Here is a 115,343-nt window from a genome sequence, read left to right as displayed (position 1 = left end):
TTCGATTCCTCCAGCTGACTTGAGTGGAACAGGCTCAAGGATGCCTGAGGGATCGGGTCGGCGTCAACAGAGCTGAGTCAGGGGGGCTCAACTTTGGTTCGGTGGCGCAGAGCAATCGAGGCGGGACGGTGGGTGAGTTCGGTCGGCGTCCAGCAACCGGGCGACCCTGCTCACCACCCCGTCGATCTCCAGGGCGCACCCGTGCAGCACGTCGGGTGGCATCCCCCAGGGATCGGGGATGTCGTCCTCCTCCGGGGGGACCGGAGCGGTGGTGCCCCGACGGGCCGCCGCGGCCGTCACCACCGTCTTCAGACGATCCACCGTGTTCCAACGTTCCGGAATGCCCGGACCTTCCCCGCCGGGCGCCCCGGCGTCCCCTCCTGCTCCGGCGGCGAGGCGCACGAACTCCTTCAGGGTGAAGCAGCGCCGCAACGCGACCGGCGCCAGGCGCACGGCCGCCTCCCGGTGCTCGCGGGCGAGCCCGAGCACCAGCGCCGCTCCCGTCACGAGCTGGGCGGTGAGCCGGCGCGACGCGAAGTCCGAGCCGTCACCACCCAGCTCCTCCAGCACGGCTCTGGTGGAGGGCTCCATACCCGGCCAGGGCCGCGCCTCCGTTCCGGCGCTCTCCGCCCGCACGGCCGAGCCGGGCGGCAGCCTCACGGCCAGCAGCCGCTCGGCGAGCGCCGAGCGGTGCACATTGCCGGTGCAGACGAACAGGACCCGGGTCATTTCCCTCCCGCGCCACGGGCCGCCGCGGCCGCGGCCGCGGCCGCCTCCTTCCGGACGGCGGCGGCGCGGGGAGCGGGCAGCTCGCCGTACCCGCCGTAGGCCCCGTAGGCCCCGTATCGGCCGCCCTTGGGAATCGGGGCCATGCTGAAGACGGTGCCGAGGACGCGGACGCCGACGCGCTCCAGGGATTCCGCGGCATGGCGCACCTGCTCCCGGCTGGTCTTCGCGGCGCGGACGACGAGCAGGGCGCCCTGGGTGAGCGACGCCAGCCCGACGGTGTCGGCGACGGGCAGCAGCGGCGCACTGTCGACGATCACAACTTCGTACAGGCCCGCCAGCTCACGGAGCACCTCCTCCATGCGGGCGGAGGCGAGCAGTTCCGTGGGGTTGGGCGGTACGGCACCGCTGGTGAGCACCGAGAGCCGGCCGCCGGCCTGCTGCATCACGTCCCGGATGCCGGCCTGCCCGATGAGCACCGTCGTCAGACCGGCGTCCTGGACGAGGCCGAAGGTCGAGGCCACGCACGGGCGGCGCAGGTCGGCGTCCACCAGGCAGGTGGAGATGCCGGCCTCGGCGAGCGACAGCGCGAGGTTCGCCGCGGTGTTGGTCTTGCCCTCGCCGGGCATCGAGCTCGTGACCACCATGACCCGCGGCCGGTCGTCGACCTGCGAGAACTGCAGGTTGGTGCGCAACTTGCGGAAGGCCTCGGCGCGCTTCGAGTGCCCGTCGGAACTGACGAGCGGGTGCCTGGGGGCACTCTTGTCGTACGGGATGGTGCCGAGGCCGGGCAGATCGGTGAGCTCGACCAGCGCCTCGCTCGTCTTGAGGGTCGTGTCGAGGGCCTCGCGCAGCACCACGATCCCGGCACCGAGCAACAAACCCACGAGGACTCCCGCGATCAGGTTCAGCAGGGGGCGCGGCGAGACCGGGGCGGCGGGGGCGACGGCTTCCTGGGTGATGCCCAGAGAGACGGGGGAGACCGGCGGGACGTCGACCGGGTGCTTCTTGCCGGGGCGGGTCGGCCCCGGCACGTGCTTGGGCGTTTCGAGCCTCTCGACGACCGTGCTGAACCGCTCCGCCACCGAGTTGGCGATCCGGGCCGCCCGCTCGGCTTCGGTGTCCCGGACGGTGATGTCGATGAGCACGGTGTTGAGCGGTGCCTCGGCGGTGATCCGGGACGCGAGCTGCTCCGGCGTGATGTGCAGCCCCAGCTCCTTCACCACCGGCTGCGTCACCTGACGGGTGGTCACGATCTCGGCGTACGACTGCACTCGCGCCTGCGAGAAGGTCTGCCCCTGGTTCAGCTGGGCGGTGTCCTCACCGGTGCGGGTGGCGACGAAGAGCTGCGTCCTGGCCTCGTAGACGGGGGTGCTCAGGCCCGTCATGGCGAGCGCCGCTCCGATCGCGAGAACCAGACAGACCACGACGGTCGGCCAGCGTCTGGCAAGAGCCTTCAGGAATCCGTGGAGATCCAAGCTGCACCCCTCATAGGACCGAGGGAACCACCCGAAATAGGCTGTTCTGTTCCCTGTGCGTGCAGCCGAAGATAGGGACTCACGCGCCCCAACCGGGGGAGCCACCCCACGGCGCCCCGTCGAACGACCCTGGCGACGCACATCGCCCCGTCACTCCGCCGGACCCACGGGTCGAGTGATCGGGGGGGCAGCGGCTCCCCCATCCGGTGCCTTCTGGGCGGCACCCCGCACCCGTTGTCCGTATGTCCCATTTATTCCATGTATCTAGATCTTGATACGGCTGACGCTGCGCAGCCTGACCGGTACCGAACTCGAGGAGAGTGACCGCAGATGACGACATCGCCGAGATGGCGGGTTGCGCTGGCATCGGCAGCATCGGCTGCCGCGCTAGTCGCCACACCGCTGGCAGGGGCGTCGACCGCGTACGCACAGTACGGGCCGCTGCCCCCGACCCTGACCGTGACTCCCACGACGGTGGCCGCGGGCGGCACCGTGACCATCCACGCCGAGAACTTCCCCGCCAACACGGTCCTCACCGAAGAGTTGCACTCCAATGACGGTCGCACCGCGAACAGCGGGGGCAGTGGCGGCAACGGCGGCAACAGGCGCCACGGGAGCAGTGGACGCAGCGTGCGCGGCGGACACGACGACCACGGCAACGGCGGGCACAACGGCGGCAACGGCGGCAACGGCGGGCACAACGGCGGCAATGGCGGCGACGGCGGCAACCGCGGCGACGGGGTCTTCCTGGGCACGGTCACGACGGATGCGACCGGAGCCGCCACCGACACGGTGACGATCCCGGTGTGCACCTCCCCCGGGTACCACTTCCTCGAGGTGGAGAGCGAGCGCCCCCACCTGGAGGCATGGGCCCGCATCAGGGTGCTGGCCGCCGTCAACGGGGGAGCCGACCGCTGCGGCGACGACGGCCGTGGTGACGAGGGACGCGGTGACGAGGGACGCGGTGACGACGGTGGGCGCGAGGAGGGACGCGGCCAGGGCGGGCAGAGCGAGCAGTCCATGGGCGGCGCGGAGTCCTCGGGCCGCGACGAGTTCTCAGGCCGCAACGAGTCCTCCGGTCGCCCCGGCTCCGACCAGCGCAACGGAGCCCGGCGGCAGGGCGCCCTCGCGGCCACGGGCAGTGAGAAGGCCATGGCACTGGGCGGCACCGCTGCCGTACTGGTCGTCCTGGGCGGCGGCACGATGATGGCCATGCGCCGGCGCCGCAGTTCATGACGGAGCGCACCATCCGCAGAGCGGTACCACGGCGTCCCGGCCTCCGCCGGGACGCCGTCGGCGTGCCCGGGCCCGAGCGCTCCGGCGACCGGGCACCGGGCCGGCGTCGCGCCCTCAGGGTCGCCCTCCTGTCCGCCGCGGCGCTTCCGCTGGCCGGCGCGGCATGGATCGGTGTCACCGGTCTGCTCGCCCGTTCGGAACTGACGGCCGCCCAGCGGGACCTCGACACGCTGCGGCAGTCGGTCGTGCCCGCACCGGCGGCCGGGCCCGCCTCCGCCACGGCGCCCACGGCCGCCCGGGACCGCGGGCAGGCGGTGCGGTCCGCGGCCGCCCACGCCGCACGGGCGCACGACCTCACCACCGGCCCGGCCTGGTACCCGGCCACCCTCCTGCCCTTCCTCGGGGAGCCGGTCACCACCGTACGAGGCGCCGCGTACGCGGCGGACAGGCTGGCCGGCGACGTGCTGTCCCCCCTGGCGCGGTCCCTGCCGGCAGCCACGCCGGGCAGCCGCGGCGGCGGGATGTCCCAGGCCCTCACGGCGTTGCGGACGCACGCACCGGACGTCGTCCGGGCCGCGCGGGTCGCCGCCGAGGTGCGGGCCGACGTGCACGGGCTCCCGCGGTCCACCTGGCTGCCGGCCGCGGACCGGGCCCGGGCCGAGCTGGCCGAGCAGGTCGACCGTCTCGCCCCGGTGATGAGCGACGTCTCCCTCGCGGCCCGCCTCCTGCCGCCCATGCTCGGCGCGCAGGGGGAGCGGCGGTACTTCCTCACGTTCCAGAACACCGCCGAGGCACGCGGCACGGGTGGCCTGCCGGGTGCCTTCGCCGTGCTGCGGGCCGACCGGGGCCGGCTGTCCTTCGAACGGTTCGGCAACAACACCGAGATGGCCACGGTCAAGGCGAACGTCGACCTGGGCGCCGACTTCACGGCCCGTTACGGCGGCTACAACCCGACCAGCATGTGGAACAACTCCAATCTGAGCCCCCACTTCCCCTACGCGGCCCGCATCTGGGCCGCGGCCTGGCACCGGCACACCGGCCGGCGCGTGGACGGTGTCCTCGCCATCGATCCCGCCACGCTGAGCCGCTTCCTGCGCGTCACCGGCCCGGCCCGCATGCCGGGCGGCATCCAGCTCACCGCCGACAACGTCGTCGACCTCACCGAACGAGCCAGCTACGCGATGTACGACGACACCACCCGGCGCAAGGCGTTCTTCGTGAAGGCGGCCCGAGCGGCCGCCGGGCGGCTGATGGCGGCGGCCGACGACTCCCGCCAGCTGCCGGCGCTGCTCGTGGCCGTGCACGACGCCCAAGGGGACGGACGGCTGAAGGTGTGGAGCGCCCACGCGGCGGAACAGCGGCTCCTCGAGACCCGCTCCCTCGCGGGCGCCCTCCCGGACACCCCCGGCCCCTTCGCGGGGGTGGTGGTGAACAACGCGGCGGGCTCCAAGCTGGACTACTACCTCGACCGGAGCCTGATCTGGGAGGCGAAGGGCTGCGCACACGGCGGACGCCCGGTCACCGCGACCGTCACCCTGACCAACCGGGCGCCCACAGCCGGGCTGCCCGGCTACGTGACGCTGCGGGAGGACCGTCCGCGCCACCGCACCCGGCCGGGTGACAACCGCCTCATGGTGTCGTACTACGCCGGGGTGGGCGCCGACCTCACCGGCGCCACTCTCGACGGACGCCCCGTGCCGCTCGCCTCCGACGTCGAACGCGGCCACTCCGTGTTCTGGCTGAACGTCGAGCTGCCCGCCGGCTCCAGCCGCACCCTGGTGCTGCACCTGAGGGAGCCGCACGCGGACCGCGCCCCCGTCGTCCTGCGGCAGCCCCTGGTGATGCCCCAGCGGACGGTTCTGAAGCCGGGAGGCGCCTGCCATGCCTGATCGGGGGCGCCGCGCGGGGGCCGCCGTGCTCGTCGGCGCGTTTCTGCTGGCGTCGTGCACGGCGGCCGACCGGACTCAGATCCGGACCTCCTCCGACGACGAGGCCCGAAGCCGGTCCGCAGCACACCGGCGGGCCGCGGGGATCCCGGGGGCCACAGGAAACCCGGAAGCTACAGCGAACCCAGGGGCTACAGCGAACCCAGGGGCTACTGGGGGCCGGCGGGCCACCCCGCACCCCGTCGAGCACCTGCGGGTGAAGGTGCTCCAGACCCTCCCCCACGACCCCCGGGCCTTCACCCAGGGCCTGGAGCTGGCCGGCGGCAGGCTCTACGAGAGCACCGGCATCTCCGGCAGGTCCTCGGTACGGGCAGGGCTCCCCGGCAGGCGGCCCACGGTCCGCACGGCACTGCCGAAGCGCTTCTTCGGCGAGGGGATCACCGTGCTGGGCCGCACCCTGTGGCAGCTGACCTGGCAGAACCACATCGCCATCGAGCGCGACGCCAGGACGCTCGCGGAACTCCGCCGGGTCCCGTACCGGGACGACGGCTGGGGGATGTGTCTGCAGTCGGCACGACACCGGCTGGTGACGAGCGACGGCTCGTCACGGCTGACCTTCCGCGATCCGCGCACGCTCGCGAAGACGGGCCGGGTCACCGTGACGGAAGAGGGCCGGCCGGTGACGAATCTCAACGAGCTGGAGTGCGTGGGCACCGCCGTCTACGCCAACGTCCTGTTCACCGACCGCCTCGTGCGCATCGACCCGGCCACCGGGGCGGTGACGGCGAGCATCGACGCCTCCGGGCTGCTGCGCGAGAACGAACTCGTCCAGGGGTCCGCCCTGAACGGCATCGCGGCCGTCCCCGGCACGGACCGGTTCCTGATCACCGGGAAGTTCTGGCCGAAGATGTTCCGCGTCGTGTTCGTCCCGGCGGGGCGGGCCGGCCGCTCCGCCCGCTGAAACGGACTGATGGACTCCGACAGCGACGCAGATCACCGCCTGCGCCACTACAGTGCGGCGGCATAAGTGGGTAGTCTCAAACGGACTGCATAAGTTACTGCTTAGTAATCTCGTCCTCGGAGTACACAGGAAGTACGCCGCAGGAACCCCTCGCAGGCCCGAGGAGCCCCCAAATGCAACTCGCCGCGATCATCGTGTCGCTGGTCCTTACCGTGGTCGGCGTCGCCCTGCTCGCACGCGCCGTCGGCCAGTTCGTCCGGTACTTCAGGCTGGGCCAGCCCGTGCCCGCCGGCAGCCGGACCGACAACCCCTACCAGCGCAGCGTGACGCTGGTCAGGGAGTTCCTCGGCCACACACGGATGAACCGGTGGGGCATCGTGGGCATCGCCCACTGGTTCGTCGCCATCGGCTTCCTGACCCTGCCGCCGACGATCATCAACGCGTACGGTCAGCTCTTCCAGGCCGACTGGAGCCTCCCGGTCCTCGGCGGCTTCCTGCCGTACGAGCTGTACATCGAGTTCATCGGCACCATGACCACCCTCGGCATCGTCACGCTGATGGTGATCCGCCTGCTGAGCCTGCCGTCGCGGCCCGGCCGCAAGTCCCGGTTCGCGGGCTCGAAGATGGGGCAGGCGTACTTCGTCGAGTACGTGATCTTCACCATCGGTCTGGCGATCATGGCCCTGCGCGCGCTCGAGGGCGCGCTGCACCACGTGGACCACTACGAGGCCGCGTACTTCGCCTCGTACCCGCTGATCCTTGCCCTCAAGGGCCTCAGCCTCACCACGCTGCAGAACCTCACGTACCTCTTCGCCATGATCAAGCTGGGCACCACCATGGTCTGGATGATCACGGTGAGCCTGAACACCAACATGGGTGTGGCCTGGCACCGCTTCCTCGCCTTCCCGAACATCTGGTTCAAACGCGACGCGACCGGCGGAACGGCTCTCGGCGCGCTGCAGCCGATGACGTCGGGCGGCAAGCCGATCGACTTCGAGGACCCGGGCGAGGACGACGTCTTCGGCGTCTCCCAGGTCGAGCAGTTCTCCTGGAAGGGCCTGCTGGACTTCTCCACCTGCACCGAGTGCGGCCGCTGCCAGTCGCAGTGCCCGGCCTGGAACACCGGCAAGCCGCTCTCCCCGAAGCTGCTGATCATGTCGCTGCGGGACCACGCGCACGCCAAGGCTCCGTACCTGCTGGCGGGCGGCGGCAAGACGGCGGAGGGCGAGGAGAAGGCGTCGAAGGAGCAGCTCGCCGGTGTGCCGGCTGCGGCTCTCGCGGAGGCCGAGCGCCCGCTGATCGGCACCGTCGAGGAGAACGGCGTCATCGACCCGGACGTCCTGTGGTCCTGCACCACCTGCGGCGCCTGCGTCGAGCAGTGCCCGGTGGACATCGAGCACGTCGACCACATCGTCGACATGCGCCGCTACCAGGTGATGATCGAGAGCGCCTTCCCGTCCGAGGCGGGCACGATGCTCAAGAACCTGGAGAAGAAGGGCAACCCCTGGGGCCTGGCCAAGAAGCAGCGCCTGGAGTGGACCAAGGAGGTCGACTTCGAGGTCCCGGTCGTCGGCAAGGACATCGAGGACCTCACCGAGGTCGAGTACCTGTACTGGGTCGGCTGCGCCGGCGCCCTGGAGGACCGGGCCAAGAAGACCACGAAGGCGTTCGCCGAACTCCTCCACATCGCGGGCGTCAAGTTCGCGATCATGGGCGGCGACGAGAAGTGCACCGGCGACTCCGCCCGCCGCCTGGGCAACGAGCCCCTGTTCCAGGAGCTCGGCATGGAGAACGTGGCCGCGCTGAACATGGCCTTCGGCGAGGACGACGAGGACGAGTCGACGAAGAAGCCGCGGTCGGCGAAGAAGATCGTCGCCACCTGCCCGCACTGCCTCAACACGATCGGCAACGAGTACCCGCAGCTCGGCGGCGACTACGAGGTCATCCACCACACCCAGCTGCTCCAGCACCTCGTCGACGAGGGCAAGCTGGTCCCGGTCACCCCGGTCGAGGGCATCATCACCTACCACGACCCGTGCTACCTGGGCCGTCACAACAAGATCTACACGCCCCCGCGCGAGATCATCGGCAAGGTCCCGGGCCTGCGCAACGAGGAGATGCACCGCCACGAGGAGCGCGGCTTCTGCTGCGGTGCCGGCGGCGCCCGCATGTGGATGGAGGAGCGGATCGGCAAGCGCATCAACAACGAGCGCGTCGACGAGGCCCTCTCCCTCAACCCGGACATCGTCTCCACGGCCTGCCCGTTCTGCCTGGTCATGCTGACCGACTCGGTCAACGGCAAGAAGAACGAGGGAACGGCCAAGGAGTCCGTCCAGGTCGTGGACGTGGCCCAGCTGCTCCTCGACTCCGTGAAGACCCCGGTCGACCCGGCGGGCGAGGCGGAGACGGAGAGCGAGCCGGAACCCGAGCCCGTGAAGTAGCCGGGGTTCGCACACGCGGATGAGGGCGTCGGCCTTCGGGACCACAGACAGGTCTTGAAGGCCGGCGCCCTCCTGACGTCTACGACACCCCGAGCCCGGCCTCCGAAACCGCGCTGGGCCGGGGCCCACCGGCCACCTGTCCCGCCGGTGAGGCGGGCGCCGGCACTCTCGCCAAGGCACCCGCCGATTCGGTGTGTTCGTCGAACCACTCGATGGTTCTCAGCAGCCCCTCCTCCACCGGTGTGCGCGGCTGCCAGCCCAACTCCGACTCGGCCAGCGCGATGTCGGGCCGACGGCGCTTGGGATCGTCCGCCGGCAGCGGCACGAGGACGGTCTCCGAGTGCGATCCGGTGAGCTCGCGGATCCAGTGGGCGAGTTCGAGCATGGTCACCTCATGCGGATTGCCGAGGTTCACCGGCCCCCCGATGTGCCCGTCGAGCATCCGCAGCACCCCGTCGACCAGGTCGTCGACGTAACACAGGGACCGGGTCTGTGAACCGTCCCCCGTGACCGTCATCGGGGCGCCGTCGAGCGCCTGCCGGATCAGCGTGGGGACGACCCTGCCGTCGCCGAAGCGCATCCGCGGACCGAAGGTGTTGAAGATCCTCACGATCCCGGCATCGGTGTCCCGTTCCCGCCGGTACGCCATGGTCATCGCTTCGGCGTACCGCTTCGCCTCGTCGTAACAGCTGCGCGGGCCCACCGGGTTCACATGCCCCCAGTAGGACTCGGGCTGGGGATGGACCTGCGGATCACCGTACGTCTCCGAGGTGGAGGCCAGTACGAGACGTGCCTTCTTCGCAGTGGCCAGCTCCAGCGCATGCCGTGTTCCCTCCGCGCCGACCCGGAGGGTCGCCAGCGGATGGCGCAGATAGTCGGCGGGAGATGCGGGGGACGCAAAGTGCAGCACCGCGTCGACCGGACCGTCGATCTCCAGGCCGTGGACGACGTCACGCTTCATCACCTGGAATTCCGCACGCTCCGTCAGGTGGGCGACATTCTCCGGCCTTCCGGTGAGGAAGTTGTCGACGCAGACGACTTCGTAGCCGACTGCCAGCAGCCGTTCGCACAAATGAGAACCGATGAACCCGGCTCCCCCGGTCACTACCGCACGCATGCGAGACACCTCTCTCCGTCATGGACTCTCTGTGCCGCCCGGTCGCGCGTGGCCTACCGATCCGACGGTAGACATCATGAGAAAGTCCTTACCAGGAAAGGAACTTTTGGTGGCAATCTATGCCAATTTCCCACGAACGGATGCGGCACATGGGAATCAAGAGACTCATCGATGTGACCGGCAGTCTGATCCTGCTGATCCTGACGGCTCCTCTCGCCTGCGCGATCTGCCTGTTGATCGCCACCAGCTCACCGGGCGGAATTCTCTTCCGGCAGGCGCGGGCGGGGCGCGACGGACGCCCCTTCACCATGCTCAAGTTCCGTACGATGCGCGTGGGAGCCGACTCCGAACGGGGCGACCTCGCCGCGTGCAACGAAGCGGACGGCTTTCTCTTCAAGATCCGCAACGACCCCAGGATCACTCCGGTCGGCCGGATTCTGCGCCGCCTGTCGCTGGACGAACTACCGCAGTTGGTCAACGTACTGCGGGGAGAGATGTCCCTGGTCGGTCCCCGCCCGTTGCCCGTCGACGATTCGCACTACACCGGCCCCGCACGCGCACGGCTCACCGTCCTGCCGGGACTGACCGGTCTGTGGCAGATCAACGGCCGGTCCGAACTCCCCTGGGAGGAGATGATCCGGCTCGATCTCCATTACGTGAAGCACCACTCGGTGGGCCTGGACCTCGCCATCCTCGCCCGTACCGTCCCCACCGTGCTGACGGCCCGCGGCGCGCGTTGAACGATGTCCGCCCCGCGGCGACGCCGTGCGCACCGGCGGCGATCAGCATGGCGATCGCCGGCCGGGACGGGCGGTGCACGGCCCTACGCGCGCGCCCCGCGTCGGCCCGTGTCCCGGGCCCGGGCCCGGTAGGCGAGCACCAGCCTCACGAACCGTGGATTGCCCACCGCGTACCGCATGAACATGCGACGGGGCTCCTGCGCCCACCGGTGGAACCATTCAAGTCCGGCTCGCTGCATCCACTTCGGAGCCCTGCTGTGCACTCCCGCCACCACGTCGAAGGATCCGCCGACTCCGACCACCAGGGGACAACGCAGGGCATCCAAGTTCCGTGAAAGGAAATACTCCTTTCGTGGACTTGGAATCGCAAGGAACAGAACATCCGGCTGCGTCTCGCGAACTGCGGACACCACCTCCTGCTCCTGGCCCTCCTCCCAATAACCGTCCCGAAATCCCACGATCTTGACGCCCTGGTCGGCGGCGATACGAGCGGTCTCCGCCACCACTGAACGTTCGGCGCCGAGCAGGTAGACACGGTATCCCTTGTGAACGGCGCGGTCCCAGAGCGCCAGCATGAAATCCATGCCGGTCACCCGCTCGGGAAGCCTGCGTCCGAGAAGGCGGCCGGCCCATACGACGGACTGCCCATCGGCATTGATGAGCGAGCACGAGCGAATGATCCGCGCCAGGTTCGGATCGTCGTGCGCCTTGACGACTTTCGCCGCGTTCAGCACGACATGTTGGTGCGGGCCGCCGTCCTCGATCAGCGCCTCGGCCGCGGCCACCGAGTCCTCCATCGTCAGCGGGTGAACCGGCAGCCCGCACACCGTCACCGGCCTGCAGGTGCCCACGGGTCTGCCCGACGCACCCTCGTCCAGCAGCAGGGGTGTTCGCACGCTCCGCCTCCGTCCACTCCACGAGCACGCTCATCGCGGTGGTCCGGCCCGAAGACACGCGGCTGCCGCGACCGCTCCCAGTCTGGGGGAGAAGCGCCGTGGAAAACCGACCCCGGATCGGGAAACAGTGGATTACGCCCGTTCGGCCGAGCTCTGCCACCCCCGCGCTGCATAGGAACAAAGCGCCCCCGAACTAGCATGAAATTCCGCTCATGACGCGGAATCAACTCGGCCGAACGGATTGCGGAGAGCTTGTGGCCTCCTGGAAGAGCAGCACGGCAGCGACATCAGCGCGCCCTCGTCTCCTGATGACGACGAAAGACCTCGAGAAGCACGCCGAGTTCCTTTTCCGGGGGCTGGACGACTGCCGCTGGACGGGACCCGACCCCTATGACGGCCTGACAAGTCCGGTCGCGGTTCTGGCACGTCACCCGTTCCTGCGCCAGGCCCTTCTGCAGGCCGTGAAGCGCAGTCCGGTCGATCTCCGTCCGTGGCTGGCCATTCGTCCCCTGCGAACCGCAACGGCCTGCGGGGTCGGTGCCACCGCCTGCAGTCGTCTCGCGGACGCACCCGCGTGGCACGACCGTGCCCGCAGACTCGGCCGCTGGACCGCTCAGAGGCAACTGTCCGGAACCTACACGGGACTGTGGGGTTACGAGTTCGACGTCCAGACCCGGTGGGCGTACTACCCGGCGTTCATGCCGAACGTCATCGCCACCACCTTCTGCGCCGACGGATGCCTCGACACCGGGACGCTGAGCGGCGCCGCCGCCGAGACACTCGCCGCAGCACTGCTGCGGCACCTCTTCACGGGCCGGTACTTCGCCTACACACCGACGACGGCCAAGCTGGTCCACAACGCGAACCTCATGGGGGCGGCGCTCGCCACCCGCCTCGCTCTCCTGGACGGCATGCCCCGCCCGCTCGCCTCACGCCTGGCCGACGCCGCGCGGTCAGCGGTCGACGTCGCCGTCGCGGGCCAGCGGCCGGACGGCTCCTGGCCCTATGGCACGCCGTCCAATCTGGGCTGGGTGGACGGCTTCCACACCGGCTACGTCCTGCTGCGGCTCGACGCAGCGGCGACAGGGCTGGGCCTCGACCTCGGCACGGTGATCGACTCGGGCGCCCGGTACTACCTCACTCACCTGTTCGACGGACCGGTGCCCCGGTACTACGCGGCGGGACGGCAGCCGCACGACCGAGGACGACGCGATCCCAACAACGACGCGACAGCGGTTCGCACGGCGGTCTGGGCCGAGGAACACGGGTACGTTCCGCACGGCTTCGCCGATGACGTGCTGGCCCATGTCATCGGCCAGGTCCCCGGTGTCGGCGGCGGGCCGGGACAGCGGGCCTCCGCTGCCGTGAAGCAGCCGATCCGACGGTCACCGCGATGGAGCCTCGCCCCGTTCCTGGACGCGCTGACCGCGTTGTGCGCGGCGCGAGGCACCGGTTGAGGACGGATCGGCCGGGGTGCCGGGCCCGGTCACCTGCCGGTCCCGGCACCCGGCGGATCAGCCGAGAGCCGAGACCTGGTAGCCGAGCAGGGCGTCGGCCGCGCGTCCGGGCCCGCCCGACACATGGCGCTCCCACCAGACGGCCGCGCAGAAGAGCCCGAACACGGCAAGACCACGGTCGCGCCGGCCCTGAACGTGCTCCGTGACGAACCGATCGGCCGCGCGACGGTCGAAGAGGTCGTCGAACAGCGAGGAACGCCGCACCTCGGGCCAGAGGCGACCGCCGTGCTCACGCAGCAGCGACCGCACCGGTGCCCCGAAGCCGGTCTTCGTGCGCCGGGCGACGAAGTCGGGTACGCCGGCCTCGACCGCCGCCGCCCGAAAGAGCGCCTTGCCGTTCGCGAGCCGGAGCTGACCTTCCGCGACGGCGTTCAGCGCGGTGGCCGCCACGGGTTCGCCCAGGAACGGCACCCTCAACTCCACGCCGGCCCGCATCGAGGCGCGATCGCCGTACAGCAGGTTCAGGCCGGGCAGGAAGAGACGTCGATCGCACTCCACCAACGCCGCCAGCGGGCTTCCGCCGCGGTCGAGCACTTCATCGGCCACGTCCCGGTGCTGCTCGGTGACCGCGTCCAGCCCGACGAGCGGGGAGAGCGCCGCCCACTCCGGCCCCGAATAGTAGGACTGCGTCGCCCAAGCCCAGTCGCGGGGGCCCGAGTTGAGCAGCCGGCAGAACTTGTCGGAGCGTTCCCGGTAGCGCCGGGGCCGGGGGACGACTCCGGCCGCGCCGAGAGCGGGCCGCGCCCACGCGGGCAACCGCTGCAGCATCAGGACCGCCTGATAGCGCTCGTAGCCGAGGAAGAGTTCCTCGACCCCGAGACCCGACAGGAGCACGGTGGCCCGGCCGTTCGCGGCGCGGGAGAGCTGCATGAGCGTGATCGCCGCCGGGTCGCCGAAGGGGAGTTCCATGGCGGCCACCAGCTCGGGGATCCGCCTCAGCACATCGACGTCGAGGTCGACCCAGGTCAGGGGAAGGCCGAGTCGCCGGGCGACCCGCTCGGCGTACGGCGCGTCGTCCTGGAACGGCTCGGCGGATGCCTCGACCCGCTGTCCGGGCCGGGCGGCGAAGGCGGGCCCGGCGAAGCCGGCTCCGGCCAGTTCCACACCCAGCCAGGTGCTGTCCAGGCCACCGCTGAGCAGCAGGCCGACCGTGACGTCGGCGTGCGCCTGCCGGGCCACCGACACCCGGACCGCGGTGCCGATGTCGTCGACGGGCGGTACGGCGGCGGCACGCCAGAACGGCGGCTCCTCGTCGTGGTACGGGGGCCGGCGGGCGAAGGCTCGCCCGGCCGCCACCGCGGTCGCACGTCGCCAGCCCGTCCGCGGAGGCGGCGTCCACAGGAACATGGCGCCCTGGGCCACCGCGACCGGGTCGACCTCCCCCAGCAGGCCACGGGCTTTCAGGGGTTCCAGTTCACTGGCCAGGCCGGTCAGGCGGCCCGCGGCGTCCGTCGTCCCGTAGAGCGGCTTGATGCCCAGACGGTCGCGCCCGTACCGGAGCCGCCCGTCGGGCAGGACGAGGGCGAAGGCGAACATGCCGTCGAGCCGGTCGAGCAACCGCGGGGCGTCCGGTTGCAGAAGCAGTTCGTAGAGGACTTCCGTGTCGCCGCTGGTCGTGAAACGGACGTTCCGCTCGCGCAGCATGCGGCGCAGTTCCGCGGCGTTGTAGATCTCACCGTTGTACACCAGCACCCCGCGCTCCGGGGAACCGAAGGGCTGGTTGCTCCGCTCGTCCAGGTCGACCACTGCCAGGCGGCGGAAGTGCAGTTCCACGCACCAGTCCGCGCCCTGGAGGCGCAGATGGCCGCTGGCATCGGGGCCCCGGTGCGCGATGGCCTCGCACGGATCCGCCCGGGGGCACCCGGCGTCGTCGGCGGGACGGTTGATCAGGACGACGAAGCCGCACATCAGGCCGCACCCCCCGAACCGCATTCCGCCACGGATGGATTCGCGTACCCCAATGCCCTGGCCAGTGCCGGTGTGGTGGGGACGACGTCGACGGTGCGGCCGGTCGTGACGGCCCGAGCCGCGCGGCATGCCGTGAGGGAACTGCGCAGAGCGGCAGCGAAGTCGGCGTCGGGGACCTGCTCACCCCGCACGAGCCGGACCAGTGAACGCATCTCGGCGGCGTGCCCCTTGGGACCGCCACGGTACTTCGTCGTGGTGGCGCCGCCACCGGACCAGACCGTGAGCGAACGGTAGTCGTCGATCCTGCCGGCCATGCCGTCGGCGGCGACCTCCAGAAGTTCCTTGGGGGCGCCGGGTGGGGTGAGACCTCCGTAGACGATCGACGCCGTCGACGCGTCGTCGTAGTCGAGGTGCACGGTCATGCTCTGGGCCGCGGCCGGATCGTGCTTGTCCACTCCGGCGGCCCGGACCCCGACGGGTCGGCCCGGGACGAGGAATCCCGCGGCATCGATGAAGTGACAGACCTCGCCGAGCAGTCGGCCGCCCTGCCGGGGATCGAAGTACCAGTGGTCGGCCGGGAGCCGTCCCGCGAAGACACGGTAGGTGATCTGCAGCGGCCCGCCCTGGGGCAGGGCGGCCTTCAGATCGCGCATCGCCGGCGCGAACCGCCGGTTGAACCCGGCCATCGCGGGGGCACCCGAGGCCAGCCAGGCGGCCGCGATGTCCTCCAACTCCTCCTCGTCGAGGCCCAGTGGCTTCTCGCAGTACAAGGCCGCACCGCTGCGCAGCACCTGCGCGGCGTAGGAGCCGTGGCTGTCGTGCCGGCTGAGGACCATCACGCAGTCGGCCTCGCCCGAGGCCAGCCCGAGCCCGGCGCTGTCGGCGACGGTCCGGAAGCCCCAGCGGCGGCCCTGGTGCGCGGCGGACAGGCCGCTGCCACTGGCGATCCACGAGAAGGAGACGCCGGAGTCCCGCCTGAGATGGGGGAAGAGCATCCTCGTCGCGAAGTTGCCCGCTCCGATGGCTGCCACTCTGACCGTGCCGCGCGGGGCGGCCCAGGCACGTGTGCCGGTCGGTGGCGCCGGTTGGGACGGCAGCTGTGCCGTGCCCGGATACTTCAGGAGCAGTGCGACACTCCGCTGCGTCTGCGCCGTGTTCAGCGCCTCGTACGCCTCGGCCGCGTTCTCGACGGCGAAGACCCGCGGCTTCAGGTCCGTGAAGTCCACCGCCCCGGTGGCCAGGAGGCGGAGCACTTCGGAGAGGTTGCGCCGCTCCGTCCACGGAACGTACCCCTCCGGGTAGGGGCGGCCCGCCTCTTCGTAGTCCGGGTCGTACCTGCCGGGCCCGTACGAGCGCGCGTAGCGCAGAGACAGTTCCTTGCCGTAGTAGGAGGACCGCGGCGGTGCGACCTCGACATCGCCCACGACGACCACCGTGGCGCGGTCGCGGGCGAGCCGGCCGGCGAACCGGACCGGGTCGGCGCTGGCGGTCGCAGCCGTGATGACGACCGCGTCGGCGCCCGCGCCTCCCCAGCGCCGGAACACTGTGCCGGTCAGGTCCCGCGCATCGCGCTCGTATCCCGCCATGCCCGCCGACACCGCGAGTTCGACCATCGCCGGGTCCCGGTCGATTCCGACCCCGTCGTATCCATAGGCGCGCAGGAGTCGCAGGGTGATCTGTCCGACCAGCCCCAGGCCGATGACGGCGATGCGCGAGCCCGGCACCGCCTCGGCCTGGTGGATGCCCTGGAGCGCGATGGCCCCGACCGTCGCGAACGCGGCCCACCGGTTGTCCACTCCGTCGGGCACCGGCACGACGAGATTGCGGGGTACGGCGACGATCTCGGCGTGCGAGGCGTAGCGGGCTCCTGCGGCGGCCACCCGCATGCCGGTGCGGATGTCGTCCACCCCGTCGCCCACCCCCAGGACCAGTCCGGCACAGGAGTAGCCGAGCTGCATGGGCCGGTCCAGGCGGTCCTGGACCATGCGGTAGGTGTCGGCGACTCCGGCCTGCTTGAGGGTGTCGAGGACCTTCCTCACCTGTTCGGGGTGGCGCCGGGCCTTGCCGACAAGACTCTGCGCACCGGTCGAGACGGTCGTCCGCTCCGTGCCCGCGCTGATGAGCGAGTAGTCGTTGCGAATGACCACGGTCCCGGGCGCCGCTGCCGGCGCGGGGGTTTCTCCGACCGTGATGGACCCCGTGCGGGGGGACAGGAGCACTGTTTTCATCGTCCGCCTTACGGAAGGGGTGACGCCGCGCGTGGTGCGCCCTGCGGAGCGTTCAGGTCCGCGATGAGGGGTGACGGGTGGCCCGCGGCTCCGCGGCACAGGGCCGGTTTCCCGGGAGGGACCCCTCCAGCGGGTGCGGTGCGGGCCGGTTGCTGCCGGCCGACGGCGGGTTCCGCGCCGCGCGGCTCGGCTGTCCGCGCGTTCTCCGGCACTCCCACGAGCGCGTAGGCGCCCGCCATGACGAGCCAGGAGGGAAGCCCGATGAACGTGCTCTCCAGAGCGACGTTGGTGCATGCGGTGACGGACACGCCCACCGTTGCGCCGAACCAGGCCGCGCCGACGGGGTCACGCCGTGCCCGCCAGGTTCGCCGCAGGGTCGCGCCGGTGAGCAGGACGACCGCGATGGCCGACGGCCAGCCGAGGTAGAAGACATAGCCGATGTACGAGTTGTGCGGACCGGTCTTGACACTGTTGATCGGCCTGCCCTGGAACAGGACGTCCATAGGGTGCCCCGCACCGGCGCCGAACAGCGGGTTATCCGCCGCGTCCTCGAGAGCGCCCCTCCACATCGTGAATCTCAGGTCCACGTTGTTGGCCGCTTCGCTGTCGGGGTTCTGCATACTCGATTCCACTCGGGCAACCAGATCACCGACCACGGGAGCGTCGGTGAGACGGATACCTTTCACGGAAAGGAAGAATGCGACGACCACGCCCACCATGACGAGGGTCGAGGAGATGATCGGCCACCGGAACCTCGGATGGCTTTTCTTGCCGGCGATGGCTGTCGCGACGGCTGCGGCGGCCACGGCCAGAAGCGGACCTCTCCTGGCCGCAACGGCGAGGAAGAGGGAGCCGACCAGCACCCAGACGAGGAGTCGGCTGTCTCCCCGCTGGCGGAGCGCGACACCGAAAGCACCCGCGATCGCAAGATAGAGCCCCGAAGCCGCGGCAACCATGGAAACACCGAAGAAAACGTTCAGAATCGGTCCGAGCGGCGCGAGGCACAGGACCCATCGCCACCGATTGAATTCCTTCTCCGTATGAGTGAGCCACCAGACGGCGGTCAGCCACCCGACGACCGGATAAAGGCCGAGGATGACCCCTTTGAGCGGATCAGGAAAACCTGCGGAGACCCCGCGGTACACCGCTTGGATCATCATGACGGCCAAGAGGACGGCCACCGCGCCGAACCCGCGCAGACGCGGTTCGGAGAACGCTCGTGGTCCCCACGTCCCGATGGTGGCGAGCACGGCGAGGACGACGCACACATCCATCAGGTAGACCGGATGGACCCCCACCTTCGCGTAGCCCGCGCCGAAGACGAAGAGGGGGACGAGGCAAGCGCCCCACAACAGCCAGACCATCGCGCGGATACGCAACGCCAGGACGAGGACGGCTACGGCGCAGAATACCGCCAGAAAGAGCAGCACAGTCTGGCCCGGCATGCTCACGTAGCTTCCTTTCACCGACATCGGAGATTCTTGTATCACGCCCCGGGGTGGCGCGGCCGGTGACCTCGCCGTAGGGCTCCCCGCACCATTCGGCGCCGACGCCGAGACCTTGCTGGTGGGACTATCACGAATCAGCTCCACCGCATTCAGGTGGGCGGCCGGACTGTCGCCGTGCCGCACGGTAGTGCGGTATTCCGCGGGAACGTGCGTATCTGCGGCCGGACGGACCATACGGCCGAACATGCCCATACGGCCGGGTGAACACGCCTCCGGCATGACGGGCGTTCTTGCGGAATGCCGATTCGCTGGTGGCCCAAGAGCGCTTCTTCCGCTCCGGGGAATTGAAGCCGCCGTCGGCGCCCGGCTGCGGTCCGGTGTCGCTCGGAAGGAGATTCGGGTGAAACGATTGATGGTCATCTACGGAACGAGACCGGAGGCCATCAAAATGGCCCCGGTCGTCAAGACACTCAACCGGTCCCGGATGTTCCGGTCGACGGTGGCCGTGACCGCCCAGCATCGCGGCCTGCTCGACCAGGTGCACGCGTTGTTCGGTATCCGCGCCGACCACGACCTGGACGTCCTCACCGAGCGCCAGTCCCTCGCCGACATCACCACGCGCGTGCTGGACGGGCTGTTGCCCCTGCTGCGGCGCGAGCGTCCGGACGCGGTCCTGGTCCAGGGCGACACCACGACCGCGTTCGTCGGGGGTCTCGCCGCCTTCTACAGCCGGATCCCCGTGGTGCATCTGGAGGCGGGACTGCGCACCGACAACCGGTACTCGCCCTTCCCCGAGGAGATCAACCGCCGGCTCACGACCCAACTGGCGTCACTCCACCTGGCGCCCACCCCCCACGCGCGGGACAACCTGCTCCGGGAAGGCGTCTCGCCGTCGGCCGTGGTGGTCACCGGGAACACCGTCATCGACGCCCTGCGCTGGGCGGTGGGACGGACGACCCACTACGGGGACCTGGAACTGGCCGACCTGGACGACACGGCTCGCCGGGTTCTGCTGGTGACGGCCCATCGCCGGGAATCGTGGGGAAGCGGGATGGAGGCAATCGGCGGTGCCCTCGCCGACCTGGCCCGCACGGAGCCCGATCTCATCATCGTGCTCCCGCTGCACCCCAATCCGGTCGTACGGGCGGCGATCCTGCCCCAGGTCGCCCACATCGGCAGCGTCCGCCTGACGGAACCCCTGGACTACGGGGCGTTCGCCCGGCTGATGAACCGCGCACACCTCATCCTGACGGACAGCGGCGGCATCCAGGAGGAGGGCCCGGGTCTCGGCAAGCCGGTCCTCGTCATGCGGAACACCACGGAGCGGCCCGAGGCGTTGCGGGCGGGCACGTCCCGATTGGTCGGCACGGACCGCGAGCACATCGTGAAGGAGGTGCGACGGCTCCTGCACGACCGGGAGGCGTACGCCTCGATGGCCAAGGCCGTCAACCCGTACGGCGACGGGCGCGCCGCGGACCGTACCGTACGGGCGATCGGGCACTGGCTGGGACTGTGCGAACGCCCCGCGGAGTTCGGCTCCGTGCCCCACCCCGCCGACGGTTCCCCATCAGTGCCAGAACCCGCGGGTGTCGAAGACGGCCTTGCCGCGCAGCGCCGTCCGTTTGACGGCGCGGAACGCGTCGTGGTCCACGAGCAGCACGACGATGTCCGCCTCCCGTACAGCGGTGGCGACGTCGACGAGTTCGACTGCGCCCGTGCGCGCCAGTGAGTCCGGCAGTTCGCCGATGTGGGGCTCCGCGACGAGCAGCCGGCCCGTCTGCTGCCCGGCCAGTTGCGTGACGATGTGCAGCGCCGGGCTCTCCCTGAGGTCGTCGATGTTCGCCTTGAAGGCCAGGCCGAGGCAGGCGATGACGGGGTCCTTGAACCGGCCGACGGTCCGGAGCACCTCACCGAGCACATAGTCGGGCCGGGCGTCGTTGACCTCGCGGGCGAGCCGGATCAGCTGCGCCTGCCGGGGGGCCGTCCCCACGATGAACCACGGATCCACGGCGATGCAGTGCCCGCCCACACCCGGCCCCGGACGCAGGATGTCCACCCGGGGGTGGCGGTTGGCCAGGGCGATGACATCGCCCGCGTCGACACCGAGGTGGTCGCACACCATGGAGAGCTCGTTCGCAAAGGCGATGTTGACGTCCCGGAAGGCATTCTCGCTGAGCTTGGCCATCTCCGCGGTCGTCGCGTCGGTGAGCAGGCACTCCCCCTGGGTGAACACCTCGTACAGGGCGCGCGCCCGCCCGGCGCAGCCCTCCCCGACCCCGCCGATGACCCGGTCGTTGGTCACGAGCTCGATCATCGTCCGTCCCGGCAGGACCCGTTCGGGGCAGTGCGCGACCTGCACGTCGGGCGTGTCACCCGGCTCGTGGGGGAACGTCAGGTCCGGGCGGTGCTTGCCCAGCCACCGCGACAGTTCCACCGTGGTGCCCGGGGGCGAGGTGGACTCCAGGATGACGATGTCTCCCGCCTTGAGCACGGTCGCCACGGACGCCGCCGCTTCACGCACGTGGGTCAGATCCGCCGTACGGTCCTCCTGGAGCGGGGTCGGCACGGCGATGAGGAAGGCGTCCGCGGCCTCCGGGGTGCCCGTCGCGCGCAGCCGTCCCATGGCCACGGCACCGCTGACGGCCACCGCCAGATCGGGCTCCACGAACGGCGCCCGGCCGGAGTTGATGAGTTCGACGGTGGCCGGATTGACGTCGACACCGATGACGTCGATTCCGTTGGTGGCGAGCGCGACGGCGGTGGGCAGGCCGATGTAGCCGAGGCCGACGACGCAGACACGGGAGAACACCAGGAGAATTCCTTTCCGGAGGTGTGCCACAGGTGCACCGGACTGATGGCGGTCCGACGGAAACCCCGAGGGCACCTCACAGAATGGACCGGCCGGACACGCATCAGCCGACAAGCGCGCCGCACAGACGGAAATCCCGCCGCTTTTCGGGGCCGAGTAACCGTGTCGGCATCATCAATCGTCCGTCACCGGTGTAGCACTACAAGAGGTGGACCCACACCTCGACAATCAAGACCGGAGGCAGCCGTGGAACCCCGCAGATTTCCGCGTGTTCGGCTGGTGGTGCCGACCAACGGTGACCGCCCCGGCTTTCTCGAGGACTGTCTGGCATCCATCCGGCGACAGGACGAGCCCGTGGAGGTGCTGATCGTCGGGCCCGCCGACGCCGCTCCCGCGCTGCGGCCGGTCGCCGAGCGCCACGGCCACCGGTTTCTCGTGGAGGAGCAGCGGGGACTCAGCAATGCCATCAACCAGGGCTGGCGGGGAGCCACCTCGGACTATCTGGCGTGGCTCGGTGACGACGATCTGCTCACCGAGGGAAGCCTCACCGCGGCCCGCTCGGAACTCGACCGGCATCCCGCCGCGGGCATGGTGTACGGCCGGCTGAGGGTGATCGACGCGTCCGGTGCCACGCTCTACACCGTGCGTCCCGGCTCGTTCGGCTCCTGGTTGTCCCAGTACGGCCAGAACTGGGTCGGCCAGCCCGGCTCCCTGTACCGCCGCGAGGCCGTCCAGCGGGTGGGCATGCTGGATCCCAGCCTGCGCTACTCGATGGACTTCGACCTCCATCTGCGCCTGCGCCACAGCGGCCGCACCGCCTATCTGCCGCGGGTCCTCGGGTGTTTCCGCGTCCACCCCGGCTCGCTGACGGTGAGCAACCCGCGGCCCCGCGAAGAGGGACGGCGCGTGATGCACCGCTATCTCGGCCCGAAGGCCCGGCGCCTCGAAGGCTGTTGGTGGCCGGTCGCACGAGGCGTCAGCCGAGGGTGGGGCGCGCTCACAAGGCTCTGACGCCCGCAGTGCCGAACAGCATGAAGGTCCTTCGTCCGCCTCCGCACCGGCCCGTACTCCCCAGGAGGAAGTCACTTTCCTTCGCATCGCCCCAGGGGGAAGACCTCGGTATCTGCACATCGGAAATCACTTCCGGGCTCCGGCTTGCGCCGCGCGTCGAAAGAGCACGGAATACAACCTCTGCTATGTTACCCGGGTGATCAATTCTGTGGCGATGCCGAGGAAAATGACACCGAATAAAGTTGCCCAAGCTTTGTTGTCATGGGCGACGGTGGCGCGCAACGGTTCCACTGGTCGGCGACTCATCGGGGCATCGGCCCGGCACACTCGCAAGTTCTGGGCTACACATGGCGACCCACTCATCACCTGCCGAGTCGCTGGGCAGGATCTCGTGATGCCGCTGTCGCATGATCTGCCCATCATTCTCTCGGCGTGGCCGAACTATTCGCAGAACCTTGCACGTGTGGCAGCCATGACCGTAGCAGCCCGCCAGGACGCCACCATTGTGGACATCGGCGCGAATATCGGCGACACCGCGGTCCTCATGCGGGGAGCGGTGGCCGCCCCCATTCTCTGCGTGGAAGGTGACGAACTCTTCTTGGACCTCCTGCACCACAACGTGGGGCACATGCCCGACATCGAGGTCGAGGAAGCGTATGTAGCGATCACCACTGACGACACCGACAGCACCTGTACCGTCCAGCGACGTGCAGGCACCGCCGCGCTGGTCCCTTCGACGTCGGGGTTGATGCCGGCACGCCCCAGCCGACCGTTGAGCGAGATCCTGAGCTCGCACGCGCGCTTTTCGTCGCCAGGTCTCATCAAGATCGACACAGACGGGGCGGACCCGCGCATCATCGTCGCCAACAGGGAACTGCTGTCGCAGGCCCGCCCTGTCGTCTTCTTCGAGTTCGCTCCCCTCTGGGCCGCCAGGACCGGGGACCAGAACCCCTACCGCGCCATCACAGCCTTGGCCGAAGCCGGTTACGAGGGAGCGCTTGTGTATGGCAACACGGGGGAGCTCCTGCTCGTCACGAGGGTGACCGAGCAGCCTGTTTGGCGGGACCTCGGTCGCTATACGATGACGCACGGCAAAGGCCACTACTATGATATCGCGGCCTTCCACTCCGACGATGTCGAACTCTTCGAGCAGGCCGTTGCCGCGGAGCGTAAGTTCTTTGAAGAAAGGACAGTGGAACTGCACTGATCCACGCTTCGCCACGGACGGCAGAGTTGCTCCACCGCGGCACGACGGCACCTCAGATCATGAATGCCTCAGCAACCGAAGCATTCCGTCGCTCCTGCACCAGGTACAGTTCCAGATCGCGCATCGAATACAGCAGCCGCGCATGGTCGTCTCCCGTGTAGCTGAGCTCACCGTCGACGTCACGGGCGATCCGCACACGAGACGGGACGAAGGCAGCTTCCGGTGTCAGATTCCAGAGGTCTCCAGCCACGTCGTCGCGCACGAAGAACGCGTTGACGCCATTGCTCCCGACACCTGCGAGGCGGTAACCCAGCTGTGCCCCCAGGTGGTGCAGCGCCGGGAGCGAGGCGCCGAGGAACAGGCCGGTGTGGTGCGCCCTGGATGCCATGAAATCAGAACGGTAGGGGACGGTCACCGCCTTATCGGGGCCGAACGCGCTGTTGTATTCAATCACAACGATCCACGGAGAGACGACCGAGATGGCCCGCCAGACCCAGTAGTCGACACCGTCGATGTCGATCGAAAGCACACCGATATCACCTTTGATATCGGATTGTAGAATCAAGTCGTCGATGTTCTCCGCCGTGACGAACGCCGAAACCGGCGTGATACTCCATCGCCATGCCATCTCGCTACGGCGAAGAAAATCGATGTGCGCGGTCCCGCCGTCGAGGATCACCCCACGCCAGTTGTCCTTCATGGCAAGGAACCGAGTATTCGATTCAGAGTAGTCACCGACTCCGATTTCGATGAACACATCCGGTGGGGAGAGCCGGGACACCAGATGCTGCAGAATGCCGTCCTCACCCCACTGCGAGAACACCTTGAACTCGGCGTCCCGGAGATGCTGCGGCTCCGGCAGGAGTCTCCCCAGCCGAGTCTCCATAGCCCCCACCGAGAAGCGTAGTTCATCGATCCTGGCTTGGACTCCGCGATCGACGACCTTTTGAGCAAGGCTCATGACACTCTTTTTCAGCACCCGGGGACCGTATCAAGGAAACACGGCGACATGAGCCCGATCGAACCCCGCAACCTGCCATATCCCCCATGCTTTTCGCCTGTTCGGAGCAGTTGGGATTCCGTCTCTCCGGACAAGTTAACGGCCAGCTGATCCCGCCGTTGCGGAACCGGCTCCCGCCGATCTGTACCAGGCGTAGGTACTACGGATCCCGTCCTGCAGCGAGATTTCGGGCCTCCAGCCCAACGCGGTCATCCGGGAAGTGTCCAGGACCTTGCGCGGCGTTCCGTCTGGCTGCGCCAAGTCCCACTCGACAGTGCCTCGGTAGCCGATGACGGATGCCACCATACCGGCGAGTTCCCGGATGGTGAGGTCTTCTCCCGTACCCACGTTGACGGCTGCCTCCGAGTCGTACCGCTCGAGCAGGACCAGGCAGGCCCGGGCCAGATCGTCGGCGTGGAGGAATTCCCGACGTGCGGTGCCGCTTCCCCAGTTGACGATCCTCGGCACCTTCTCGACGTACGCCTCGTGGAATCGTCTGATCAGCGACGGCAGGACATGCGAGTTCTCGGGGTGGAAATTGTCCCCCGGCCCGTAGAGATTTGTCGGCATGGCACAGATCCACGGCAGCCCGTGCTGTCTCCGTACGGCCCGGACGTGCATGATGCCGGCGATCTTGGCAATGGCGTACGCTTCGTTGGTCTCTTCCAGAACGCCGGTCAGCAGCGCGTCTTCACGGATGGGCTGCACGGCGTCACGGGGGTAGATGCAACTGGAGCCGAGGAAAAGCAGCCGGCGCACGCCGTGATGCAATGCGGCATCCAGCACGTTCACCTGAATCCTCAAGTTGTCCGAGATAAACTCGGTGGGCCGGGTGGCGTTCGCCTTGATTCCTCCGACCCGTGCGGCGGCCAGGATGACGATGTGCGGCCGATTGATCGAGAACCAGTCGAACACGGCTGCCCTGTCCCTGAAATCGAGGTCCTTGGAGGTGGGCCCGAGGAGAGCTCTGAATCCCTGCGAGGTCAGATGTCTCCAGATCGCGGAACCGACGAGTCCACGCCGTCCGGCAACGAGGATCCGTGACGATCGATCCAGCGGACAGTGGTACACAGCGGCTGGCCCTGTGGTGGTCATAGTCATGAGCGGGCGCTCCAGTCAGGCAGTTCGGTGGGCGGGTGAAGTGCATCGTGAGCGGCAGAGGGCCGGCATCGGTGCAGCGCTGGTGTTCAGCAGCGCAGGGCACGATTCCCCGTCCAAGGAAGGCGATCGCCATTCCCCAGCCTATGACGCAGCATCTGATTTCAGACACATAGGCACAATACGCGGCAATTGATCGGCTGTTCCCTACGCTGGCAGTGCCAGGGTCCCCTTCGCCGGAAGGCGCACTCAGCGGCACCGGATCCGAGGCCCACACCCGTAGGGAGTGCGTAGTGACGGTCAAGAAGGCGCTCATCACCGGCATCACCGGCCAGGACGGCTCCTATCTCACGGAACTGCTGCTGGAGAAGGGGTACCAGGTGCACGGTACGGCCCGTCAGGCACCGGACGTCATTCGGCGACGAAGCGATGGGCAGCGAGCGAAGCCTTACCTGCATCATGGTGATCTCACCGACGGCACGCGTCTGGTCGGTCTGCTGGAAAAGGTCCAGCCCGACGAGATCTACCACCTCGCCGCCTGCTCCAACGTTCGTACGTCGTTCGACGAGCCGGTGTTCACGGGCAACACCACCGGGCTGGGCACCATCCGGCTCCTGGAAGCCATCAGGACCGTCGGCCTGCCCTGCCGCTTCTACCAGGCGTCCAGCTCCGAGATGTTCGGCGCCGCACCCCCGCCCCAGCACGAGGAGACACCCTTCCACCCCCGCTCCCCCTACGGCGTCGCCAAGGTCTACGCCTACTGGGCCACCCGCAACTACCGCGAGGCCTACGGCATGTACGCCGTCAACGGCATCCTCTTCAACCACGAATCCCCACGCCGCGGCCCCACCTTCGTCACCCGCAAGATCGCCACCGCCGCCGCCCGCATCAAAGCCGGCCTCCAGGACACCCTCTACCTCGGCAACCTCGACGCCCGCCGCGACTGGGGCTACGCCGCCGAATACGTCGAAGCCATGTGGCTCATGCTCCAACAGGACCGACCCGACGACTACGTCATCGCCACCGGCACCAGCCACAGCGTCCGCGACTTCGCCGAACACTGCTTCGCCCACGTCGGCCTCGACCACCGCGACCACATCCGCTTCGACGAACGCCACCTCCGCCCCTCCGAAGTCGACCATGTCGTGGGGGACGCCTCCAAAGCCCACCGCGTGCTCGGCTGGAAGGCCGCCACCCACGCCCCCGAACTCGCCCGCCTCATGGTCGACGCCGAGCTCGATGACCTCAACGCCGTACTCTGCCGGGCCGCCGGAACGGCGGCCGACTCTCCTCTCGCGAACTGACCTTGGCGAAGGACGGTGGCGGCGTGGCCGACGGTACGCCGAGCCCGCGGGCGGCGGGGCAGGGACGCGTCAGCTGTCGGTGTGCGACCAACAGGCACGGCACGAGTACCACGAAGGTCTGAGTCACGACCGTGGCCCACAGTGGGCCGGCCAGGCCGAAGCGATGCACGAACCAGATGGACACCGCGACGTTCACCACCGTCATCAGCGTTCCCACCACCACCTGCGGCCGCAGCGCTCCGGCTCCGTTGAGGAACACCGCGACCGGAGTGCTCGCGCACATGATGACGACGTAGCCGGCCAGCCCGAGCAGCAGCCCGAGAGGCGGAACGGCCGCACCGTCACCGATCCAGAGACGCAGCAACCACGGCGTGATCGGCACGAGGACACCCGCCACCACCACGCCGGCGACGGACGCCAGCACCACCGACCGCAGATAGGCGGTGCGCACCCACGCGAGGTCACTGCGGGCCCACGCCTCCCGATAGGTAGCCCACAGGGGCGTGAGAAACGCCCCCAGGACCGTGGGCACCAGGGCGTAGACGGTGAACGGCAGCACGTATTCGGCGACCCGGTCCGCGCCCAGGTAATGCCCGATGACGAAGGCGTCCGACTTGAAGGACACGATCCCCATCGCCGTCAGCAGGAACAGTTGCACGCCCTCGCGACCGAGCCGACCGCACGCCGCCCGGTCGATGTCACGGAAGTGGGGCCTGGCCCGGCGGTTCGACCTCACCAACAGGACCGTTGTGATGCCGCCGGCGAGCAGGGACGTCGAGAGATACGCGGCCGAGAACCAACGCAGGTCCGGCGCGAAGGACGCCACCGCCAGGAGAGCCCCCGCCTGCGCCAGAACGCCCAACGACGTCGCGAGCGCCGCGACATGGCCGCGCTGAAGGGCGTAGTACACCCGTCCGGCGATCGTCAGGGGCAGGCTGACAGCGGCCGTCGCACCCACCGCGAACACCAGTTGGCCGACGACCGGAGCGGGCACCTCCTGTCCCACACCCAGCAGGTGATTCCAGTCCAAGGTGAAAGCGAGCAGGCCGGAGAGCGCAAGCAGGAGGAGCGCCGCACCGGTCAGCAGGACGAACGCCGTGGTCACCACCCGGCGTACCGAGGCGGCGTCCTTCCCTCCCCGGGCATCGGACACCTGTCCCATGACCGCGAGTCCGACGCCGAAATCAAGCAAGGCGAGCATGGTGAAGGTGCTGGTGAGATTCATCCAGAGCCCGAACTCGGCCTTTGCGAGCCCATGCACGACAAACGGCAACACCAGCAGGTTGGCGACGAGGGAAATACCGCGGGCGCCCGTCGTCGTGGCACCGATGGCAAGGATGCTCCGCCACCGATCGGGGCCCTGCGGCCCGTCCGGTGACGGGGAGTCCGAAGCGGGCGTGCCCTGCTGCTCCCGGAAGGCCTCGGGCAACCGGGCGGACGATCGGGGAACCTTCCGGATCCGCGCGGCTCCTGTACTGCTCCGACTCACCTCTCCAATATCATCGGTCCGGATCGGAAGACAGAGAAATCTTTTCACAGGCACACCCTGAAGGTTGATCTGTCAGCGGGCAAAGAGGCCATCGGCGATGGCCGTGCCGTTCAGTGTCGCCATGAGAATGCTGTGTCGTGATCGCCTGGACACCGTGTCGCGCATACAGTGGACAGACGTCGCTTGTGCTCCCGGCAGAAAGAACGTCAGATGCGGGTCCTGTTCTCCCCGGATGCCTTCGTCAACCAGCGGTTCGGTGGCGTCAGCCGGTACTTCACGGAACTCCACACCGAACTGGTCGAACTCGGAATCGACGCGAAGATCTTCCCCGGTCTGCACGACAACGCCTACGTCCCCGGCGGTCGTACGAAATTGCCGTGCAAGGTGCCGCAGCGACTACGACTGTCCCTGAGCAGCCAGGCATTCCGAGCATACGTTGTCGGCCAGCGGGGGGCACACATCCTCCATCCCACATATTATTCCGCCAAGGCATTCGGCCGACAGCCCCAGGTCTGCACATTCTACGATCTGATCCACTTCAGGTACCCTCAGCAATTCACGAACGACAGGACGGCCGAACGCCAGCGGATCTGGGCGCGTCGAGCCGACCGGATCATCGCTATTTCCCACTCGACGGCACGGGACCTGGTGAGCATGCTCGACGTTCCGGAGGACAAGATCTCGGTCGTTCACCTGGGCGTACGCGTTCCCCGCATTCCGGCTCAGCGCAACGCGGACACCTACGTGATGTACGTAGGCAAGCGCGGCGGCTACAAGAACTGGCGCATCGTCGTGGACGCCCTGCAGGATCCGCAGCTCGCGGAACTGCGACTGGTGTGCTCCGGAGGAGGGCCTGCGACCCCGGAGGAGAAGGCTCTCTTGGAAAACCGCCGCATGGCGGACCGGGTGTCCTTCGTCGCCACCGATGACACCACGCTGCGCCGGCTCTACCGGGGCGCCCTCGGCCTTGTCTATCCCTCGCTCTACGAAGGTTTCGGACTTCCGCCGCTCGAGGCGATGGCTCTGGGCGTTCCGGTGGTGGCCGCGCGAGCCGCCTCCATTCCGGAGGTCGTGGGTGATGACGCGCTGCTCTTCGACCCTCATGAAACCGACGACCTCATTCATGCGCTCCGCCGCCTGCTCGACACCGCCACCCGAGAGGAATTAGAGAGGCGCGGTCCGCTTCGAGCACGCATGTTCTCGTGGGAGCGAACCGCTCGGCAGACCGTCGAAGTCTACCGATCCCTTCTGCGCTGACCGCAGACACGGCTGCCGTGCTCCCGGGAAAACTGAGTCGGCATCAATACCCTGAACGCAGGTTCCCTGGCACAGGAAGGGAATCTCGTGACACCGAAATCCGAGGCACTACTCCAGCTAGGAGTTCAGGGTGACCATCAAAAAAGCACTCATCACCGGCATCACGGGCCAGGACGGCTCCTATCTGACGGAGTTGCTTCTGGAGAAGGGTTACGAAGTCCACGGCCTTGTCCGACGGGCATCGACATTCAACACACGGCGGATCGACCACCTTTACCAGGATCCGCACATGCCCCAGGCCCGGATGTTCCTCCACTACGGTGATCTCACCGACGGCACGCGTCTGGTCAGTCTGCTGGAAAAGGTCCAGCCCGACGAGATCTACCACCTCGCCGCCCAGTCCCATGTCCGTGTGTCGTTCGACGAGCCGGAGTTCACGGGGAACACCACCGGGCTGGGCACCATCCGGCTCCTGGAAGCCATCAGGACCGTCGGCCTGCCCTGCCGCTTCTACCAGGCGTCCAGCTCCGAGATGTTCGGCGCCGCACCCCCGCCCCAGCACGAGGAGACACCCTTCCACCCCCGCTCCCCCTACGGCGTCGCCAAGGTCTACGCCTACTGGGCCACCCGCAACTACCGCGAGGCCTACGGCATGTACGCCGTCAACGGCATCCTCTTCAACCACGAATCCCCACGCCGCGGCCCCACCTTCGTCACCCGCAAGATCGCCACCGCCGCCGCCCGCATCAAAGCCGGCCTCCAGGACACCCTCTACCTCGGCAACCTCGACGCCCGCCGCGACTGGGGCTACGCCGCCGAATACGTCGAAGCCATGTGGCTCATGCTCCAACAGGACCGACCCGACGACTACGTCATCGCCACCGGCACCAGCCACAGTGTCCGCGACTTCGCCGAACACTGCTTCGCCCACGTCGGCCTCGACCACCGCGACCACATCCGCTTCGACGAACGCTACCTCCGCCCCTCCGAAGTCGACCACCTGGTCGGAGACGCCTCCAAGGCCCACCGCGTGCTCGGCTGGAAGGCCGCCACCCACGCCCCCGAACTCGCCCGCCTCATGGTCGACGCCGAGCTCCGTCCGCTGTTGCGTTCCTCGATCCCGGAGACGCCCGAGCGGTCGGCCCTGGCCGTCGGCGGCAAGGTCACCGCATGACTGCGGCCTGCAAGATCTGTGGCGGCAGTACGCGTGTCACTCACGTCGGCACCGTGCTCGGACGCCACGAGGCCACCTACCTCATGTGCACCGACTGCGCGTTCTGGTTCGTCGACGAGCCGCACTGGCTGGACGAGGCGTACTCGGAGGCCGTCGCGGCCATCGACACCGGGGTCGTACAACGCAATCTGCACCTGTATCCCGTGCTGGCCTCCGTGCTGGCCCGTATGTTCGGCTCCACCGGTGTGTACGTCGACTACGGCGGAGGATACGGGCTGCTGGTGCGGATGCTGCGTGACGTGGGCCTGAACGCCTACTGGCAGGACGCCTACTGCCAGAACCTGTTCGCCAGGGGGTTCGAGTGGGACCGCGGCAGACAGGACGCGGCCACCGCGGTCACCGCCGTCGAGGTCATGGAACACGTCACCGATCCGCTCGCCTTCGTCGACACGTGCCTGCGGGAGACCGGGGCGGACTCGTTCATCCTCACGCAGCACCTGCACGACCTCAGGGCCGATCCCTCCTGGTGGTATCTCGCACCCGAAGCCGGCCAGCACATCTCCTTCTACGCCCCGCGGACGATGCACAGGCTCGCCGAGCGCCTGGGCATGACGTATCACGCAGCGGACACTCTGCACCTGCTGACCAAGCGGGACTTCCGCAGGGGAACCTTCGCCCGCACGGTACGACTGCATCGGTACATCCACCCGTGGCTGAGGCGCCGGCTGCAGTCCCATGTGGTCCCGGACCACCAGTTGCTCGTCCGCCGCGCCTGCTGCGCGGGCTGAAGCGGCTCTGCCGCCCTGCGGCGCGTCGAAGTCCCCTCGGACAGACCTGACGCCGGACTGCTCCCCTCCCCCGCCTCGGCCCCCGGTTCCCGGACACTCGCGAACGGATCGTGAGTGTCCGGGGAACGGGGGCTTCGTCGCGCCTACGACGAAGCCGGCGGTGACGTCCTGGCGTCCAGGTGAACCCACAGGTGCCAGCCCAGGAGCCGTTCCCCGGTCATGCCGTGAACGGGGAGGGGCGGCGCGTGCATGAACCGCTTCTCGGCGTGCCGGACCTCGAAGAGGGGGAAGTGCCGCGAGACCCGCCGCACGTCGTAGACCCTGGAGAACGGATTGCCCGGCCCATCGGTGCTGCGATGGACGAAGTCGGACATCCGCAGGTACCGCAGAAGGCCGCGGCGACGGGCGTTGGCGACATGAGCGGCGAGCAGCGAGTGCGGCCTGCGCAGCAGCCCGCACCGCACGAGGGGATAGGCCGACAGCAGTGCCGCACGCCGCACCACGGCGATCGACAGCAGATAGTTGAGGGACCAGCGCGCGTAGAGCATCACGACGAGCTCGCCGCCGGGCTTGAGGACGCGATGGATCTCCCGCTGTGCCGTCAGGACGTCGGGCACGTGGTGCAGTACGCCATGGCTGAAGACGAGGTCGAAGGAATCGTCGGGAAACGGCAGGTCCAGCACGCTCGCCCGGTGGAGCCCCTCATGGGGCAGGCCCCGCAGGGCGAGCCGCATCCCCGTGCGCCGGACTGCCGTGTCGGTGAGGTCCACTCCCGACCACCGGGCACCCCTGCGGATCAGCTGCTCCGACTCCGCGCCCTGGCCCAGCCCGATCTCCAGCACCCGTCGTCCCGCGACGTCCAGACGGTCCAGACACTCCGGGATGTGGGACTCCAGCCGGTACTTGCCGGCGTCGTACCGGGTGAAGAACGCCTCATAGTCCTCGTGCTCCTCTCCGCCCGGTGCTCCGAAGACGTTGTCACCGCAGGGATGGGCCGACCAGAAATCCTGGATGTCTGACTGCCGCAAGGGAATCTCCAGATCGTTGCGGGAATATGGCGGGTATCGGTGAGGCACGCTGATGTCAGGTCTCGGGGAACTGCCTTTCGGCCTGAGTCCGCGGAACACCGTCCGGCCGTGAGGGCCGCCACCAGGACGCTTCCTTTCTCCGCTTCTGCGCATTGATCTATCACGCTCGGACGGTCCGACCGTGCTGACTACGCCGTGGGGCATGCGGCCGATCTCTCGAAGCGCGGGCGCACGACCGCGCATGCCGGTTCTGCCAGGCGCACTCCTTCTCGGCGGCCATCAAGAGAAACACCTGGGGCGACGTGTGGTCCTGGACTACGGGTGCGGGGGGTGATGTCATGAGGGCCCCGGATTCCGCTCTCTCCAAGAGATGACAATGCTCTTCCCGATTCCGAAAAGGAAGCCACCCGCATCCGCTCCGCACCTTCTGGTGCTGAGACAAAGCGCAGGTCTGGGCGGAATGGGACGCGCCGCCGAATTCTTCACACCGATTCTTCGGGCGCAGTGCCGTTCGGCGGACGTCGTGTGCCTTTCCGCGGAACGATCCGGGCACACGCGTTTCGAAGCGCGCCGGTCCGCGCAGGCACGCGCCACCCTGGCAGCCGTATGGCGTTGCCTCCGCATTCTGTCGTCCGATTCCCCGGCCGCCGTCTACCTCCCGGTTTCCCAGTGGGGCGTTCCTCTGGCGCGTGACGTCCTCATCACCCTGCTTGCCAGGGTGTTCGGAGCCGCACGGGTGCTGCACCTTCACGGCGCGCAGTTGCCGGACCGGCTGGCCTCGAGCCGATTGCTGCGGTCGGCCCTGTCCGGAGCCCGTTGGATCGTCCTGAGCGAGGAGGTCGGCGCACGGTTGCGGGCCTCCGGCTGTCGTACGCGGTCGGTCACGGTGGTACGCAACCCGGCACCGCCGGCGCTCACCCCGCGTCGGCCCGGCCCGCCGGGCGTGCTCCGTGTGGGCTGGCTCGGCACGATGTGCCGGGCGAAGGGTTTCGACGTGGTGTGCGAGGCCGTGGAGATGCTGAAAGGCCGCGGCGTACGGGTGGATTTCCGCGTCGCCGGGATGCGCCTCGACGTGCCGGTCGCCGACATGTCGTGCGTGGACGAGGACCTCGGTGTCCTGGATCCGGCGGACGTCACGTCCTTCTGGGCCCGGGTCGACGCGTTCGTCCTCCCCGCCCGCTGGGCCGAGGGTCTCCCGTTCGTGCTGCTCGAAGGGCTCCAGGCGGGGTGTGCCGTCGGGGCGAGCCCTTCCCCGGGATGCGCCGAGCTCTTCGGCCGGGGGTGCGTGGCGCCGGTGGAGGCCACGGTGGACTCCGTGGCCGGCTTCCTCATGGCCTGCCGGGACGACCTCGAGGAGGTCCGCAGCCGCCAGCAGAAGGCGTGGGACGACCTGCGGGAACTCTACGAACCGGAGAACGTGGAGCGCTCGTTCGTACGATTCTTGGAGGACTCCCGGCTGACACGGACATCCTGACGGGGCGCACGGCCCACCTGCCCGGTCCAGGAGTCGCACAGCCCGGTCCGGTATGCGCACGGGCGGCCCGCGCGGCACATCCGCCCGCGCCCCCACCGGCGCCACGTCACACCTGCTGCGCCGGTGCTCCCACCGCAGTCGCGACCCCGTTCCGGAAGAGGCGCACATGCTTGACATGCACCGGCTGGCACCCGGCGAAATAGGCGCCCACCGCCTCGCACGTCTGCGAGCGGGCCAGGCCGAGGCGGCGCGCGAGCTCCGAGACCAGCCCTCGTGGATGCGTCAGCTCCCGCGCCACGGTGGGCACATCGGCCCAGCGTAGGAGCGCGCCCGCCTGCACCAGGTAGTGGATCAGATCACGCAGGGGCTGGTCCGCGATCGTCGCGGTTTCCCAGTCGATGACGCCGATCCTCTCCCGGGTCCGCAGGATGTTCCACGGCGCCAGATCACCATGGACGAGAGACCCGGCACCCGCCCCCGTCGTGGCCAGGACTTCCGTGAGGCCCAGCAGTTCGTCCCGCGGCAGCGGACCTGCGAGCCGCGCATGCCTCCAGGCGTGCGTCACCACGACGTAGTGCCCACCCACGAAGTCGGCGTACGCCAGTTCCGGCACACGGAAGGGAAGCCCCATCCCGGAGACCTTGGCGAGGAACTCCGCTTCGTTGCGGAGAGGACGGTCGTCGGCCCGGCCGATCTTCAGCACATATCGTGGAGTTCCACCGGAGACGAGAGCAACGATGGACCGTCCGGGCATGGACGAGTGCATGCAGGCCGCGGCGTCCGCCTCTTTCAGGAACATCCCCAGTTCGGCTGCCACTTCGGCCAAGGGATCGGGAACCCGCGGCCCCATGTTCATGCGTACGGCGAACTGATCGAGCAAGGCGGCCGCACGACCGAGGCGCCGTGACGGCCGGTCGATGAGCCGGGCCGCGACCGCGCCGCCGTGTCCGCCCGTCGTCCGCAGGCCGACGCGCCGTCCCAACGGGCCGGCACGCACCAGGCCACGCCGCCACCCCGGACCCACGCTCACCGTGGTGCCCCCACGGCCCTGGCGATGTACAACTGCTCGATCATCATCCTCTGCGTGAACCGCCGAAGACCCGGTGACGCGGCGGCGGTGTCGACTCCGCGCAGTGCTGACGCCAGCAGATGACGGTGAAGGATGGACGGAAACAGCGAGAAGCCGTACCGGTGCTCGATCCGGAATCCCGACGCGTTCAGCAGGTCGACGATGTCCCGGTGCCGCAATTCATTGGGGACCTGCGGCCTGTGCCTCGGCACACGCACGGCGAGGGAGCGCAGACTGGGGCTGTGGCCGTGGTTGTTGAACATCAGCAGGGCGCCCTGCCGCATGTGTTGTCTGATCTTGCGCAGGACGGGAAGGCGTAGTTCCTGGGGCGCGTTGACAAAGAAACGGAAAACGGTGACGGCGTCGTAAGGACCGGTCAGCACGTCGTCGTCGAGCACGGAACCGACCTTGATGGTCGCTCGGGGGCTCGCCCGGGCAGCGTGCCGCGCCATCTCGGCCGAGATGTCCACGCCGGTGAGCTCATCCGCCACATGGTCCACGGCCGCGAGGATGCGACCGGTACCGCACGCGAAGTCCAGCAGTCGGAGGCTGCCGAGCCGTTCCCGTTCCCGTCGCAGCGACTCCACGACCACCGGGCGCTCACGGGTCCACACGTAGTCGTCATAAGTGCCCTCGGCGTACAGGCGCGTGTACGACTCCACGCTTTGCTCATCGGCAAACTTCGTTCCGTAGTCGGCCCAGCCCGAGCGGATCATGCCAGGGTTCCCGTTCTTGTCGACCGGCGTGAAGTCCGAGCCTCGACACGGACTGTCCTGGTCACCCTAGGTGGCGTGAACCCGCTGGCCGGGAAAGCGACGGGCAAGGTCACCTGCATGGCCGCGATCGGCTGCTCGGCGGTTGCCGAGCACTTCTGCAAAGACCCCTTCGACCCTTCTGTCTGCCCTTCTGTCTGCCCTTCTGTCTGTCCTCCGGTCTGCCCTTCGGTCCGCCTCCCGCAGCGCCCGCAGCGCCCGCAGCGCCCGCAGCGCCCGGCGAGCGGGACGGGCCGGGCTCACCCGGCGCCGTGCGGCACCGCTGAGAGACCACGGAGAGTTCCCTGATTCCTCTCTGCACGTGCCCTTAGGGGATGTCACAGCTCGGCAGCAAAGCCCGGCCCGTTCCCCGGCCCCGGCACGTCACTCTGCGGAACCAGGTACGTTCGAAGGCGTGGCTGGATTCAGGATCGGACGGGGCCGGGACAACCGCGCTCCGCACACGCGACCGCAGCAACCCCCGTACGGACAGCAGGCTCCGCAGGGCCCGTCGTACGGCTACCCCGCGGCGCCGCAGCAGCAGTACGGCGGGGCGCATCCCCGGGGCGGCCACCCGCAGTGGGGGACACCGCAGGGCCAGGGCGAGCCGGAGTACTTCGGCGACGGCGGCGAGGGCCACCCGCGGACGGCGGACCCGTACGCGGCGAACAACCCGGGCCACACCCAGGCCTTCTCCGTGGGCGAGGACCCGTACAACGCGGGTGATACATACCGTGCCGGCCAGGCGTCGGCACCGCCGGTCGGCCCCCGCCTGCACTGGAAGGACCTGCTGCGGGGCATCGTGTTCTCTCCCGCCCAGACCTTCCTGCAGATGCGGGACTACACGATGTGGGCCCCGGCCCTGATCGTGACCTTCCTGTACGGCCTGCTGGCGGTCTTCGGTTTCGACGGCGCACGCCAGGACGCGATCAACGCCACGCTCTCGAACGCGGTCCCGATCGTCCTGATCACGGCCGTGGCGATCGTGCTCAGCTCCTTCGTCCTGGGCGTGGTCACCCACACCCTGGCCCGCCAGCTCGGCGGCGACGGCGCCTGGCAGCCCACGGTCGGGCTCTCCATGCTGATCATGTCCATCACGGACGCACCGCGCCTCGTCGTGGCGATGTTCTTCGGCGGCAACGCGTCCTTCGTCCAGCTCCTCGGCTGGCTGACCTGGGTCGCGGCGGGCGCGCTGCTGACGCTCATGGTCTCCAGGTCCCACGACCTGCCGTGGCCGAAGGCGCTGGGCGCGTCGGCGATCCAGCTGATCGCGATCCTGTCGATCATCAAGCTGGGCACGTTCTAGCAGCCCGCCCGCGCATGCCGTGCATACCGTGCATGCCGTGCGCGGCCGTGCGTCCTGTGCCGAAGACCCCGGCTCCGCGAGCGCCGGGGCCTTCGGTGTCCTCCTGGGGGAGAGCCCGACCCCGGTCAGGGGCCCAGGACCTGCCCGGCCCGCCTCACGACCGGTGGTTCGACGCTCCGGGCGATGACCCGCCGCCCCGTCACGAGGTGGCCGGATACCGGTACTGACCGACCTCGGGATCCGGCGGGCCGTCCATCCCCAGGTCTCTGCGCATCGCTTCGCGGAGGTGCGCGTTCTCCCGCCAGAGGTCCGCCCGGACCAGAAAGTACGCGTCGCCTCTGACGTCAGGGTCCTCGATCAGCCCGTCCCGCATGCGGGTCAAGGCGTCACACGCCTTCACGGCCAGCTGGATGATCTCCGCCGAAGCGGTGAGGGACAGGCTCTGGCGCAGCCGCCAGATGCCCGAACCGTCCAAGGCCTGATGAAGTTCACCGTAGAGCCGGTCGTCGGTCGAGCGATCGGGGCGGAGGACAACCGTCCGCATGTCGGAGTGTCCTCGGCTCAGCGCCATGAGGAAGTCGGAGTACACGACCCTGCGTGTCTGAGCACCTTCCCGCTCCTGGTCACGACGCCAACGGAGGCGTTCCGCGATCAACGCGGAACTCACACCCACCACGGCTCCGGCCAGGGTGCTCACCGGGGATATCCAGTCCACTGGAGGGTGCTACCCAGGTGACCGAGATCCGCTAACACCGGGTGCACCGCCCGACGCGGGCCGGCCCGGCGGCGCTGTGCTCAGACCGCTTCCGTGTTCTCCTTCGGCGCCTCACCCGACCTGTGCACGGGGGGCAGGACGCTCCAGGGGAAGTTGATCCAGTCGTCCGTCCGCTTCCACACGTACTCGCACTTCACCAGGGAGTGGGACTTCTCGTAGATCACCGCGGAGCGGACCTCGGCGACGGCGTCGACGCAGAAGTCGTGCACCAGCTTGAGGGTCTTGCCGGTGTCGGCCACGTCGTCGGCGATCAGGACCTTCTTGTCGGTGAAGTCGATCGCGTTGGGGACGGGAGCGAGCATGACGGGCATGTCGAGGGTGGTGCCCACGCCCGTGTAGAACTCCACGTTGACCAGGTGGATGTTCTTGCAGTCCAGGGCGTACGCGAGGCCGCCGGCCACGAACACGCCGCCGCGCGCGATGCTGAGCACGACGTCGGGCTCGTACCCGTCGTCGGCGACGGCCTGGGCCAGCTCCCGGACGGCCTGCCCGAAGACCTCGTAGGTCAGGTTCTCCCGTATGACGGTCATGTTCCGCTCACACCTGCGTCCGGTGGAAGTTGAGGAAGGAGCGGGAGGGGGTGGGTCCGCGCTGCCCCTGGTAGCGCGAGCCGTACCGCTCACTGCCGTACGGGTACTCGGCCGGCGAGGTGAGCCGGAACATGCACAGCTGCCCGATCTTCATGCCCGGCCAGAGCTTGATGGGGAGGGTGGCGAGGTTGGACAGCTCCAGGGTGACGTGCCCGGAGAAGCCGGGGTCGATGAAGCCGGCGGTGGAGTGGGTGACCAGCCCCAGCCGCCCCAGGGAGCTCTTCCCCTCGAGCCTCGACGCCAGGTCGTCGGGGAGGCTGATGACCTCGTACGTACTGGCGAGGACGAACTCCCCCGGGTGGAGGATGAACGGATCGTCGGCCTCCGGCTCGACGAGCCGGGTGAGGTCGAGCTGCTCGATGGAGGGGTCGATATGGGGGTACTTGTGGTTCTCGAACACCCGGAAGTAGCGGTCCAGCCGCACGTCGATGCTCGAGGGCTGCACCATGGTCGGATCGTACGGGTCGATCACGACCCGCCCGTTGTCGATCTCGGTCCGGATGTCCTTGTCTGAGAGAAGCACGCCCCGAGAATACGCAAGGCGCGCTCAGCCCCCACAATCGTGGCGGCCGAGCGCGCCCCTACCGCCGGCCCCGACGGCTACCCCGGTACCGCGATCCGCGGTACCGCGACCCTCGCTACTGCTTCTCGAGGGTCACGGGCACCGCACTGCGGAGCCGGGCGCAGCGCGGACACCGGACGAGCCGGCCGGGGCCGAGGCGCTCGGCCTGCTGCATCGGGAACGAAGCGGTGCTGAACACGTGCCCCTCGGCACAACGGACGACGGTGCGCTCCATCAAGTCCTCTGAGTCCCTTCCCCAAGAGCCTTCGTCTCACTGGCGTGACGGACGACGAAAGCCACATTACGGGATGAAAGGGACGGCCCTCCAGGCGGCACTCCGACCACCCGCAACCCCCGCTTCCCACCCCCACCGTACGCCCCAACTCCCGCCCGGCGCAGCCCCGTCCGACCCCCAGAACGACCTCGGCCCCCGCGGCTTCAGCGCCGGGGGGCCGGTATGGGGTAGAGTGAGCGGGCGTTCCGGCGCCGGATGGGCGGTCGGGCTTACGCGGGTGTAGTTTAATGGTAGAACATCAGCTTCCCAAGCTGAGAGCGCGAGTTCGATTCTCGTCACCCGCTCCACGATGAAACCCCAGGTCAGCGGCCTGGGGTTTATTGGTTGTCTAGACCGTTTTCGGGGTTCCGTGCCCTCCGCGTGCCCCAAGTCGCGGTAAAGCACCCCCTCGGAGGGGCTTGCGGTGCGCATTCAGGCACCATGACGCGCGATCACCTCAAACGGCGATACTCGCTTTTGGCGACCCGGGTCCCACATTGGGCAAATGAGGCGCAAGTCGCTTGCGTAGAGGGCAATTTGCTGGCGGCCATGCTGCTGGTCGGTCTGGGGTCTTGATGGCCGCGCCCCCTTCGTTCGCGATCCGCCGTAGTGCGGCTTCGGCGGTGTTCCCACCACGGCGGCGGCGTCCCGGGAGCTCCTGGGCGACGTTGCTCTTCTCCTGACCCAGGCGGGGCAAACGATCAGCCCTGGTGACCGCCCACCGCGGCTCACTCACCGATCTCGCGTTGGCCCGGCTGAAGGAGGCCCGGACTTGTCCGCGAGCGCACCATCCAGCGCATCGACTCCACCCACGTCCCGGCCGCGGTGCGGGATCTGACCCGCCTTGAGTTGGTCACCGAGGCCACGCGTGCGGCCCTCGAGGAACTGGCCCGCGCCGCCGGCCACGCGCTGGGCGGCCAGGTCGACGAGGACTGGGACCACCCCTATGGCCGGCCGGTGCGCCTGGGCAAGAACCCGGCCCGGCCCAAGACCCGGAGTGCCATGGCCGCAGGTGAGCGGCCCGGCGCCGGCTGGAGGCGTGTTCCGGTCTCTTACCTGGGTTGCAGAATCTCTACCTTTGGTTCGACGCGCGGATCGTCCCTCGGCGCGAGGACGGCGCCACACCCCCGGCCCTAGGCTCGATCACATCGAGAACGCGGTCGGCCACCGCTTCCACCAGCGGTTCTTCCACACGTTTCCGCGTTTCCACGTTTCCGCGTTTCCGCCTATCCGCCTATCCGACTCTCCGCCTGTCCGACTCTCCGACGAACTCAGGGGGATCTCCCATGTCCAAGCGCACTCTCTTCTTCTCGCTCATCGGCGCCGTCGCCCTCGGCGGGGTGACCGCAGGGGGCTTCGCCCTGGCCTCGACCCCCACGAAGCCGACCCTGGAGAACGGGTCGGCGACCTACACGGCTCCGTCCGCCGGCAGCGCGGGCTCGTTCACCTACACCACCGACGTCAGTGACGACTCGGGTATCCGGAACCTCAAGGTCCTGGCCTGGCCCGCGAGTTCCAAGCTCGACCCGAAGGAGGCGGAGCTCCGCTCGGCGGAGAGCGCCACGTGCCGGCGCACCTCGGACGAGACCAGCCGCTGCACCTACACACTGAAGGCCACACAGCGGGAGGCCGCCGAACTGGACAAGGGCACCTGGTACGTCTCCGCGCTGGCGACCGCCCAGGACGGGGGCACGACGTTCGTGCCCCGCACCGCCTCCTTCGACGTCACACGCTGACCCACCGGCAGAACCCCCGGGGCCGGACCCGGGGCGGTTACCGAACGAGCACCCCATCCCGCATTTCGGCCTCCGTAGTCGGCGCGTGCGCCGGCATGAGCCGCTCACCACCACCCGGGGCGTTCACGGCTTCGGTAAATGGAGGGACTTCGATCCACACCCCGTGATTCACGACATCGTCAGCATTTCCCAGGCTCCGCTTCCCGGCCTGTTCGCAAACTCATCCCCCTGGAGTTGAAAAGTGTCCCGCATCGTGAAGTCTCTCAGCACCATGAAGAGCACCACCCGACGCTCCCTGACGGCCGGCCTCCTCTCCCTCGTAGCCCTCGGCACGGCCGCGATGAGCGCCACCCCGGCCACCGCAGCAGCGGGCACCCAGCACCGGGGAGCCGTCACCTTGTACAACAACACCACGGGCCTCGGGGCATGCGGTTGGACGAACAACGACAACGAACTGGTGGCGGCTGTCTCCCCTGAGCTGTTCAGCAGCAACAGTTCCGACAACGACCCCATATGCGGTAAGAGCCTGCTGATCCACGGCCTCTCCGGGACCTGGGCGGACCACGTCGTCGTACGGATCGTCGACAGGTGCCCGGGCTGCGGTAAGGACGAAGTGGACCTCAGCCCGGCCGCGTTCAGGGCGCTGGGAGAACCTGGCGTCGGCAGGCTCTACACCGAGTGGTACGAGCTCTGATCACCGGCTGATCGGTTCCATCAGCAGGGCCGGCCCGGCGGTGAGGTCTCCCCGTGATCGAGGAATTCGGCGAGGAACAGCTCATCGACCGGGTGAACCACGTCGAGCGTACGGGCCGAGCCGTCCGGGCGGTGGCCCGGTCGCTTTCCCACACGCTGAAGCGGGCACGGGGCGGGGTCACGACAGACGGTGCGGCGCTCCTGCTGATCGAGTGGCACGGCGCCGACGCCGGTCGTACGCCTTCTCCGTGAAGCGGCAGGGCTGGCGTGTGGACGGCCGGGTGTCCTGCGGCCCGGTGGTCGTCGTACCGCGTGCGGCGACCGGTGAGACGATGGGGGTACGGCCCAGCACGCGGAGCTGATCATGGCAGGTTGGCTGGTCAGGGACTACTCCCAGAACGATCTCGAGGCGGTGGTCCGCGTCGATACGGAGAGCGGCACGGCAGGGGAGCCCCCTCTGTTCCCCCTCTCCGACGCGGTGGCAGCCCTCCAAGCCCTTCATCCCGCCGTGGTGGCCGTGGCGGACGACGTGGTGGTCGGAGCCGCGGTGAGCAGAGTGGAGGGCGACCGTGCGTGGATCCTCCGCGTCTGTATGGCGCCTGCCTGGCGCCGACGGGAACTGGGCAGCGCCCTGATCACAGCCCTTGAGAACCGGCTCTTCGCCGGTGGTGTCCGCACGGTGCACGCGGTTCTGCCCGAGGGAGAGACCGGTGCCGCCGCCCTGTGCGACTGCGACTTCGGCGCCCGCCCCGGCCTCGTCTTCTTCGAGAAGCGCAGGCCGGTGACTCCTCAGGCGGCCGGCATGCTGTCCTCGCTCGGAGCGGAGCTGCCGCCCGGGGGACTGTGGCAGAAAGTCGCGGGCATGCACAGGGAGAAGCGGCTCATCGAGCGCCGCCTGGTCCTGCCGCTGGCTCATCCCGAGCTGGCCGCCCAGCACGGGGTCGAGCTGCCGCGGGCCGTGATGCTGTTCGGTCCGCCCGGGACCGGCAAGAGCACCTTCGCGCACGCGATCGCCAGCCGTTTGGGATGGCCCCTTCTCGAGCTGTTCCCCGCACGTCTCGCCGCCGAATACGGGCTGGCGACCGGGCTGAACCGGCGCTTCGACGAGATCGCCCGGCTCGACCACGTCCTGGTCTTCATCGACGAGGTGGAGGAGATCGCCGGGACACGCTGCGGTGCGAACGCGACCGCCGTCGGCGTCGTCAACGAACTGCTCAAGGCGATCGTCCGGTTCCGAAGCCAGGACGGGCGGCTGCTCGTCTGCGCCACGAACAACGTGACCACGCTCGACTCGGCCTTCCTGCGGCACGGTCGCTTCGACTACGTGCTGCCCATCGGCCCTCCCGACCGGAGCGCCAGGGTCGCACTGTGGGAGAGCTACCTGGCACGGGCGGGCGCGGAGGCCGACAGCGGGGCACTCTCGTCCGCCAGTGAGGGGTTCACCCCCGCCGACATCGCCCACGTGGCGCGTACCGTCTCCCAGGCCCAGTTCGAGCGCACCTTCGACACCGGCGCCCGGGCCCGCCCCACCACGGACCACTACCTGGACGCGATCCGCGATACCAAGCCCACGGTCAGCGCCGCCATGGCCCAGGAGTTCGCGGAGCAGACCGAGAAGTTCGCCCGTCTCTGACGAGCATGAAGCGGGGGGTGTGGCACTTCGGGGCGACTGTGCCGCCGTGGGTGCGGCAGGCGCTTCCGGCGGGGGCGGAACAGGTGGGGCAGTCGAACCGTTCGACGGCGGTGGCCGGGTCGGCCGGCTCTGACATGTCTGAGAAGCCGTCGCAGGAGGCACTGTGCGAGAGTTGTGTGCGAGAGGTCGTGAGAACGAGGTCCAGGGGCGACCGGACAGGGTCCCGCGGGGGCCCGTGGCCTCTCGGAACCACTCATTTCCGCGAACTCATCACGTAACCGCCTTCACTTACCGTGACCGATCACAGCTTGATTCTCACCATGGCGGTTCCTGGCCGGTATGAGGGGCTGGAGGAGGCGAGCGGCGTCGTGAGCAGTGGGCACAACGAACTCACCCGGCTGCTGGCGGCAGCGGAGACGGCGGCCCCGGCGGATGCCGTCGACGTGGTCGCGGAGGACCTGCGGCAGCGTTTCCAGGCTACGAAGGTCTCTTTCCTCATCGTGGATCTGACGGGGAAGGCGGTGGCGCGGCTGTCCACCGTCGGCGCCGTGGAGGGCGGGTGGGAAGCCGAGCGGATCGACCTGTTCGGGAGCGTCTACGAGCAGGTGATCCGTACCCAGCGGCCGCATCAGGAGCCGACCGGTCAGGGACAGCGGCTGATCCTCCCGGTCACCAACCGGGGCGACGCCATCGGGCTGCTGGAACTGCTCCTGCCGGTCGCCCCCGGCGCGGACGTCCTCGATGCGGCCGGGGAAGCCGCCCACGCCCTGGCCTACATCGTGATCGCCAACGGGCGGTTCACCGATCTCTACATCTGGGGCAAACGCTCCAAGCCCCCCACCCTGGCGGCAGAGATCCAGTACCAGCTGCTGCCCCAGTCGCTGTCGTGCGAGGCCGCACAGTTCGCGCTGTCCGGAAACCTGGAGCCCTCCGAGGACCTCAGCGGCGACACCTTCGACTTCACCCTGGACCGCGACACCCTGCATCTGTCGGTGACCGACACCATGGGCCACCACATCGACGCCGCCCTGGCCGCCACGGTCCTGGTCTGCGCTCTGCGCGGGGCCCGCCGTGCGGGAGCCGACCTGGCCGAGCAGGCCCACCGGGCCGATGAGGCCCTGGCCGACCACGGCCGCGGTCACGCCACCGGGCAGTTGCTGCGCATCAACCTCCACACCGGGCAGGCCCAGCTCATCAACGCCGGCCACCCCTGGCCGCTGCGCATGCGCGAGGGGGCCGTGGAGGAGATCGTGTGCGAGGTGGACCATCCCTTCGGGCTGGCGGTGCCCGCGCCCCACCCCTACCGCGTTCAGGACATCGAGATGCGCCCCGGTGACCGTCTGCTCATGCTCACCGACGGCATGCTCGAACGTCATGCGGAGAGGGTCGACCTGCCCGCCCTGCTCGCGCGCACCAGGCACCTGCACCCGCGGGAGACCGCGCTGGTGCTGACGGCCGCGGTCCTGGACGCCGCCGGCGGCCGGCTGAAGGACGATGCCACCGTGATGTGCCTGGACTGGCACGGCCCCGGGGAGACTCAGCGACGCGCCGGCTACGGCGCGGACACCGGGCAAGCCTCAACCGCCCGCACGAAGGCGCAGCCGTGACCCAGGAACTCTCCTGGAAGGTGACAGGCGCCGGTGAGCAGCTCTCGACCGTCGGCATGCGCCGGCCCGCCGTCCGGGCCGCGTCGGCCTCCGCACGGCGGGGCCGGGCACGGTTGCGGCCGGCGGGAGCTCGAGCCGCTTGTCCATGTCCGGCCGGAACGTGCCGCAGGGGTCGATGTCCGGCCCTGCCGGCGCGCCGTCCCGCCGGGTGACGGTGACCGCTTCCCGGCGCCGTGTGCGCAGGTGGGAGGTGACCGATCGGAGGCCGGGCACGCCCACGAGCCACGATCACAGGCGCAGGAAGCCGGCCGTCACCGTTCCCCCTTCCCTCCGGAGCTTCCGCAGTTCACAGTGGAATCAGGCACTACTCCCCTTGGGAGGCATCATGATCATCCTGGGTGTCATTCTGCTCGTCATCGGCTTCGTCACCGGCATGTCCATCCTGTGGACCATCGGGCTCATCCTGGCGGTCATCGGAGCAGTCATGTGGATCCTCGGCTCGATGGGACACGCCGTCGCAGGACGACGCCACTACTGGTGACCGGCCGGAACCGCACGGCGGCGGGCGCGGGCGGACCGGGCCGCGCCGAGTGGGTCTTCTCGACCACCGGTACGGGATGCGGCCCGACTCGTCCGGTACGCGGGGGAGAACGCCACCACCGCGATCGGCCACGCGGCAACGCACCCGGAGGGGCCGGGGCCCGGGCCGGGTGTCATCCCACCGCTTGCGCCCGCCACCATGACGGCAGACGACTTCTCTCGATTCCCCCGCCGGCACACTCCCCCGCCGGCACGTCTCAGCTGCGGAAACGCGGCCCTTCGGCCCTCTCCGCAGCCGGGAGTACCCTGACCGTGCCGAGAGCATGTCGCGCAGCGCGACCACGGCGGTGCCGTTCCCGGCGAATGACGAAACGGGCGGCCGAAGAAGGCCGCCCGGGACGGGATCGCACGATGGACGTCAGGAAAGGCCCGGCCGAAGGCACGTCACCGGACGAGGCGCACACATACCGGATGCCCTTGCCCCGGCTGTCCCTCGCGCCGGACGGCAGTCATGGCCCGCTGGACGGCGCCTGGTGGCCGCGCTGCCACGCGCTGGAACTGGAACTGCCCGCGCTCGTCGGCTCGCTGGACCCGGGCCACGGCACCGTAACCCGTGTCACCGTGGACCCCGCCGCCTGGCCCGACGCCCCGCACACGGTCCCGGCCCCCGACCACGTCATCGAGGTGGCCCGGGCGGACGCCGGCACCGCCACGCATGTCATCACCCTGGACTGCGGCACCGCCGGGCGTTGGGAGCTACTGGTCGTCCCGCCCGACGAACCCGACGCAGCAGCCGCCCGGCTGCTGGCCACCGCCGCCGATCCCTGGAACCCGCTGACGGCCGCGCAGCTGCTGGCGCGCGCCGAAACCGACCTCGTCGGGGAATCGGCATGGGAGTCGGAGGGAGGGCCCACATCATCCTGACGGCCTGCCCGGTCCGGGGGCGGGACCACCGGAGCGGGCATACGCTGCAGGAAAGGAACGTACGCAGAGGCACGCCGCTGGGTCATACCCGCGCGCGTGCGAAGCGACGGCCGCATTCGCCCCAGCGCCGCCGCCCGGAGGAGGTACGCCATGGACCATGCCATGGACCATGCCATGGACCATGAGCCATTGCCCTCCGAGGGCCACGCCGAGGTCCGCATCATCGCGGCAACGCCGGAGGCCGCCCGTCGCGTCGCCGAAGTGCTCCGCCGCGCCTTCGCCTCCGACGAACAGCGCAGCTACCCCGCAGGCAGCGAAGGAGCTACCCGGCTCCACCTGACCATCGACACCACGCACGCCGCCGAGCCCGCACGGTCCTGGCTGGCAACCAGCGAGCCGTCCCTCGAGGACCACGCACACACGGACGAGGTGTGACAAGGCCGTGAGAACCACGAAGCCCTTCCCCCGCGTCCGCGCCTGCACCGCCGGGCACGCCCCGGAGAGCGACAGCCATGACGACACTCCGTGAACGCAAGACCTACCGGAAAGCGGTCCTGAAATCCCTGTACCGGGCCGTCGAACTCAATCGCCCCGAGGTCAGCGGAGCGGCACTCCGCGACGAGCTCGGCCTGCCCGACGAGGACATCTCCGCGGCCTGCGCGTATCTGGCCGGCGAGGGTCTGATCACCGTCGACTGGACATCGCACGGAACCCCCGCCACCGTCTCGCTGACACACGAGGGCATTCGGTTCATGGAGGGGGAAGAGGAAGGGTCGGATGCACCCGGTCGGGGAGGCTGAGGGGCCTGTGCCTCATTCCCGGTTCATCGGGAGCCGACCGGCCCCTTGTGCCAGTAGGAGCGGACGACCACGGTCGACGGCGGTGCGACCAGGCCCGCGCAACAGCGTCGGCACACTAAGTCCCGCAGGTCAGCACCCACGTGGCCCCTGGGGACGCCGATCGCCTCGTGTGCCGTTCTGCGGCGGCGCGAACCTGGGTGGTTCTCTCTCCTGCTGTGCGCACGTTCGGCGCGTACCAGGTCGTCAAGCCCGGCGGCGACCTCACGTCGCCGGTCCTCGTCGGAACGCTGATGGATCAGCGCCGCTTTCAATCGCGACCTGTCAAGGTTTTGCACGTCTGTTCACACTCGAAACCATGGGGGCGACTCCGGGGTAACGAGTGGGCTTTGTGCCAGATGTGCGGTGAGCGCGATCCCTCCGTACGAGGGCGCGGCCGGATCGGGCTCTTGGTCGAGCTCTGCGACTCCTGCTGGAACAGGCTGGTCAACGACATCGCCGAGGAGGAAGGCGCCACAACGGCGCCGTTACCCGATCCGGACCCCGACGACGTGTCATGGATCGAACCACCGTTGTGTGACCGGTGCGGCGCCGCGATCGGCGTCTACCCGACCAACTACGACCGCTGGGTGAGTCTGGCCACCCGGCAGATGCCTGCCAAGGATGTCCCGGAGCGATACCGTTGGCGTCTGGCCCCGGCGCCCGCCGGCTTCGTGGCGGTACGCGTGCGAGGCATCGCAACAGCCACCCGAGAGGCACTCGAGCGCCGCTCCAGGCCACTTGCGCCTGCGGTGTGCTCGCCGTCGTCGTGGGCCGGGCCGTCAGAACACGCCTTTGTACGCCTGCCAACCCGAGGCGATCTTCGTGCGGGGCCCGAACGAGCCCGAGCCGTTCCCGGTGTTGCGCCACAGGTTGCCCGAGGTGTCGCGGGAGACGATGTCCGCCTTGCCGTCGCCGGTGATGTCGCCGACGCCCACGACGGCGTCGTACGACGAGCCCCAGCCGGAAGCCACTTTCACGCGGGACTTGAAGCCGCCGGAGCCGTTGCCGTCGTAGCGCCAGAGGGTGTTGGAGCGGTCCTGGGCCAGGAGGTCACCGCGGCCGTCGCCGTTGAAGTCGCCGACGCCCACGACCTTCTTGTAGCCCGACCAGTTCCCCGCGATCTTGACTCGCGTCGACAGCTTCCCCGTGCTCGTGCCCTTGTACAGGAACAGTTCTCCCGTGGACGCCTTGCGCGCGATCAGGTCGGGGCGGCCGTCGCCGCTGATGTCGCCGGGCGAGGTCAGCAGGTTGTACTGGTTCCAGCCGGTGCCGAGCGAGGTGTGCGGTGTGCTCGTGAGGAAAGGCTGTCCACGCATGGTCCGGTACACTCGGAGTTCACCGCTGCCGAACCGGACGAGGATGTCGTTGCGGCGGTCGCCGCCCAGGTCGCCGAACGGGACCAGGGTCACGGAGGAGGGCCAGCCCGAGGCGGACATGGCCTTGCCGAAGCCGCCCGTCCCGTTGCCCGGCCGGTAGCCGATGACGCCGGAGGAGCTGAGGGTCAGGGCGTCGCCGATTCCGTCGGGCGCCCAGGTGGCGCTGTTGGTGAAGTCGTGGCGTACGGCTGCTCCGTCGGACACGTTCACCGTCTTGGTCACCGTCAGCGTCGGCCCTGAACCGTCGGCCGGGAGAGCCGTGAGCTTGAAGGTGTACGTCCCGTCGGGGACGAGCGCACCGGAGGTGTCGCGCGTGTCCCAGCGCGTGGTCAGGGTGCCGTCCACCTCCCCGCCGGTGAGCGTGCGGACCACGGTGCCGGTTGCCTTGCGGGTGAGTGTGGCCGTCCAGGAGGCGGCGGGCTTGGAGAGCAGTCCGCGCCACTGCCACCACGGACTGCCGGCCGCGCTGCTCTCCGACGAGTTGTCGGTCGCCTCGGACTCCACGACGGAGAGTCGCTGGGTGGCAACCCCGCTGGGCACCAGGTGGATCCGCTGGTCCGCGTCCACGTAGGCCGCAGGTCCGCCGAACTTGTCCACGGTCCAGGTCACCCCGCGCAGGCTGGAGGTGCCCGCCGCGAGGTCGCCGATCTTCCGGGTCGTCGTGGTGCCGTCGGCGAAGGAGGTGAGGAGGAGCGCGCCGGCCGAGGTGTCGTGCCGGACGAGGTAGCCGTCGCCGAGCTGTGCCTGGCCGGACGGGACGGGAATGTTCTTCTTCGCCGTACGGTCCCAGACGCCCGCCGTCGCGGTCGGGCCGCAGGACCAGTAGATCCAGCGGCCGACCGCCTGCAGTTCCTTGGGAACGCACGGGGCGCCGGTGCTGACGGTGTCGGTGGTCCTGCCGGTCTTCAGGTCCTTGGCGGTGACGACACCGGTGCCGGAACCCGGCGTCCACAGGCTGGTGCCCCAGACGGAGGCGGCCGTCACGGAGCGGGTGACGACGGGCTCGAGGCTGCTGTAGACGCCGAGGTCGCCCACGTACTGCTTGGTGGGGGAGGAGCCGTTGACGACGGCATAGCGGCCGGTGGCGTCGAGGACGGTCCCGGAGGCCGAGGGCAGGTTGAAGAAGCCGGCCTCGTCGTTCTTGTCGAGGGACTGGACGTACGAGCCGACGGACTGCGCGGTGAACGTCACCGCACGGCCGTCGCCGGCGGCGTACGGGCCCGTACCGAGGCCGTCCCACTTCCGCCAGGTCGGCGTGCCCGGCGTTCCGTCGGCGGCGATCGGCCGGGTGTAGTAGGCGCCCATGAAGCTGCTGTCGGCCTCGTCGGTGGCCAGGGTGCCGTTCTGCAGCGACAACCGGCTGATCTTCGCAGCCACCGGCGGTACCGCGGTCAGCTCCGTCGGCGTCGGGGCGCCCGCCCCCGTGTCGGTGACCCTCCGTACCGCCCAGTGCCCGGCGTCGGTGCCGCCCACGGCCAGCAGAGTGCCGTCCGGTGCCGTGACGAGGGAACCGTTCGCGTGCCGCAGCAGGGTGACCGGGTCACCACCCGTGAGGGGAACGGCCGTCAGCGGCTCGCCCGACTTGTCGGCCAGGTTGTTCGGGTCCGACGGTACGGAACGGGCCACCACCAACCACCGCCCGGCGATTCCCACGGACGGGGTGCCCTCCGCACCCGGCAGCGTCACCGTCGTCTCGGCGGCGGAGAGGTCGGTGCGGTCCAGGACGTGTGCCACCGTGCTGTCGGAGCGGTACCAGACCAGCCGGTCCGCGCTGAGCGCGACGGCTGTGGGCGCGAGGGACACGGTCACATCGCCGGTGACTCGCGCGGTGGCCAGGTCCACCAGCGCCAGGTGTCGCTCGCCGTTTCCGAGCGCGTAGCCGATGACGGCGGTGCCGCTGTCGCCGCCCAGAACGCTGAAGTTGGTCGTGATTCCGGTCGGCCATCCGGCAACGAGGGTGCCCTCGGCGGGCGCGCCGTCGCCGTAGAGCCACAGCACGCGGTTGCCGTCGGCGTCCCGGGCCTGGGTCAGTACACGGGTTCCGAAGGTGGCCTCGTATGCGCCGTGGGTGAGGGCGATGTCCGTGGTGGTGCCGGCGGACAGGTCCCTGAGGACGACCTTCTGCGTGGGTGAGACGACATCGGCAACGACGTCGGACGACGACCCCAGGTACGCAGGGAGTTCGAGTCGGGCCAGGTCGCCCAGTTCGGTCGTCGTACCGGTGTCGTACGACGTCCACAGGTAGCCCGAACGACCCTCCTGGGCATGCAGATAGCCACGGGGACCGGCGCTGTAGATCCGGTCCCTGCGCGGTAGGTAGCGGTCCGCCTGGAAGACCTTCTCCGCTGCGAGGGCGGTGCCCCCGACACCGTTGTCCGCATCAGCCGTGACGGCGAACAGGCCGGGACCGGCGGTCACGGTGAGAACTGCCAACACGGCGACAACGCCACGGGCGGTGGTACGACGGGCCATCGTCGTCTCCTGGGCCTCTCGACGGAAAAGGCATGACGGGACGGCGGCGACCGATCAGGCGCACGTCGACGGTGCTGCGAAAATGCCCAGCCCCCCAGCTGCCCCCATGCAAAGCGGCACGAGAATAGCAGCAGGCCCAGACGCCCCAGGGTTCCCGGGGAAAGAGAGCACGAAGTAGCCCACACGTCGGCCACCACGCGGGACGGTGGGTTCAATTGCCCCGGCGGCATGGCGTGTTGGGCGATGGACGCCGCACCGACGTAATGCCGGACCCGCGGGCTTCCCCGTGGAGTGCAGGTCGCTGGGCTGCTGCTGAAATCACCCGGCGCACGGCGTCCACTCGCTCTAGGCTGCCGTGGGCGGCGATCCGTCATGGCTCGCAGGCGAGCGGAAGGCACAGGGTATGGGCGTCGCACTGTTCACGCTGGGCGGCACGATATCGATGGCAGGCCGCACCGGGGGCGGCGGCGAAGTCGTCACGCGGTTGAACGGAGCCGACCTCGCCGCGGCCGTGCCCGGGCTCACCGGGCTCGGCATGCCGCTGGACATCCACGACATCGAGGCCGTTCCCAGTGCGAATCTGACCTTCGCGAACATTCTGGCCCTGGTGGATTCCGCGTCGCGGGCGGTGCGGGCCGGGGCCTGCGGGGTCGTGGTCACGCAGGGGACTGACACCCTGGAAGAGACCGCCTTCCTCGTCGACCTGGTCTGGCCGCACACCGAACCGTTCGTGCTGACCGGAGCCATGCGCAACCCGACACTCGCGGGAGCCGACGGCCCCGCGAACCTGCTCGCCGCCGCCCGCACCGCCGCCTCGCCCGCCGGCCGCGGCCTGGGAGCACTGGTCGTCTTCAACGACGAGATCCACGCGGCCCGCTGGGTGCGCAAGACCCACAGCACAAGCACCGCCACTTTCGCCTCCCCCAACACCGGCCCCATCGGCCACGTCGTCGAAGGCCGTCCCCGGATCCTCACGGCCCCCGTACGCCGGCGCACCCCGTACCCGCGGCCCGAAGCGCTGGACGAGGCCCGAGTCGCGCTGCACACCGTCACCCTCGACGAGGACGCGGAACTCGTCGCCGCCGTCGCCGAGGCAAGTCACGGACTGGTCGTCGCCGGCTTCGGAGTCGGTCACGTCCCGAGTGAACTCGCGGGTCTCCTGGGAACCCTGGCCGAACGCATGCCCGTCGTGCTCACCTCCCGCACCGGCAGCGGATCCGTTCTGCGGCACACCTACGGCGCCGTCGGCTCGGAGGCCGACCTCCAGCGCCGCGGCCTCATCAACGGCGGCCTCCTCGACCCGTACAAGGCCCGGATCCTCCTTCGGCTCCTGCTGGCCGGCGGTGCCGATCGCGCGGCCGTCACCGCCGCCTTCGCCGACCACGGCTGACGTGGGGGCGGGTGGAACCGCCGCCGTCCGGACCTCGGCCGTGCCCCCGCGGTGCCAGGAGCGCGGGAAGGCCGGCCGCACAGGTCGGGGCAGCGAGTCGGCTCCTCCGCCGTCCTCGACCGGCTCCCGGCGCCGGCCCGGTTGCCTCACCGCACGGGGAAGCCGAACACATAGCCCTGTTCCCGCAGCCGCGGCAGCAGGGTGCCGAGCGCGGCTACGGTCTGCGCCCGGTCCCCGCCGCCGTCGTGGAAGAGAATGGTGGGGCCGTTCGGCAGCTCGCGTTCCACGGCGTTCACCAGCGCCTGCGCGCCGGGCCGCTTGTAGTCCTCGGGGTCCACGTTCCAGCCCAGCGGGCGCATGCCCCTCGACGCGGCGACCTGCCGGCTGTAGGGAGTGAAGGCGCCGCCCGGCGCACGGTAGTACAGCGACTCGACCCCTCCGGACGCACGCTCGATCATCCGCTCCGCGTCGACGATCTCGGCGTACTGGTAGGAACGCGGCTTGTGGTCCATGGTCGTGTCGTGGTGCACGCTGTGGTCGCACAGCCGGTGCCCCTCCGCGACGATGCGCCGCACCATGGCGGGATACCGGGCGGCCTTCTCACCGATCACGCAGAAGACCGCGTCGACGCCGTTGTCCCTGAGCACCTTCAGGACCCGCGGCGTCCACACGGGATCAGGACCGTCGTCGATGGTGATGTTGACGGCGTGCGCCCCCTTGTCCGAGGCGTGGGCGATGCCCGCACTCACCACCGGGGTCCGCCGTTCCGGCGCGGGTGACTCCGGGCCGGGACCGGACATCCGCCCCGCGCCCGGACCCGCCGGAGCGCGTGAAGGGCCGGCCGCCGACGGTACGGGGGAGACGTCCGCCCGTGTCGCGTGCGTCTCCGAGCGGCTCTCCGCCGTGCCTATCGCGCCGGAACCCGACAGGACCCCCAGCACGGAGGCACCGACCACGGTGACGACGGCCGCCGCCACGGCCGTCCAGGCCCCGCCCCGCCTCGCGTTGCGCTGCATCGCTCTCCCCTCCCCGGCGTTTCGTTCATACGCCCTCGCACATGACAAGACAGCAGGATCGGCATACGGGATCCGCCTGTTGCAAATTCCGGACAGCCGCGACCCGGACAGCCGCGACCCGGACAGCCACGGCCCGGACAGCCACGGCCCGGACAGCCACGGCCCGGACAGCCACGATCCGGACACCCTCGCATCCCGGCCCTGCTCGCCACGTGGTCATGCCACCAGGAAACCGGTCCGTCCGCCATGGGCCGAGGGCACTGGTCTTCCAGCGGTACGGCCCCCGGGCGGGCGGGTGTGCCAGGGGCGAGCCGCGTTCGCCGGCCGACCGCCCGGCGCAGTCGGACGAGCGGCTTCCTGCGGGTGCCGGGGCTCAGGCCATCGGGTCCGGGCGGCCGCCGCGGCGCAGTGCCCGGGTGCACCAGCCGATGATCGCGGCGTTGACCAGCGCCCCGAGCACGACGGCCGCGACGAGCATCCCGGCACCGTCCGGGAGGACGAGCAGCACAAGGCCGGCCGGGGCGGTCACGAGGACTGGGATGACGCCCGCCATGGACTCGCCCGAGCTGTCGCCCGCGGTCACCACGAGCGCCCACCCGAGCAGGGCGGCACAGAGCACGAGGTAGACGAGGCCGACGACGCCGACGGCGTCGCGCAGACGGCGGGGCAGGGATCGGCCGGAACCGGTGTCGGTCACGAGGCGGGCTCCTTGGTCGCGTTGGGGTGGTCAGAGGTGGGGGCCGGGCGGGTTCGGGCGGGCGAGGCCGAGGTCGTAGGCGAGGATCGTCGCCTGTACGCGGTCGCGCAGGCCGAGTTTGCGGAGCAGGGCGTTCACGTGGGACTTCACGGTGCCTACGGTGATGCCGAGTTGCTCGGCGATCTCCGCGTTGGTGAGGCCGGACGCGACCAGGGTGAGGACGGTGCGCTGGCTGCCGGTCAGGGTCTCCAGCTCGCGCGAGCTCCCGGCGGGGACCGCGGTGGCGGGACCGGACGCGTAGTGGCCGATGAGGCGGCGGGTCGCGGACGGGGCGAGCACGCTCTCGCCGGCCGCCACCACCCGGATGCCCTGGAGCAGTTCTGCGGGGCGTACGTCCTTGAGGAGGAAGCCCGAGGCGCCGGCGCGCAGCGCGTCGAAGACGTAGGCGTCGAGGTCGAAGGTGGTCAGGACCAGGACACGCGGCGCGTTCTGGCGGCCGGTGATGATGCGGGTGGCGGCGATGCCGTCCAGTTCGGGCATGCGTACGTCCATGACGACCACGTCGGGCGCCAGTTCCTCGGCGAGCCGTACCGCGGCGGCGCCGTCGGCGGCCTCGCCGACGACCGCCATGTCCTCCTCGGCGTCGATCACGGCGGCGAACCCCGCCCGCACGATGCCCTGGTCGTCGACGACCAGCACGTTGAGGCTCATCGTTTCCTCTCCTCGTGGTCCGGCGCGGCCGCGAGGGGCAGCCGGAGGCGGACCGTGTCCCGCGGTCCGGTGGTCAGGGTGCCGCCGAGTGCCGAGACCCGCGTGGTCAGCCGCTCCCGTACGGCGGGATCGGCGGCGCGGGGCACCCCGGTGGCCGTGAGCGTCAACGTATCGTCGTCCGCGTCGAGTTCGAGGACCGCAGGTTCCTCGCCGCCGGCCGTGAGCATCGTCTCGGCGGCGTGGTAGGCGGCCAGGTCGACGGCGGTGGGCAGTCGCTCCGGTACGCGGTCGGTCAGCCGTATCTCGATGTCGCGGCCGGTGGCCCGGAGTTGGTGGGCGAGCAGGTCGAGCGCCTGGAGGGTGGGCTGCGGCCGCAGTTCGGGCCCTGTCTCCCCCTCCCGTACGGTGTCGAGCAGGGCGCGCATCGCGGCGAGGGCCTCGCGGGCGCGCTCGGCGGTCGCGTCGAGCCGGCCCGCCTCCGCCTCCGCGACCATGTCGGCGGTGCGCGCGAGGACGGTGGTCTCCAGTCCGGCGGCGATCCTGCGGCGCTCGGCCCACGCGTCCCGGACGGCCTCCTCGGCCCAGGCGGCGAGGCGTTCATTCCGCGTGCCCCGGGCGGCCCGGTCACGCCGCCCGCGCAGGGCTCCGGCCCAGCGGGCGGTGCCGACCGCCAGGGATGCCGCGGCCGTCGTCCCCGCGACGACCGCCCAGAGGGGGACTGTGGTGCCCCGGCCCAGGACGGCGGCCGTCGCGGCCGCCGCGTGCGCCGCCACGGCGGCGACCAGGAAGGCGGGCAGCGACGGGCGCGGGTGGACGTCGGAACCAGACGGGCCGACGGGGCGGCCCTGCCGGAACAGGCGCGAGCCGAACAGACGCGGGCCGAACAGACGCGGGCCGAACAGGCGCGGGCCGAGCAGGCGCGGGCGGCCCTCGGCGGAAACAGCCAGCCCGCCGACGCGGCGGCCCCGCCGGAACAGACGCAGGCCGAACAGGCGCGGGCCGAGCAGGCGCGGGCGGCCCTCGGCGGAAACAGCCAGCCCGCCGACGCGGCGGCCCCGCCGGAACAGACGCAGGCCGAACAGGCGCGGGCCGAGCAGGCGCGGGCGGCCCTCGGCGGAAACAGCCAGCCCGCCGACGCGGCGGCCCCGCCGGAACAGACGCGGGCCGAGCAGGCGCGGGCGGCCCTCGGCGGGGGGCGGACCGGCCGCCGCACGGGCCGCGTGCGCCGCGTCCGCCGCGAGCGCGGCGCAGGTGGCGAGCAGGCTCAGCGCGGGGGGCAGGAGCACCGGACCGGTGTAGTCGCCCGCGGCCATCGCCACCGGCCACAGCAGGGCCAGACCGAACAGGACGCCCCGGCCCGCGCGGGGCGCACGGCGCAGCCACAGCAGTGCGACCGCCTGTGCCGCGGCCAGCAGCGCGAAGAGCACACCCGCGGACACCCGCGGACCGCTCGACGCGGCCTGCGTCCGGATGACCAGCGCCGGGAGCAGCGGCTGCACCACCAGGCCGGCGGCGGCCGTCAGCTGCGCAAGGCGGTAACTCCGCGGAACGGACCGCTCCACCGGGGCGGCGGTCCGGCCGGGCAGGACCGCGCACACCTCCCATCCGCCGTCCGCCGTCGGGCCGGTGGCGAGGGTGCCGCCCGCCTCCCGTGCCCGCGACCTCAGGAAGCCCTGGCCGCGACCCCCGCCGAGCCCGGCACCGTGCGCCGCCGCACCGGGCGGCGGTGCCGCGCTCGTGACCACGACGTCCGTGCCGGTGTCGCCGTAGCGGACCCGCACTTTCGTAGGGGCGCCGGGCGCGTGCCGTGCCACGTTGGTCAGCGCCTCGCGCACGATGCCGTACGCCGCGTCCGCGACGGCGCCGTCCGGCAAGGAGTCGATCGCGCAGTCCACCGGCTGGTCCAGGCGCCGGAATCCGGCGACCAGGTCCAGCAGCCGTTCCCGCGGTGACGGCACGTCCTCGCGGGAGGGTGCGGGCGCCCGTACCGCGCCGAGCGCGCGGGTGACCTCGCGGCCGGTCCCGACCGCGAACTCCAGTGCTTCCTCGGCCAGTTCCGGACGACGTCCGCGCAGCCCGAGAGCCGCCCCCGCCGTGACCACCACGGCCGTCAGATGGTGGGCGCTGACGTCGTGCAACTCCCTTTCCATACGGCGTCGTTCGACCGCCGGAAGCCGGTGGCGCTCGGACTCGGCCCGCTTGAGCAGCCGTTCGGCCGCCTGCCGCGCGCGACGGGTACGCCGTACGAGGAGGCCGGCGCCGCACGCGGCGGCGTAGAGCACCGCGGTCAGGACGAGGTCGAGTCCGTTGCGGTCGCCGAGTCCGTGCAGGCTGATGCCCTGAAGGACCTGCCAGGCGGCAAGCGCGACCACACACAGCACGGCGGTGAAGGCGTCGCGTTCGCTCGCCACGGTGAACAGGGCCAGCGCGACTCCCGCGGTCCCGAGTACCGCCGTCGCCCCGGCGGGCAACGGCCCGGCGCCCAGCGCACAGGCGGCGGCGACCACGACGAGGGTGACCTCCGGGCGGGTACCGCGCAGCGCGAGCGCGGCCGTCACCACTCCGGCGACCAGGACCGCCACGAGAAGGGCGGACGCGGGCGGGACGGCCCCGCGCACCAGCGCCGCCCCGGGCCACACCACGGCCTGGGCGCAGATCAGCAGGACCGGGAGAAGCCGGTCGTCGGTTCGATTCATGGCGGATCAAGGCTATGGCCGCAGGTGAGCGGCCCGGCTCCGGCTGGAGGCGGATTCCGGTCTCTTACCTGGGTTGCAGAGTCTCCACCCGTGGTCAAACGCGCGAATCGTCCCTCGGCGCGAGGACGGCGCCACACCCCCGGCCCTAGGCTCGATCACATCGAGAACGCGGTCGGCCACCGCTTCTACCAGCGGTTCTGCCATGCGTTTCCGCGTTTCCGCGTTTCCGCGTTTCCGCGTTTCCGCGTATCCGACTCTCCCACGAACTCAAGGGGATCTCCCATGTCCAAGCGCACTCTCTTCTTCTCGCTCATCGGCGCCGTCGCCCTCGGCGGAGTGACCGCAGGGGGCTTCGCCCTGGCCTCGACCCCCACGAAGCCGACCCTGGAGAACGGGTCGGCGACCTACACGGCTCCGTCCGCCGGCAGCGCGGGCTCGTTCACCTACACCACCGACGTCAGTGACGACTCGGGTGTCCGGGGCCTCAAGGTCCTGGTCTGGCCCGCGAGTTCCAAGCTCGACCCGAAGGAGGCGGAGCTTCGCTCGGCGGAGAGCGCCACGTGCCGGCGCACCTCGGACGAGACCAGCCGCTGCACCTACATGCTGAAGGCCACGCAGCGGGAGGCCGCCGAACTGGACAAGGGCACCTGGTACGTCTCCGCGCTGGCGACGGCCCAGGACGGGGGCACGACGTTCGTGCCCCGCGCCGCCTCCTTCGATGTCGCACGCTGACCCATCGGTCGAACTCCCGGGGCCGGACCCGGGGGTTCTCGGCGTCCGGTCACGGTCCGCCCGGTCGCCTCGGAGAATCACGGCCGGGCGACCGCGATCAGCCGGTGTAGCGGTCCAAGGCGATGAGGGTCTTCCTCGCACCTGCCAGTGCCTGGCGGAGGTCGAAGGACATCGACCGGATCAAGGGCACCGGGTAGCTCGGATACGCGTCGGCGTGGGCCGCCGCAGTGATCATCTGGCAGGTGGCCCCGATCGTGACCAGGACATTGGTGGCGAAGGCCTGTGAGTCCGAAGGCGGGCGGGCGGACGGCCGGAAGAGTACGGCGACGATGCTTCGGTGCCAGTCCGTGTCCGGCGCCTCCTCAAGCGCCAGCGCCCGTGCGAGAGCCTTCCCCAACTTGCCCATGCCGTCGGGTGGCGTGGCCTGCACCTTGCCCCAGACCCTGGCCACCAGGGAACTTCCTTCCTTCACGCTGGGCCGATACGAAGACGGGTTGCGCACCTCGCGCCGGGTACGTCGTACGCCGTCGAGGAAGTCGGCGAAGGACGGCCCCTCGCCTTCCCGCCGTACCTGGTCCCAGAAGCTGGCCGTCTCCGCCCTCTTCTGCGCACACACCGCATGCAGCCGGTCCAGCAGTGCCCCTTCCAGTTCGAAGAGCCGCTGGCACAGGTCGTCGACGGCGGCTTCGGCCGTATTGAGCGGGGACTCGGCGCGCCAGGTGAGGTCCTCGATGATGACCGAGGGTGTCCGGCCGCCGAGACGCGGGAACCATGCCGGGAGTCTCACCGGGGAGGACACCTGGGGCAGTTGCAGTGTGTTGCGCGCCAACAGCACCACCGCACGCCGGTCGGTGGCCGGGTCGCCGGTCAGGTGCTTCTCGCAGGCCTCCTGGTTCTCCTCGAGGAGCACGACGAAGTCGTCGAGTACGGCGTTGGCGTTGTCGAAGGGGGCCCCGCGCACGACCAGGACCACCACCGCGTCCCCGGCGAGGTGTTGCTGCAACTCCTGCGCGTACGCCGCCCGGTTCCCCCGGACCTGGAACCAGAACCCGCTCAGCTCACAGGCCGACACGGCAAGCCTGCCCCTGATGGCCCTGGCAAGGCGGGCGGGCGTTATCTGCTCGTCGGCGAAGGCTCCGGGATGCGTGCCGTCGGCGGCGTTCTCCTGCTCGGCCGGGTTCATGCGTACACGTCTCCTTGAGAAATCGCTGCGATACGACCGAGCAGACGAATCTTGGGCCACACCCATTCGGCGTCGCTGTCGAGGAAGTTGCTCTCCGTGGCGCTGGACAACAGCCGGTCGGCACTGATGCCGGTGTCCGGGCCGAGCCGCTCGACGATGTCCTCGAAATCCTTCATGCCGCATCGCATGCTCACCGGCGACGTGCGCATGATCTCGCTCAGGCAGGAGTAGACGGCGCGCAGCCATACGGTGTCCCTGCTGTCCCGCGCCCCCATGGCCTGGGAGGCCGCCTGCCGGAAGAACTCGTACTCGCGGCTCCGGCTGATGTGGCTCGGGCGGAGCCGGCTCTCGGAGAACTGCGTTGCGTCGTCCAGGGTGACGTGCAGGTCGGACTGCCGCCGCTCCTGTTCGATGAGGAAGGCTATGAAGTCGCGCAGCAGGTTCACGGTCAGGAACGGGTGACCGGCCGTCTCCGCGTGGATGGCGTCGATGAAGGACGCGTCGGGCGTCACCTGGGGGCCCAGCACCTTCTGCGTGAACTGGGCGAACTCGCTCTCCTCCGCACCGATCCGGTGCGCGAACAGCGGGAACGGGTCCTGTCGTACGAAGGGGCTGAGCTGGTTCTGCTCCATCAGGATGAAGTGGGCGTCGGGCTGCTGCCCGAGGAACACCAGCAGGTTCTCCCTGGCGAACCGGACCATCTGGTTGAGCAGCGGTTGGACCACCGTGTACCTGATGCCGGAGTCACTCTGCAGTGCCGCGTGAAGGTCCCCGAACAGGGTCTCGTACTCGTCGAGGACGAACACGGTGCGTCCTCGGTCGGCCGATTCCCCGTCCGCACAGTGATTGACGAGGTCGGCGAAGAACGTACCGGGAATGCGGCGGCCCTCGTCCAGGGCGGCACAGATACGGTCGTAGCAGACTCCGTCGTTGGCGAGTTCGCCGGTGGAGGAGCAGGTCTGGCTGACCACGGCCGCCTCGCCGGTCGTCGACGCCAGGTCGAAGCCCGCGGTGGTCTTGCCGCTGCGCCGCACACTGCACCAGAGCCGTACGCCGTTCCGGCTCTCGAAGGTCCGGAGCAGGTCGTGCACGCTGTGCCGGTGCACACGGTAGTACCGCAGCTTGCCCGGTTCCTCCAGTGGGAAGTCACGGGCGAAGTTGTACTGGAGAGGCTGGCTGCGCACCGATGTGGTGCCCTGCCGGTAGGAGCGAGCCACCAGGAGCCTGAGCACATGGCCCCGGGTCGCGGGGACGGAGTCGAAGCCGGACTCCCGTGTGACGGCGACGACGGTCGCGCTCAGACGTCCGTCCTGCTCGATGAAGGCACGCAGGTCGGACGGGAGTGGCGCCACCACGGCGGCGACTCCTCGGCGGTGGGCCTCCTCCAAGTCGCGCCGGTCGACATAGCTGCCGTCGAGATAGCACTGGACCTCGATCATCTGCTGGTACGGCGACCGGGTGGACGGGCGGAGCGAGATGTCGAGCCGGTGCTCCGCCGCCGAGTACTGGGACAGGGCCGGCAACGGGACGTGCTGTCGGTTGGTCCCCAGCCTGTCGAAGGCCGAGACGGCGGGCAGGACGCTGCGCAGCAGTCCGTCGGTGAAGTGACTGCGGCCGATCCGCCTCTGTACCAGGAGCATGTCGTCGGTGACGAGGAAGGGAAGCGTGTGCAACCAGGCGCGGGCGTTGTCCTGCAGGACCTCCCGGCCGGTACGGTCCCCGAAGGTCACTTGCGCGTACCCCATGATGATGGCGGACAGCATGCAGGAGTTCAGCGCACGGAGCCGGCGGGCGGACTCGAGGTCGGCGGCGCCGGGCAGGCGGGTGGAGTAGAACTCGATGGGAAGGTCGAAGAACCGCTGCAGTCCGTTGAGGGACTTCATGAGGGCGTACGACTCCGATTCGCCCTGCCACATCTGGTAGTTGAAGCCCTTTTGGAAGATGTCCTCGGCGTGGCCGGACAGCGCCGAAGAGATCTTCGGGAGCAGCGTCCGCACTTCGTCCGGGTCCGTCAGGCGGTCCAAGAAGTAGTTGAAGTCCTCGGCGAGCCGGTCCCGGTAGTAGGTGGACCACTGGAAGATGTGGTGGGCGCTCAGGTCCCGCAGGGCGGCGTGGAACTCCTCCAGCCAGTCGTCCTCGGCCGGCGCCGGCGCCTGAGTCGCCGGGGCGGTGGCAGGCGGGGGTCCGTGCAGCTTCTCGTCGAGCAGGGTCAGCAGCATCATCTTGCGCTTCTTGAGGAACGCCTCCTCGAACGCTGCTCGCAGCTGTGCCTCCCGAGTGTCCAGCTCGTCGGTGGAAAGCTCCTCGATCAGGGCAATGGCCAGGGCCTGCGCGTCAGCGGGCTTGACCTCCTTGCACAGACGCGCGATCTCCTGCAGGGCAGCGTCGACACCGGACATCAACCCACCATTCTGAAGGACCGTCAGCGGCCTGTTCCATGCTAATCGAGCAGGTTGGTGGGATATGACGGAATACGGCATTCCCTTGCCCGCTCCGCCCCGGACAGTGCGCCGTGGCGCGGTGGGATCACCGGCCGGGGGCGTTGAAGGTGATCCCGGAGAAGTCACGTCCCTGCACGACCGGGCCCTTCTGGGTGCCGCCGCTCACGGTGTTGTGCGTGTCCCCGGCCCCGGTGTGCAGGATCTGCGCCTGCTGCCGCCACTGCGTCAAGGCCTGCCGGAACAAGGGGTCGCGCCCGGCGCGGCGGCTCAGAGCCTCGCTGAGCGCCCGCGCCCGCTCCACATCGTGCGGCGCCTCGGCCAAGGAGGCCAGTTCGACCTCGCAGGTCGCCGGGCCCGGCGAGCCGGCGGGCTCCTCTGCCGAGTCTCTTTGGACCAACCCGCGCAGGGACGCCCAGAGTTGCCGCCCCATCTCACCGCCGGCTCCGGTGGCCGCCGCCACGAGAATGCTCGCCGAGATCGGATCCACGCCCCTACCCCCAGTCGCTCAGCGGAGTCGAACGGCTCTGGGCGTCATCGTCTCAGAACCGCCCGCCCGCGGGAGCGGTCGCTGTCGGCCACTTCCGGGGGCTGGTGTCCGGTACCGGGCCACGGGTCGGCGTCGGGCACCGGACACCGGCCGCTCACATGCTGAAGCCGGTCGGGCCGGATCCGAGGGCCGTCACGTATGCAATGCACGTGAAGGTAATTATGATGAAGACGTGACGCTTCTTCACTGGGCCTGTGCCTTTCGGTCTTTCACATAGTCAGGGTCGATATCCGAAGCACGGGCAAGACAGAGCTCCGGACAGAGGCGTCGGCGCCAGCGCCTCTCGGGAAAGAACAATAGCGGCTGCTCGGGCATGTGTGCGCACCGGATGACGGAACAGCAGGACTCCGTACCGCTTCCCGCGCACACCCCCTGTGCGCGGCCACGCCGCTCGCAATTTCCTACGGAGCGACTTCGCCCCTCAGTTCCGCCAGCACCTCGGCGGCACGCGCCTCCTCGGCAGGAGCTCCTATCCGTCTGCTGACCGCCAGGCTCTCCTCCAGATGAGCCACGGCTCGGGCCGTGCGACCCGCATCTCGTTCGACCAGGGCCAAGTCGTAGAGCACCTCGGCCTCTTCACCCGCCGCGTGAATTGCGCGTATCACCTCAAGTGCGGCAATGTGCTGTCGATAGGCCTCGGCCGTGCGGCCGGCCGCACGATACGCCCTGCCGACCCGGGTGAGCGCGATGGCCTCCGCGCGCCGGTCCCCGACGTCCCGCAGCACCGGCAGAACCACGCGGTACAAGGCGAGTGCCTCATCGGTCCTGCCGAGCGCGTCCAGGACAGACGCCACATTCATCTGGAGCGTGGCCTTGTCTCTCGGATTTCCCATCCGTTCCGCCACCACCATCGCCTGCCGGTACGCGCTTTCAGCAGCCTCTGGGTGTCCCGTTCTCTTGTGAAGTTCCGCCATGTTGTTCAGCGCGCTGTATCTTCCCCGCTCGTCGCCTATCGCCGTGAAATCAGCGAGCGCCGAAGCGAAGCACGCCAATGCTTCTTCGTTCTCGGCCACATGGAGGTGGATTATTCCGAGTAGATTTCGACAGCGCGCGATCCGAAGCAGATCTCCCGTTTGCAGAAGAAAATTGAGAGAGTTCTTCTGGAGTGACAGGGCAGACGTGTACTGGCCCGTCTGCCACAGGGAGATGGAGAGTTGATGAATGCACTCGCTCTCCAGTTCCCGGTCCCCCAGGGACCGCGCGACGTCAAGCGCCTCACGCGCGGCCGAGATGGCCTCGCCGTAGCGGGAGCCGTGGGTGTACACCGTGCAGAGGTCGAGCAGGGCTCGGGCCCTGGCCACGCTGTCACCTGCGGCGTTCCAGTGGGCTGCGGCCCGCCGCAGCAACGGCTCGGCCGCGGCGAGGTGTCCCTCCATGTCCAGGAACCCCGCCAGCACGTGGACGGCAACGGCGAGTTGACGTTCCGAGCCATGGTTCTCAAGCCAGTCCAGAGCGTCCAGGAGGTTGGCCGACTCCACGATCAACCACTGTTCGGCCGACTGCGCGTCGACGATTTCCGTGCCGGGTGGAACAGCGGGATCAGCGGTACCGAGATCCGTGCGCGAACGGAAGGGATAGGCCAGCCGGTCTGCCCGGTCCGCGGCGTGAACGTAGTGATCCACAAGGCCCTGTGCGGCCCGTCGGACATCGTCCTCGGAATCGGCGTCACCGGCCTCGATCAGCCATCGCGCGTAGTCGCGCAGAAGATCATGCATGGTGAAACGGTGTGGAACGGGCTCGAACACGAGATGGTGAGCCAGAAGTTCCTCGAGTATGCGTTCTGCCGTGTCCAGGGACAATCCGGTGAGCGCGGCGATCGCCCCGGAACCGAACTCCACCCCCACATGCAGTCCGATGCGGCGGAAGACCAATCGCTGCTCGGCGTCCAGCGCGTGGTACGAGACCTCGAAGACGTGCCTCAAGGTCCTGTCCAGGTCGTGCAGTTGGGCCAGACGACCACCACCGCCCAGCCGGCGCAGCAGGTCGGTCGTGGTCCATGAGGCGCGGGCGAGCAACCGGCTCGCGGCGATCTCGATGGCCAGCGGGAGGTACCCGCAGATCCGGACGATCTCTGCCACGTCCGACGGATCGGTCGCGCGCCCTCTCCCCAGTCGCTGCGAGAAGAGCGCCGCCGCGTCCTCGGGCGTCAGCACGTCCAGGGAGACCGGCCGCACGCCGGGCAGTCCGGGCAGTCGTCGGCGGCTGGTCACGACGACCGCTGTCGGAGAAGCCCCCGGAAGCAGGGGGCGGATCTGGGTGGAGGAGGTCGCGTCGTCGAGGATCACCAGCATGCGGCGGTCACGCACCGCCGAGCGCCACAGTGCCACCAACGCGTCGAGTCCGCGCGGCAGTTCCTTGGTGGCCACGCCGAGCAGCCGCAGCAGCTCGGTGAGTGCCCGGGCCGGGGTCGGCGGCGTCCGGTCGGTGGAACACCCTCCCAGATGGAGAAGGACGCGCCCGTCCGGGAAGCGGTCCCGCAACCGATGGGCCAGATGGACGGCCAGGGCCGTTTTGCCGACACCCCCCATTCCGTGGATCGCCTCGACGGTGACGACGTCCGAGGCTCCCTGTCCCTCGCAGAGCGCTGCGGTGAGTCGCCGCAGTTCCTCGTGCCGTCCGGCCCACGGAACGTCGCGTGGCAGATTGTCCGGAACCCGGCGCGTCGGTCTCGGGTCCGTCCTCCCGCCGGCTCCGAAGCGGGGCAGCAGGGCCGCCGCTGGGGCCCCCGCCAGGATTCCCTGGTGGACCCGGTGCAGCCCGCGGCCGGCGTCGAGACCGATGTCACGGACGACGCGCTGCCGCGTCCGCTGAAGCAGCCTGGTCGCCTCGGCCGTCCGGTTGCTGCCGTACAGGGCCACGGCCAGGCGTTCGGCCAGGGCCTCGTCCACGGGATGCGCCTCGGCCAACGGCAGGAGCACGGGAACGGCGTCGGTGAACCTCCCCTCGCCGAGGAGGATCTCGGCTCTCGTCACCGCGGCCGCGAAACGGGTCTCGGCGACGGCGCTCCGCAGGTGCTCGGCCCAGGACCCGGTGATCCCGGCGAGTGGTTCACCGTGCCAGAGGCCGTCCGCCCGGTCCAGCAGACGCAGGGCGGCCTGCTCGTCCCCCCTGTCCCTGAGGGAACGGGCTCGCTCGACGCAGCTCGTGTAGCGGCGCAGGTCGACCCGGTCCGGGTCTGCCTCCAGGGAGTACGAGTTCGTACGGCTGACGATCGTGGGTGCGCCCGCCCCGGCGATCCGCAGGGAACCCCGGATGCGGGAGATGTGGGCGTAGAGCGCTTCCCGGGCCTTGCCGGGCGGATGCTCGTCCCAGACGCGGTGGATCAGGGTGTCCACGCTCACCGTACGGCCCGCGTCCCAGGCGAGGGCGGCGAGCGTGACCCTCGTCTTCGTCGATCCGAGATCACTACGGCGGCCCGCTGCCCGAATCTCGACCGATCCCGAAAGCCTGATCTCGAACTCCACCAGCGTCCTCCCCGCCGGTAGGGCCTGCGATTGCCGAGCATTCGATAGTGTCATGGACCTGGCATCACCGACACAAGGGGGCGCCTTGAACTCAAGATTGTCTGATAAATAGCCACATACGTTCCTCTCTTGTCCGCAGCGGGGAGTGACTCCCGGGTGACCGAAAGGAGTTGCGTACGTGCCTGCTTTCTCCTCGGACGGGCCGGAAGCCTTGCTGTCGGCCATGGCCGCCTGCGACGCCGACCCGGAAGCCCCCGCATGGCGCGATCTGGCCCACGTGGTGGACATCGCGGCCCGCGCCGACCCATCGGTGGCCCTGCTCCGGCCCCCGCACACCGCGGGGGGACCGCACGGGGCGGCCCTCCGGCGTGAACTCGCCCGGCGGCTGGACGCGTTGGCCTCGCACGACGCGGCGACACGGCAGGCGGTGGCGGAGTGGCTGCGCCGTCACCCCGGGCCCACCCGCACACCGTCCGGCCCCCCGGCCGCGGCGACCAGCAACGCCGTCAGCGGCAATGCCGTACTCCACGGCCCCAGCGTGCAGGCTCGGGACGTCCACGGGGGCATCCACTTCCACCCGCCCTCCCCGACGCCTCGGTCCCGCCTCCCCGTGCCTCGTCAACTGCCCCCGGTGACCGCACGGTTCATCGACCGGGAGGCCGATCGACAGGCCCTGGACGCCCTGCGTGCCCAGCGGCCGGCGCACGCACCGCAGGTCCTGGTGGTCAGCGGACTGGCGGGCGTCGGGAAGACCACGTTCGCCACCCACTGGCTCTACGAGCACGCCGACGGCTTTCCCGACGGCCAGCTCTACGCCGACCTGGGAGGACGGGCCACCGACGAGGGAGGCGGGCCCGTCTCCCCGGCCGCCGTCCTGGAAGCCTTCCTGATCGCACTCGGCGCGTCCTCGGTGCCGGCCGGGATCGCGCAGCAAAGCGCGTTGTGGCGCTCGATGACCTCGGGACTGCGGCTGGCCGTCCTCCTGGACAGCGCGTTCACGGCTGCCCAGGTGCGCCCGCTCCTGCTCAGTACGCCGACCGGCCTCACCGTGGTGACCAGCAGAAGCAGCCTGACCGGACTGCGGGTCGACGGCGCGTCCGTACACCGGCTGGAGGGGCTTCCCGTCGAGTCGGCCGTCGAACTCCTGGCCGTGGGCGGGGGCGCGCGTGTGGAGCAGGAGCCGGCCGCCGCGCGTGAGGTGGTCACACTGTGCGGGCGCCTGCCCCTGGCAGTGGCCCTGGCCTCCGCCCAGCTCGCCCTGCGCCCCCACCGCTCCGTGTCCGCCCTGGCCGACAGCCTCGCCCGTGGTCCGGGCGCCGTCGACGCGCTGCGCATCGACGGGGAGGCCGTGATGCGGACGGCGCTCGACATGTCGTACGACGTCCTCCCCGACGAGAGCCGTGCGCTGTACCGCCGGATGGGACTGCTGCCCGCGGATCGCCATGACCTCTCGTTGCTGACCGCCCTGGCGGGCGACGGTGAGGCATCGCGTGACACCGGGCACGCCGCCGACATCGCCGCCCACGCTCTGGTGGAGGCGAATCTCCTGGAGGAGACGGGTCCGGGCACCTATCGATTCCACGATCTCGTCCAGCCGCACGCCCGCCGGCTCGGCGAAGAGCTGGAGGACCCGGGCCGGCACGAGCGCACGATGCGCCGCTTCGTCGACTGGTGCCTGTCCACGGCTGCTTCGGCAGAGAGCATCCTCACCCCCAGCCACCGGTTGCCGGGGCACGACCTCCCCACGGGAACGGTGCCCCCCACCCCGCTCGACGGTCCGGAGGAGGCGCTCGCCTGGCTGGACTCGCACCGCAACGGCCTGATGGGCGCGGTACGGCACGCGGCCCAGGCCGGGTGGCACTTCTCCTGCTGGCGCCTGACGGACCTCATGTGGCCCCTTTTCCTCCGGTTGCGTCCGTCCGAGCTGTGGATCGAGGCACACCGCCTCGGCCTCGAAGCGGCCCGCCGCAGCGGATCGAGGCAGGGGGAGGGCCGCATGCTCACCTCCGGAGCGATCGGCTTACGCAACGCCGGCCGGTACCCGGAGGCCGCCGACTGGTACCGGCAGGCGCTGGAGATGGCCACGGCCGACGGCGACGTCCGCCAACAGGCCCAGGCCGTGAGCGGACTGGGACACGTCAGTCTGCTGGTCCACCGGCTCGACGAGGCGCGCGGCCACTTCGAGCGTGCCCTGCGGCTGAGGGAGTCGATCGGCTACCGCCGCGGGGCCGCCCTCTCCCGACGGCGCCTCGGCGAAACCGCCCTGGCCGGCGGCGACCTGGCCACGGCCGCCGAGCAGTTGCGCCGGGCCGGCGCCGAACTGGACTCCCTCGGAGAGACGTACGAGGCGACCCGCGTCCTGGCCCTCCTCGGCCATGTCCTGGAGCGCGGCGGGGACCCCGACGGAGGCGTCGAACGATTGCAGGAGGCGCTCGCGCGCTTCCGCACGGGCGGCACCCGGTCCGAGCACTGGGAGGCGCGCTGCCTGGAGTGGCTCGGCCAGGCCGCCGCGTCACGTGGTGATCACGCGGATTCGGTACGCCACTACGAGGCCGCCCGGGATCTCTTCCGACGCCTCAGCCCCGAGGACGCACAGCGCCTGGACGGCCGGCTGCGGCAGCGGTGACCGCCGCCGCAGCCGGCCGTCCCGCCGGTCAGCGACGCGGCATCGGGACGAGGGAGCGCAGCGCGCGGGGCGAGCCCCCGGATCCCGCCCAGGCATGGACGACCGCGCCGACCGCGTGCGGGGGGACCGGGGCATCGGCCCCGCCCTGGTCCGGCCGCACGAACGACACGGCACCCGTCCGGTCCCGTACCACGACGACACACCTCATGGCGGTATCGGGTACGGCGGCGGCAAGGCAGCCGGGATGGCCCGCCAGCAACTCGCGCGCCCGCCGGTGAGCCGACTCGGGCGGCAGCGCCACGCGGCTCACGAGCACGTCGGCGTGCTCCATGAGATCCGTTCGTCCCGGGCTGTCGGCATTCACCCACAGGTGCACATCGCAGGGAAGCGGGCCGGGCTCGTACGGGCAGGGGGACCGATACGGGTACGCGTGCCGTCCCGCGGACGAGGGCAGCGGGTCGCATCGGACGAGAGCAGGACCCTGAGCCGCGTCCGAACGCCACACGACGGAGACCGACCGGTCGTCCCAGCCGTCACCACGGCGTACCGCGCCGTTCCGTGCCCCGTGGAAGCACACCGTGGCCCAGGCGGCGTCCGACTGCGAGGGCGCGGGCCGGTCGCTCACCGTGCCACCCCGCTGCCGGCCGGGATCTCCCACCGCGTCAGTGACGGCGGGGGCGGGGGCGGCGCGACGAACGGCGGACGGGCGGGTTCTCCCAGCCCGAGCATGCGGTAGACGACCGAACGCGTCCGTCGATGGAACTGGCCCGGCGCCGACGACAGCAGGGCCGCGACATGGTCGTACTGTCCCGGACGGTGCAGCCGCGCCGCGTACTCCAGCTGCTCCGCCAGCGGGTACAACGGAGAGACCACGGGCGCGACGGCGGACAGCAGAGCCGCCGGGGAGGAGGCCGACACCTCACGCCGGGATCCGGCCGTCAGCAGCATCGTCGCGTCCGTGAGCGTGCCGTACGCGGTCAGTGATCCATGGTCGCCGATGATCCAGTCGGCCGCGATCAGCAGCGCCTGCCAGTCGGCTTCCGGGGGGACGACCGCGATCCCCCGGCCCTGACAGCAGGACAGCCAGCCGCGCACCTGCCGGGTGCCGTGCCCCGCGAACACATTCGGATGGACCAGCATCGCGACGCGGTAGACGTCGCCCGGCAGCTGGCTCAGCAGCTGCGGCAGCAGGGAGTCGAGCCGCCCGAACGTCGAAGCCGGTCCCCAGGTGGACGTGACGACCACGAGCCGCTGTCCCTCCCCGATGCCCAGCGCACGGCGGTAGGACTCCCGCCCGGGCCTGCCGGCCATGATCCGGTCGACGCACGGGTCGCCCGTCACGTGAGCCACCGGGAGCGCCTCCGGGCAGGACCGGGCGAGCTCCTCCAGGTCCCGGGCGTGCGCGTAGACGATCGCCGCGGGAACCAGCCGCCCCTCGTGCAGCAGGTGCCGGCGGCTCAGCATCCCCGGCGACCTCCGCTCTCCCGGTGCCAGCGCGGTGACGTCGGTGAGCAGTTTGATCTGCCCGGCCCCGTGCGAGATGCGTACGACCGGAGCCCGCAGTTCGTGCACCCCGCGAGAGCCCGCCGCGAGCGCGAGGTCGAACTCGGCCCTCAGGGCCTCTTCCCAGGGCACCGTGGTGATGCCCAGGCTCCGCAGGAACTCGGTGACTCCGGTGCCGAAGGCATGCGGTGCGACCGTGAAGACCAGCTGAACGCGCAGGTCGGTCTCCAGCAGCTCGAAGACCTCGCGCAGGCGTTGGGCGAAGGTCACCGTGTGCACGACCACCAGGACGCTCTTGCAGTCCCGTACCGTCAGCCAGTGTCCCTGTTCGATCAGTGCTGGTTTCGTCGTATTGACGGACACGCGATCCCCCATCGGTCGTTGCTGCGTACAACAGACGGCAGGGGGGTTCCCTGTGCGTACCGCGTTTTCCTTGCATGCCCCTTGCAACACCCTTGCCCTGGCGGGTGTCGCGCACGGTCGTCCGGCGCCCCGCGGGAGCCGGCACGTCCTCATCCGGTCGTCGCGCGTTCCCGGGGGGCCGGGCGGTCCAGGTGGACCACCACCGTGGTGTAGAAGCGGTGCACGGCGTCGTCGACGCTGCGGATGAAGCCGGTCTCGGCGTTGCCGCGGCTGCTTCCCATGCCCTTGAAGAGGGACAGGCGGAAGCCGGTGATGCGGGTGCTGTTGTTCTTCGGGAGCATGTCTGCGGGCTCGGGGCGCAGCCGTTCCAGCGTTCCCCGCGGCCCCCCGGTCTCGCCCTCGACGAGCGTTTCGATGTGGAGGTCGGCCGGCGCCTCGGCCAGGCGCCTGATGAGCCGCTTCGCCCAGGACAGGGGGTAGCCCTGCTCGGGTGCCGGGATCTCGATGGAGGTGCGCAGCCTGCCCGTGCGCAGGTCGGCGCCGACGCCGAGGACACCGGGCGCGCCCTCGATGCGCAGCTCGGCCTGCAGCCGTCCGTCGAGGCAGAGCTGGTCGGCGAGACGGCCCCGGCGTGCGCCCGGGTCCGTTCCCCTCTTCGCGCGCTGGACGGGCAGTACCTTCTGTCCGAGTTCACCACCCAGCCTGAGACAGACCTGGCGGATCAACCGCTCCCAGCTCTCGACCACTTCCCGTGCGCGCGGGTCTCCCTGGCACAGCGTCTCTTCGTCGATTCCGTTGCGGACGGGAACCCAGGCCGGGCCCATGTTCTGGAAGCCGTGGCAGCCGGAGTTCTCGTGCTGCAGGTAGTGCAGCAGTTCCTGGAGCAGCCAGGCGTGTGCCATGTTGCCGACGCCCTCGTGCCGGATCAGCATCTGTGCCTGGTGGACGACTTCGGCCCACGACAGGTGCCGGAGAGCGACCTTGTGCTTGCGTCGTCCGTCGATCTTGACGTCGACGAGCGGGCTGCCCTCCAGCGCCACGTCGTTCGACAGCGTGATCACGGCCTCGTAGCCGCGGCGCGCGGCGATGTCCATGTACGCCTGCACCTGGTCGGCCTTGAGGGCGTTGCCGTTGGTCTTCGTCTCGACCAGCGCCGTCCACAACTTGCCGGCCCGCTCGACCCGGATCACCCCGTCGGGCCGCCGTGGCGTGTCGCCGTGCGGCAGGGAGACCTCCGTGAACGTCTCCATACGACCGGCCGGCGCTCCGAACGCGGCGGTGAGTCTCCTGCCGAACTCCGGCACCTGCGCCATCACCGACAGCAGCACCGAGGTGGCACGCGCTTCGCGGTCCCGGTCGCTCTTGAGTGCCGAGACCGGAAAGAGCCTGGCTTCCTTCCAGGACTCGTTCTCCGCCAGCGCCTTCCCGACCACCTTGGGCAGGGTGACCTTCTTCTTCGCGGTGCGGGGTCGTGCGGCCGGTTTCTTCGGCTCGGCCGCGTCGTCGGGGCGACGGGGGGCCGGCACGGCCTCCAGCATCACCTGGGGCTTCGGCTCGTCGGCCGGGGCCGGGGCCGGGGCCGCCGGATCCGCCTGTTCCTCGCTTCCCTCGCCGTCCCGCGCCGCCTCTTCCACGGCCGCCTCTTCCGCGGCCGCGTCGTCCTCGATGTCGACTCCGAAGTCCGTCGCCAGACCCGCCAGACCGGCGGCATAGCCCTGCCCGACGGCGCGGAACTTCCACTCTCCCCCACGCCTGTACAGCTCGCCGAAGATGATCGCGCTCACCGCGTCGGCGTCGTCGATGGCGAAGCGCAGGAGGGGCTCGCCCGCCCCGTCGGTCAACGACAGTCTCAGGTCGTCCAGTTCGCCGAAGTGTGCTCCGTGGTAGCGGCTGGCCGCGACGACGATCCGGTCGACGTCGGCCGGGACCACGGTCAGGTCGAAGCTGATCCGGTCCTCGCTCCCCTCCGCTGTCGGCGTCTTGCCGAGGAGCTGCACGCTTCCGTCCGCGGCGACCGGGTTGTTGTAGAAGCAGAAGTCGGCGTCGCTGCGCACCTTGCCGTTCGCGTCCAGCAGCAGCACGGAGACGTCCGCGTCGCCCTCACCGGTGGGGCTGGCCCAGCCCAGACCGACGATGACCGAACCGACGTTCTCGCTCAGGGCCGTCAGAGTCACGTTCGAGCCCTTGACCATGTCGTGCACAAAGCCCCCCAAGGCGGTTGTCTCGGGCATACGTGTCTCCCCACCCGGCTGCCCGGTCAGCAACGCGATGTGACGCGCCGCACACGGAGAACTCTAGTGCTCACAGGGGCCGTCCACGGGGCCGTCCCTCAGTCGGTGGCCGCGCCGAACCACTTGCGGAGCGGTCCCAGCAGGTCCTGCTGGTGCTCCCCGACCCAGGCCACGTGGCCGTCGGGGCGCAGGAGTACGGCGGGGACGTCCAGTTCCTCACTGACGTCGACGACGTGGTCGACCCGGTCCGCCCAGCCCGCCACCGACAGCCGGCCGGTCTGGTCGAGCAACAGGCCGCGGCCGCCGCGCATCAGCTCGTACAGGCGGTCCTGCTTCAGTTTCACGTCTCGCAGGCGCCGGCCGAGCAGTTCGTGGCCCTCGCCGAGGTCGTAGCGGACGTCGACCGCCGTGATGATGCCGGTCACGTACCGGTTGACCTCCTCGAAGTCCATCAGCCTCGAGAACAGCTTCCGCAGCGCGGCCGGGCCCGGGTCGGTCCCCATCAGGGTGATCTGGGCGCGGGTGTTCTCCAGCACGTCGGCGCCCACCGGGTGCCGTTCGGCGTGGTAGCTGTCCAGCAGTCCCTCGGGTGCCCAGCCGCTCACCTCGGCGGCCAGTTTCCAGCCGAGGTTGAAGGCGTCCTGGATGCCGAGGTTGAGCCCCTGCCCGCCCGTCGGCGGGTGGATGTGCGCCGCGTCGCCGGCAAGCAGGACCCTACCGACGCGGTAGCGCTCGGCCTGCCGGGTGGCGTCGCCGAAGCGCGACAGCCAGCGCGGCGAGTGCGCGCCGAAATCGGTGCCCGCGACGGCCCGCAACCGCTGCCTGAACTCCTCCAGGGTCGGCGGGGCCACGCGGTCCTCGACCACGCCGTCGGCGGGCACGACGAGTCGGTGCACCCCGTCCCCGAGGGGAATGGCGCCGAACCGCAGCTGGGTCCTGCGGACCTCCTCGACGACGGCGGCGACGGTCGCCGGGTCCTCGGTCAGCTCCATCTCGCCCAGCAGCGTCTCGACCTTGGTCGGCTCGCCGGGGAAAGCGACGCCGAGTCGCTTGCGCACCACGCTGCGGGCGCCGTCGCACCCGACGAGGTAGCGCGAGCGAAGACGCGTGCCGTCCGCCAGCTCGACGGTCACCCCGTCCTCGTCCTGGCTCAGCCCCACCACTTCGCAGCCGCGGCGGATCTCGGCACCCAGTTCGAGGGCACGCTCGTCGAGCAGCCGCTCGGTGACCGGCTGGGGGGTGGCGAGTCCGTACGGGTGAGCCGTGTCCAGCCGGTCGGGCCACGGCTTGATGATGCCGCCGAACAGGCCGCCTGCCTGGAACTTCCTGCTGACCGCGAGGAACCGGTCCAACAGGCCGCGCTGGTCCGTCATCTCGACGCTGCGCGCGTGCAGGCCCTGCCCGCGGGACTGCGCGGTCGGCTCGGTCAGCTTCTCCAGCACGAGCACGCGCACATCGTGCAGCCGCAGTTCGGCCGCCAGCATCAGTCCGGTCGGACCACCGCCGGCAATGATGACGTCGATCATCTCTCTCCCCGTTTCCGCAGGTTGTGGCTTCGGCGGGTGATTCTGCGGTACGGCCGGGGCCTTGCCGCAAGCCCCCGGGTGCGCTATAGGTTGATAGTGGCGAGGAGCGGAAGTCCTCGCCTTTTCCTTTGGTCGTCCGCCGCTCACCCGCCGCTCACCCGCCGCGGACGCGTCGCGGACGCGTCGCGGGCGGTGCCTGCGGTGCAGGCGACACTGTGGTCCGGGCGGTGCAATATCTGTGTCCGCGAAATGAGAAATTGACGCGGCGCGCGACGAGCATTTCTCACATTGCCCGGTACGGCGGATATCCACCGCGCCGAGGCCCGCCTCGGCGTGCTAGTGTCGACGTCAGTTGCAGTTGTGGTTGCCTGAAGGTTTTTCCGACGGGGTGATCATCACGGCGACCGGATTCCGCGCAGTGCGGACTCCGAGCACCGTCTCGAAGGAGAAACAAAATGGCTACTGGCACCGTGAAGTGGTTCAACGCGGAAAAGGGCTTCGGCTTCATCGAGCAGGACGGCGGCGGCCCCGACGTCTTCGCCCACTACTCGAACATCGCCACCCAGGGCTTTCGCGAGCTGCTCGAGGGCCAGAAGGTGACGTTCGACATCGGTCAGGGCCAGAAGGGCCCGACGGCCGAGAACATCGTTCCCGCCTGACAGCGGCACCGACGCTTGCTTCGCAGCTGGGGCCCGCACCTTGGGGTGCGAGCCCCAGCTCGCTGTGTTTTCCCGGGGCATCCCGGCATTACCACTCCGCCGAACGGGCTATTTTCCGTTCCGGCGCGTCTCGTCATTTCCGGCTCGTTCTCGCGATTCTCTGCGCTGCTCCATCGCTGCGGGAATTCCTTGATACGTGTCGCATCAAGGAAGGTTCCGCATGAACCGCACGCGCACATCCCGTACCTATGACCGCTCCGGCGGCTCCGGAGCCGGCCGCTCCGGCGCCCGGCGACGCTCCCAGGGCCCCGCGCGCCGGGGGACCGAAAAGCCGCACAGCGAGTTCGCGCTGCCGAAGACGATCACGCCCGCGTTGCCCGCGGTCGGATCGTTCGCCGAACTGGCCATGCCGGCGGCGCTGCTGGCCACCCTCGGCCAGGAGGGCGTGACGGTGCCGTTCCCGATCCAGGCCGCGACCCTGCCGAACTCCCTGGCCGGCCGTGACGTGCTCGGCCGCGGCCGCACCGGTTCCGGCAAGACGCTCGCCTTCGGTCTCGCGATGCTGGCCCGTACGGCGGGTCGGCGCGCGGAGCCGCGGCAGCCGCTGGCCCTCGTCCTCGTGCCCACCCGCGAACTCGCCCAGCAGGTCACCGACGCGCTCACGCCGTACGCCCGCTCCGTGGCACTGCGGCTGGCGACCGTGGTCGGCGGGATGTCCATCGGCAGGCAGGCCGGTGCGCTGCGCACCGGGGCGGAGGTGGTCGTCGCGACACCGGGGCGGCTCAAGGACCTCATCGACCGTGGCGACTGCCGGCTCGGCGACGTCGGCATCACCGTCCTGGACGAGGCCGACCAGATGACCGACATGGGCTTCATGCCCCAGGTCACCGCCCTGCTCGACCAGGTGCGCCCCGACGGGCAGCGGATGCTCTTCTCGGCCACCCTGGACCGCAACGTCGACCGGCTGGTCCGCCGCTACCTGACCGACCCGGTGGTGCACTCCGTCGACCCGTCGGCAGGTGCCGTGACCACGATGCAGCACCACGTGCTCCATGTGCACGACGCGGACAAGCACCGGACGACCACGGAGATCGCGGCACGGGACGGCCGAGTGATCATGTTCCTGGACACCAAGCACGCGGTGGACCGGCTGACCAGGCACCTGCTGAACAGCGGCGTCCGCGCGGCCGCCCTGCACGGCGGCAAGTCCCAGCCGCAGCGCACCCGGACCCTCGCCCAGTTCCGGAGCGGGCAGGTGACGGTGCTGGTGGCGACCAACGTCGCGGCGCGCGGCATCCACGTCGACAACCTCGACCTGGTCGTCAACGTGGATCCGCCCAGCGACCACAAGGACTACCTGCATCGCGGCGGCCGCACGGCCCGCGCCGGCGAGTCCGGGAGCGTGGTCACGCTGGTCACCCCCGATCAGCGGCGCGACATGAGCCGGCTGATGGCTTCGGCCGGCATCACCCCGCGGATCACCACGGTCCGTTCGGGCGAGGCGGAGCTGAGCCGCATCACCGGTGCCCAGGCTCCTTCCGGCGTCCCGGTCGTCATCGCGGCGCCGGTCGCGGAACCCGCCCGCCGCCGCTCCTCGTCGTCCTCGGCCCGCGGGCGCCGCGGTCGATCCGCACAGGGCCGGACCGGCGGCGAGGCGTCGCCCCGCGGTACGCGGCGGCAGTCCGCCGGCGCCACGGCCGCGCAGGTGCCGTCGCAGGACTCCCGTCGTCCTCCCCGAGTGCGGGCGGCCGGGTGACGCCACGCCCGGCACCGGCTGCGACCGGCCCGTTCGTCCTCGGAACGTCCTCGGCGGACCGCTCATCCCCTTCTCCTTCTCCCTGTGAGGCCCCATGCGCTGTGTGATCGCCCGGTACCCGTTCGAGCTGACCAAGACCGGAGTGCTTGCTTCGATGGCGGGCGTCAAGCCCGAACCCATCACGGGTGAGTCCGTGACCATCGGCCGCCGCCGCTACCCCGTCAAGCAGGTGGGTGCGGTCATCACCGGACAGGACCGCCGCGACTTCACCAGCGGTGAGGTGGTCCGCGCCATGATCCGTCTCGGCTTCACCTGCCACGCCCCCTCCGAGGCCGCTCCCGTGGCTGCGGCTCCTTCGTTCCCGACCGCGCCGGAGCCGTCCGGACCTGTCGGCCCCGGCCTCCTGGGCGGGTCGGCCGGTGAGGACGGCACCGTCGACGGCCACGGTCGGTGACAACCGGCTGCTCGACGGTGACTCCCCCCGCGTAGAGGGGCGGCTGCCGTGGCGCGGCAGCCCGCCGTCGCGGGAGTCGGCACGGCCCCCGCGCCGACGGATGGTGTTGAATCTCCTCAGGGCCCTGGTGCCGTACGGCGCCAGGGCCCTTCTACGCGTGGGGCAACGAGGTGACATGACAGCAGACAATCCGCTCAGCGATCGACTGGACGACGACGACTACCCGGCCTACACCATCGGCCGGGCCGCCGAGATGGTCGGCACCACCCCGGGATTCCTGCGGGCCCTCGGGGAGGCCCGTCTGATCACACCGCTCCGCTCCGAGGGCGGCCATCGCCGCTACTCCCGGTACCAGCTGCGGATCGCCGCCCGCGCGCGCGAGCTCGTCGACCAGGGCACCCCGATCGAGGCCGCGTGCCGCATCGTCATCCTCGAGGACCAGCTCGAGGAAGCTCAGCGCATCAACGCCGAGTACCGCCGTGCGGCGAACGACGCGGCGACCGAGGCGACCGCCGACGATTCCGGTCCGCGGTCCGGCTGAACGCGTGGCCCCGGGTCCGACGGGTCAAATCCCGACGGCGCCCGCTCGCGGAGGGTGGCCCTGCGGTCCGAGCCACCGCCCGGTGGCGCTCGATGCGGTTGACGCGGGGCCGGGACGGCCCACGGGCGGTGCTGCGCTGCCTCCGGAGCCCGGCCCGACCGGGTGTCAGGGGCGGGTTGCGATCTTCAGGTCACCTGCGGTCACCCTGCGGAGGTGGTCACTGGCGAGCAGGGTGTGCGGGTAGCCCAGTTCGATCGCGCTGGCCTCGTCGAGGCGGGCCAGCTGGGCGGCGGTGAAGTCGACCTCCAGGGCGCCCAGGTTGTCCTCCAGCTGCGCGGGGGTGCGGGCGCCGATGATCGATGCCGTCACACTCCGGTTCTGCAGGGTCCAGGCCAGGCCGACCTGGGCGGGTGTGCGGCCCGTCTCCGTGGCGACCTCCTTCACGACATCGGCGATGGCGAGGCCGCGCCCGGTGACCATGCCCAGGGCGACGTTGAAGCTCTTGCGGGTGCTCTCGCCGGACGAGTCGTCCGTCGCGGTCAGGTCGTCGCGGCCGTACTTGCCGGTGAGCACTCCGCCGGCCAGCGGTGAGAACGGGATGACGCCCAGTCCCATCTCCCGTGCCATGGGGATGAGGTCACGCTCCCCGGCACGTTCGATCAGGTTGTATTCGATCTGCAGCGCGACCAGGGGCGACCAGCCGCGCAGGTCGGCGATCGTCTGCATGCGGGACACCTGCCAGGCCGGGGCGGTGGAGACCGCCACGTACAAGATCTTGCCCTGGCGGACGAGATCGTCCATGCCGCGCAGGATCTCCTCGACCGGCGTCGTGACATCCCACACGTGCAGGTAGAGCACATCGATGTAGTCCGTGTCGAGCTGTCGCAGACTGGCTTCCACCGATGCGAACAGGCTCTTGCGGTGAGCGCCCCCGGAATTCGGATCGCCGGGGCGGCGCAGCGTCGTGTACTTCGTCGCCAGCACCAGGCTCTCGCGACGGGCGCGGGTGAATGCGCCCAGCAGCCGCTCCGAGCTGCCGTCGGTGTAGGTGTTGGCAGTGTCGATGAAGTTGCCGCCGCGCTCGACGTAGAGGTCGAACAGCTTGCGCGCCTCGTCCCGATCGGCGCCCCAGCCCCACTCGGTGCCGAAGGTCGCCGCACCCAGCGCCAGCGGTGAGACCCGCAGCCCGGAGCGGCCCAGCAGCCGGTAGGTGTCCAGGGTGAGCGACATCGTGTCCTCCTGTGCTCGTGGTCCGTGTCGAGAAGGAGCCTGTGACCGCCGCGAGCCGGGGACAAGGGAAGGAAGTTCCTGGGAACAGCGGTCCTCCCCTGACTGTTGGACCGGGCATGACGACCGGCACCGTCAGCACGGCACAGGAACTGGCCGCGTTCCTGCGGACCCGACGTGAGCGCCTGGACCCGCGGGATTTCGGTCTGCCGTCGCGTCGGCGGGTCCGGCGGACCCCGGGACTGCGCCGCGAAGAGGTCGCCGAACTGGCGGGGGTCAGCATCGACTACATCGTGCGGCTGGAACAGGCACGCGGGCTGCGGCCCTCGGCGGACGTGGTGGAGGCACTGGCCCGGGCGCTGCGCCTGGCTCCCGCCGAACGCGCCTACCTCTTCGACCTGACCCGGCAGCGCCCCCGCAACGCCGGCACGCCCGCCACCACCGCGGCGCCGCCGCTGGTCCGGCTGGTCACCGACCTGTCGCCACTGCCGGCCATGCTGATGAACCACCGCTATGACATCTTGGCCTGGAACGGCGAAATGGCGAGGCTGCTGCTGGATTTCGCCACCCTGCCGCCGTCGCGGCGCAATTCGATGTGGCTCTGCCTGATGCATCCGGAGATACGCGAGTTCCAGGTCGACCGCGAACGCGTCGTGCGGGAGGGGATCGCCCACCTGCGGGCGGCGTGGGCCGCCCATCCGGAGGATCGGGTGTTGACCGACCTCATCACCGAGTTCACCACGCACGACGACGAATTCTCGCGGTTGTGGGCCGAGCGGGACGTCAAGGTCAACGGTCGCGGGCGCAAGGAGATGCGGCATCCCGAGGTCGGTGCGATCGCAGTCCATTTCGAAGTGCTCATGCCGCTCCAGAACACGGACCAGCGGTTGGTGATCTACCGCGCCGCGGACGATGAGAGCCGGGCGGCACTGGACCGGTTGTGCGCCCGGTGACGACCGCTGCGGCGGGCGTCACTCCGCGCCGGACGGGCTCCGGTCCGGGGAGCTCCCGGCCCAGGCGACGGCGTCGTCGAGTTCGTCGTATCCGAACCGCCGCACCTCGGCGCGGACGAAGTGGTTCGCGAGCTGGGGCGCCAGCGCGGCGAGCCTGCTGTCGGCCGCCAGCGCGACCTTCCCGACCTTCCGGTGGTGGTCGCGGACGAAACGCAGGTGCCGCAGCAGGCTCCCGGCGTTCTCCCAGCCGGGGAACTCACGCGCGTGGACCACGACGCCGGCCAACTCGGGGTGCGCTTCGAGCCAGCCGTCCGCGGTCACCGCCAGGGCGTCGAAGTCCGCTGTCCGCAGGGGCTGTTCGACCTCGATCACCAAAACTCCCCCGCCCTCCGGCAGGAGTCGGTGGGAGACACCGGGCCCCTGGGGCAGCGACGTCAGCCAGCGCAGTGCCTCCTCGCGCTCGCCGGTGCCGTAGACGCGTACCGGACACGGCATCAGGAATCCCATCAGCCGGGTGGACTCACGGATCCAGCCGATGTCGGTGACGACCGCGCATCCTTCGAACAGCCGCAGCGAGCCGATCCCGATCTTGAAGTCCTCCCATCCGGCCCCCGGGGTGAACGACCGGAACTCGGGGCCGAACTCGTACAGCAGTCGGATGCGGCGGCCCTCTCGGCGCGCTTCGTCGACCAGCGGTTCCATCACCGTCTCGTAGTCGGCCTTCGACACGGTTCCGACCGCGCTCACCGCATCGATCCCGGCGGGCACGTCCTTGGCTCGTTCCAGCATGCCGTTCCCCTTTCCGCACCGCGCGGTACGCACCGGTCCGTCCACCATTGTCCCATTGGTGATCGATACGGGCGCATCGAGCCAGGGCGGTCGCAGGGGCGCTACGAGCGGGGGCTGCTCTCGGACGCGGCCGGCATCCCGGTCCGGCTCGCCGACGGCTCGGTCCGCGGCGCGGTGGCCGTCCTCGACGGAAGGCCGGTGGGGACGGCGGTGGGCACCGGACGGGTGGGGGCGGTGTTCCGGGGGCCGGGCCGGGCGGTGGCGCGCTGGTGCGGCACCGACGGGACGGGGCGCGCCGACGGGACGGGGGGCGCCGTGTGGCGGCTCGGGGACGGTGGGGCGAGCGGGCCCGTCGGGCGCACGGGGGTCCCGGGTGCCGCCAGGTGGAGTTGCAGGGCGACCCCGGCGGCGACCGCGCAGGACAGGCCCAGGCCGGCGGCGGCGCGCAGCAGCCGGCGGCGGGCCGCGGCGCGGCGGACCGCCTCGTAGCGGCCGGCGGGCGGGCCGAGGTGGTCGGAGGGGGGCCGCAGGATCACCGCGAGAGGGTCGTCCGGCCCGAACTCCGGGCCCTCGTCAGACCGTGTGGTCAAGGCTCCTCCTCAGGTGGACGCGGAGCAGTTCCCGGGCCGCGTGCAGGTCGGCCTTGACGGTTCCCTCCCTGCGCCCGGTCAGCAGGGACACCTCCCGGATCGGCATGTCAGCGTAGTAGTGCAGCAGGATCGGGACACGCAGTCGTTCCGGCAGCGACTGCACGAGCAGGCGCACCGACGGGTCGGCCTGCTCGGTGTGGGGGCGGACGGCGGCCTCCGAGGTGACGCGGCGCAGCGCCCTGCGCTCGCGCTCCAGCTTGCGCCAGTGGTCGCGCACGAGGTTGGCCGCGGTGACGTAGAGGAAGCCGCGGGGCTCCTCCACGGTCGTCCAGCGCGCCCACAGCCGGGTGAACGCCTCGGAGGCGACCTCGTGCGCCGTCTCGTCGTCGTCGACGAGACGGCGGCACCAGCCGGCGAGGCGCGGGTAGAGGGCGGCGAACAGCTCGGACGCCGCCGTGTCACGGGACCGCTTCAACGCTCTCCATGGTGGTGATGGCACCTGTGGGGTCCGGGTCGGGTCAGGGGGGCGGGCCGGGGCCCGGACCGGGGCTCCGGCCCGGGCCCCCGGCCGGAGCCCCGGCGTGGCGGGTCAGGGGCGCGGGGAGCTCAGCGCGGCGAAGACGATCACGTTGTCGAGGTATCCGTCGCCGGTACGGGCGCCGCCGCACGTGATGAGCCGCAGTTCCGGACGGTCCACGTTCCCGTAGACGTCGTCCGCCGGGAAGTCGGCCTTGGCGACCGTCCGTACGGAACGGACGGCGAACCCTACCGCCGTGCCGTTCTCCAGGCGCGTCACGATCCGGTCGCCCCGGTGCAGCCGCGCCAGGTGGCGGAAGACGCCGTCACCGTAGGCGCCGACCGTCACATGGCCGAGGATGACCGACGGACCGGTCTGCCCGGGTGCCGGCGAGTACCGGTACCAGCCCGCGCGGTCGTGGGCCGTGACCGGGGGGACCTGCACACTGCCGTCCGACGCCAGTCCCAGCCCCATGACCGGGGTGTCGACACCGATGGCCGGGATCCGCAGCCTGACCGGGGCCGAACGCGCCAGGGCGCGCGCCGGGGAGGGGATCGGCGAAGGCGGTGGCGAGGAGGACCCGCCGGGGCGTGCGGTCCCGCTCCGTGCCGTGCCGTGGCCGGCGCAGCCGGCGAGCAGCGAGGCCGCCGCCGCGCCGGCGAACGCGCGCCTGGAGAGCGAGGTCATGCCCCGGTCGCCCGCCGGCGGCGTACGACGAGGACCGCCCCGCCGCCCACGGCGAGCACCGCGGCGGCGGCCCCGCCGATCACCCCGGACGCGGACCCCGCCCCGGACCGCGAGGTCACCGGAGCGACTCCGGTGTCGGGCGCGCCCTTGGGCACGACGGCGACCTGGCCCTGGCCCGGTGCGACGCTCGCCACCGGACGGGGGGACGCCTCCACGGCCGTGGTGGACGGCACCGGGCGGGGAGAGGCCGGTACGGCCGTGGCGGACGGCACCGGGCGGGGAGAGGCCGGTACGGCGGTGGCGGTCGCGTGGGCCGTGGGGACCGGGGAGGGCCCGTCCGCGAACGCGGGCGCGGTGCCCGCCAGCACGGCGGTGCACGCGAGTGCCGCGGCGCTGAGGAGGATTCGGCGCATGGAGTGGCTCACTTTCTCTCTCGTCTTCGTCTTCGTCTTCGGCTTGGTCTTTGTCTTTGTCGTCGTCTTTGTCGTCGTCGGCCCGCCGGTACCAGTGGGCCGTGTGACGGATCGAGCGGAGAGACGAGGCGGCGGCGCCACGGGTTGTAAAGAGACGGCAAAGCCGTCGGGAGGTGCCGCGCGAGCGGAGTGCGGCGGCGGGTCCACGGCGCCGGGCGACCGCCGGACGTACGGGAGTTGAACGCCGTACGGCGCTCCGACGTCGATCTCCGCAAGGTCGCACGGGCACCCCGCACACCCCCCGTGCCGTCCCTACGCTGACGCGCGTGCGAGGACAGCGGCAGGCGGACGACCGCCATGGCACCGCCCGCGAACGGGAACCCCGGGCACCCCGGGCCGACCGTGCGAACGGCCCGGACGGCCCGGACGGCGGCCCGAACCCCCTGCTCGCGCTCCAGCGGACGGCGGGCAACGCGGCGACCGCCCGCGCCCTGGGCGCGGCCGGGCCGTCCACCGCGCGCCGCCGCCCCCCGCCGGGCGTGCCGCCCACGGTCGAGGAGGTCGACGACGACGCCCTGGAACTGCCGCCGTACCTCCAGGACATGGAGGCGGCCGGCCTGTCCGCGGCGTACGGGCTGACCGGCCACGAGTTCGTCCGCACCACCCTGGTCACCGTCATCGGCCGCCGCGACGGCACCGTCGCCGAGATCGCCGCGGAACTCGCGGGCCGGCCCGAGACCTTCTACGGCCGGGGCCGCGCCTTCGCCGTGACGGGGCCCCGCGGCACGGACCGGTACGACGTCACGGTCACCGTCTCCCCGGCCGGCGACGACCGCCCCGCCACCTTCGTCCCCGCCGCCCTCGACCCCGAGGGCGCGGCCACCAAGGTGGACGTGCAGCACAACACCACCGCCGCCGTCGCCCACACCTCGGCGTCGTCCGCGTCGAAGGGCGCCACCTTCACCGCGTTCGGGCTGGCCCCCGTGGCACCCGGCGTCTGGGCCGGCGCGGCGCTCACCGCGAACGCGCAGCCGTTCCGGTCGTCCCGGGAGTCCCGCACCCAGCGCGCCCTGGCCGAACCCCGCGTGCTGCGCAGCGACAAGGGCTCCGTCGAGGTGCCGAGAAGGGTCCGCTACGGCGTGCGGATCAGGAAGGACGGGGAGCGCTCCGCGCAGACCTTCACCGGGTCCGGCTCCCTGACCATGCGGGTTCCGGTCGAGCACTTGGTGCCGGTCACCGCCGGGGCCCCGCCCCGGCCGCGCCCGGTGACCGCCGAGACCGCGCGGCAGGTGTCGCTCGCCGACTCCATGGCCCCGCTCGCCGTCTCCGACACCGCCGCCCCGCACCAGGGCGGCGGCGGACTCTTCGACGCGGTCAGCTCGGTGCTGCACCCGTCCCTGACCTGGCCCGGCGCCCCCGGCCGGGCCCGGTTGTACGAGGCCACCGCCACCGCGACCGTCCTGGAGGACATGCCCCGGCTGCTGCGCGACGGTGTCGTCGGCGAGGACCTGACGAGCCGGGACGGCAGCACCACCGGCACCTACCGGATGCACGCCGTGATCGGCGCGCTGGCGCCCGGCTGGGGCACCGGCAGGACGCAGCTGCGCACCCACCAGCAGACCCAGCACTCGGTGACGGACACGGCGGGCAAGGGCCGCGGCGGCGCCGTGGGGGTGGGGCCGGCAGGAGGGTTCGGTGTCCTCGGCAACGCCGCCGCCGTCCGCGGCACCGTGATGCCCGTCGTGGGGGCCCGCACGGCGCGTTTCACCGTGGCCGAGCAGACCGTCTCCAGTCGGCAGGGCGCGGAGGTACGCGGGGACAAGGTCCTCTACCTGGGCACCGTGCTGTTCACCATCGAGGGCACGGGACCTCGGTCGCCCCTGACGCGGGCCCGGGGCGGCGGGCGCACCGCACACCACTCCATGCGGGTCTGGATCAGCCTGCGTGCCGACGAGGCAAGGGAGTTGGGGCTGCCGCTGCCGGACGGCACGACCGCCGGAGACCTCGTCGGCCGACCGGTGGGACCGGCGGCCGGGAGCACCGAGGGACAGGGCCGGGACACCGGCGGACCCGACGGCAGGGGCGCGGCGCGGGAGGACGCCGGGGGTACGGCGCGGGAGGACGCCGGGGGTAGGGCGCGGGAGGACGCGGGGGACACGGCGCGGGAGGACGCCGGGGGTACGGCGGGCGTCCCCGGGCACGTGGTGCGCCATCTCCCCTTCGGCGCCATGGGATCCAGCGTGGCGATCAGCCAGCTGGACACCGGGCCCATGATGCGGGCGATCCAGCGGCTGTTCGCCACCGATCCGCGGCTCGCCGGCTGGCTGCCCGCCTTCGGTGACGAACCGCAGCCGCGGGACCTCGGCCCGGAGGAGGCCGAGGCGCAGCGGCGCAACTACCGGGAACTGGTCACCGTCCTGTCGGAGACCAACCTGCGGGTGAACAAGGACCAGTTGCTGTCGACCGGCGTCCGCGTGCGGATGCGCCGCAAGTCCCGGTTCCACGCGCACGACGTCCAGCTGCGGGTCACCGGTTCGCTCCGCGGGACCGGACACCTCGGGGACACCAAGGACTGGCTGGTGCGCAGCCACTCCGGCGTCACCACCAACCTGCAGAGCGGGCGGGCGAGTTCCCGCACCGTCGGCGGGCTCGCGCTCGGCCAGTTCCGGCTGGTGCCCGGCGCCCTGACCATGGGACTGCGCGCCGAGAGGAGCCGTACGACGACCCGGCGCGGGCAGGCCGGCCCGACGCTGCGCACCGACGTCCTCACCAACGGGTCCGAGGACGCCGCCGTCTTCGGCGCGGCGCTGGGCCTGAGCGTCGACGTCACCATGACGACCCGGCAGCGCAAGACCGCGCGCGCCCTCACCCCGGGCTCCCCGGGCCGGGACGTGCCGGAGGCCGAACTCCTGGCCGGGCTGCGCCTGGACGAGCAGGACGTACGCCTGCTCACCCCGACCGCGTTCACCCTGGACGCGGCGGCCAAGCAGCGACTGGACGCGGCGACCGCCGCCCGCACCGGGCGCCACCGGGACGTACGGACGGAGTTCGCCGCCGCCGGGATCGGCGACCTGGCCGGCCTGTCCCCCCGGCAGATGGGCGGCCGGGGGGTGCGGGACTGGACGCTGGTGGAGACGGTCGGGGACGCGCAGCCGGTGCGGGACCTGGCCTTCGAACTGCTGGCGCGGGCCGCCGCCCGCACCACGGAGGGGCGGGCGGACCGGGCGCTGGAGACGGAGGGGCTGGCGCCGCGGCTCGCGATCGAGGAACGGTTCAGCCCGCAGGCCGTGACCGCGGCGCTGCGGCAGGGCGTCTCCGCCGGCTGGGTGGTGCGCAACCTGCGCCATCCGCGGCGGCTGGCCGCGCTGAACGGGGCGGTCGGCACCCGGTTCGCGCTGGCCGCCCCGCGGATCGTGCACCAGGGGACGGGGCCGGGCACGGAGACGTTCGTGCTGGGCGGCCACCAGGTCACCGGGCAGGAGGGGAAGAACGGCACCACCTCGGTGCAGGGCGGCCTCATGGGGTCGGAGAACGGCACCGAGTGGCGCACCGGGCAGGGCGTGGCCGCCGGCCGGAGCCTGGGCACGGGCGACACCGCGACGGCCACCCTGGCCGGCACGGTCGAACGGAACGCGCACACCTCGCGCAAGAGCCCGCTGTACCTGGTCCAGTGCGATCTGGTGCTGCGCATGGTCGCGGAGGTCTCCGTGACGGGCGGCGGGCCGTATGTCGCCCGGGGCGGACGCACGGTGCCCGCGGCGGTGGCCGTGTGGCTGACCGAGCGCCAGGTGCGGGCGGCGGGACTGCGGGTGCCGGAGGGCGACGGGCGGACGGGGTCGGGGGCGCGGTCGGCGTCCGGGGCGGGGACCAGGGCGGGGACGGGGTCGGGGGCGCGGTCGCCGGCCGAGGCGGGGTCGCCGACCGAGGCGGGGTCGCCGGCCGGGGCGGGTGCGCGGTCGGCCGCGGGGAGCACGGCCGATGCCACCACGGCGGCAGCCCCCGCGACCGGCACGGACCATGCGGCGAGCACCGGGGATGGCGCCCCGGGTGGTGCGCCGGTGAGCGCCCCGCTGGTGCCGCCCGCGCCCGTCCCCGAACTGGCCGGCGGCCTGCCCCTCGGCTTCGGCATGATCGAGGACCTGCCCGACTTCGTACCGCTGCTGGACCGGATACGGGTGCGCCTCGCCGCCCAGGACCGCTCGCTCGCCGAGGACCTGCTGCCGCGCACCCAGCTGACGGACCGCAACGACAACGTGCAGCGGCTGCTGCGGGTGCTCGACCGGGACGGATCGGCCGGGCTGCTGTCCGGTGCCATGGACGGCGGGGTGGCCGTGGAACTGTTCGCCGGGCGCGGGACGCCGTACCGGGCGGTGTTCCGGATCCGCCGGACGGGACCCGGCACCTATGTGGAGACGTCGTCCGACGGACGGGACATGGAGTACATCACCTCCGCGGCCGCCCAGCGGGCCGCAACGCACGACGAGAGCGACTCCCGGGGTGTCGAGGCCGTGTTCGCGGGCGCCGGCCGGCCCGACGAGGGCGCGGGGCGGTTGAAGAGCGCCGGAGGGGCCGGTGGTCTCGGCTCCGGCGTGAGCGACGCGCGGCGCACCGCGTCCGTCGGACGGGCCCAGCTCGGGGTGAAGACCGTCGCCGAGTCGTCCGCGCCGTCGGCTCGGATGAGCCTGCCGATCGAGGCGAGCCTGGAGGTCCGGTCGGGGGACCGCCGGGTGGCCCTGGCCCGGCTCGACGGACTGCGCCTGACCCACCGCGTCCTGGCGGCCGACCTGAACGCCCTCGCCCGGCTCACACCGGTGCCGCCCGGACAGGCCGGGCAGCGCGCCGCCGATCCCGGGGACGCCGGCGCGAACCGGCTCGGGCCCTGGCACGCGGGCGGGGTGCGGCTGCCGATGGAGGCCCAGGTCAACGGGTTCCAGGGGGCGCCCCGGGTGCAGCAGGCGGTCGACGACGCCGTGCGGCGGGCGGGCGGCGGCAGGAGGTTCCGCACGGGCGGCGAGGCGGCCTTCCACATGCTGCGCGGGGCGGTCTCCACGGAATGGCTCATCGCGGCGTTGCCGCTGCTGACCGCCGCGGGCGTTGACCTGCCGCCGGTGCACGCGAGCGGGGTGGAGGGCCAGGACCTCTCCGCCTCGCTGCACGCCCGGCTGCGCGACGGCCGGGTGCTGGGGGCGGGCGACAAGATGACGTTCGAGACGGTGGCGCAGAGCGGGCTGGACGCGCCGCGCCCGACGGGTGCGGACGGGCAGCAGGCGAACGAGCACGGCGGGTCGGCGCGCGGTCTGTTCGGGGCGGGGGTGCTGAACGCGGACGAGTTCCGGATGAACCAGTTCCTCGGCACCGCGGACGGCGCCGGCGGCGCCACGGCGACGGCGGCGAACGGCGCCGGCTCGATGCCGCTGCACAAGCCGAAGTCCGAGTCGGTGCTGGTGCAGTTCACGCTGGACGTGCGGGTGGTGGCGCGGGTGGCCGCCCGGGTGCGGTCGGGCCGGCGGTCGGTGGCCGTGCAGGAGGTCACGCTGCCGGCCCCCGTGGTGATCCGGATGCCCGCGCCCGCGGTCCGCCGCATGCTGACCGATCCGGCCGACGCCGGCCGGCTACGGGACCCGGACGACCACCTGGGCCTGCGCGCCCGGACCACAGCGACCCCACCGGCGGGCACGGGAGCGGGCATGGGCACGGGCTGAGGCGCTTGGGGGCTGGAGTGCCTCTCGGGTGAAGACGGCTCTAGGCCAGCCCTAGGCCGTGTTCTCCGTCGTCAGGGCCGCGCGCAGTTGGGCCCTGCGGCGGATGCCGAGTTTGCGGTAGGTGCTGGTCAGATGGGTCTCCACGGTGCGGCGGGCCACGTGCAGGAGGTCGGCGATCTCCGTGTTCGTACGGCCGTCGGCGGCGAGTTCGGCGATGCGGCGCTCGCTGCCCGTGAGGGCTCCGGAGCCGGTGAGCGCGGCGGCGGAGCGGCGGGCGCCGCCCGCGCGCAGCGCCTCCTCCGCCTCGGCCCGCAGCCGTACGGCGCCGAGGCGTTCGGCCCGCTCGGCCGCCTCCCGCAGGCAGTCGCGGGCCCGGGCCCGCTCGGCCGCGGTGATGAGCTGCCGTCCCTGCGCGATCAGCGCGGACACCAGGTCGGTCTCCCCCGGCGACCGGCGGAGGCGGCTCACGGCGTCCTCCGCCAGTTCCAGGCCGCGCCGCCCACCGGTCGCCAGGCCCAGGACCCGCAGGGCCCGTCCCACCGTGCGCGGGGTGTCCCACACGCGGGCCAGCCGCAGTTCCTCCTCCGCCAGGGCCAGCGCCTCCTGCCGGCCGCCCAGCGCCAGCCGGCACTCGGCGGCCGCCGTCCGCCACGGGGTCACGACCGGGCTGACGACGGCGCGGGCCGACTGCCACCGCCCGCACTCCAGGAAGTCGTGGAGGGCGCCCGTGAGGTCGCCCTCGGCCCGGCGCAGCACGCCTCGCGCGTACAGGAAGCGGTTCAGCTCCCAGGAGTCCGGCGCCCCCCGCAGGTCGAAGCCGTCCGCCAGCCGCCGCGCCTGTTCGGTGCGGCCGGTCTCCACGAGGGCGACCACGGCGTGCGCGTCGGCGTTGGAGGGCCCGGTGCGGTGTGCCGGGGCGGGCCGCTCCGCGTGGTCGGCGAGGAGCAGGCCGTAGGCTCCCCGGGCGGCAACGATGTCGACACGGACATCCATCAGGGGCTGCAGCATCGGGTGCAGCAGCACGGTGCGGCGCCCGGCCAGGCCGCGTTCCACGAGCCGTTCCGCGTCGTCCAGTTCGTCGGCCCACTGGGCGACGGCGGCGGCCGTGCCCAGCAGGAAGGGTTCGGCCAGCGGGTCGGCGGGTTCCGCCAGCAGCGCCCGCAGCCGGGTCATGGCGGCCCGGGCCGAACTGGTCCCGGCGGTGGCGGCGTACCGCACCAGCAGGGCCTGCCCGGTGGCTCCGACGAGGTCCGGGGAGCATTCGGCGGCGTCGCTCAGCGACCGGTACACCTCCCTGCGCACCGTCAGGTCCCGGTCCGACAGCAGCGCGCCCGCGGTCCGCACGGTGCGGGCAAGACCGGGGTCGCCGGCCAGCCGGTCCTCCATCTGCCGCAGGACCTCCACGGCGGCGCGGACCTCGCCCCGGTCGGCGAGGGCCGTGCCGAGCGCGATGGCCGTGCGCACATGGTCGCGGGGCGCGGCCGGCAGGCGCAGCGCCTCGGCGAGACGGGAAATGCCCGCCGGGGGATCGGCGGAGGAGTACTCCAGGGAGCCCAGTTCGGTCAGCAGCCGCTGTCTGAGGCCGCCGGACAGCGGCTCGTCCAGGGCCCGGCGCAGATAGCCGACCGCGTCGCCGCGCCGGCCGTCGTGCACGGAGGCGGTCACGGCGTCGCGCAGCACGCCCAGGGCCCAGGGAGCCCTCACGGGCTCGCCGTCCAGCAGTTGCCGGGCCACGGACTCGACCGGGTCGCCGCGGCGCAGCATCGCCTCGGCGGCCGCCCGGTGGGCCGCCCGCCGCCGTTCGGCGGGCCAGCCGGTGAGCACCGCGTCGCGCAGCAGCGGGTGCGCGTAGCGGGGGCGGCCCGCGGAGTCGGGGCGCAGCAGTCCCAGCCGGGTCATCGCGGTGAGCCAGCCCGTGACCCGGGCGGGGTCGGCCCCGGCCACCGCGGCGAGCAGCTCGGCCGCACCCTCGGCGGTGTCCTGCGGCTGCGCCCCCTCCAGGACCGCCAGTGTCCGTGCCACCTCGGCCGTGGCGGGCCCGGCGCTGTCCAGCCACCAGGAGACGGCCGCCGGGTACGCGCCCGGGTACAGCGCCGCGCAGGTCTCCGGGACGGCCGACGGCGGGGCGCCGCACAGGTCGTCCAGCAGGGCGTGCAGCAGCAGCGGGCTGCCCGCGGCGGCCCGTACGAAGTCCTCCGTCCACGGGGCGGGGGCGTCGGGCAGGGCGGCCCGGACCAGGGCCGCCGACGCGTCGTCGGTGAGCGGGGCGAGGGTGTGGGTGCGGACGAGGGACGGCGGCAGGGTGTGCGTGAGGCCGGCCGGCCGGGGGTCGATGTCGTACTGGCTGCGCTCGGTGGCCACGAGCAGCACCGGTAACCGGTCGACGCGGCGGGCCGCCTCGACCAGCCAGCGGCGGGAGGAGAGGTCGGCGAGGTGGACGTCGTCCACGGCCACCATGAGCGGCGTCTCGTCCGCGTACGAGCGCAGCAGCCGCCACAGCCGGGCCGCGCCGGGGCGGTCGTAGCCGTCCGGCGCCATGTCCGCGAACTCGGGGACGGGGCCCAGCAGATGCAGGATCGAGGAGAGCGGCACGGCGGTGTCCTCGGGGGAACACCGCACCCTCAGCACGCGCAGCCCGCGGTGGGCCGCGTCGGTGGCGGCGGCCTCCAGCACGGCGGTGCGGCCGGTGCCCGTGGCGCCGCGCAGCAGGACGAACCGGCCGCTGCCCGCCCGGGCGCGCTCGGCCTCGGACGCGAGCAGCGCCCGCACGTCGTCGCGGTCACCCAGCGGTCCGGTCATCCCTGCCTCCTGTGGTGGATGTGTCGTCCCGATGTAGGGAACGGGGCGGTACCGGCTCCGGTGCCGTGACATGGCCCACGAAGGGGGCGTCCGGGCGCCGTCCTGCGCACCCCTCGGCGGCCGTTGTGGCGAGGCTCACGAGGGTGCGCGACGGGCCCGCCGGGTCCGCCCGTCCTGCGGCGGACCCCCGGCTGGCCTGCTGCGACGACCGCACCCGGGGCCACTCGTGGTGGCCGGACCGCTGGTCTCGTGGTCCGCCTCGTGGTGCTCCACGATTGCGCGCGCCACAGCAGTCGAAGAAGTGTGGAACATGCCCATCCGCCACCGGCTCTTGACGGACGGCGGGCCCGTGAACATGGGGGAAACGCTTGCTGACCTCGCCCCGGACCACAGACACCGGCGCCGCCGGCGCCGGGCCCCGGATACCCGTGGTGGTGGCCGCCCCGGACCCGATCTCCCGCGAAGGCGCCGTCAGCCAGCTGCGCCGGCACCCGCAGATCGAACTCCGCGAGGAATCCGGGCCCGGCACGGTGGCCCTGCTGATCGAGGACGCGCTCGACGAGGCGGCCCTGGCCCGGCTGCGCAGGGTCGCGCGCAGCGAGCGCACCCGCGCCGTGCTCGTCGTGGGCACGCTCCGGGAGAACGAACTGCTGGACGTCATCGAGTGCGGGGTCGGGGCCATCGTCTGGCGCCGCGAGGCCACCGCGCACCGCCTGGTGCAGGCGGTCGTCGCCGCCTCCCGCGGCGACGGCGACCTGCCCTCCGACCTGCTCGGCCGGCTCATCAGCCAGGTGGGAACGCTGCACCGGGGAGCGGCGGGCCGGCCCGGGACGCCCGCCCTGGGCCTCGCGCCCCGTGAGGCCGATGTCCTGCGGCTGGTCGCCGAGGGCCTCGACACCGGAGAGATCGCCAGCAAGCTGTCCTACTCCGAACGAACCGTCAAGAACGTCATGCACGGCATCACGACGCGACTGCATCTGCGTAACCGGGCACACGCCGTGGCATATGCCCTGCGGGAAGGCTACATCTGACCGAACGGGCAATCGAAGGCGGACACGCGGGCAGCACGCCTGCCCGGCCGCCGACCCCGGCGCGCCTGCGGCCCGGGCCGCGCAGGGGGCACGATCGACAGCGGCGGCCGGGCGGGACCGAGCCGGGCCCGACGGACGGCATGCGGGAGCACGACGGTGATCCACGAGGTGGACGAGGTCCTCAAGGGCCTGCTCGGCGGCGGCGCGCTGGCGGGCTCCGGCATCGACGTGTCCTTCGAGGCGCCGACCCGCGACTGGGCGGCCCGGCGCAACGCCCCTGTGGTCAACGCTTACTTGTACGACATCCGTGAGGACGTCACCCGGCGGCAGCGCGGCCAGGTGCCCGTGCGCGACGACCGGGACGTCGTGGTGCGCCGCCGTCAACCGCCGCGCTGGTTCCGGCTGTCGTACCTGCTGACCGCCTGGACCAAGACGCCGCAGGACGAACACCGGCTGCTGTCGGCCGTCCTGGCCACGCTGCTGCCGCGCGAGCTGCTGGCCGCGGACGAACTCCCCGGTTCGCTGGGTGCGCTGGGGCTCGCGGTGCCGTTGACGGTGGCCGGTATCCAGACCGAGTCGCGGTCCCTCGCGGAGATCTGGTCCGCCCTGGGCGGCGAACTCAAGCCGTCCCTGGACCTGGTGGTGACCGCGCCGTTCCCGGCGTTCCCCGAGTACGACGCCGGGCCCCCGGTCACCGAGGGCGCGGCGGTCCGCGTGCGCGGCCTGGACGGCGACCCGCCGCAGTCCGGGGAGCGCGCCCACCGGCCGCGGCAGGTGGCGGCGGCCCGCGCCGCCCGCGCGGAGGCCGCCGCACGCCGCCCGGACACGCGGTGACCGCCCCGTACGCCGAGGCACCCTCCCGCACCGCCCCGGACGACCCGGCCCGGCCGCTGCTGGCCCGGCTCGCCGGGCTGAGAGAGCGGGTCGCGGCCCTGGTCGAGCGACGCGCCGCCACCGACCCCACGGCCGACGACCCCCTGCGTGGCCTGTACCTGTCCGAGGAGGCCGTGCACCACCTGCTGCACCGGCCCCCGCACCCCGGTTCCGGCGGCACCGCCTCGGCCGGGCAGCCGGACACGTCGACCGGCCGCACGGCGGGCACCCTCGCCGACGGCACGGACCCGGGACTCGACGGCACGGCGGGCACCCTCGCCGACGGCACGAACCCGGGACTCGACGGCACGGCGGGCACCCTCGCCGACAGCACGAACCCGGGACTCGACGGCACGGCGGGCACCCTCGCCGACAGCACGGACCTGGGACTCGACGGCACAGACCCAGAACTCGGCTGCACGGGTCACGGACTCGGCGGCACGGATCTGCTCGGGTCCGGCGACCGTCTGGCGCGGCTGGCTGTCCGGACGGGGCTGACCGAGGTGGACACCGCGATCCTGCTCATCGCCCTCGCCCCGGACCTCGACCGTTCCTTCGAACCGCTGTACGGCTACCTCAACGACGACGTGAGCCGGCGCCGGGCCACCACGGGACTCGCCCTGGACCTGTGCGGGATCCCGGCACACCTGGCGGCGGCCCGCGCCCGCTTCCACCTCTCGGCGCCGCTGTGCGGGCTCGGCCTGCTGACCGTCGAGGAGCCCGAACGCCCCTTCCTGGGGCGCTCCGTGCGGGTGCCCGACCGGCTGGTCGCCCATCTGCTCGGCGACGACACCCCGGACGCCGCACTCCTCGGGCATCTGCACCCGATGCCGGAGCCCTCGCCCGCCGACGGGGAGGAGGACTTCGCCCGCCGGCTGGCCGCCCGGCTGCGCGGCGGTCCGCTCACCGCCTATCTGCGCGAGCGCCGCGAGGGCGACGGTCTGGCCGGGATCGCCGCCGCCCTGCGTGCGGCGGGCATGGCGGCACTGCGCTTCTCGGGTCCCGAGGAGCGCGTCCCCGACCTGCTGCGCGAGGCCCGCCTCGGCGGCCGTGCCGTCGTGCTGTCGGGCCTGCCGGACCGACCGGGGCCGCTGGTACGGGCGTTGGCCGCGGCGACGGACGTGACCGTGCTGGTGACGGATCCACGCCCGTACGACCCGCAGTGGTGTGCGCGCGATCCGCTGGTCCTGGAGGCCCCGCGCCGGCGGGCGGGCGGCGCGGCCGCCTGGTCGGCGGTGCTGGGCGCGGACGCCGCCGGGTTCGACCTGGCCGCCGCCGTGGCCCCCTACCGGCTCGGCGGCGACCGGGTGCCGCGCGCCGCACGCGCCGCACGCGACCTCGCCGCCTTCGAGGGCGCCCCGCTCGCCGCGGCGCATGTGCGGCAGGCCGCGCGGCAGCAGTCCGCGTCCGGCCTGGAGCGGCACGCCCGCCGGATCCGGCCCGAGGTGGGCTGGCCCGATCTGGTCCTGCCCGACCGGCCCCTGGCCCAGGTGCGCGAACTGGCCCTGCGCGCCCGTCACCGCGACCGTGTCCTCGGCGACTGGCGGCTCAGCGCGGGCGGCGGCCGGGGCCGGGGCGTCCTCGGCTTGTTCGCCGGCGAGTCCGGTACCGGCAAGACGCTGTCCGCGGAGGTCGTCGCCGCGGACCTCGGGCTCGACCTGTACGTCGTGCAGCTGTCCTCGGTCGTCGACAAGTACGTCGGCGAGACCGAGAAGAACCTCGAGCGCATCTTCTCCGAGGCCGACCGCACCGACGCCGTGCTGCTCTTCGACGAGGCCGACGCCGTGTTCGGCAAGCGCTCCGAGGTCAAGGACTCCCACGACCGCTACGCCAACATGGAGAGCGCCTACCTGCTCCAGCGGCTGGAGTCCTTCGACGGCATCGCGCTGCTCACCACCAACCTGCGCGCCAACATCGACGAGGCGTTCACCCGAAGGCTGGACCTGGTGATCGACTTTCCGTTCCCGGACGCGGAGCAGCGGCTGGCGCTGTGGCGGCACGGCCTGTCGCACGTGCCGTGCGTCGGCGGCATCGACCCGGCGCCGCTGGCACGGCAGTTCGAGCTGGCGGGCGGGTCGATCCGCAGCGCGGTGGTCACCGCGGCCTATCTCGCCGCCGGGCGGGGCGAGACGGTCGGCGCGGAGGACCTGCTGGAGGGGGCCCGCCGCGAGTACCGCAAGGCGGGCCGCCTGGTGCCGGGCGAGGCCGGCTGGTAGGGGCGCCGGCCCTCCCCGGCGGCCGGGGAAGGGGCGCTATTCCACGCGCCACTTCTGGTTGGGGGTTCCCGCGCACGTCCACAGCTGGAGCCTCGTGCCGTTCCCGGTGCCGTTGTCCTTGGCGTCCACGCACTTGTTCGCCTGCGGGTTGACGAGGTCCCCCGCGGTGCTCAGCACGAACTGCTGGGCGGGGTTGCCGCTGCAGCGGGCCAGCTGGATGACCGCGCCGTCGTCACGGGAGCCCCAGGCGACGTCCATGCACAGGCCCAGCGAACGCACCGTGCCGTCGCCCCGGAAGTCCCACTTCTGGTTGGCCGATCCGGCGCAGCCCCACAGCTGGAGGGGGCTGCCGTCGCGGCCCTTGCCGTCCTGGGCGTCGGTGACGTCGACGCAACGGCCGGAACCCTGCCCGATGATCAGGGAGCCGGGTACCGGCTTCTGTGTGGGCGCCTGCGCGGAGCCGCCCGGCTTCGTGCCGCCGCCGCCCGACCCCGAGGACCCCGAGGACCCCGACGATCCCGACGACCCGGTGGCACCGGAGGACCCGGAACCGCCGGTGCCGGACTGCCGCGGCGGGGCCGACGACGTCCCGGGCCGGGGCAGCGGGTCGGCGGAGGCGTCGGCCTTCGGCGAGGACGGCGCGGAGACGACGGGGCCGGGCAGGGCGGTGCTGCCGGCCTCCGCGACCCTCTCGGTGGCGCCGCTGCCGACCTGCGGCTTGTAGGCCAGCCAGATCATCACGAAGGCGATCGTCAGCGCCACGGCCGTCCCGAGGACGGTCGCCAGCCAGCGGGGCAGGAACCCCCGCTGCACGAACGTACCGTCCACCGGCAGCGGCACGACGCCGGACCGCTGCACGGTCAGTGAGAAGGGCCGCTGTTCCTTGGACCCGAACCAGATCACCTGCCGCGGCCGCAGCGTCGTGTCCACGAACGCCGCCCGCCCCGGCTCGATCTGCACGCTCGCCGGGCGGAACTCGTACGACAGCTGATCGCCCGTGTCGGTCCCCGCGACCGACGCGGTGACCTTGGTGTTGCCCAGGTTGTCGATCGCCAGCTTGGGCCGGCCGCGGAACCGTCCCTTCACCGTGGGCGGCACCAGCTCGGCCCGCACCTCGGCGAACGGCGTGATCGTCAGGTTCCCCTCGGGGACGGTGACCGCGTCCGGATGCTCCGTCGGCGTGATCCGCACCGCGTACGGGTTCGGACCCGCCACCGCGTCCGGGCTGCGCGGCGGCGAGAACGTCAGCTCCACCGTGCCCGTCGTACCCGGATACAGCCGCAGCGTCCGCGGCTCGACGGCGGTCCACGGTGCGATCGCGCCCACCGGTTCGAAGCGGTACTCGTCCACCACGTCACCGGTGTTGCGCACCCGCAGCCGTACCGTCGTACTGCCGCCGGGGTCCACGGTCGCGGCCGCCGGTTCCAGGGAAGTCCACAGAGTCACCTGTCGACGCTAAGGCCGTGGGCAGGGGGACGTCAGGAGACGGCGGGGCAGGGCCGCTGCCCGAAAGGGACGGCCGGCCGTGCCCCGTCACCCGGCTCTCAGACGGTGAAGCGGACCGCCTCCAGCTGGAGTCTGTCCTCCATGGGGCTGCCCCCGTACACCCACGCGCCCGGGTCGGTGCAGCTCATGCTCAGCCAGCCCCGGTCCTTGATGTGGGCGGTCTGGCAGACGGAGCCGTCCTTGACCTGGATGGTGAAGCCCTCCATCGGCGAGACGGCCTCCTTGGTGCTGCCGATGTACATGTCGACGCCGTCGGCGGCGCTCGACCACTTGGCGCCCGTGTACCAGCCCTCGGCCACATGGGCGCCGTTGCCGCTGACACCGCCGGTCCCCGCGGTGGCGATGTTGAGGGCCTTGACGGGCAGGTTCTTCCCGGTCGTGCCGGCGATCGCGCCGTCGCACACCGGGTCCTGCCAGCCGTGGTCCGCCACATAGGCCCGGTAGCAGATGTGGCGCCCGTCGCTCCGCGCGGCGAGCTTCTGCACCGCCGTGGCCGCGGTCTCCTTCTTCGGCTTCGGGGCCTTGGTCGCGCCTCCGCCGCCCCCACCGCCACCGCTCCCGCTCCCGTCGGCGGCCTGGTCCGTGGGCTGTGCCGGGGGTGCGTTCGTGGGCTGCGGACTGGGCGCCGGAAGCGGGACGGTGGCCGCCGGCGTGGGGGACGGGGCGAGGGTGCTGACGCCGGCCTGTTCGAGCCGCTCCGTCGCCAGGCTCCGCACCTGCGGCTTGTAGGCCAGCCAGATCATCACGAAGGCGATCGTCAGCGCCACGGCCGTCCCGAGGACGGTCGCCAGCCAGCGGGGCAGGAACCCCCGCTGCACATAGGTGCCCTCCACCTCCGTGGTCGGGGCCCCCGACCGCCGTACCGCGAGCGTGTACGGCTGCTCCTCCTTGGACCCGAACCAGATGATCCGCCGCGGCCGCAGCGTCGCCTTCACGAACGCGGCCCGGCCGGGCTCGATCTGGACGTTGCCCGGCTGGAGCTCGTACGACAGCCGGTCCCCGGTGTCGCTGCCGCTGAGCGACGCGGTGACCTTGGTGTTGCCGAGATTGTCGATCGCCAGCTTGGGCCGGCCGCGGAACCGTCCCTTCACCGTGGGCGGCACCAGCTCGGCCCGCACCTCGGCGAACGGCGTGATCGTCAGGTTCCCCTCGGGGACGGTGACCGCGTCCGGATGCTCCGTCGGCGTGATCCGCACCGCGTACGGGTTCGGACCCGCCACCGCGTCCGGGCTGCGCGGCGGCGAGAACGTCAGCTCCACCGTGCCCGTCGTACCCGGATACAGCCGCAGCGTCCGCGGCTCGACGGCGGTCCACGGTGCGATCGCGCCCACCGGTTCGAAGCGGTACTCGTCCACCACGTCACCGGTGTTGCGCACCCGCAGGCGCACGCGCGTGGCGGCCCCGGGATCGACCGTGGCGGAGGCGGGTTCGAGGGAGGTCCACAGGCTCACCCCGCGACGCTACGACCGGCCGTGGCCGCACGTCAGGAGCCCCTGGGGCAGACCCGGTGCCCGCAGGGGCAGAGGTGCCGGGGCCGCCACCGCTGCCACCGGCACCCCCGTCACAGGTCCCGGTGGTAGCGGTCGGCCGGGTCCTCGACGAAGTGGTCGAACGCCTGGGCCGCGAAGTCCGCCCACTGGTCGATGGCCAGGATCGGAACGCGCCGCAGTTCGACCAGGACCTGCTTGCGGTGTGCCGTCGGCTTGTCGCCCCCCTGTGCGGGGGCGCCGATGTCGACCGGCCTGAGGGAGCTGCCCCAGACCGGGTCCTTTCCGGCCATGACCTTCGTGACGATGTCCTCGCTGGTGCCCTCGTCCTCCGCCAGCGCACCGTGCAGTCTGCTCAGCAGTGCCACCAGGTCGCCCACGGACGCCCTGGCGCCGATCGCCCCGTCCTTGACCAGGCTCTTCCACAGCTTGCCCATGTGGGTCTTGAGCAGGACCGGCTGATCCTTCTCCAGTTTCGTGTGGAACAGCGACTCGTGCACGACGGCCGCGGCGATGACCTGGAGCATGCCGCGAACGCTGCCGAGGTGTTCGGCGGACGGATCGTCCCGCATGTGGAACGTCTTGACGAGGTCGGCCTCGTCGAGGGCGTCGACGGCCCGGGCGACCCGGGCGTTGGCGGCCACCTCCTCCTTGGTCTTCTCCGCCCTCCAGTACTTCTGGTTGACGCCGTAGTAGTCCTTGAAGTGCCCCTCGTCGTCGTCCGCCTCCCGGTGCAGAGCCGTCAGGGAGTCCAGCGGGACGTCGGGGTTCACCTGCGGCTGCCCGGCGCCGTCCGGCTGGTGCACGGTGACGTAGACGTCGCCGACCTCGAACTCGGGGGAGTCGTCGGGATTCTGCTTCTGCAGCGTCGTGGTGCCCTTGAAGAGGTACTCCGCGACCCGTCCGATCTCGCCCATGGCCGTGACGAGTTCTTCCCTGCTGCCGAAGGGACGGGTGACGAACTCCAGGTTCCTCCCGTCCTGGACGACGTACCAGAGGCCGCTCTCCTCCCCGTAGTGCTTGGCCTTGGCGTCGTACACGTCGGCCTCCGAGTCGGACGCCGACTCGTCGGTCGGCTTCACCTCCACCTGGCTGTTCAGCTGCTGGAACTCGAAGCCGATCCGGGCCGGGGTCGCCGCCCGGCGCTGCACCCACGCCCCGGCGTCGCCGGCGGGCGCCGCCACCGGGGAGGCGTGGTCGTCGGCGTGCGGTTCGGCCGCCCGCTGTACCGGCGCCGGGCCGGACATCACGCGGGTCGCGTTGGCCTCCGCGGCCCGCTCGAAGCGGTCGCCCGGATCGCTGACGCGCAGCCCGCCGCCGTCGTCGGTGCCGGAGACCGGTCCCTCGCTCTGCTGGATCACATGGGTCAGTTCGTGGGCCAGGGTGTGCTTGTCCCGGCCGTTCCAGACGACATGGTTGCGGGAGGTGTACGCACTCGCGCCGATCTCGGCGGCGGACCGCTGGGCCACGGCGTCCGTGTGCACCCGCACGCCGCTGAAGTCGGCGCCCCCGAACCGCGACGACATCTCGCTCTCCAGCGGACCGTCGAGCGGCCGGCCGGGGGAGCGCAGCACCTCGTGCACCAGGGAGCGGCGCTGCACGGCGGGCTGCTGCGGCCCGTGACCGCAGTCGGCGGAGTGCCGGTGCCGCTGCACGCCGACGGCCCGCGACACGGCCGCGTTGCCCGCGAGGCGCTGGAGGGCGAGCACTCCGGCGGCCCACGTGGGCGCCTGCGGCGGCCGGGCCGCCCGGTCGGCGGGACCGGTGGCCCGGCCCCGGTCGTTCGTTGCGGTGCCCCTGTCCTGCGCGCGCACGGGCGCTCCCCTCGACGGCGGATGGACCGCCCCAGGGGACGGCGGATACACGTCAACGTCCCAGCGTGCCCGGCCGCACGGGCCGGTGGAAGGAACTCGGGGGCAGTCTTGGGGGCAGCACGACCGTGTTGCCCTTCCGGGCAACGGAAGTGCCCCGGGTACGGCACCGCAGGCCGTTTCGGCGCGCGCGCTTCGCGCGTGACCGTGAGAGATGTCCTGACGCGTACCCCGAGGAGAGCAGAGCATGCCGTCCTACCTGTCGCCCGGCGTATACGTCGAGGAGGTGGCCAGCGGCTCCCGCCCGATCGAGGGCGTCGGCACCTCGGTGGCGGCCTTCGTCGGACTCGCCCCGACCGGCCCGCTGAACGAACCGACCCTGGTCACCAACTGGACGCAGTACGTGGCGGCCTTCGGCGCCTTCACCGACGGGTACTACCTCGCGCACTCCGTCTACGGCTTCTTCAACAACGGCGGCACGGCGGCGTACGTCGTCCGCGTCGGCGGCTCCCCGGCGGGCGCGTCCGGTGACACCGCCGCCCCGGGCGCGGTGACGGGCGCGTCCGCCCCGGCCGCGCTGCCCGCCGGCGAGCCCAGGCAGCTCGGCACGTTCACCGTGACCGCCACCGCGGCCGGGCAGAGCGGCCCGCTGAGCGTGGAGGTCGCCGACGCGGAGGGCGAGGGCCCGGCCGAGCGCTTCAAGCTGATCGTCAAGGACGGCGACAAGGCCGTCGAGACGTTCGACGTGACCGCCAAGAAGGGCGGCCGCGGCTACGTCGTCACCCAGGTCAAGGAGCGCTCCAAGCTCATCACGGTGGCCGAGGCCGCGCCGGCCGCGCAGCTGGCCCGCCCGGAGAACCAGACGCTGACGCTGGCCGCGCCGTCCTCGGCGCCCGCCGCGCCGGGCGCCGAGGGCGGGGCCGCCGCCCAGCCCGGCCCGGCCCAGTACCTCGGAGACAGCTCCGACCGCACCGGCTTCGGCGGCCTGGAGGCCGTCGACGAGGTGTCCATGGTGGCCGTGCCCGACCTGATGGCCGCCTACCAGCGGGGCGCGATCGACCTGGAGGCCGTCAAGGCGGTGCAGCTCGGCCTGATCGCGCACTGCGAGCTGATGGGCGACCGGGTCGCGATCATCGATCCGCCGCCCGGGCTGAATGCCCGTCAGATCCGGGTGTGGCGGCAGGAGACGGCCGGCTACGACTCCAAGTACGCCGCGCTGTACTACCCGTGGATCAAGTCGTTCGACCCGGCCACCGGCCAGGCCCGCCTGGTCCCGCCGAGCGGCCACGTGGCCGGCGTGTGGGCCCGCAACGACTCCGAGCGCGGCGTGCACAAGGCGCCCGCCAACGAGGTGGTGCGCGGCGCGGTGGACCTGGAGATCCAGATCACCCGCGGCGAGCAGGACCTGCTCAACCCGATCGGCGTCAACTGCATCCGCGCCTTCCCGGGCCGCGGCATCCGCGTCTGGGGCGCCCGCACCCTGTCCTCCGACCCGGCCTGGCGCTATCTGAACGTCCGCCGGTACTTCAACTACCTGGAGGAGTCGATCCTGATCGGCACCCAGTGGGTGGTGTTCGAGCCGAACGACCACGCGCTGTGGGCCCGCATCCGGCGCAACGTCTCGGCGTTCCTGGTCAACGAGTGGCGCAGCGGCGCCCTCTTCGGCGCCCGTCCCGAGGAGGCGTTCTACGTCAAGTGTGACGAGGAGACCAACCCGCAGGAGTCGGTCGACGTCGGCCGGGTGGTGTGCGAGATCGGCATCGCGCCGGTCAAGCCGGCCGAGTTCGTGATCTTCCGGCTGGCCCAGTTCTCCAGCGGCAGCGGGGAGTTGGAGGAGTAGGCCACGGCCGCTTCCGCACCGCCCGACCGCTCCCCCGTCAACCCCTCCAGCAGGAAAGCAAGAAGGACGACGAACACATGAGTCTCCAGCCGGGTGACGCCCTCACCTCACACAATTTCGGCCTGCAGATCGACGGCGTGATGGTCGAGTACCTCGCCGAGGTCAGCGGCCTCAGCCTGGAACAGGACGTCATCGAGTACCAGCAGGTCTCCGCACAGGGCAAGCCGGTCACCAAGAAGCTGCCGGGCGTGAAGAAGGCGGGCACCTGCACGGTGGTGCGCGGCATGACGCAGTCGGCGGCGTTCAACCAGTGGATCACCGAGTCGATCAACGGCGTGATGGGCACCGCCCGCAAGAACGCCACGATCATGGTGATGGACTACCAGAACAATCCGGTCAAGCGGTACAACATGCGCAACGCCTGGTGCAGCAAGATCGACACCAGCACGGTCAAGGCCGGTGAGGCGGCGGCGCTGACCGAGACCGTGACCATCACGTTCGAAGAACTGGTCATCGAGTAATGCGGCGTACGGCTGTCCGCGCGGCGGGCGGGCCCGTCCCGCCGCCGTCCGTGCCGTCGGCCGGGGGGCAGGACACGGTCCCGGCGCCGGGACCGGTGCCGGGCGCCGCCACCGCACCCGCGCCCGCCCCCGCTGCACCGGTGCAGCGCCTGCAGACGGAGTTCCCCTTCGAACTGCCGCGCGGGTACGTCGACGAGTCGGGCACGGTGCACCGCGAGGGTGTGATGCGGCTGGCCACGGCCCGCGACGAACTGGTGCCGCTGCGGGACGTCCGGGTCCAGGAGAACCCCGCCTACCTGTCGGTGGTGCTGCTCGGCCGGGTCATCACCCGCCTCGGCACGCTGCCGCTGGTGCACGACGGGATCGTGGAGAACATGTTCGCCTCCGACCTGGCGTTCCTCCAGGACTTCTACCGCCAGGTCAACGCCGAGGGCCACACCCGCGCCTCGGTGGAGTGCCCCCACTGCTCGGAGCCCTTCGAGGTGGAACTCGGCGGGAGCCGCCTGGGGGAATCGTGACGTACGCGACCGACCGGCTGCACGAGGAGATCGCGTACGTCGCCTACCACTTCCACTGGAGCCTGGAGGAGATCCTGGACCTGGAACACCACGACCGGCGCCGCTACACGGACCACATCGCCTCCCTGGTGACGCGGGCCGGGGCGGGGGGCTGAGCCATGGGGTTCCTGGACCGCCTGCGGGGCGGGCGCCGCGGCTCCGGCACGGACGCGGTGCCGCCGGCCGCCGCGGACGGCGGCACGGCCGAGGCCACCGGGCCGGCCACCACGGCCCCGGTCGCCGACGGGCCGGTCGCCGACGGGCCGCGCCCGGCCGCGTGGCCCGTGCTGCCGCCCATCCAGCGGGCGGTGGCCGGGGGGACATCGGGCGTCGCCGACCCCGGGTTCGGCCGTCGGCTCGCCACCTGGCAGAACCCCGCCCTCGCCGGCACCCGCGCGCACACCGTGCTGGACGGAACCCCGGGCGGCCTGCTGGGCAACCCGCTCGCCGCGCGGCCGGGCCCGGCGACCACCGGACAGCCCCCACGCACCGCGCCGGCGGCCGCCACCGGACAGCCCTCGCCCACCCTGCCGGCGGCCGCCACCGAACGACCCTCGCCCGCCCTGCCGGTGGTCGCACCGCCGCGACCGGCAGAGCCCGCTCCGCAGCCGGTCCGCGGCATCAGGGTGTTCCCGGCATCACCGCGTCCGGCGGCGGGCCCGGCCCCGCTGACGAGGTCGTCCACCGCACCGCTGCAACGACGCACGCTGCCCGCCCGCGTCCCGCCGGGCGCTGCCGCGACGCCCGGCTCCGGCCACGGCTCTGACCGAGGCCGGGGCACGGACACCGGCGGCGGTGACACGGCGACCGGCACCGGGCCGGGGTCCGGACCCGGACCCGGCACCGGCAGGGGACCTGGACCTGGCCCGGTGCCGGGCAAGGGCCCGGAGAGAGGGGCCCCGGCGCCTGCACCGGCCCCCGGGTCGGCCGCCGCACCGGCCGTCGTCCCGGCTGCCGCACCGGCCACCGGCGCCGCTCCGACGCCCGCCGACGGGCCCGCGGGACGGCCGGTACGCGGGAGTGCGCCACCGCCGGTCCAGCGGACCGCGGCGTCACCGGCCCAGCAGACCGCACCGCCCTCGACCCGACGGGCCACCGCACCGGCAACCCCACAGACCTCACCACCGACGGCCCCACGGGCTGCCGTACCGTCGGCCCGACAGCCCGTCGGACAGCCGGCACACGAGACCGGGCAACCGCCGGTCCAACGGGCCGTGGCGTCACCGGTCCGCCGGGCCGCGGTGCCGTCGCACGGTGCCGCCGTCCCCCGGACCCGTCCCGCCACCGGCGGCACCGGCACGGCGGGCGCTGAGCACCCGGACCCGGGCAAGGGGCCCGGTCCGGGCCGCCCGGGCACGGGGGCGGTCCCGGCTGCCGCGCCGGCGTCCGTCCCGGCTCCGGCTCCGGCCACCGGCGCCGCTCCGGTACCGGCCGACCGGCCCGTGGGTGAGCCGGGGCGGTCTCCCTCCCCACCGCCGGTCCAGCGCGCCGTGGCGTCGCCCGCCCGTCAGCCTGCGGTGCCGTCGGTCCACCCGGCCCTGGAACAGCCCCAACCCAGCACTGCGGTGCCGCTCGTCCAGCCAACCTTGGGACAACCCGAACCCAGCACTGCCGTACCGCCCGTCCAGCCCACCCTGGGACAACCCGAACCCAGCACCGCCGTACCACCCGTCCAGCGGGCCGTGGCGTCGGCCGTCCGCCGAGCCACGCCGCCGTCGGGCGGTGCCGTGCCCCGGACCCGCCCCGCCACGGGCGGCACCGGCGGCACCGGCGGCACGGTCTCCCGCGCACCGGCGTCCGCCGCGGCGACCCGCAGCGTGGCGCCGGTTCCGGGCCGGCCCGGCGCCAAGGGGCCGTCCGGCGGCGCGGATTCGTCCGCTGCGGCGAGCCGCCCCGCCTCCGGGGGCGGTCTCTCCCCGGTTCGGAGCGTGTCCGCGGCCGGCCACGCCGATGCCTCCCCGGCGGCGCCCACGCAACGCACCGTGCAGCGCGCGGGGCTCGGCCCGGCGGTCTCCCGCCCCGTCGGCGGGGCGCCGCCCTCGCCCTCGGCGGGGCCGCCCGCCGCGCACGCCTCCCCGGCTCCCGCCCGCACCACCGGCTCCGCCCCCGGCGGGGACGGTCCGTCGGTCGGGGTGCAGCGTTCGGCTGTGCCCGTGGGGGCACCGGCGTCAGGACCGGCCGTGCCGGACGGGCCCGCCCCCGGTTCCGGAACCCCGGACGCGCACCGTGCCGGTTCCGCGCCGAGCGTCCAGGGGGCCTCCCCCGGCATGCCGGTCGCCCGGCGCCGCCCGGGTCTCGGCGCTCCCGCTGTCCCCGTGCAGCGGGTCGCGGCGCGCACCCCGCGCCCACCCGTGTCCGGCACGGCGGCCGTCGCGACGCCACGTCCGGCGACGGAGCCGGTGTCCCCGGTCCGGGGCGCCACCGACAGCGCCGCGGTCCACGCACGCCCCCTGCTCGGTGCCCCGCTGCCCGCCGTCCCCGCGGACGCGGCGCCGCTCGGCGTGCCCGGAGGCACTCCCACCGCGGTGCAGCGCGCCACCGCGCCCCGCGGCGGCCCGGCCCACCCGGCCGCTGCGCCGCCACCCCCGCACCCCACCGCCCCACCGGCCCGCATCCCGCTGCCGCCCGCCGCTCCGGTCCCCCCGGGTTCCACCACACCGCCCATGAAGACCACGCACCCCCGCACGTCCCCCGCCGCCCGGCCCGCCCCGCCCACCGTGCGCACGCCGGGGCCGGGGCCGGCGCCCTCCCCGGCCCCGACCGTCGTACCACCCCCCGCCCCGCACCGCCCGGTGCGGGCGGCCGTACCGCTGCGTCGTACCGCGCCCGGCGCGGAGGCGAGGCCCGTCGTCCTTCCGCGCCCCGCGGCCGCCGGGCCCCGGCAGCCGGGCGGTCCCGCGCCGGCCGGGCCCGCCGCCCCCGTCGTACAACGCCGCCTGCCGCCGGTCACCGCGCCGTTGGCGGCTCCCGTCCACACCGCCGGGCCCCCCGCGCCCCACACCGCCGGACCCGCCGCGCCCCACGCCGACGTCACCAAGGCCCCGGCGTCGGCGCCGCTGCCCACCGGTGCCCTCCCGGTCCAGCGCAGACCGGGCACCCGTACCACTCCGGGGCCGCCGCCCCCACCCCTCGGCTCTCCTCCGGTCCCGCTCCCCGCGGGGAGCCCACCGCCGTACAGCCCCGGGCGGCCGCCCCCGCCCCCCGCTCCTCCGCCGGCCCCCACGCCGCCCGGGAGCCCCCCGCCGTACCACCCCGGGCCGCCCCCGCCCGCGTACGCGGAGGTGCCCCGGGGCGGCTTCGACCCCCGAGCCCTGACCGACTTCCAGCTCGACGAGCTGACGCACCGGCTGACCGGCCGGATCACTCGCCTGCTGCGCACCGAGCTGCGGCTGGACCGGGAGCGGATCGGCAGGCTCCGCGACCCCCGGCAGTGACTGACCATCCCGGCACCGAACCCGCAGGCGACCCGCGGCACCACCCGCAGATCCGGCACCACCCGCAGCATCCGGCACCACCCGCCCGACGAAAGGCCCCTCGATGTCCCGCGATCTCGACCCGGGCTCCACCATCTTCTTCACCCTGACCATCGACGGCGAGAGCCTCGGCTACTTCAACGGGTGCGAGGGACTGTCGTCCACGGTGGAGATCGAGCAGCGCCAGGAGGGCGGCAACAACGGGTTCGTCTGGCAGCTCCCCTCCCGTGTCACGTTCTCCACCATCCGGCTGACCCGGCCGCTCACCCCGGACACCGCCAAGGTCGCCAAGTGGATCTCGTCCGTGACCACCGGGGTGACCCGCCCGACCGCCCAGATCGCGGCACTGCGCGCGGACGGGTCGGAGGTCGCCCGGTGGGGGCTGATCGACGTGCTGCCGGTGAGCTGGCAGGGACCCTCCCTCGACCCGGCGAGTCCGGGCGTCGCCACGGAGGTCCTGGAGATCACCCACCACGGTTTCACGGACTGAGCGGCCCACGGCGCAAGGAAGGACTGTCATGGCCAAGGGGAACAAGGGCGGCGCCGGCAAGAGCCTGGTCCGCGCGACCCTCGCGATCCACGAGCCGCCGGTCGGCTCCAGCACCACGCCCGGCGGGTTGATCAAGTCGTTCGCGTTCGACTTCAACCCCGCTCAGCTGTCGCTGGGGCGCCGGGCCCAGTGGAAGGTGACGCCGACGGCGGCCGTCCGGGACGGCGCGGTGCCGGAGTTCATGGGCCCCGAACCGCGCGAGATGACGGTGGAGATCTTCCTGGACTCCTCCGACGAGCCGGGCGGCAACTCCGTGCTGAAGAAGGTGGAGTCGCTCCTGGAGTGCTGCGAGGTGACCGCCAAGAGCATCGCCGCGAAGCAGCCCTCGCCGCCGTGGGTGGTGTTCCAGTGGGGGTCGTTCTCCACGGCCCGCTTCACCGCCTACGTCAGCAGCGTCGAGGCGACCTACTCGCTGTTCGGGACGACCGGCGTGCCGATCCGCGCCACCTGCCAGGTGCGGCTGCACGAGATCCCCAGCCGGACCAAGGGGCAGAACCCGACCTCGGGCGCGCTGACCGCGCAGCGGGTGCACCGGGTGGTGGCGGGCGACTCGCTGCAGTCACTGGCCTGGCGCGAGTACGGCGACGCGGCCGCCTGGCGGGCGATCGCCGAGACCAACGGCATCGACGACCCCGCCCGGCTGCCGGCCGGGATCGAACTGGTGCTGCCCGCCGCCGAGGAGGTGCGTCTCTAGATGGTGCAGTCCGCCTACTCCAGCGTCATCCAGGTCACCCTCGGCGGCAGACCGCTGCCGCCGGAGTACGCCCCGCTGCTGGTGGACGGCTGGGTCGACCAGGGTCTCGGGGTGCCGGCCGCCTTCCGGCTGACCTTCCGCGACCCGTACCGGAAGATCCTCGGCAAGCTGGGGGTGACGTTCGGCACCCCGGTGGTGCTGGCCCCCGTCGCCGACGGCCGGGGCGCCTCCGACCCGCTGCTGACCGGGGAGGTGTGCGGGCTGGAGGCCGACTACGACGGCACCGGCACGTTCACCGTCATCCGCGGCTACGACCACGGCCACCGTCTGATGCGCCGCCGCCGGGTGGCCGCCTACCGCAACCAGAGCGCCTCGGACATCGCCCGCAGGCTGGCCGCCCAGGACGGCGTCCCGGTCGGGCGGATCGAGTCGACGAAGACGGTGTACGAGTTCATCAGCCAGGCCAACGTCACCGACTGGGACTTCCTCGCCCGGCTCGCCGACGAGAACGAGATGGTGATGTCCGTCGACGCCAAGGGCAGGTTCCAGTTCGTCCGGCCCGACCCGGCGTCCGGCGCGCCGGCCGTGAGCACGCCCGGCGACAGGAGCCCGTTCGTGCTGGAGGCCGGCCACGACATCCTGCGGCTGCGGGCCGCGGTCACGGCCGCCGAGCAGGTGGGCACGGTGGAGGCCCGCGGCTGGGACGTCACCACGAAGAAGAAGCTCACCGCCACCGCGCCCGCCACCGCCAACCCGGGCATCAGCATCGGCACCACGCCCGGCGCGGCGGCCGCGAAGTTCAAGACCGCGAAGCTGGTCGACGCGCAGACGCCGTACGACCGGCAGTCGGAGGTGAAGTTCGCCGCCGAGGCCCTCGCCGACGACGTCACCGGCTCGTTCGCCGAAGTGGAGGTCGTGGCGCGCGGCACGCCCCGGCTGCGGCCCGGCCTGCCCGTCGCCCTCGCCGACGTCGGCGCCCCCTTCGAGGGCAAGTACACCGCCACCTCCGTGCGGCACGTCTTCGGCGACGGCAAGCACTACGAGGCGTGGGTCACCGTCAGCGGACGGCAGTGGCGCTCGCTGTACGGGCTGTCCTCCGGCGGGGGCACGCAGCAGGGGCTCCGGCTGCCCGGCATGGTCAACGCGCTCGTCACCGACGTCCAGGACCCGCTCAAGCAGGGCCGGGTCAAGCTGCAGTTCCCCTGGCTCGACGACGCCTACGTCAGCGACTGGACACGGGTGGTGCAGTGGGGCGGCAAGGACGGCGGCTCGATCTTCCCGCTGGACGTCGGCGACGAGGTCCTGGTCGGCTTCGACCGGGGCGCCCTCGACCACCCGTACGTCATCGGCGGCCTCTACAACGGCAAGGACGTGCCGACCCCGGTCAAGGACGTGCCGCTGCACGACGGGGCGCGCCGCCGCGCGGCCCGGCACACGCTGTCCGACCGGGACGGCAACCGCATGGACCTGCTCAGCCAGAAGACCGGCCGCCGCAAGCAGGGCGTGCGCCTGGCCACCGGCGACGACAAACTCGTCATCACCCTCGACCGGACGCAGACCGAGATCACCGTCGACAGCAGGGGCACGGTCAGCATCAAGGGCAGCCGGTCGGTGTCGGTGGAGGCGGGCACGGACCTCACGCTCAGCGCGGCCCGGAAGCTGACCATCAAGAGCGGCGGGCTGCTCGACATCCAGGGGCGCGGGGTCGTCAACGTGAAGTCGCTGACCGGCGCGGTGACCGTGGACGCGATGGGCGCGCTCAACCTGAAGGCGGTGGGCGCCGCGATGCTCAGCGCCGGCGGCAGCGTGCAGGTCAACTCCGTGGCCAACGTGGGCGTACGGGCCGTCTCCGTGCCGCTCATGGGCCTGGTCACCATCAACGGGAAGCCGGTGCCGCTGTGACCGTTGCGAGCGTCTGGGCCGCTGCGCGCGGTGCGCGCGCCTCACGACACGGGGAAGGGCCGGTGGAGGTCTGATGGCCGAGCAGTTCGTCGGGTCGGGGTGGGCGTTCCCGCTGCGCATCGGACCCACCGGGGGCATCGCCCTGGTCAGCGGGGAGCGAGAGATCGAGGAGGCCATCCGGCTGGTGCTGGCGACGGCGCCGGGCGAGCGGCCGATGCGCCCCGAGTTCGGCTGCGCCATCCACGACCTGGTGTTCGCCCCCGTCAACGAGGCCACCGCCGGGCGCATCCAGCACGAGGTGCACGCCAGCCTGGACCGCTGGGAGCCGCGCATCGAGGTCACCGACGTCGAGGTCACCGCCGGCGCCGGACAGGGCGTGCTGTACATCGACGTCCGCTACGCGATCCGCGGCACCAACAACCCGCGCAGCCTGGTCTTCCCCTTCTACGTCATCCCCTCCCACGAGGAGCCCGGCACGACCGGTTCCGACGGTCTTCCCGGCAACTCCCCCGAAAGCGACCGCTGATGGCTCTTCCCTCCCCCAACCTCGACGACCGCCGCTTCCAGCAGTTCGTCGACGACGCCAAGCGCTACATCCAGCAGCGCGCGCCCGAGTGGACCGACCACAACGTCTCCGATCCCGGTGTGACGCTCGTGGAGACCGTGGCCCACATGGCCGACCAGATCGTCTACCGGCTCAACCGGGTCCCGGACAAGAACCACCTGGCGTTCCTCGACCTGGTCGGCATCACCCTCTTCCCGCCCTCGGCGGCCCGTACGGACGTCACGTTCTGGCTGTCGGCGCCGCAGGAGGAGCCCGTGCTGCTGCCGGTGGGCACCGAGGTCGCCACCGTGCGCACGGAGAGCGAGGACGCGGTGGTCTTCGCCACCGAACGCGAACTGTCCGTCGCGCCCAGCTCGTTGCGTCACCTGGTGGTGCAGCACCGGGGCGAGCCGGTCACCGACCGGACCAGCGACCTCGTCGAGGGCAAGGACCTGCTGTGCTTCGAGGAGGCGCCGCAGCCCGGCGACTGCCTGCTGCTCGGGCTGAGCGCGGCCGTGCCGCACTGCGCGGTCGCGCTGGAACTGGACAGCCGGGTGGACGGCGTCGGCGTCGACCCGCGGCAGCCGCCGCTGGTGTGGGAGGCGTGGACGGAGGACGGCTGGCAGACCTGCGAGGTCGACCGGGACGGCACGGGCGGCCTGAACCGCCCCGGCGAGGTGGTGCTGCACGTGCCCGGCGGCCATGTGCTGTCCCGCTCCGGCGGCCAGGAGGCGGGCTGGCTGCGCTGCCGCGTCACCGATCCCCTGCCCGGCCAGCCCTTCTACACCACCTCCCCGACCGTGCGCTCCGCGGACGCGTGCACGGTCGGCGGCACCGCGCCGGCCGTGCACGCCGAGACGGTGTACGACGAGGCCCTCGGCGAGTCCACCGGGCTGCCCGGTCAGCGGCTGCGGCTCGCGCACGCGCCCGTCGTCGGCGACGACCCGCCGCTGCTGCTGCAGACCGCCGAGCACGACGGCTGGCGGGACTGGCGCGTCGTCCCGCACTTCGCCGCCTCCGGACCGCACGACCGGCACATCACCCTGGACGCCGCCACCGGCGAGATCGCGTTCGGCCCGTCCGTGCGCGAACCCGACGGCACCCTGCGCCAGTACGGCGCCGTCGCCCCCAAGGGCGCGGTCGTCCGTGCCCGCCGCTACCGCACCGGCGGCGGCCGCGCCGGCAATGTGGCCCGCGGTGCCGTGCAGGTGCTGCGCACCTCCGTCCCGTACGTCTCGGAGGTGGTCAACCGGGAGGCCGCGCGCGGCGGCGTCGACGGCGAGACGGTGGAGGAGGCCAAGCTCCGGGCGCCCATCACGCTGCGCGCCCAGGAGCGCGCCGTGACCCTGCGCGACTACGAGGAACTGGCCCGCCGGGCGGCCCCGGAGACCGCGCGCATCACCTGTCTGGAGGGCGACGAGGGCGAGCACGGGGCGTACGCGGTACGGGTGCTGGTGGTGCCGCAGGCGGTGCCGGACCCCGGCGGACGGCTCCGCTTCGAGCAACTCGTACCCGGTGACGCCCTGTTGGAGCGGATCACCCGCCACCTGGACGAACGCCGCCTGATCGGGACCCGGTTGGCGGTCGGGCCGCCGTTCTACCAGGGCGTCACCGTGGTCGCCACCGTGCACGCCTTCCGCGGCGTGGACACCGACCGGGTACGCCGCCAGGCCCACGACGCCCTCTACCGCCACCTCGACCCGCTGACCGGCGGCGCGGACGGCCGCGGCTGGCCGTTCGGCCGGCCCGTCCAGTCGGGCGAGGTCTTCGCGGTGCTGCAGCGGGTGCCGGGCGTCGAACTGGTCGACCAGGTCACGCTGCACCCCGCCGACCCGCTGACGGGCAAGCGCGGCGAGCCGACGGACCGCATCGACCTGGAGGCGCCCTCCCTGGTGTTCTCCTTCGACCACCGCGTCCGGGTGATCGGGGACGGCTCGTGAACACGCCGCGACGGCCGCAGGGAGGGGACGGATGAGGGGCTCCGTCGACGGGCTGGGCTCGTCCGCCCCGATCGCCGCGATGCTGCCCGCGGTGTTCGCCGACGACGACCTCGCGCAGCGCTTCGTGGCCGGGCTCGACGAGGTGATCGCGCCGATCCTGAACGTGCTCGACTGCCTGCCCGCCTACTTCGACCCGGCGCTGGCCCCGGTCGACTTCACCCGCTGGCTGGCCGGCTGGGTCGGCGCCGAGACCGACGGCACCGAACCGGAGCCCCGGCTGCGGGCCGCCGTCGCCGCCGCCGCGTATCTGCACCGGGTGCGGGGCACCCGGCGCGGTCTGACCGAGGCGGTGCGGCTGGCGTTCGGCGTGGAACCGGAGATCTCCGAGAGCGGCGGCGCCGCCTGGAGCGCCCGCCCGCTCGGCCCGGTCCCCGGCGACCCCCGGCCCCATCTGCACGTCACGCTGCGCCTGCCCGACCCGGGTCCCGCCGACACGTACCGCCTGGACTCGCTCGTGGCGGCCGCCCGTCCCGCCCACATGCCGTACACGGTCAAGGTGACCGCCGCCGAAAGGATCCAGGAGAGATGACCACCCAGAACTGCGCCGAGTGCGGCACCCGGGCGGAACCCGGCCAGTCGTTCTGCGACGCGTGCGGTGCCGTGCTCAGCTGGACGGACCGGGCACCGGCGCGCGCGGCGGCCGGGGCGGGCCAGGAGCCGCATCGGACGTCCGACGCCGCGGGCCCCGACCCGTTCGGGACGGCCGGGGCGGACGGTGGCGCGGCCGGTGCCCCCGCGACGGCCGCCGGCGCGCCGGGGCAGGCGGCGGACCGGGCGCCGGGGGCCACCGGGGCCGCGGGGGCCGCGGGGGCCGCCGGGGCCGCCGGGGCCGCCGGGGCCGCCGGGGCCGCCGGGGCCGCGGGGCGGCGCCATCCCAGCCCGGCCACGCCCGCCACCACCACCGCGTCCGCGGACGCGGACGGTCACGGCCCCGCGACGACCGGAACCTCCGGCGGCACGGCGGGAGGCGGCGCCCGGTACGGGGACGGCCGCACCGACGGAGACAGCCGCACCGACAGGAACGGCCGCACCGGCGGAGACGGGCCCGGTGCCCGGCCCACCGGTTCCGCCCACGGGCCGGACGATACGGACACGGTCCCGCAGCCACCCGTCGCCGCCGCGTCCGCCCCGGACGCACGGCCGGCCCCCGCACCCGACGAGACCGCCCCCACCGAGCCGGTGCCCGCCGCCGCGCCCGGCGACACGATGGCCGCCCGCGCCCGCTCCCTGCTGATCCCCGTCGACGAACCGGAGGCCCGGCCCGCCGCGGGCCCGCAGGTCGCCCCCGTGCTGCCGGGGCGACCGGTCGCGAACCGGCCGCAGGTGCGCGCCCCCGAGCCCCAGTACGGCGACGCGAACGGTGTGCCGTGCCCCTGGTGCGCCACGCCGAACCGGCCCGACCGGCACTTCTGTACCCGCTGCGCGATGCCCATGGCCGGGGAGAACCGGTCACCGGAGCGCCTGCCGTGGTGGCGCCGCCTGCTGGGTCCCGGCCGCCGTGAGGCCCCGTGGGCGGGCGACCGGCCGCGACTGCGGCGCACCTTCGACCGCGTGGTCACCTGGGTGGTGGCCGCGGTCGTGCTCACCCTGCTGGTGCTCGCCGGTGCCAACGCCCCGGCCGCCGTGCAGGCCACCCGCGACCACTTCGCCAAACGCGCGCCGGTCGCCCCGGACGGGGTCAGCGCCTCGCGCTCGTACCCCGGGCACAAGCCGCAGCTCGCCTTCGACAAGATCAACAACACCTGGTGGGGGCCCGGCGTCTCACAGTCGGGCGAGGGCGAGTGGATCGAGGCCCGGTTCGACGAGCCGACCCGCCTGCTCGACCTGATCATCACACCGGGCGTCTCCACCCGTGCCGACCAGCTCTCCCGGTCGGCCCTGCCGCACCGCATCAAGGCGACGATCACCACGAAGGACGGCAGAACCACCGACCGGGAACTGACCCTGGACCAGAGCGCCGGCGGCCAGCGGCGCGCCTTCCGCGTCGGCGACGTCACCAAGGTCCGCTTCACCGTCGAGTCGGCCTACGCGGCCTCCGCGAGCAAGCAGGTGGCCATCGCGGAGATCGAGTTCTTCAGCCGCTCCAACGCCAACGCCTCCTGACACGGGGCCACCCCGGGCCTGCGGACAGGCGGTGCCTGCGATGTCCCCCCACGGGGACGGCCGCGGGACCGCCGCCGTCCGCTCCCGGCGACGGTGGCGCGGCGGTCCCCGCGCCACCCGTACCCGGTGCCACGCGATCGCGCCGCTTCTCAGAGCAGGTTGATCGGGCGCATCACAAGCCCCTCGGCACCGCCCCAGCCGTCCACCCGCGCCGCGTCGTCGACGGAGACCGTCTTGAGGTCGTCGGGCAGGTCGAAGATGAGCGTGCCCGCCCGCTCGGTGCCATCGCCGGCGACCAGGGTCGCGGTGAAGCGGTCGGACTGGTCGTACTCCGCCTCGCCCCCCTCGTCGCTCCCGAAGACGTACAGACCGGCGTAGGCCTTGCCGCCCCCCTCGACGACGACGGGCTCGGTGTCCGGCTCCCCGAGCGTCTCGACGATCGGGGCGTCGTTGCCGGCCTTGAGCCGCACGATCGGCGCGTCGTTGAGGACGCACGGCGTCCTCAGGTTGTTGGTGACGGTCAGCAGGAAGTGGCGGGGGGTCTCCCCGCGCGCGTCCTGGAGCTCGACCGCGGTGGTGAGCCCGTCCGCCTTGCAGTCCGCGTACTTCGTGGACGGCGCGGGCGTCTCGCGGCCGGGTGCCCGGCGGGGGCC

88 protein-coding genes, 1 tRNA gene and 3 pseudogenes (1 of these 92 running past the window's edge) are annotated in these 115,343 nt (G+C 71.7%); 51 read left to right on the top strand and 41 right to left on the bottom strand.

All coding sequences use genetic code 11. The features are described 5' to 3' along the window. Nucleotides 1-87 precede the first annotated feature (87 nt). Both ACFYMU_RS01770 and ACFYMU_RS01765 read right to left on the bottom strand, forming a co-directional pair. The gene (locus ACFYMU_RS01770; protein WP_388366617.1) at nt 88-729 is read right to left on the bottom strand and encodes a low molecular weight phosphatase family protein; all 642 of its coding nucleotides are present in this window, start codon (nt 727-729) and stop codon (nt 88-90) included. Then, nucleotides 726-2,204, bottom strand: a complete 1,479-nt coding sequence (locus tag ACFYMU_RS01765; protein WP_388366615.1) for a polysaccharide biosynthesis tyrosine autokinase — start codon at nt 2,202-2,204, stop codon at nt 726-728. The genes ACFYMU_RS01770 and ACFYMU_RS01765 overlap by 4 nt, the downstream gene beginning before the upstream one ends. Nucleotides 2,205-2,663: 459 nt before the next feature. Here ACFYMU_RS01765 and ACFYMU_RS01760 point away from each other — a divergent pair, with 459 nt between their 5' ends. The 4 genes from ACFYMU_RS01760 (at nt 2,664) to ACFYMU_RS01745 (ending at nt 8,728) form a co-directional block, all read left to right on the top strand. Beyond that, entirely contained in the window at nt 2,664-3,440 is a 777-nt protein-coding gene (locus ACFYMU_RS01760) for a hypothetical protein (protein ID WP_388366613.1), read from the top strand. Continuing rightward, nucleotides 3,437-5,329, top strand: a complete 1,893-nt coding sequence (locus ACFYMU_RS01755) for a DUF4012 domain-containing protein (RefSeq protein ID WP_388366611.1) — start codon at nt 3,437-3,439, stop codon at nt 5,327-5,329. Before ACFYMU_RS01760 ends, ACFYMU_RS01755 begins: the two co-directional genes overlap by 4 nt. A 142-nt stretch (nt 5,330-5,471) precedes the next feature. Continuing rightward, entirely contained in the window at nt 5,472-6,287 is an 816-nt protein-coding gene (locus ACFYMU_RS01750) for a glutaminyl-peptide cyclotransferase (protein WP_388366950.1), read from the top strand. Nucleotides 6,288-6,460: 173 nt separating this feature from the next. Beyond that, nucleotides 6,461-8,728 (top strand): (Fe-S)-binding protein, encoded by a 2,268-nt coding sequence (locus ACFYMU_RS01745; RefSeq protein WP_388366609.1) that lies wholly within the window; start codon nt 6,461-6,463, stop codon nt 8,726-8,728. Nucleotides 8,729-8,807: 79 nt separating this feature from the next. On the opposite strand, the gene ACFYMU_RS01740 is transcribed toward ACFYMU_RS01745, so the two are convergent. After that, nucleotides 8,808-9,845, bottom strand: coding sequence for a UDP-glucuronic acid decarboxylase family protein (locus ACFYMU_RS01740; protein ID WP_388366608.1), 1,038 nt, complete (start codon nt 9,843-9,845; stop codon nt 8,808-8,810). 149 nt (nt 9,846-9,994) lie between these two features. Here ACFYMU_RS01740 and ACFYMU_RS01735 point away from each other — a divergent pair, with 149 nt between their 5' ends. Beyond that, the gene (locus ACFYMU_RS01735) at nt 9,995-10,585 is read left to right on the top strand and encodes a sugar transferase (RefSeq protein WP_388366606.1); all 591 of its coding nucleotides are present in this window, start codon (nt 9,995-9,997) and stop codon (nt 10,583-10,585) included. Nucleotides 10,586-10,668: 83 nt separating this feature from the next. Here the strand turns inward: ACFYMU_RS01735 and ACFYMU_RS01730 are convergent, their stop codons facing one another. Next, nucleotides 10,669-11,481: a WecB/TagA/CpsF family glycosyltransferase gene (locus tag ACFYMU_RS01730; RefSeq protein WP_388366604.1), complete on the bottom strand. Its 813-nt coding sequence runs from the start codon at nt 11,479-11,481 to the stop codon at nt 10,669-10,671. Nucleotides 11,482-11,789: 308 nt separating this feature from the next. Here ACFYMU_RS01730 and ACFYMU_RS01725 point away from each other — a divergent pair, with 308 nt between their 5' ends. Then, entirely contained in the window at nt 11,790-12,938 is a 1,149-nt protein-coding gene (locus ACFYMU_RS01725) for a hypothetical protein (protein ID WP_388366603.1), read from the top strand. A 57-nt stretch (nt 12,939-12,995) separates the two neighbouring features. On the opposite strand, the gene asnB is transcribed toward ACFYMU_RS01725, so the two are convergent. From asnB to ACFYMU_RS01710, 3 genes are all read right to left on the bottom strand, one after another. After that, nucleotides 12,996-14,906 carry an asparagine synthase (glutamine-hydrolyzing) gene (asnB, locus tag ACFYMU_RS01720; protein ID WP_388366601.1) on the bottom strand — a complete coding sequence of 637 codons (1,911 nt, stop codon included), beginning with the start codon at nt 14,904-14,906 and terminating at the stop codon, nt 12,996-12,998. Beyond that, entirely contained in the window at nt 14,906-17,053 is a 2,148-nt protein-coding gene (locus ACFYMU_RS01715; protein WP_388366599.1) for a bi-domain-containing oxidoreductase, read from the bottom strand. Before ACFYMU_RS01715 ends, asnB begins: the two co-directional genes overlap by 1 nt. Before the next feature lie 89 nt (nt 17,054-17,142). Then, nucleotides 17,143-18,579 carry an O-antigen ligase family protein gene (locus ACFYMU_RS01710; RefSeq protein ID WP_388366948.1) on the bottom strand — a complete coding sequence of 479 codons (1,437 nt, stop codon included), beginning with the start codon at nt 18,577-18,579 and terminating at the stop codon, nt 17,143-17,145. Nucleotides 18,580-18,982: 403 nt separating this feature from the next. On the opposite strand from ACFYMU_RS01710, the gene wecB reads away from it, so the two are divergent. After that, entirely contained in the window at nt 18,983-20,311 is a 1,329-nt protein-coding gene (wecB, locus tag ACFYMU_RS01705) for a non-hydrolyzing UDP-N-acetylglucosamine 2-epimerase (RefSeq protein WP_388366597.1), read from the top strand. On the opposite strand, the pseudogene wecC reads toward wecB, so the two are convergent. Then, nucleotides 20,216-21,391: pseudogene (gene wecC / locus ACFYMU_RS01700) on the bottom strand (UDP-N-acetyl-D-mannosamine dehydrogenase); the annotation flags it as partial. The gene wecB and the pseudogene wecC sit on opposite strands and share 96 nt — an antisense overlap. A 246-nt stretch (nt 21,392-21,637) precedes the next feature. On the opposite strand from wecC, the gene ACFYMU_RS01695 reads away from it, so the two are divergent. Further along, entirely contained in the window at nt 21,638-22,402 is a 765-nt protein-coding gene (locus ACFYMU_RS01695; RefSeq protein ID WP_388366595.1) for a glycosyltransferase, read from the top strand. A 196-nt stretch (nt 22,403-22,598) separates the two neighbouring features. Continuing rightward, nucleotides 22,599-23,609: an FkbM family methyltransferase gene (locus ACFYMU_RS01690; protein WP_388366593.1), complete on the top strand. Its 1,011-nt coding sequence runs from the start codon at nt 22,599-22,601 to the stop codon at nt 23,607-23,609. 52 nt (nt 23,610-23,661) lie between these two features. Here the strand turns inward: ACFYMU_RS01690 and ACFYMU_RS01685 are convergent, their stop codons facing one another. Both ACFYMU_RS01685 and ACFYMU_RS01680 read right to left on the bottom strand, forming a co-directional pair. Further along, nucleotides 23,662-24,588: a hypothetical protein gene (locus ACFYMU_RS01685; RefSeq protein WP_388366591.1), complete on the bottom strand. Its 927-nt coding sequence runs from the start codon at nt 24,586-24,588 to the stop codon at nt 23,662-23,664. Nucleotides 24,589-24,705: 117 nt separating this feature from the next. Further along, nucleotides 24,706-25,710, bottom strand: coding sequence for a GDP-L-fucose synthase family protein (locus ACFYMU_RS01680; RefSeq protein WP_388366590.1), 1,005 nt, complete (start codon nt 25,708-25,710; stop codon nt 24,706-24,708). Between the two features lie 290 nt (nt 25,711-26,000). On the opposite strand from ACFYMU_RS01680, the gene gmd (ACFYMU_RS01675) reads away from it, so the two are divergent. Then, entirely contained in the window at nt 26,001-27,011 is a 1,011-nt protein-coding gene (gene gmd / locus ACFYMU_RS01675) for a GDP-mannose 4,6-dehydratase (protein WP_388366588.1), read from the top strand. Here gmd (ACFYMU_RS01675) and ACFYMU_RS01670 read toward each other — a convergent pair. Next, entirely contained in the window at nt 26,953-28,440 is a 1,488-nt protein-coding gene (locus tag ACFYMU_RS01670) for a lipopolysaccharide biosynthesis protein (RefSeq protein ID WP_388366586.1), read from the bottom strand. The genes gmd (ACFYMU_RS01675) and ACFYMU_RS01670 overlap by 59 nt on opposite strands. 270 nt (nt 28,441-28,710) lie before the next feature. Here ACFYMU_RS01670 and ACFYMU_RS01665 point away from each other — a divergent pair, with 270 nt between their 5' ends. The 3 genes from ACFYMU_RS01665 (at nt 28,711) to ACFYMU_RS01655 (ending at nt 31,719) form a co-directional block, all read left to right on the top strand. Beyond that, nucleotides 28,711-29,757 carry a glycosyltransferase family 4 protein gene (locus ACFYMU_RS01665; protein WP_388366584.1) on the top strand — a complete coding sequence of 349 codons (1,047 nt, stop codon included), beginning with the start codon at nt 28,711-28,713 and terminating at the stop codon, nt 29,755-29,757. Between the two features lie 130 nt (nt 29,758-29,887). Next, nucleotides 29,888-30,931, top strand: coding sequence for a GDP-mannose 4,6-dehydratase (gene gmd, locus ACFYMU_RS01660; RefSeq protein WP_388366582.1), 1,044 nt, complete (start codon nt 29,888-29,890; stop codon nt 30,929-30,931). After that, entirely contained in the window at nt 30,928-31,719 is a 792-nt protein-coding gene (locus ACFYMU_RS01655; RefSeq protein WP_388366580.1) for a class I SAM-dependent methyltransferase, read from the top strand. Before gmd (ACFYMU_RS01660) ends, ACFYMU_RS01655 begins: the two co-directional genes overlap by 4 nt. Before the next feature lie 143 nt (nt 31,720-31,862). Here ACFYMU_RS01655 and ACFYMU_RS01650 read toward each other — a convergent pair whose 3' ends face one another. Next, the gene (locus tag ACFYMU_RS01650) at nt 31,863-32,747 is read right to left on the bottom strand and encodes a class I SAM-dependent methyltransferase (RefSeq protein WP_388366578.1); all 885 of its coding nucleotides are present in this window, start codon (nt 32,745-32,747) and stop codon (nt 31,863-31,865) included. Between the two features lie 718 nt (nt 32,748-33,465). Here ACFYMU_RS01650 and ACFYMU_RS01645 point away from each other — a divergent pair. Further along, nucleotides 33,466-34,221 carry a glycosyltransferase family 4 protein gene (locus tag ACFYMU_RS01645; protein ID WP_388366576.1) on the top strand — a complete coding sequence of 252 codons (756 nt, stop codon included), beginning with the start codon at nt 33,466-33,468 and terminating at the stop codon, nt 34,219-34,221. 106 nt (nt 34,222-34,327) lie between these two features. On the opposite strand, the gene ACFYMU_RS01640 is transcribed toward ACFYMU_RS01645, so the two are convergent. Then, nucleotides 34,328-35,038 (bottom strand): phosphotransferase family protein, encoded by a 711-nt coding sequence (locus ACFYMU_RS01640; protein WP_388366574.1) that lies wholly within the window; start codon nt 35,036-35,038, stop codon nt 34,328-34,330. 209 nt (nt 35,039-35,247) lie between these two features. After that, nucleotides 35,248-35,952, bottom strand: coding sequence for a class I SAM-dependent DNA methyltransferase (locus ACFYMU_RS01635; RefSeq protein ID WP_388366572.1), 705 nt, complete (start codon nt 35,950-35,952; stop codon nt 35,248-35,250). A 505-nt stretch (nt 35,953-36,457) separates the two neighbouring features. Here ACFYMU_RS01635 and ACFYMU_RS01630 point away from each other — a divergent pair. After that, the gene (locus ACFYMU_RS01630; RefSeq protein WP_388366571.1) at nt 36,458-37,348 is read left to right on the top strand and encodes a YIP1 family protein; all 891 of its coding nucleotides are present in this window, start codon (nt 36,458-36,460) and stop codon (nt 37,346-37,348) included. A 199-nt stretch (nt 37,349-37,547) separates the two neighbouring features. On the opposite strand, the gene ACFYMU_RS01625 is transcribed toward ACFYMU_RS01630, so the two are convergent. The 3 genes from ACFYMU_RS01625 to dcd all read right to left on the bottom strand — a co-directional run bounded on the left by ACFYMU_RS01625 (nt 37,548) and on the right by dcd (nt 39,236). Beyond that, a complete protein-coding gene (locus tag ACFYMU_RS01625) occupies nt 37,548-38,045 on the bottom strand; it encodes a hypothetical protein (RefSeq protein WP_388366569.1) in 498 nt (165 codons plus the stop codon). A 98-nt stretch (nt 38,046-38,143) separates the two neighbouring features. Further along, nucleotides 38,144-38,653 carry a phosphoribosyltransferase gene (locus ACFYMU_RS01620; protein ID WP_388366568.1) on the bottom strand — a complete coding sequence of 170 codons (510 nt, stop codon included), beginning with the start codon at nt 38,651-38,653 and terminating at the stop codon, nt 38,144-38,146. Nucleotides 38,654-38,660: 7 nt separating this feature from the next. Continuing rightward, nucleotides 38,661-39,236 (bottom strand): dCTP deaminase, encoded by a 576-nt coding sequence (gene dcd, locus ACFYMU_RS01615; RefSeq protein WP_388366566.1) that lies wholly within the window; start codon nt 39,234-39,236, stop codon nt 38,661-38,663. A gap of 547 nt (nt 39,237-39,783) precedes the next feature. Here dcd and ACFYMU_RS01610 point away from each other — a divergent pair. The 11 genes and pseudogenes from ACFYMU_RS01610 to ACFYMU_RS01560 all read left to right on the top strand — a co-directional run. Further along, nucleotides 39,784-39,857: transfer RNA gene (locus ACFYMU_RS01610), tRNA-Gly, on the top strand. Nucleotides 39,858-40,835: 978 nt separating this feature from the next. Next, the gene (locus ACFYMU_RS01605) at nt 40,836-41,285 is read left to right on the top strand and encodes a DUF5707 domain-containing protein (protein WP_388366564.1); all 450 of its coding nucleotides are present in this window, start codon (nt 40,836-40,838) and stop codon (nt 41,283-41,285) included. 271 nt (nt 41,286-41,556) lie between these two features. Next, the gene (locus ACFYMU_RS01600; protein WP_388366562.1) at nt 41,557-41,979 is read left to right on the top strand and encodes an RlpA-like double-psi beta-barrel domain-containing protein; all 423 of its coding nucleotides are present in this window, start codon (nt 41,557-41,559) and stop codon (nt 41,977-41,979) included. A gap of 59 nt (nt 41,980-42,038) precedes the next feature. Then, nucleotides 42,039-42,230: pseudogene (locus ACFYMU_RS01595) on the top strand (serine/threonine-protein phosphatase); the annotation flags it as partial. Nucleotides 42,231-42,342: 112 nt separating this feature from the next. Continuing rightward, the gene (locus ACFYMU_RS01590) at nt 42,343-43,611 is read left to right on the top strand and encodes an ATP-binding protein (RefSeq protein WP_388366561.1); all 1,269 of its coding nucleotides are present in this window, start codon (nt 42,343-42,345) and stop codon (nt 43,609-43,611) included. A gap of 368 nt (nt 43,612-43,979) precedes the next feature. After that, nucleotides 43,980-45,218, top strand: a complete 1,239-nt coding sequence (locus ACFYMU_RS01585) for a PP2C family protein-serine/threonine phosphatase (protein ID WP_388366559.1) — start codon at nt 43,980-43,982, stop codon at nt 45,216-45,218. Between the two features lie 385 nt (nt 45,219-45,603). Then, the gene (locus tag ACFYMU_RS01580) at nt 45,604-45,759 is read left to right on the top strand and encodes a DUF6131 family protein (RefSeq protein WP_388366557.1); all 156 of its coding nucleotides are present in this window, start codon (nt 45,604-45,606) and stop codon (nt 45,757-45,759) included. A gap of 470 nt (nt 45,760-46,229) precedes the next feature. After that, nucleotides 46,230-46,682 (top strand): DUF5994 family protein, encoded by a 453-nt coding sequence (locus tag ACFYMU_RS01575; protein WP_388366555.1) that lies wholly within the window; start codon nt 46,230-46,232, stop codon nt 46,680-46,682. A gap of 150 nt (nt 46,683-46,832) precedes the next feature. Continuing rightward, nucleotides 46,833-47,117 (top strand): hypothetical protein, encoded by a 285-nt coding sequence (locus ACFYMU_RS01570; protein WP_388366553.1) that lies wholly within the window; start codon nt 46,833-46,835, stop codon nt 47,115-47,117. Between the two features lie 77 nt (nt 47,118-47,194). After that, entirely contained in the window at nt 47,195-47,482 is a 288-nt protein-coding gene (locus ACFYMU_RS01565; RefSeq protein WP_388366551.1) for a hypothetical protein, read from the top strand. 290 nt (nt 47,483-47,772) lie between these two features. Then, nucleotides 47,773-48,159, top strand: a pseudogene (locus tag ACFYMU_RS01560) (hypothetical protein); the annotation flags it as partial. Between the two features lie 141 nt (nt 48,160-48,300). Here the strand turns inward: ACFYMU_RS01560 and ACFYMU_RS01555 are convergent. Further along, entirely contained in the window at nt 48,301-51,369 is a 3,069-nt protein-coding gene (locus tag ACFYMU_RS01555) for an FG-GAP-like repeat-containing protein (RefSeq protein ID WP_388366549.1), read from the bottom strand. A 403-nt stretch (nt 51,370-51,772) separates the two neighbouring features. Here ACFYMU_RS01555 and ACFYMU_RS01550 point away from each other — a divergent pair, with 403 nt between their 5' ends. Continuing rightward, nucleotides 51,773-52,759, top strand: a complete 987-nt coding sequence (locus ACFYMU_RS01550) for an asparaginase (protein ID WP_388366547.1) — start codon at nt 51,773-51,775, stop codon at nt 52,757-52,759. Nucleotides 52,760-52,905: 146 nt separating this feature from the next. Here ACFYMU_RS01550 and ACFYMU_RS01545 read toward each other — a convergent pair whose 3' ends face one another. The 4 genes from ACFYMU_RS01545 to ACFYMU_RS01530 form a co-directional block, all read right to left on the bottom strand. Beyond that, a complete protein-coding gene (locus ACFYMU_RS01545) occupies nt 52,906-53,775 on the bottom strand; it encodes a polysaccharide deacetylase family protein (RefSeq protein WP_388366545.1) in 870 nt (289 codons plus the stop codon). Nucleotides 53,776-54,148: 373 nt separating this feature from the next. Next, a complete protein-coding gene (locus ACFYMU_RS01540; RefSeq protein WP_388366543.1) occupies nt 54,149-54,472 on the bottom strand; it encodes an SCO4225 family membrane protein in 324 nt (107 codons plus the stop codon). Between the two features lie 30 nt (nt 54,473-54,502). Further along, nucleotides 54,503-55,183 (bottom strand): response regulator, encoded by a 681-nt coding sequence (locus tag ACFYMU_RS01535; RefSeq protein ID WP_388366541.1) that lies wholly within the window; start codon nt 55,181-55,183, stop codon nt 54,503-54,505. Beyond that, entirely contained in the window at nt 55,180-57,879 is a 2,700-nt protein-coding gene (locus ACFYMU_RS01530; RefSeq protein ID WP_388366539.1) for a histidine kinase, read from the bottom strand. Before ACFYMU_RS01530 ends, ACFYMU_RS01535 begins: the two co-directional genes overlap by 4 nt. Before the next feature lie 282 nt (nt 57,880-58,161). Here ACFYMU_RS01530 and ACFYMU_RS01525 point away from each other — a divergent pair, with 282 nt between their 5' ends. Then, complete coding sequence (locus tag ACFYMU_RS01525) at nt 58,162-58,611, top strand: DUF5707 domain-containing protein (RefSeq protein WP_388366537.1); 450 nt, start codon at nt 58,162-58,164, stop codon at nt 58,609-58,611. A gap of 97 nt (nt 58,612-58,708) precedes the next feature. Here the strand turns inward: ACFYMU_RS01525 and ACFYMU_RS01520 are convergent, their stop codons facing one another. The 4 genes from ACFYMU_RS01520 to ACFYMU_RS01505 form a co-directional block, all read right to left on the bottom strand. Continuing rightward, nucleotides 58,709-59,794 (bottom strand): hypothetical protein, encoded by a 1,086-nt coding sequence (locus tag ACFYMU_RS01520; RefSeq protein WP_388366535.1) that lies wholly within the window; start codon nt 59,792-59,794, stop codon nt 58,709-58,711. Further along, entirely contained in the window at nt 59,791-62,193 is a 2,403-nt protein-coding gene (locus ACFYMU_RS01515; RefSeq protein WP_388366533.1) for a hypothetical protein, read from the bottom strand. Before ACFYMU_RS01515 ends, ACFYMU_RS01520 begins: the two co-directional genes overlap by 4 nt. 127 nt (nt 62,194-62,320) lie before the next feature. Continuing rightward, entirely contained in the window at nt 62,321-62,722 is a 402-nt protein-coding gene (locus ACFYMU_RS01510) for a hypothetical protein (protein ID WP_388366531.1), read from the bottom strand. A gap of 461 nt (nt 62,723-63,183) precedes the next feature. After that, the gene (locus ACFYMU_RS01505) at nt 63,184-66,246 is read right to left on the bottom strand and encodes a tetratricopeptide repeat protein (RefSeq protein WP_388366529.1); all 3,063 of its coding nucleotides are present in this window, start codon (nt 66,244-66,246) and stop codon (nt 63,184-63,186) included. A 178-nt stretch (nt 66,247-66,424) separates the two neighbouring features. On the opposite strand from ACFYMU_RS01505, the gene ACFYMU_RS01500 reads away from it, so the two are divergent. Next, a complete protein-coding gene (locus ACFYMU_RS01500; RefSeq protein ID WP_388366527.1) occupies nt 66,425-68,872 on the top strand; it encodes an ATP-binding protein in 2,448 nt (815 codons plus the stop codon). A gap of 28 nt (nt 68,873-68,900) precedes the next feature. On the opposite strand, the gene ACFYMU_RS01495 is transcribed toward ACFYMU_RS01500, so the two are convergent. The 4 genes from ACFYMU_RS01495 to rox all read right to left on the bottom strand — a co-directional run bounded on the left by ACFYMU_RS01495 (nt 68,901) and on the right by rox (nt 74,495). Continuing rightward, nucleotides 68,901-69,203 (bottom strand): hypothetical protein, encoded by a 303-nt coding sequence (locus tag ACFYMU_RS01495; protein WP_388366525.1) that lies wholly within the window; start codon nt 69,201-69,203, stop codon nt 68,901-68,903. Between the two features lie 290 nt (nt 69,204-69,493). Then, nucleotides 69,494-70,750 carry a hypothetical protein gene (locus ACFYMU_RS01490; RefSeq protein ID WP_388366523.1) on the bottom strand — a complete coding sequence of 419 codons (1,257 nt, stop codon included), beginning with the start codon at nt 70,748-70,750 and terminating at the stop codon, nt 69,494-69,496. A gap of 137 nt (nt 70,751-70,887) precedes the next feature. Further along, nucleotides 70,888-72,930, bottom strand: a complete 2,043-nt coding sequence (locus ACFYMU_RS01485; protein WP_388366947.1) for a TerD family protein — start codon at nt 72,928-72,930, stop codon at nt 70,888-70,890. Between the two features lie 137 nt (nt 72,931-73,067). After that, nucleotides 73,068-74,495, bottom strand: a complete 1,428-nt coding sequence (gene rox, locus ACFYMU_RS01480; RefSeq protein WP_388366522.1) for a rifampin monooxygenase — start codon at nt 74,493-74,495, stop codon at nt 73,068-73,070. Between the two features lie 455 nt (nt 74,496-74,950). On the opposite strand from rox, the gene ACFYMU_RS01475 reads away from it, so the two are divergent. The 4 genes from ACFYMU_RS01475 (at nt 74,951) to ACFYMU_RS01460 (ending at nt 77,905) form a co-directional block, all read left to right on the top strand. Next, a complete protein-coding gene (locus ACFYMU_RS01475; RefSeq protein ID WP_381086356.1) occupies nt 74,951-75,154 on the top strand; it encodes a cold-shock protein in 204 nt (67 codons plus the stop codon). A gap of 220 nt (nt 75,155-75,374) precedes the next feature. Beyond that, the gene (locus ACFYMU_RS01470) at nt 75,375-76,910 is read left to right on the top strand and encodes a DEAD/DEAH box helicase (protein WP_388366520.1); all 1,536 of its coding nucleotides are present in this window, start codon (nt 75,375-75,377) and stop codon (nt 76,908-76,910) included. Nucleotides 76,911-77,004: 94 nt separating this feature from the next. Further along, a complete protein-coding gene (locus tag ACFYMU_RS01465) occupies nt 77,005-77,364 on the top strand; it encodes an SCO5918 family protein (RefSeq protein WP_388366518.1) in 360 nt (119 codons plus the stop codon). Between the two features lie 175 nt (nt 77,365-77,539). Next, nucleotides 77,540-77,905, top strand: a complete 366-nt coding sequence (locus tag ACFYMU_RS01460) for a MerR family transcriptional regulator (protein ID WP_388366516.1) — start codon at nt 77,540-77,542, stop codon at nt 77,903-77,905. A gap of 165 nt (nt 77,906-78,070) precedes the next feature. On the opposite strand, the gene ACFYMU_RS01455 is transcribed toward ACFYMU_RS01460, so the two are convergent. Beyond that, nucleotides 78,071-79,135, bottom strand: coding sequence for an aldo/keto reductase (locus ACFYMU_RS01455; RefSeq protein WP_388366514.1), 1,065 nt, complete (start codon nt 79,133-79,135; stop codon nt 78,071-78,073). 116 nt (nt 79,136-79,251) lie between these two features. Here ACFYMU_RS01455 and ACFYMU_RS01450 point away from each other — a divergent pair, with 116 nt between their 5' ends. After that, nucleotides 79,252-80,085 (top strand): helix-turn-helix transcriptional regulator, encoded by an 834-nt coding sequence (locus ACFYMU_RS01450; protein WP_388366512.1) that lies wholly within the window; start codon nt 79,252-79,254, stop codon nt 80,083-80,085. 18 nt (nt 80,086-80,103) lie between these two features. Here the strand turns inward: ACFYMU_RS01450 and ACFYMU_RS01445 are convergent, their stop codons facing one another. The 5 genes from ACFYMU_RS01445 to ACFYMU_RS01425 all read right to left on the bottom strand — a co-directional run bounded on the left by ACFYMU_RS01445 (nt 80,104) and on the right by ACFYMU_RS01425 (nt 83,081). Then, a complete protein-coding gene (locus tag ACFYMU_RS01445) occupies nt 80,104-80,874 on the bottom strand; it encodes an STAS/SEC14 domain-containing protein (RefSeq protein WP_388366510.1) in 771 nt (256 codons plus the stop codon). A 101-nt stretch (nt 80,875-80,975) separates the two neighbouring features. After that, a complete protein-coding gene (locus tag ACFYMU_RS01440; protein WP_388366508.1) occupies nt 80,976-81,464 on the bottom strand; it encodes a hypothetical protein in 489 nt (162 codons plus the stop codon). Next, nucleotides 81,448-81,939: an RNA polymerase sigma factor gene (locus ACFYMU_RS01435; RefSeq protein WP_388366506.1), complete on the bottom strand. Its 492-nt coding sequence runs from the start codon at nt 81,937-81,939 to the stop codon at nt 81,448-81,450. The genes ACFYMU_RS01440 and ACFYMU_RS01435 overlap by 17 nt, the downstream gene beginning before the upstream one ends. Nucleotides 81,940-82,053: 114 nt before the next feature. Next, complete coding sequence (locus ACFYMU_RS01430) at nt 82,054-82,668, bottom strand: class F sortase (RefSeq protein ID WP_388366504.1); 615 nt, start codon at nt 82,666-82,668, stop codon at nt 82,054-82,056. Further along, complete coding sequence (locus tag ACFYMU_RS01425) at nt 82,665-83,081, bottom strand: sortase-dependent protein (RefSeq protein ID WP_388366503.1); 417 nt, start codon at nt 83,079-83,081, stop codon at nt 82,665-82,667. The genes ACFYMU_RS01430 and ACFYMU_RS01425 overlap by 4 nt, the downstream gene beginning before the upstream one ends. Here ACFYMU_RS01425 and ACFYMU_RS01420 point away from each other — a divergent pair. Both ACFYMU_RS01420 and ACFYMU_RS01415 read left to right on the top strand, forming a co-directional pair. Then, a complete protein-coding gene (locus tag ACFYMU_RS01420) occupies nt 83,080-83,322 on the top strand; it encodes a hypothetical protein (RefSeq protein ID WP_388366501.1) in 243 nt (80 codons plus the stop codon). The genes ACFYMU_RS01425 and ACFYMU_RS01420 overlap by 2 nt on opposite strands. Nucleotides 83,323-83,407: 85 nt before the next feature. Beyond that, nucleotides 83,408-88,783: a hypothetical protein gene (locus tag ACFYMU_RS01415; protein ID WP_388366500.1), complete on the top strand. Its 5,376-nt coding sequence runs from the start codon at nt 83,408-83,410 to the stop codon at nt 88,781-88,783. A 51-nt stretch (nt 88,784-88,834) separates the two neighbouring features. Here the strand turns inward: ACFYMU_RS01415 and ACFYMU_RS01410 are convergent, their stop codons facing one another. Then, on the bottom strand, nt 88,835-91,582 hold the full coding sequence (locus tag ACFYMU_RS01410; protein ID WP_388366498.1) for an AAA family ATPase: 2,748 nt from the start codon (nt 91,580-91,582) through the stop codon (nt 88,835-88,837). A 368-nt stretch (nt 91,583-91,950) separates the two neighbouring features. On the opposite strand from ACFYMU_RS01410, the gene ACFYMU_RS01405 reads away from it, so the two are divergent. From ACFYMU_RS01405 to ACFYMU_RS01395, 3 genes are all read left to right on the top strand, one after another. Beyond that, nucleotides 91,951-92,613: a LuxR C-terminal-related transcriptional regulator gene (locus ACFYMU_RS01405; protein ID WP_388366496.1), complete on the top strand. Its 663-nt coding sequence runs from the start codon at nt 91,951-91,953 to the stop codon at nt 92,611-92,613. 156 nt (nt 92,614-92,769) lie between these two features. Continuing rightward, nucleotides 92,770-93,447, top strand: a complete 678-nt coding sequence (locus tag ACFYMU_RS01400) for a DUF4255 domain-containing protein (RefSeq protein WP_388366494.1) — start codon at nt 92,770-92,772, stop codon at nt 93,445-93,447. Then, complete coding sequence (locus ACFYMU_RS01395) at nt 93,444-95,702, top strand: ATP-binding protein (RefSeq protein WP_388366492.1); 2,259 nt, start codon at nt 93,444-93,446, stop codon at nt 95,700-95,702. Before ACFYMU_RS01400 ends, ACFYMU_RS01395 begins: the two co-directional genes overlap by 4 nt. 36 nt (nt 95,703-95,738) lie before the next feature. On the opposite strand, the gene ACFYMU_RS01390 is transcribed toward ACFYMU_RS01395, so the two are convergent. The 3 genes from ACFYMU_RS01390 to ACFYMU_RS01380 all read right to left on the bottom strand — a co-directional run bounded on the left by ACFYMU_RS01390 (nt 95,739) and on the right by ACFYMU_RS01380 (nt 100,509). Next, nucleotides 95,739-97,148, bottom strand: coding sequence for a ricin-type beta-trefoil lectin domain protein (locus tag ACFYMU_RS01390; RefSeq protein WP_388366490.1), 1,410 nt, complete (start codon nt 97,146-97,148; stop codon nt 95,739-95,741). Nucleotides 97,149-97,246: 98 nt separating this feature from the next. After that, nucleotides 97,247-98,659, bottom strand: coding sequence for a hydrolase (locus ACFYMU_RS01385; RefSeq protein WP_388366488.1), 1,413 nt, complete (start codon nt 98,657-98,659; stop codon nt 97,247-97,249). Nucleotides 98,660-98,769: 110 nt separating this feature from the next. After that, entirely contained in the window at nt 98,770-100,509 is a 1,740-nt protein-coding gene (locus tag ACFYMU_RS01380) for a DUF4157 domain-containing protein (RefSeq protein WP_388366486.1), read from the bottom strand. 244 nt (nt 100,510-100,753) lie between these two features. Between ACFYMU_RS01380 and ACFYMU_RS01375 the strand changes: the two genes are divergently transcribed. From ACFYMU_RS01375 to ACFYMU_RS01320, 12 genes are all read left to right on the top strand, one after another. Continuing rightward, nucleotides 100,754-102,346, top strand: a complete 1,593-nt coding sequence (locus ACFYMU_RS01375) for a phage tail sheath family protein (protein ID WP_388366484.1) — start codon at nt 100,754-100,756, stop codon at nt 102,344-102,346. A 77-nt stretch (nt 102,347-102,423) separates the two neighbouring features. Further along, nucleotides 102,424-102,867: a phage tail protein gene (locus tag ACFYMU_RS01370; protein ID WP_189715094.1), complete on the top strand. Its 444-nt coding sequence runs from the start codon at nt 102,424-102,426 to the stop codon at nt 102,865-102,867. After that, nucleotides 102,867-103,385 carry a hypothetical protein gene (locus tag ACFYMU_RS01365; protein ID WP_388366482.1) on the top strand — a complete coding sequence of 173 codons (519 nt, stop codon included), beginning with the start codon at nt 102,867-102,869 and terminating at the stop codon, nt 103,383-103,385. Before ACFYMU_RS01370 ends, ACFYMU_RS01365 begins: the two co-directional genes overlap by 1 nt. After that, nucleotides 103,382-103,540, top strand: coding sequence for a DUF6760 family protein (locus ACFYMU_RS01360; RefSeq protein WP_388366480.1), 159 nt, complete (start codon nt 103,382-103,384; stop codon nt 103,538-103,540). The genes ACFYMU_RS01365 and ACFYMU_RS01360 overlap by 4 nt, the downstream gene beginning before the upstream one ends. Before the next feature lie 2,064 nt (nt 103,541-105,604). Beyond that, complete coding sequence (locus ACFYMU_RS01355; protein WP_388366478.1) at nt 105,605-106,858, top strand: hypothetical protein; 1,254 nt, start codon at nt 105,605-105,607, stop codon at nt 106,856-106,858. A gap of 103 nt (nt 106,859-106,961) precedes the next feature. Continuing rightward, nucleotides 106,962-107,387 carry a phage tail protein gene (locus tag ACFYMU_RS01350; RefSeq protein ID WP_388366477.1) on the top strand — a complete coding sequence of 142 codons (426 nt, stop codon included), beginning with the start codon at nt 106,962-106,964 and terminating at the stop codon, nt 107,385-107,387. Nucleotides 107,388-107,415: 28 nt separating this feature from the next. Next, a complete protein-coding gene (locus ACFYMU_RS01345; RefSeq protein WP_388366475.1) occupies nt 107,416-108,141 on the top strand; it encodes a peptidase M23 in 726 nt (241 codons plus the stop codon). Further along, entirely contained in the window at nt 108,142-110,043 is a 1,902-nt protein-coding gene (locus ACFYMU_RS01340) for a VgrG-related protein (protein WP_388366473.1), read from the top strand. It abuts the gene before it with no gap. Between the two features lie 73 nt (nt 110,044-110,116). Next, on the top strand, nt 110,117-110,569 hold the full coding sequence (locus ACFYMU_RS01335; protein WP_388366471.1) for a GPW/gp25 family protein: 453 nt from the start codon (nt 110,117-110,119) through the stop codon (nt 110,567-110,569). Then, complete coding sequence (locus tag ACFYMU_RS01330; protein ID WP_388366470.1) at nt 110,569-112,527, top strand: putative baseplate assembly protein; 1,959 nt, start codon at nt 110,569-110,571, stop codon at nt 112,525-112,527. The genes ACFYMU_RS01335 and ACFYMU_RS01330 overlap by 1 nt, the downstream gene beginning before the upstream one ends. Nucleotides 112,528-112,558: 31 nt before the next feature. Further along, nucleotides 112,559-113,116, top strand: coding sequence for a phage tail protein (locus ACFYMU_RS01325; protein WP_388366468.1), 558 nt, complete (start codon nt 112,559-112,561; stop codon nt 113,114-113,116). Continuing rightward, nucleotides 113,113-114,690, top strand: coding sequence for an NADase-type glycan-binding domain-containing protein (locus ACFYMU_RS01320; RefSeq protein WP_388366466.1), 1,578 nt, complete (start codon nt 113,113-113,115; stop codon nt 114,688-114,690). The genes ACFYMU_RS01325 and ACFYMU_RS01320 overlap by 4 nt, the downstream gene beginning before the upstream one ends. A gap of 149 nt (nt 114,691-114,839) precedes the next feature. Here ACFYMU_RS01320 and ACFYMU_RS01315 read toward each other — a convergent pair whose 3' ends face one another. Continuing rightward, nucleotides 114,840-115,343 carry the 3' portion of a DUF4232 domain-containing protein gene (locus tag ACFYMU_RS01315; protein ID WP_388366464.1) on the bottom strand. 27 nt of this gene lie beyond the right edge of the window, so the window shows 504 of its 531 coding nt (coding positions 28-531); its start codon lies beyond the right edge, outside the window — the gene reads right to left on this strand; it ends in the stop codon at nt 114,840-114,842.

It is taken from the genome of Streptomyces sp. NPDC007264, assembly GCF_042869095.1.
In the GTDB taxonomy this organism is placed as follows: Bacteria; Actinomycetota; Actinomycetes; order Streptomycetales; family Streptomycetaceae; genus Streptomyces.
This window is presented reverse-complemented; position numbering and strand designations above follow the sequence as displayed.

Coding starts and splice junctions, on each gene's coding strand:
- ACFYMU_RS01550 (WP_388366547.1), top strand. CDS start 51,773: ATGGGCGTCGCACTGTTCACGCTGGGCGGCACGATATCGATGGCAGGC.
- ACFYMU_RS01525 (WP_388366537.1), top strand. CDS start 58,162: ATGTCCAAGCGCACTCTCTTCTTCTCGCTCATCGGCGCCGTCGCCCTC.
- ACFYMU_RS01345 (WP_388366475.1), top strand. CDS start 107,416: ATGGCCAAGGGGAACAAGGGCGGCGCCGGCAAGAGCCTGGTCCGCGCG.
- ACFYMU_RS01515 (WP_388366533.1), bottom strand. CDS start 62,193: ATGTCCGGTGTCGACGCTGCCCTGCAGGAGATCGCGCGTCTGTGCAAG.
- ACFYMU_RS01535 (WP_388366541.1), bottom strand. CDS start 55,183: ATGAGCCTCAACGTGCTGGTCGTCGACGACCAGGGCATCGTGCGGGCG.
- ACFYMU_RS01340 (WP_388366473.1), top strand. CDS start 108,142: ATGGTGCAGTCCGCCTACTCCAGCGTCATCCAGGTCACCCTCGGCGGC.
- ACFYMU_RS01580 (WP_388366557.1), top strand. CDS start 45,604: ATGATCATCCTGGGTGTCATTCTGCTCGTCATCGGCTTCGTCACCGGC.
- ACFYMU_RS01475 (WP_381086356.1), top strand. CDS start 74,951: ATGGCTACTGGCACCGTGAAGTGGTTCAACGCGGAAAAGGGCTTCGGC.
- ACFYMU_RS01770 (WP_388366617.1), bottom strand. CDS start 729: ATGACCCGGGTCCTGTTCGTCTGCACCGGCAATGTGCACCGCTCGGCG.
- ACFYMU_RS01495 (WP_388366525.1), bottom strand. CDS start 69,203: ATGGAGCACGCCGACGTGCTCGTGAGCCGCGTGGCGCTGCCGCCCGAG.
- ACFYMU_RS01425 (WP_388366503.1), bottom strand. CDS start 83,081: ATGCGCCGAATCCTCCTCAGCGCCGCGGCACTCGCGTGCACCGCCGTG.
- ACFYMU_RS01590 (WP_388366561.1), top strand. CDS start 42,343: ATGGCAGGTTGGCTGGTCAGGGACTACTCCCAGAACGATCTCGAGGCG.
- ACFYMU_RS01555 (WP_388366549.1), bottom strand. CDS start 51,369: ATGGCCCGTCGTACCACCGCCCGTGGCGTTGTCGCCGTGTTGGCAGTT.
- ACFYMU_RS01530 (WP_388366539.1), bottom strand. CDS start 57,879: ATGAATCGAACCGACGACCGGCTTCTCCCGGTCCTGCTGATCTGCGCC.
- ACFYMU_RS01680 (WP_388366590.1), bottom strand. CDS start 25,710: ATGACTATGACCACCACAGGGCCAGCCGCTGTGTACCACTGTCCGCTG.
- rox (WP_388366522.1), bottom strand. CDS start 74,495: ATGATCGACGTCATCATTGCCGGCGGTGGTCCGACCGGACTGATGCTG.
- ACFYMU_RS01710 (WP_388366948.1), bottom strand. CDS start 18,579: ATGCCGGGCCAGACTGTGCTGCTCTTTCTGGCGGTATTCTGCGCCGTA.
- asnB (WP_388366601.1), bottom strand. CDS start 14,906: ATGTGCGGCTTCGTCGTCCTGATCAACCGTCCCGCCGACGACGCCGGG.
- ACFYMU_RS01320 (WP_388366466.1), top strand. CDS start 113,113: ATGACCACCCAGAACTGCGCCGAGTGCGGCACCCGGGCGGAACCCGGC.
- ACFYMU_RS01335 (WP_388366471.1), top strand. CDS start 110,117: ATGGCCGAGCAGTTCGTCGGGTCGGGGTGGGCGTTCCCGCTGCGCATC.
- ACFYMU_RS01325 (WP_388366468.1), top strand. CDS start 112,559: ATGAGGGGCTCCGTCGACGGGCTGGGCTCGTCCGCCCCGATCGCCGCG.
- ACFYMU_RS01465 (WP_388366518.1), top strand. CDS start 77,005: ATGCGCTGTGTGATCGCCCGGTACCCGTTCGAGCTGACCAAGACCGGA.
- ACFYMU_RS01375 (WP_388366484.1), top strand. CDS start 100,754: ATGCCGTCCTACCTGTCGCCCGGCGTATACGTCGAGGAGGTGGCCAGC.
- ACFYMU_RS01665 (WP_388366584.1), top strand. CDS start 28,711: ATGCGGGTCCTGTTCTCCCCGGATGCCTTCGTCAACCAGCGGTTCGGT.
- ACFYMU_RS01655 (WP_388366580.1), top strand. CDS start 30,928: ATGACTGCGGCCTGCAAGATCTGTGGCGGCAGTACGCGTGTCACTCAC.
- ACFYMU_RS01600 (WP_388366562.1), top strand. CDS start 41,557: ATGAAGAGCACCACCCGACGCTCCCTGACGGCCGGCCTCCTCTCCCTC.
- ACFYMU_RS01740 (WP_388366608.1), bottom strand. CDS start 9,845: ATGCGTGCGGTAGTGACCGGGGGAGCCGGGTTCATCGGTTCTCATTTG.
- ACFYMU_RS01430 (WP_388366504.1), bottom strand. CDS start 82,668: ATGACCTCGCTCTCCAGGCGCGCGTTCGCCGGCGCGGCGGCGGCCTCG.
- ACFYMU_RS01725 (WP_388366603.1), top strand. CDS start 11,790: ATGACGACGAAAGACCTCGAGAAGCACGCCGAGTTCCTTTTCCGGGGG.
- ACFYMU_RS01735 (WP_388366606.1), top strand. CDS start 9,995: ATGGGAATCAAGAGACTCATCGATGTGACCGGCAGTCTGATCCTGCTG.
- ACFYMU_RS01370 (WP_189715094.1), top strand. CDS start 102,424: ATGAGTCTCCAGCCGGGTGACGCCCTCACCTCACACAATTTCGGCCTG.
- ACFYMU_RS01410 (WP_388366498.1), bottom strand. CDS start 91,582: ATGACCGGACCGCTGGGTGACCGCGACGACGTGCGGGCGCTGCTCGCG.
- ACFYMU_RS01460 (WP_388366516.1), top strand. CDS start 77,540: ATGACAGCAGACAATCCGCTCAGCGATCGACTGGACGACGACGACTAC.
- ACFYMU_RS01450 (WP_388366512.1), top strand. CDS start 79,252: ATGACGACCGGCACCGTCAGCACGGCACAGGAACTGGCCGCGTTCCTG.
- ACFYMU_RS01365 (WP_388366482.1), top strand. CDS start 102,867: ATGCGGCGTACGGCTGTCCGCGCGGCGGGCGGGCCCGTCCCGCCGCCG.
- ACFYMU_RS01575 (WP_388366555.1), top strand. CDS start 46,230: ATGCCCTTGCCCCGGCTGTCCCTCGCGCCGGACGGCAGTCATGGCCCG.
- ACFYMU_RS01755 (WP_388366611.1), top strand. CDS start 3,437: ATGACGGAGCGCACCATCCGCAGAGCGGTACCACGGCGTCCCGGCCTC.
- ACFYMU_RS01605 (WP_388366564.1), top strand. CDS start 40,836: ATGTCCAAGCGCACTCTCTTCTTCTCGCTCATCGGCGCCGTCGCCCTC.
- ACFYMU_RS01470 (WP_388366520.1), top strand. CDS start 75,375: ATGAACCGCACGCGCACATCCCGTACCTATGACCGCTCCGGCGGCTCC.
- ACFYMU_RS01445 (WP_388366510.1), bottom strand. CDS start 80,874: ATGCTGGAACGAGCCAAGGACGTGCCCGCCGGGATCGATGCGGTGAGC.
- ACFYMU_RS01620 (WP_388366568.1), bottom strand. CDS start 38,653: ATGACCGTCATACGGGAGAACCTGACCTACGAGGTCTTCGGGCAGGCC.
- ACFYMU_RS01490 (WP_388366523.1), bottom strand. CDS start 70,750: ATGGGGGATCGCGTGTCCGTCAATACGACGAAACCAGCACTGATCGAA.
- ACFYMU_RS01455 (WP_388366514.1), bottom strand. CDS start 79,135: ATGTCGCTCACCCTGGACACCTACCGGCTGCTGGGCCGCTCCGGGCTG.
- ACFYMU_RS01420 (WP_388366501.1), top strand. CDS start 83,080: ATGGAGTGGCTCACTTTCTCTCTCGTCTTCGTCTTCGTCTTCGGCTTG.
- ACFYMU_RS01570 (WP_388366553.1), top strand. CDS start 46,833: ATGGACCATGCCATGGACCATGCCATGGACCATGAGCCATTGCCCTCC.
- ACFYMU_RS01485 (WP_388366947.1), bottom strand. CDS start 72,930: ATGGTCAAGGGCTCGAACGTGACTCTGACGGCCCTGAGCGAGAACGTC.
- ACFYMU_RS01565 (WP_388366551.1), top strand. CDS start 47,195: ATGACGACACTCCGTGAACGCAAGACCTACCGGAAAGCGGTCCTGAAA.
- ACFYMU_RS01350 (WP_388366477.1), top strand. CDS start 106,962: ATGTCCCGCGATCTCGACCCGGGCTCCACCATCTTCTTCACCCTGACC.
- ACFYMU_RS01520 (WP_388366535.1), bottom strand. CDS start 59,794: ATGAACCCGGCCGAGCAGGAGAACGCCGCCGACGGCACGCATCCCGGA.
- ACFYMU_RS01745 (WP_388366609.1), top strand. CDS start 6,461: ATGCAACTCGCCGCGATCATCGTGTCGCTGGTCCTTACCGTGGTCGGC.
- ACFYMU_RS01330 (WP_388366470.1), top strand. CDS start 110,569: ATGGCTCTTCCCTCCCCCAACCTCGACGACCGCCGCTTCCAGCAGTTC.
- ACFYMU_RS01545 (WP_388366545.1), bottom strand. CDS start 53,775: ATGCAGCGCAACGCGAGGCGGGGCGGGGCCTGGACGGCCGTGGCGGCG.